Source organism: Pseudomonas sp. JV241A, from assembly GCF_900275665.1.
In the GTDB taxonomy this organism is placed as follows: Bacteria; Pseudomonadota; Gammaproteobacteria; order Pseudomonadales; family Pseudomonadaceae; genus Aquipseudomonas; species Aquipseudomonas wadenswilerensis.
Genome location: NZ_OPYO01000002.1, coordinates 1 through 114,967, shown reverse-complemented (window position 1 = coordinate 114,967; position 114,967 = coordinate 1). Strand labels below are relative to the sequence as shown.

Here is a 114,967-nt window from a genome sequence, read left to right as displayed (position 1 = left end):
CGTAACATCGCCAACTTCAAGGCGTTCGAGAACGCCATGATGCTGGACATCGCCATGGGTGGTTCGACCAACACCATCCTGCACCTGCTGGCCGCCGCCCAGGAAGCCGAGATCGCTTTCGATCTGCGTGACATCGATCGCCTGTCGCGCAAAGTGCCGCAACTGTGCAAGGTGGCGCCGAACATCCAGAAGTACCACATGGAAGACGTCCACCGCGCCGGTGGCATCTTCAGCATCCTTGGGTCGCTGGCCCGTGGCGGTCTGCTGCACACCGACCTGCCGACCGTGCACAGCCCGAGCATGGAAGAAGCCATCGCCAAGTGGGACATCACCCAGACCAGCGACGAAGCGGTTCACCATTTCTTCAAGGCGGGCCCGGCCGGTATCCCGACCCAGACCGCGTTCAGCCAGTCGACCCGTTGGCCGAGCCTGGATGACGACCGCGAAAACGGCTGCATCCGCAGCGTCGAGCACGCCTATTCGCAAGAAGGCGGCCTGGCCGTGCTGTACGGCAACATCGCCCTGGACGGCTGCGTGGTGAAAACCGCCGGCGTCGACGAGTCGATCCACGTCTTCGAAGGCAACGCGAAGATCTTCGAAAGCCAGGACAGCGCCGTACGCGGCATCCTTGCTGACGAAGTGAAGGCAGGCGACATCGTCATCATCCGCTACGAAGGCCCGAAGGGCGGCCCGGGCATGCAAGAGATGCTCTACCCGACTTCGTACCTCAAGTCCAAAGGCCTGGGCAAAGCCTGTGCACTGCTCACCGACGGCCGTTTCTCTGGCGGTACCTCGGGCCTGTCGATTGGCCACGCTTCGCCAGAAGCCGCAGCCGGCGGCGCGATTGGCCTGGTGCAGGACGGCGACAAGGTGTTGATCGACATCCCCAACCGCTCGATCAACCTGCTGGTCAGCGATGAAGAGCTGGCCGCGCGCCGAGTGGAACAGGACAAGAAAGGCTGGAAACCGGTCGAAGCGCGGCCACGCAAAGTGACCACTGCGCTGAAGGCTTATGCCCTGCTGGCGACCAGCGCCGACAAGGGCGCGGTCCGCAACAAGGCGCTGCTCGACGGGCTGTAAGCAGAAAAGCATCGCGGGGCAAGCCCGCTCCTACGGGTGTAGGAGCGGGCTTGCCCCGCGATGGCCTCGACTCAGTACTTGGCCCGCACGCTAAAGGTCAGGTTGCGCGGCTCGCCATAGAAGTTCGACCCCCACGAACTGTCCACCCGCTCATAGTAAGTACGATCAAACAGGTTGTTGGCCGTCAGCGTCGCCGACAGGTTCTGGTTGAACTTGTACCCCACCTGGGCCGTGGCGATGCTGTAGCCGCCCTGGACGAAGTCCACGTCACGTTTGTAGTAGGTGGCACTCACTGCCCGCACCCCGCCACCGACGCTGAAGTCCTTCAGCGGGCCATCGGCAAATTCGTAGCGCGTCCACAGGTTGAAGTTGTGCTTGGGGGTGATGGTGGTGCCCTGGTTGGTGTCTTCGCCACTCAGCGACTTGAGCATGGTGAAGGCGTAGCCGGTGCTGATGCTCCAGTTGTCGGTGAGGTTGCCGCTCAGCTCGGTTTCCCAACCCTGGCTGCGAATCTTGCCTTGCGGCTCGTAGTACTGGTTGTTGGCCACCAGCTCGGCGCGGTTCTCGTCGTAGATGCGAAACAGCGCCACGCTGCCATTCAAACGGCCATCGTAAAACTCACGCTTGAGGCCGATTTCGTACTGTTTGCCTTTGCGTGGGGCGATGGTCTGGCCACCGGCATTCACATCGGTCTGCGGCTTGAACACACTGGTGTAGCTGGCATAGGCCGACAGCTCCGGCGTCAGCTTGGCCACCAGCGCCCCGTAGGGAATGACCTTGCGGTTGATGCTGGTCTCGGTGCTGTTGAAGTTGTTGAAAAAGGCGTTGGCGTTGTGCGCATCGCTTTCGAACCAGGTCACCCGGCTGCCAAGGATCACGTCCAGCCAGTCGGTGGCGCTGATCTTGGTGCGGGCGTAGAGGCCGTACTGGTGCGATTTCGACCAGTTGCCGTTGTCCATTTCGTACTTCTGCTTGGGGATATTGATGCTGCCCGGGTCGAACACGTTGGTGTCGAAGTATTCACCGCCGCCGTAGGTGAAATCCTTGTCCAGGTGCTGGTACTCGGCGCCCACGGTCAGCTCGTGGGTACGGCCGAACGCTTCCACCGGAACGGTCACGAAGCTGTCCAGGCCCAGGGTCTTGATGTGGGTGTAGTAGGAGTAGGCCACGGCCGAGCTGGCGCCGGTGGCCGGGTCTACCGCGCCGTCGCTCCAGGTGAAGTTGCGGGTCGGGGTTTCGGCATCGCGATAGGTCAACGAGGTCTTGAACTGGCCGCCGTTCTCCAGCGCGTGATCGACTTCGAAGAAGCTCTCCCAGACGTGCTCGTCCAGTTCATTCCACTTGGCATCGACGAAGGTCGAGCGCTTGACGTCCAGCAGCTTGCCGTTGGCGTAAGCCGGCAGGCCGAACGCCGGGGTGGAGTGGTTTTTCTGATAGGCGCCGCCCAGGGATAGCGTAGTGTCCGGGGTCACGTCGTATTCCAACCGGCCATAAACCATTGGCCGCTCGTTCTGGGCGTAATCGACGAAGGACTTGTTGTCCTCATAAGCGGTAACGAAGCGCCCGCGCAGGCTGCCGTCGCTGTTGAGCGGGCCGGTGATGTCCACGGTCGAGTGGTAGCGATCATAAGAGCCTGCCGACAGCTCGCCACTCAGGGCGAACTGCCCGAGGGCGCGCTTGCGCACCAGGTTGATGGTACCACCAGGCTCGCCGGCGCCCTGATACAGGCCGGAAGGCCCGCGCAACACTTCGACGCGGTCGAACATCGCCAGGTCGAAGCTGGTCATCAGGTCGCCCTGGCCAGTCATTTGCGAGACGCCATCGACCTGCACCTGATCGACCAGAAAACCGCGCATATACACGTCATTAAGGCTGGAGCCGGAGTTGTAGCTCTTGATCGTCGCCCCGGTGACCTGGCGCATGGCGTCCTGCAGGCTGTTCATGTTCTGGTCGTCCATGCGCTGACGGGTGACGACCGATACCGACTGCGGAATGTCCTTGAGCTTTTGCTCCCCCTTGCCGATGGTCAGCGCACCTGTGGTGTAGGACTGGCTGCCTTCGGTAGTGGCGCCCAGCACCTTGCCGCCGACCATGGTCGCACCCAACTGCAACGCGGCGTCATCGCCCTGGCGTCTTTCCAGGGTTACGCTGTCGCGATCGATGTAGGTTGCGCTCAGGCCAGTGCCGGCCAGCAGCCGGGCCAGTGCCTGGTCCTGTGGATAACTGCCGCTCAAGCCCGGGGAGCGCAGGCCTTGAGTGACCTCGGCGCCGACCAGCACTTGCACCCGGGTTACCGCACTGAAGGCCGCCAGCGCCGCATCCAGCGATTGCGCCGGGATCTCAAAGCGATAGACCTGCGCTTGCGCGGCAGGCGCAGCCAGGGTCGGCAGTGCCAGTGTGCCGCAGCCCAGGGCAATGGCCAGGCTCAGCAGGGTCGGCACGCCGGGCAGGCGCCGGGTGGCGGTGGTGTGTTCCATCAGTGATGCTCCCCAGAATCGTCGAAGTCGTTAAGTGGCGCCGCACTGTCTGAGAGTGCTTATTATTTGCGCCTACGAGATCAAGGACGTCAGCTACTGGGGAAACCCTGAAACTTTCGTAAGAATTTTTTCAGCCCTCACGCAATACGCGCAGGTACGAGGTGTAGTGCTCGGCGCGCAGGCCCAGGGTGTGGGTCAAGGCCTTGAGCACGGCCTCGGGCTTGTCGATCTCGAACACCCCCGAGACCTTGCGCTGGCGCAGGCTCTCGCCCAGCACCAGGGTCTGCCCCGGCCAGTAACGGTTGAGGGCATCGACCACTTCGACCAGCGGCTGCTCGCGGAATACCAGCTGGCGTTGGCGCCAGGCGAACTCGGCGGCCACATCGAAAGCATGCTCGGAGCTCAGTTGAGCGCCGCGATACTCAACTGCGCGACCGGGTTCGAGCAGCACTGTCCGGTGATTGTCGGCGCTGACCTGGACCTTGCCCTGAGCTACCCGCACGCGCGTCTGGTCACCCTGCCGGGCCACGCTGAAGCGCGTGCCTACGACCTTGACCCAGCCATCGCCCGAGCGAATCACGAACGGCCGCGCCGGGTCATGACTGACATCGAACCAGGCCTCGCCACGCAACAGCCGCACCCGCCGCTCGCCATCAGCCAACTCGACCTGCAGCGCCGTGTCAGTGTTGAGCTGAAGTTGCGAACCGTCCGCCAGGGCAATGTTGCGCGACTCTCCGGTGCTGGTGGCAAAGTCGGCGCGCCAGCGGTCCGGCCAGGGGCTGTACGCCAGCAAACCGACCATCAACAACACTGCTGCAGCACTGGCCCAGGCCTGCAACCGCGGCCGGCGCCAGCGCGCACGCTGGGCGTCGCGTATCTGCCGCGCCGGCTCACGTAACGCACCCAGCAGGCCAAGCACTTCGTCCCAGGCCTGGACCTGTGCCGGGCCCCGGGCCAGCCAGGCGGTGAAGGCCTCGCGCTCAGCGAGCGTGACGTCCTCGGCCTGCAGGCGGTAGTACCAGCCACTGGCTTCGGCGAACAGGTCGTCGGCATCCGTGGCGTGTGGGTCGGTCATCGGGGTATCCGTCGCTGCAATTGGCCGGCTCATGGGCACGACCTCGGCGTGCCGCTGAGCAAGCGCGCCTTGATAAAGGCCCGGCAGTCGATCAGCGCACGGCGCAATTGGTATTCGACACTACGCGGGGAAATCTGCAGCCGCTGGCCAATTTCCCGGTAGGAACATTCGTCGACATGATAAAGCAGGAAGATATGCCGGGTCGCCTCGGGCAGGGCCTGGATGGCCTCGTGCATCAGCGCTTGCTCCTGCAGCGCAGACAATTGCTCATCGGCCCCGGGCGTTTCGCAGGCCAGCTCCTCGCTGGGCTCGCCACCGTCCAGGCGCTCGCGGCGAATGGCTTGGCGCTGATGGTCACGTACCAGGTTGCTGGCGATGGTGAAGAGAAAGGCCGGCAGGTTGTCGATCTTCTTGTCGGCAGGCAGCCGCGCCAGGCGCAGGAACGATTCCTGCGTCAGGTCGGCTGCCACCTGCGAATTGCCCGTGCGGCGCGCAACAAAGGCTTCCAGCGCTTTCTTGTGCTCGGCGAACAAGCGGGCAATCTGCGTATTCCACGAAGACACGGTACTTCCTGGCGGTGGACCTCAAGGTGAGCGCACGCTAGCAGAAGATGAGATAAATTCGCAATTGATATCTATTTTGCTTACTGAATCTGCTCCGGCGTAACGATCACCCAGTTCTTATCGGCCGTCACCGGCAACCCCTCTTTGGCCTGCGCCGCTGCATGCTTGGCGATCATGCCGTTGATCTGGTCCATGTACTTGGCCTTGCGATTTATCCACAGGTGGATGCCGCCCTTGGCCACGTCGACGCTATGGAACTGCATGTAGCCATCACTGGTTGGGGTATCGCCACCGACCAGCACAGGCTTTTTCCATTCATCGATATAGGTGAGGATCGCGGCTTGCTTGCCGGCCATCCAGGTCGCCGGGGTCCACAGGTACGGGGTCAGTTCCAGGCCCATGTTGGCTTGCGGGTCGTAGCTGCCGGCACTGATCTGCTTGCGCGCGGTGGTCAGGGCGCCGCTGCTGCGGTCCTTGAGCAGCAGGCTGACGCCGATCACGTTCTGCGGTTTGACGTTGTAGCCGTACTTGGGATCGGTGGCGACCATGCGCACCAGCTCTTCGGAGGCGGCGCTGATCACGTAGACCTCGATGCCGTTCGCCATCAGCTTGTTGAACAGCTCGGCTTGGCCTGCGAACACTTTCGGCGGCTGCACGTCGATGCGCTTGACCTGATCACCCTCGTAGTAAGTGCTCGGCACCGGCTTGCCCGAGGCCATCAGCTCGTCGACATAGCCCTTGAGCTCCTTGAGGGTGAAGCCAGCAAACACCTGGGCGACCCAGGGATAACAGACCATGTCGTCGATTTCGCAGAGCCGGTAGTAGTAACTGAACAGGCTCTCCTTGTGCTCGGCGGTGTCTTTGAAGGGGATGAGCTTGAGCGACGGATCGAGCTTGTCGCGGCTGAGCAGGCCCTTGTTCTCCATGAACGGCAGCAGCGATTCCTCGAGGTCGAAGCGGTAGCTGGTGTTGTCCATGTCGAAAACCGCGTAGTTGCCCTGGTTGGCATTGGCGGCAATCATTGTGTCCAGTTGTTTGGCAGCCTCGGCCGGCCAGTGCTTGAGTTCGGTGGCCCAGCTGTGCCCGGCCAGCAACAGGGCCAGGCCGGCGGCGAGGATTTTCGGAGCAGACGTCATGTGCATTTCTCCAGAAAAGTGGCCCGCCCACGCTAGCAAAGCCTGTAATGCACACCGACCCGACAGCGACACCGGCACGCCCCTGAGCGGCCACAAGCATTCTGTTTGCGACGCGGCGTTATTCCAAAAACGACTATCGAAATTCCATTTCGATATAAATTCGTTCGTTTTCATGCTGTTAGCATTTCTGTTCGCAATCGCACACAGAGGCGATGCCCCGCCTTTTTTCCTGGAGCTTCAATGAATCTGCCGTTGTCTCTCAATCTGCTGGCGTTCCTGGCCTTGCTGCTAGGCCTGGCGCAAACCCGTCATGGCAACTGGAGCCTGGCCAAGAAGGTCCTGGTCGGCCTGGTCCTCGGCGTGTTGTTCGGCGCTGCCCTGCATGCCATTTATGGCGCCGGCAACCCGATCCTCAAGGCCACCATCAGCTGGCTCGACCTGGTCGGCAACGGTTATGTGCAGTTGCTGCAGATGATCGTCATGCCGCTGATCTTCGCCTCGATCCTCAGCGCCGTGGCACGCCTGCACAACGCTTCGTCGCTGGGCAAGATCAGCTTCCTGACCATCGGCACCCTGCTGTTCACCACGGCCATCGCCGCGCTGATCGGCATCGTGCTGACCAACCTGTTCGGCCTGACCGCCGAAGGCCTGGTGGCCGGCACCGCCGAAACCGCACGCATGGCGGCGATCCAGAGCGATTACGTGGGCAAGGTCACCGACCTGAACATCCCGCAGCTGCTGCTGTCGTTCATCCCCAGCAACCCGGTAGGCGACCTGGCCCGGGCCAAGCCGACCTCGATCATCAGCGTGGTGATCTTTGCCGTGTTCCTCGGCATGGCCGCCCTGCAACTGCTCAAGGATGACGCCGAAAAGGGCAACCGCGCCCTGGCCGCCATCGACACCCTGCAAGCCTGGGTGATGCGCCTGGTGCGCCTGGTGATGAAGCTCACCCCGTACGGCGTGCTGGCGTTGATGACCAAGGTGGTGGCCAGCTCGAACCTGGACGACATCCTCAAGCTCGGCAGCTTCGTGGTGGTCTCATACATCGGCCTGGGCCTGATGTTCGTGGTGCACGGCGTGCTGCTGGCACTGAGCGGCGTGAACCCGCTGCGCTTCTTCCGCAAGGTCTGGCCGGTACTGACCTTCGCCTTCACCAGCCGCTCCAGCGCCGCGAGCATCCCGCTGAGCATCGAGGCGCAAACCCTGCGCCTGGGTATTCCGCAGTCGATCGCAAGCTTCGCGGCATCGTTCGGAGCGACCATCGGCCAGAACGGCTGCGCCGGTTTGTACCCGGCGATGTTGGCAGTGATGGTGGCGCCAGCGGTGGGCATCGATCCATTTGACCCGCTGTGGATTGCCACCCTGGTGGCGATCGTCACCTTGAGTTCGGCGGGTGTCGCGGGCGTGGGTGGTGGTGCGACCTTCGCGGCACTGATCGTGTTGCCAGCCATGGGCTTGCCGGTCGAGCTGGTGGCCTTGCTGATCTCGGTCGAGCCATTGATCGACATGGGCCGTACGGCGTTGAACGTGAACGGTTCGATGACTGCCGGGGCGATTACCAGCCAGATGCTCAAGCAGACCGACAAGTCGCTGCTGGATGCGCAGGAGCATGCGCAGCTGACGCACTCCTGAGTCCTGCGTCGCCCTGAAGGGCCTCATCGCCGGCAACGCCGGCTCCCACAGTTAGTGCATATGCCAGACACTGTGGGAGCCGGCGTTGCCGGCGATGCTTTTCAGGCCTTTTCCCAGACCTCGAAGTGATACGCCGGCTTGTCGCCGTCAGCCGCATTCGGCTGGCTCGACGCCAACGTCCACTGCGCCTGATCAAACTGCGGAAACCACGCATCCCCTTCCGGGCTCAGCTCTACCCGCGTCAGGTACAGCCGATCCGCCAGGCCGCGCTCGATTGCCTGGGTGTACAACTGCGCGCCGCCGATCAGCATCAGCTCATCGACGCCCTGCTCCAGCGCCCATTGCTCGGCACGCACCATGGCTTCATCGAGCGAGGCGAACACCTCGGCGCCTTCGAGCTGCAGACCCGACTGGCGGCTGACCACCAGGTTCAAGCGCCCCGGCAGCGGGCGGCCAAGCGAATCCCAGGTCTTGCGGCCCATGATGATCGGCTTGCCCAGGGTGGTGGCCTTGAAATACTTGAAATCCCCCGGCAGGTGCCAGGGCATGCTGTTGTCGATGCCGATCACGCGGTTCTCGGCGAGGGCCGCGATCAGGCTGAGGGGGAGTGATGTTTTCATGCCGGCGAGGATAGCAAAGCCCGATCTTCGATGCCTGGGTTATGCTTTGGGCTGACTTGATCAATGGAAGACCGCGTGACTGCACTGACTGACCTGGACAAACGCTGGCTCACCGAAGCCGTGCGCCTGCGCGAAGAACATGCAGGCCCCTTGGAAGACCAGGAAGCCAACCGCCGCGCCCGCCAATCGGGCGGCGATCTGCCGGCGCGCATCGAAAGCCGCGCCCTGTGGCTGGCCGAACGCGACGGCATGCGCAGCGCCCTGCAGCACTGGAAACAAGGCGCACGCCTGGCACTGGCGGCCCTGGTGGTACTGGCCGTGCTCAGCGGCGCCGGCCTGGCCCTGGCGGCCCTGGGCGACAGCCAGCGCCCGGTAAACGTGTTCTGGGCCCTGGGCAGCCTGCTCGGGCTCAACTTGCTGCTGTTGCTGAGCTGGCTGCTGGGGTTTTTTCTGGCCGGCGAACAGGGTGCCAGCCTTGGCCGTCTGTGGCTGTGGCTCAGCGAGAAATTCGCCCGCGATGCCCAGGCCGCGCACCTGGCTCCCGCTCTGCTGGTGATGCTGCAACGGCAAAAACTCAACCGCTGGCTGCTCGGCCTGCTGGTGCACAGCCTGTGGCTGGTGGCCCTGGGCACGGCGCTGGTGATGCTGTTGGTCCTGCTGGCGACCCGGCGTTATGGCTTTGTCTGGGAAACCACCATTCTTGGCGCCGACACCTTCGTGGCCTTGACCCAGGCCCTGGGTGCCCTGCCGGCGTTGCTCGGCTTCAGTGTGCCGGACGTGGCCATGATCCGCGCCAGCGGCGACACTCAACCGGCACTGGAACTGGCCCGCCAGGCCTGGGCCGGCTGGTTGCTCGGGGTACTGCTGGTGTATGGCATCGTCCCGCGCCTGCTGCTTGCCGCCTTGTGCCTGTGGCGCTGGCGCAGTGGCCGGGCGCGCTTGCAACTGGACCTCAACCTGCCCGGCTACAGTCAATTGCGTGATGCCCTGATGCCCAGCAGCGAACGCCTGGGCGTCAACGATGCCGCGCCTGATGCCCTGCCGCAGATTGTCCGTGGCGTCGGCGAAGAACACAGCAATGGCGCCCTGCTGGTCGGCCTGGAACTGGACGACAAACGCCCATGGCCACCCGCCCTGCCAGCAGCGGTAAGCAACGCCGGCATCCTCGACAGCCGCGAGTCGCGCAACAAGCTGCTCGAACAGCTCAGCCGCTTTCCTCCGGCGCGCCTGGCGATTGCCTGCGACCCGCGCCGCTCGCCCGACCGCGGCAGCCTGGCGCTGCTCGCCGAGCTGGCGCGTAATGCCGGGGCCACGCGCATCTGGCTGCTGCAGGCGATGCCCGGCCAGGCGCTGGACGCTGACCGCCTGGGCGACTGGCACCAGGCCCTGGAGCAACTCGGCTTGAACTATGCCGACACCGCCCCGCTGAACTGGCTGGAGCATGGCCATGACTAAGCCGCTGAAACTGGCCGTGGTCGGCCACACCAACGTCGGCAAGACCTCGCTGTTGCGTACGCTGACCCGCGATGTCGGCTTCGGCGAAGTCTCCCATCGCCCGAGCACCACCCGTCATGTCGAAGGCGCACGCCTGTCGGTAGACGGCGAGCCGCTGCTGGAGCTCTACGATACGCCGGGGCTGGAAGATGCCATCGCCCTGCTCGATTACCTTGAACGCCTGGAGCGTCCGGGCGAGCGCCTCGACGGCCCGGCGCGGCTGGAGCGCTTTCTGCAGGGCAGCGAAGCACGCCAGCGTTTTGAACAAGAGGCCAAGGTGCTGCGCCAGTTGCTGGCCAGCGATGCCGGTCTGTATGTGATTGATGCCCGCGAGCCGGTGCTGGCCAAATACCGCGACGAGCTGGAAGTGCTGGCCGGGTGCGGCAAGCCGCTGTTGCCGGTGCTCAATTTCGTCGCCAGCAGCGACCATCGTGAAGCTGATTGGCGCGAAGCCCTGGCGCGTCTGGGTCTGCATGCGCTGGTGCGCTTCGACAGCGTCGCCCCGCCGGAAGACGGCGAGCGCCGCCTATACGAAAGCCTGGCCTTGATGCTGGAGCACTCCCGCAGCGCACTGCAACGCCTGATCGACGATCAGCAGGCCCAGCGCCAGGCCCGACGTGAAAGCGCCAAGCGCCTGGTCGCCGATCTGCTGCTCGACTGCGCCGCCTGCCGGCGCAGCGTGGTCGCCGAACCTGGCGCCGAAGCCGTGGCCATCGAAACCCTGCGCCGCGATGTGCGCCAGCGCGAGCAACGCTGCGTCGAAGCACTGCTCAAGCTCTATGCCTTTCGCAAGGAAGACGCTGCCAGCAGCGACCTGCCCTTGCTCGACGGGCGCTGGGGCGATGACCTGTTCAACCCGGAAACCCTCAAGCTGCTCGGTGTGCGCCTTGGCAGCGGCGTGGCGGCCGGTGCGGCGGCCGGGGCCGGGGTCGATTTGCTGGTCGGCGGCCTGACCCTCGGTGCTGCGGCGCTGGCCGGGGCGATTGCCGGTGGCGCCCTGCAGACTGCCCGCAGCTATGGCTCGCGCCTGCTCGGCAAGCTCAAGGGCCAGCGTGAACTGACGGTGGATGACAGCGTGTTGCGCTTGTTGGCGCTGCGTCAGCACCAGTTGATTCATGCCCTGGACGCCCGTGGCCATGCGGCGATGGAGCGGATCAAGCTGGCAACACCACAGGAGCAGACCTGGCGCGAAGGCAAATTGCCGGAAGCGCTGAGCAAGGCGCGGGCGCATCCGCAGTGGTCGTCGCTCAATCCGGGGGCGAGGGTCAATCAGGCGGAGCGTCAGGAGCAGATCGATGCTCTGCTGCTAGAGCTTTAGGGCGCTATCGCGGGGCAAGGCGGGAGCGGGCTTGCCCCGCGATCAGTAGCTCCAACGCCTTGCCCTTGAGCAGCTGCAGATCAATCACCGGCACATCCATCTCCTTGGCCAGTTCGTCCCACTGACGCATGCGCAAGCTCACCGCACACAGTGGATCCTGCTCGAAAGCATCGGCCTCGGCCTCGATCATCACTCCACCCTGATACTCCAGGGTGCGCCGGCTGGCCTCACTCAAGCGCTGGTAATAGCCCGGCTGGCGCAAGGTCAGGTAGCGCTTGGCCTCGACGTGGTACTCCACCAGCCTGGCCAAACGCTCGCTGAAGCCGCAGCGGCGCAGGTAGTTGGCGCCTACCCGCTCGTGGCTGACCGCGCCGTAACCGCCCATGTCGCCTTCGGCGCCGCCACAGATATGGCCGATGTCATGGAAGAACGCCGCCAGCACCACTTCATCGTCATAGCCCTCGGCCAATGCCAGTTGCGCCGCCTGGGACATGTGCTCCAGTTGCGAAACCGGCTCGCCGATATAGTCCTCATGGCCATGCTGCTGATACAAGGCGAAGACTTCGCTGACTATCTGTTCGGCGCTAGGCATGGTCAGTCGCTCTCCTCCAGCAAGCGGGCGATATGTTGCTCGGCCAGGGCCGGGCCGACGCTCATGCCGACGCCGCTGTGCATCAGCGCGGCGCTGACACCCGGCACGACCTGCAGCAAGGAAAACGGCCCCGGCCCGCCAGAACCATAGACGCCCTGCCAGCGTTCGACCACCTCAATGCGCCCGCCGAGCGTCTGCTCGGCCAGCTCGATCATCCAGTTGTCGACCTGCTCGGCGTTGAACGGTGAAGCATCGCTGCCATAGGCATGGGAGTCGCCAATGATCAGCTCGCCATGGGGCGTCGGGCTGATCAGCAGGTGGATGCCGTGCTCCAGCAGGTGCGGGCTGTTGGCCTGCAGTTGCGCTTTCAGCGCCTGGGCTTGCGGCAGGTCGGCGAAGGCGCCGTAGTGCACGCAGCTCAGGCCGGTCAGCAATGCGTGCTGCAGGTCGAGTTTGAAACGCGGCCGGGTGCGCAGCATCTGCAGGCGACAGACCTGCGGTTGCAGGGCGGCGATGGGTTCGGCGAGCAAGGTCTGGTAGTCGTGGCCGGAGCAGACCACAACCTGTTTGGCGTTGAAATCCCCCGCCGTGGTCGACACCCGCCCCGGTTCGATACCGCGCACCAGGGTAGAGAAATGAAACTGTACATCCAGCTCCTGCTGCAGGAAGCGGATCAGGCTCGGCAAGGCTTCGCGTGAATACAGCTGCTGGTCTTGCAGCCCGCGCAAAGCGGCGCGGTGGTGGCGAAACTGGCCGCCGTACAGGTCGTTCAGGGCGGCGCCGCTGAGCAGTTGCACCTGGTAGTCATGTTGTGGCACACGCTCGGCGCAGAAGGCTTCGAGCAGTTCCAGTTCCAGCGCGGTACGGGCAAACAGCAGCGAGCCATTGGCCTTGAGCTCGAAGCCGGCCTGATGCGCCCAGTGCTTCCAGATGCCGCTGCTGGCCTTGGCCAGCTCGAGCATCTGGCCGGGCGGCTGGCCGGTGACCAGGGCCTGGCCAAAGTTGCGCACCGAGGCGCCCAGGGGCGTGGCGCTGCGCTCGAAGACCCGCACCTTGAGTCCGCGCCGGGCGGCGGCGTAGGCGTGGGACAGGCCGAGGATGCCGGCGCCGACGATGAGTAGATCGGTCATCTGAGGTTCCTTGGAAAATTCAGTGGCCCCATCGCTGGCAAGGCCAGCTCCCACAGAGATATCTGCAGCACAGAGGACCTGTGGGAGCCGGCCTTGCCGGCGATGAAGCCAACCCGGTATTACTGCTGCGCCACCTTCTCCGACTTGCCGTCATAGCGCTTGCGCCACTCGGCGAGGATGCTGTCGCGGTTCTGCGAAGCCCAGGCGAAGTCGTTCTTGATCAGGCGCTGTTCGTAGTCAGCCGGCAGTTCGGTCTGCGGCTTGGCGATGCCCGGCTGGGCCAGCACGGCGAAGTTTTCCTTGTACAGCTCCATGGCCGCCGGGCTTGCCGAAAAGTCGGCCAGGCGCTTGGCCGCGTCTTCATGCTGGCTGCCCTTGATCACTGCGGTGGCTTCGATCTCCCAGCCCAGGCCCTCTTTCGGCAGGACGATGTCCAGCGGCGCACCCTGGCGCTTGAGCTGCACGGCCGGGTATTCGAAGGAGATACCGATCGGGAACTCACCCGCCGCCGCCAGCTTGCAGGGCTTGGAGCCGGAGTGAACGTACTGGCCGATGTTCTGGTGCAGGCCGTCCATGTACGCCCAGCCCTGCTTCTCGCCAAAAGTCTGCAGCCAGGCGCTGACATCGAGGAAGCCGGTGCCGGAGGACGCCGGGTTGGGCATGACGATCTTGCCCTTGTACTCGGGCTTGGTCAGGTCCTGCCAGCTCACCGGTTTGCTCAAGCCCTGCTTCTCGGCTTCGATGGTGTTGAAGCAGATAGTCGCGGCCCAGACGTCCATGCCCACCCAGGCTGGCGGGTTGGCGGCATCGCGGTAGTTGGCGCCGATCTTGCCGAGGTCTTTCGGTGCATAGCTTTGCAGCATGCCCTGCTGGTCGAGGATCGCCAGGCTCGACGCGGCCAGGCCCCACACGGCATCGGCTTGCGGGCGGTCTTTTTCGGCCAGCAGCTTGGCGGTGATGATGCCGGTGGAATCCCGCACCCATTTGATTTCGATGTCCGGGTTGGCCTTCTCGAAGGCCTGCTTGTAGCTCTTGAGCTGTTCGGCTTCGAGCGCGGTGTAGACCGTCAGCTGGGTGTCGGCGGCGTAGGCCTGCACGCTGAACGCAGTGAGGACGGCAGCGGCAAGAGCAAGTGGCTTGAACATGATGCGGTTCCTTTGAACGGTACAGGTTGGGAGAGGCAATCAGTGACCCGGCGCGCGCTGGCGCCAGGCTTGGGAGCGTTGCAACAGGCCGCGCGAGGCCCAGGCCAGGAGCAGCGAAACGGTCGCGCTGGTGAGCAGGATCAGGGTCGACATTGCCGCAGCACCGCCGACGTTGCCGGCGTCATCCATGTTCAGTACGGCGACCGCGGCGAGGATGGTGTCGGGGCTGTAGAGGAATATCGCCGCCGACACCGTGGTCATTGCCGAGACGAACAGGTAGCGGATGATGTCGAGCAATGCCGGCAGGCAGATCGGCACGGTGACCCGCAGAAAATGCCGGTACAGCGGCGCCTTGAGCGACAGCGCGGCGGCCTCGAACTCGCCATCGAGCTGGCGCAGGGCGGTGGTCGCGGTCATCTGCGCGGTGGTCAGGTAGTGGGCGATGGTGCACACCACCAGCAGCGCCATGCTGCCGTAGAACACATGCAGGGGGTTGCTGGCGAGGTTGAAGAAGAACACATAGCCCAGGCCCAGCACCAAGCCCGGCACCGCCATCGGCACGAAGCTGAGCAAGCGCAGCAGCAGGTTCAAGCCGCGCTGGCCCTTGGTTTTTTCCATCAGGTAGGCGCCGGTGAAAATCACCGCGCTGCCGATCAGCGCCGTACCCAGGGCCATGGTCAGGCTGTTGCGGTAGGCCAGCCAGCCGCCACCGGCGGTTTCGTCGAACTGGTAGTGCTTGAGCGACAGCGACAGGTTGTAGGGCCAGAACTTGACCAGGGAGGAGTACACCGCCATGCCCACCACCAGCAACAGCACTGCGCAAATCAGTATGACCACGGCCAGAAAGCAGGCATCGCGGCGCCGCGAAGGCTGTGGCTGGAACACCTGGGCACGGCCGCTCATCGAATCGCCCTGGCGCCGGCGCAGCCAGGCATCGACGGCAAAGCTGAGCAGTGCCGGCACCAACAGGACCATGCCGATCAAGGCACCACGGCCGAACTGCTGCTGGCCGACCACCGCCTTGTAGGCTTCCAGCGCCAGCACCTGATAATCGCCACCAACCACCACCGGCACACCGAAGTCGGTGATGGTCAGGGTGAACACCAGGCAGAAGGCGGCGAACACCGCCTGCCGGGTCGCCGGCCAGGTGATGCTGTGAAACGCGCGCCAAGGCCCGGCGCCCATGCTCGAGGCCGCATCGAACAGACGCGCATCGGCCAGCGACAGCGCCGACAGCAGGATCATCAGTGCATGCGGGAAGGTATAGATGGCTTCACCGAGGACAATGCCCCAGAAGCCGTAGATGTTGTCGCTGAGCAGCCCGCGCAGCAGGCCCTGGTTACCGAACAGGTAGACCAGGGCAATGGCCGGCAACATCGACGGCGCCAGCAACGGCAGCAACGAGATGCCGCGCCACAGGCCCTTGGCCGGAATCAAAGTGCGCTGCAGGGCATAGGCGAACAGGTAGGCCAGCGGCACCACGATTGCCGCAACACTGAGCGAGACCTTGAGGCTATTGCCCAGCAGCCAGTGAAAGTTGGCACTGGCAAACAGTTCGCGGGCGGCAACCAGGCCACCGCCCTGGCCGGCATCACTGCTGAAACCGCGCCAGAAGATCGCCAGCAGCGGCATCAATACCGCGACGGTGAGCAGAAGCAGCAGCAACCCTTTGCCGCCGACCACGAACAGTCGATCCCCCAGCGATACACCGGCGCGCTGTGCTGCCTTCGCGTGCGCGATCGGCATGGCGATTGGCGCGGCCATCTCAGGCAAACACCTGCAGACTGCGCGGCGGCAAGGCGACCCAGATATCCTGGGAGCCCAGGCGCGGCATCGACTCGGGGGCGACTTCGGCAAGCAGGGCATGGCCCGGCAGTTCGGTGAGCTCAAAACTCATGCGGCAGCGATTACCGAGGAAGGTGATCTCGCGCACCCGCGCCGGGAACAGGTTTTCTTCATGCACCGGCGGGTTGACGCTGATCGCCTCGGGGCGGCAGAACAGGCGGCCGCTGCTGGCCTGGTTGGCCCCGTCGGCCAGGCGCATGTTCAACGTACCGACCTGGGCATGGCTGTCGCTGTGACGCTGGAACGGCAGCCAGTTGCCCTGGCCAACGAACTCGGCAACGAACGGCGTGGCCGGCTTGTCGTAGATTTCCTGCGGGGTGGCGTACTGCTCGACCTGGCCGTTGTTCATCACCGCAATGCGGTCGGCCATGAGCATGGCCTCGTCCTGGTTGTGGGTGACCATCAGGGTGGTGATGCCAAGCTGGCGTTGCAGCTGGCGCAGTTCGCTGCACAGGTGCTCGCGAACCCGCGCGTCGAGGGCCGACATCGGTTCGTCGAGCAGCAACAACGAAGGTGCCGGGGCCAGGGCGCGGGCCAGGGCCACCCGCTGTTGCTGGCCGCCGGAAAGCTGGCCGGGATACTTCTTCTCGCTGCCGCTCAGGCCCACCAGCTCGAGCATCTGCGCCACCCGCTGGCGCACTTCGTCGCGACCGCTGCCGGCCAGGCCGTAGGCGATGTTGGCTTCGACGGTAAGGTTGGGGAACAGCGCGTAAGACTGGAACAGAATGCCGTAATCGCGGGCTTGAGGTGGCAGCTCGGAGATGTCGCGGTCGCCGATGTACAGGGTGCCGCGGTCCTGGCGCTCGAGGCCGGCGATGCAGCGCAACAGGGTGGTCTTGCCGCAGCCGGAGGGGCCAAGCAGGCACACCAGTTCACCGGCAGCGACGTCGAGGGAAACATCGTGCAGGGCGGTAAAGGCGCCGAAACGCTTGTGGATACCGCGCACCTTCATGTGTGCGCCTGGGGTTGCGACCGCAGTGTTCATGGCAGGACCTCATCGAACGAATGAGGGCCATGCTAGGCGGGCAATGCGAAGGTTCTGTGGCGCAGAGGCAAAAGTTGCCGATAGTGGTATAGGCAGATTTTGGTGTGATCTCGGTTGGCAAGGCTGCGCCTTGCATCGCTGGCAAGCCAGCTCCCACAGGTCCAGTACATGCAGTACCCTGTGGGAGCTGGCTTGCCAGCGATTATCTATATCTCTACCGCCGCCACTTCCTGAGCCAGGCCCAGGAACGCCGCCGGCAACCGCGCCTGGCGCCGCTCCTTCAGGCAATACAGGTATTCATGCATCAGCGGCGCCCCCTCCAGGCTCAGTACCCGCAGCTCGGGGTTATGCGGTACTTCATGGCGGGCAATGATGCTGATGCCGATATTGCGCAGTACCGCTTCGCGAATCGACTCGCGGCTGCCAATCTCCAGCAGCGACCCGACCTTCACCCCCGCCGCTTCCAGCATCTGTTCGGTCAGCTTGCGCGTGGTCGAGCCCTGCTCACGCACCAGCAGGCAGTGCCCGGCCAGCGCCGACAGCGGCAACGATTCACGGCTGGCCAGCACATGGTTGCGATGCACCGCCACCACCAGCGGATCGGTGCCCAGCACCCGCCGCACCAGGCGCGCATCCTCGACCAGTTGCGAAGACGCAGCCAGGTCCACCCGATAGTCTTCGAGCAACTCCAGCACCTGCTGGGAGTTGCCGATCTCCACCGAAACCTCCACCTGCGGCAGGCGCTCGCGGAAGATCTTCACCAGGTCGAGGATGTAATACGGCGCCGTGGCGGCGATGCGCAAACTGCCCTGGCCCTGGCCGCTGTTACGCAGAAAGAACTCGATATCGGCTTCCTGCTGCAGCAGGGCCTTGACCATCGGCAGCAGCCGCGTGCCGTCGTCACTGAGGGTCAGACGGCGACCGCCGCGGTAGAACAGCTCCACCGCGTACTGGCTTTCCAGGTTGCGGATCTGCGTGGTCACCGTCGGTTGGCTGAGCCCGAGTTTCTTCGCCGCCAGGGTAATGCTGCCCAGGCGGGCAACCATGTAGAAGGCCTTCAACTCGGAACTCAACATACATCCTCTATTTACGCAGCAGGCGCAGGCCGTTGAAGACCACCAGCAAACTCACGCCCATGTCGGCGAACACCGCCATCCACATGGTTGCCATGCCGGCGAAGGTGACTGCCAGGAAGATCGCCTTGATCCCCAGGGCCAGGACAATGTTCTGGGTCAGGATCGCCGCACTCTGGCGCGAGAGCCTGACGAAGGCCGGAATTTTGCGCAAGTCATCATCCATCAGCGCCACGTCGGCGGTCTCGATGGCGGTATCGGTACCGGCCGCAGCCATGGCAAAACCGATCTCGGCCCGGGCCAGTGCCGGCGCATCGTTGATGCCGTCGCCGACCATGCCGACCCGATGGCCCTGGGCGTACAGGTCTTCGATGGTCTTGAGCTTGTCGGCCGGCAGCAGGTTGCCGTGGGCCTGGTCGATACCGACCTGGGCGGCAATGGCCTGGGCGGTGTGCGGATTGTCGCCGGTCAGCATGACAGTCTTGATACCCAGCTCATGCAATTCGGCAATCGCCTCGCGGCTGCTCTCCTTGACCGTGTCGGCGACGGCGAACAGCGCCAGCGGGCCGGACTTGTCGAGCAGCAGCACGACGGTCTTGCCCTGACGCTCGAGGGCATCGAGCCGGGCTTCGAGCTGCGGCGAGCACAGGCCCAGTTCTTCGACCAGGCGATGGTTGCCCAGGTGATACAGCTCGCCGTCAATCTCACCGCGTACGCCGCGACCGGCCAGGGCTTCGAAGGCCGTCACTTCACTCAGGGGCAGTTGCTGCTCAGTGGCGAACACGGCAATGGCACGGGAGACCGGGTGGTCGGAGCGGTCGGCGAGGCTGGCGGCCAGCGCCTGGGCACGGCCTTCGAACAACGGCTCAAGCACTTCATGGTCGGTTTGCACCGGCTTGCCATGGGTGATGGTGCCGGTCTTGTCCAGGGCCAGGAAGTCGAGTTTGCGCCCGCCTTCCAGGTACACCCCGCCCTTGACCAGGATGCCTTTGCGCGCCGCCGCGGCCAGGCCGCTGACGATGGTCACCGGGGTGGAAATCACCAGCGCACACGGGCACGCCACCACCAGCAACACCAGGGCCCGGTAGATCCAGTCGAACCAGGCGCCAGCCATGAACAGCGGCGGAATCACCGCTACCGCCAGGGCGAAGGCGAACACGGCCGGGGTGTAGATGCGCGAGAACTGGTCGACGAAACGCTGGGTCGGTGCCCGCGCGCCCTGGGCCTCTTCCACCGCCTTGATGATCCGCGCCAGGGTCGATTGCCCGGCTGCCGCCGTCACCCGGTACTCCAGCGCACCGGCCTGGTTGATGGTCCCGGCGAATACCTTGTCGCCCGGGCCCTTCTCTACCGGCAGGCTCTCGCCGGTGATCGGCGCCTGGTCGATACTTGACTGGCCGCTGACCACCTCGCCGTCCAGGCCGATGCGCTCGCCGGGACGCACGCGCACCAAGGCGCCCAGGGCGACCTGCTTGACGTCCAGCTCCCGCCACTGGCCATCGGCGTCCTGTACGGTGGCGAGGTCCGGGCTCAACTGCATCAGGCCGCCAATAGCGTTGCGCGCGCGGTCCAGCGAGCGCGCTTCGATCAGCTCGGCGACGGTGAACAGGAACATGACCATGGCCGCTTCCGGCCACTGGCCAATCAGCACCGCGCCGGTCACAGCGATGCTCATCAGCGCGTTGATATTGAGGTTGCCGTTCTTCAGGGCAATCCAGCCCTTCTTGTAGGTACTCAGGCCACAACTGAGGATCGACACCAGGGCAACCAGGGCAACCACCCAGGAAGGCGCCAGTTCGGCGAAATGAATCGCCTCGGCACCCAGCGCTGCCACACCTGCCAATGCCAGCGGCCACCAATGCTTTTTCACCGGTGCAGGCGCAGCGGCAGTTTCCTCGGTGGAATCGCTCAGCGGTTCAGCCTGCATGCCCAACGAGGCAACCGCCTGCTCAATGGCGACGGTGTCGGCATGGGTATGGCGCACGCCGAGGACGCGATTGATCAGGTTGAACTCCAGCTGCTCGACCCCCGCCAGCTTGCCCAGCTTGTTCTGGATCAGCGTCTGCTCCGTCGGGCAATCCATGGCCTCGATGCGAAAACGGCTCAACCGTGCACCGGCACTGCTCGCCTCGCTCAGTTGCACCAGCGCCGGTGCGGCGTCGTGGGAACAGCAGCTGTGGGCGTGTTCGGCATGTTCATGCTTGGCGTGATCATGGCTGTGCTCATGATCGTGGGAGTCTTTACCGGGGGTGTGGCTGACAGGCTGGTTCATGGGTTCATCCTTAAATGTCCTGTTGCCAAGTGAACACCCTGTAGCCACTATAGGGTCAAGCCACTTGTCGAGGTATTTGCAGATGAAGATCGGAGAACTGGCCAAGGCCACCGATTGCGCGGTGGAAACCATCCGTTACTACGAGCGGGAAAACCTGCTGCCGGAGCCGGCGCGCAGCGAGGGCAACTACCGGATGTACACCCAGGCCCACGTCGAGCGCCTGACCTTCATCCGCAACTGCCGCACCCTCGACATGACCCTGGAAGAAATCCGCAGCCTGCTGCACCTGCGCGACAGCCCGGAAGACCAGTGCGAAAGCGTCAATGCGTTGATCGACGAGCATATCCAGCACGTCAAGGCGCGCATCGACGGGCTGCAGGCACTGCAGGCACAACTGCTGGAACTGCGACAGCACTGCCATCCCAAGGAGGTGCAGTGCTCGATCCTGCAGCATCTTGAGGTCAATGGTGCGGTGACGGCGCCAGAGGCGGAGCATTCACATGTGGGCAGAAGCCACGGGCACTGATTGAGGTACCTGTAGGAGCGGGCTTGCCCCGCGAGGCGATGTGAAAGACAGATCGCTATCGCGGGGCAAGCCCGCTCCCACAGACAGCCCAGCCAGTTCAGTGGCAGAACTCAGACCGCCATCGGCGCCGTCATCGGCGCGTGGTGCTCGTAGCCTTCGAGGCTGAAGTCGCTCGGTTCGATCTTCTCCAGCCACTCCGGCTCGTACACGCCGGTCTTGGCGAACTCCGGCACGCGATCATTGATCACCAGCTTCGGCGCTGCCAGCGGCTCGCGCTTGAGCTGTTCGTTGAGCATGTCCAGGTGATTCTCGTAGACGTGCGCATCACCGATGAAGTAGGTGAACCAGCGCGGCGTGTAGCCGGTCAGGCGGCCCATCAGCGACAGCAAGGCGGCGCCTTCGGTGAGGTTGAACGGCGTGCCCAGGCCCAGGTCGTTAGAGCGGATGTAGAGGGTCAGGGAAATTTCCCTGGTCTCGACATTCGGGTGGAACTGGTACAGCAGGTGGCACGGCGGCAGGGCCATCTCGTCGAGCTGGGCGCAGTTCCAGCCGTGAAACAGGATGCGCCGGCTGCCCGGATCGTTGTGGATGGTGTCGATGCACTGGCGGATCTGGTCGATGGCCTTGTACAGCACGACAAAGGCTTCGCCGTCTTCTTCGGCCTGGGCGATCTGCTGGAAGCCCTGGCTCTTGGCCAGTTCGATGGCCGCCGGATTGCTCAGCGGGATGCGCTTGTAGGCCGGCCACTGGCGCCATTGCACGCCGTAGATCTCGCCGAGGTCGTCATGGCCCTGGCGGAACGGGTTGGCCAGCCACTGGGCATTCTCGTTGGCGTTCTGGTCCCAGACCTTGCAGCCCAGATCGCGGAACTCGCCAGCGTTCTTCACGCCGCGCAGGAAGCCGACCATCTCGCCAATCGCCGACTTGAACGCCAGCTTGCGGGTGGTGATGGCCGGGAAGCCCTTCTGCAGGTCGAAGCGCAGCATGGCGCCCGGCAGGCTGATGGTGCGGATGCCGGTACGGTTACCCTGCAGGGTGCCGTTTTCGATCACGTCACGGACCAGATCTAGATACTGTTTCATGGCTTACCTGTAGCTAGGACGGCAGGGGATCGCCCTGCCGTGGAAATTCAAACGGCGGCCTTGGCCGTGGGTTTGCGGTTGTAGGCCCACCAGATCAGGCCGATGCCGCCGAGGATCATCGGCACGCAAAGCAACTGGCCCATGGTCAACCAGCCAAAGGCAAGGTAGCCAAGCTGGGCGTCGGGTACCCGCACGAATTCGACGATGAAGCGGAAAATTCCGTAGAACAGCGCGAACATGCCGGAAACCGCCATGGTCGGGCGCGGTTTGCGCGAGTACAGCCAGAGAATCAGGAATAATGCCACACCTTCCAGGGCGAACTGGTACAGCTGCGACGGGTGACGCGGTAGCTGCGCCGGATCGCTGAACGGCGGGAAGACCATGGCCCACGGCACGTCGGTGGCCTTGCCCCACAGCTCGGCGTTGATGAAGTTGCCGATGCGCCCGGCGCCCAGGCCGATCGGCACCAGTGGCGCGACGAAGTCCATCAGCTCGAAGAACGACTTGTTGTTGCGCTTGCCGAACCACAAGGCCGCCAGCATCACGCCGATGAAGCCACCGTGGAACGACATGCCGCCCTTCCATACCTCGAAGATCAAGGTCGGGTTGGCCAGATAGGCGTGCAGGTCATAGAACAGCACGTAGCCCAGGCGACCACCGACAATCACCCCCATCGACAGCCAGAACACCAGGTCGGAGAGCTTTTCGCGGCTCCAGGTCGGGTCAAAGCGGTTCAGGCGACGCGAGGCCAGCAGCCAGGCGCCGCCGATGCCGATCAGGTACATCAGGCCGTACCAATGGATTTTCAGCGGACCCAGGGCCACTGCCACTGGATCGATCTGCGGGTAAGGCAGCATGGTGACTCCTCTCGTTAAAGCAAAAAGCTCAGGCCGACGCAGAACAGCAGTGCGGCGAATAGCCGTTTGAGCAAGCGTGGCGACAGTTTATGCGCCAGGCGCGCGCCGAAGCGGGCGAAAAACATACTGGTCAGGGCAATCCCGAGCAGCGCCGGCAGGTACACGAAGCCCAGGCTGTGCGCCGGCAGGTGCGGGTCGTGCCAGCCCAGCCAGATGAAACTCAGGGCGCTGGCCACGGCAATCGGGAAACCACAGGCCGAGGACGTCGCCACCGCCTGCTGCATGGGCAGACTGCGCCAGGTCAAGAACGGCACGGTCAACGAACCGCCGCCAATGCCAAAGATCGCCGAGGCCCAGCCGATGACGCTGCCCGCGACAGTCAGCCCGGGCTTGCCGGGAATGCCGCGGCTGGCCTTGGGCTTGAGGTCCAGGGCCATCTGCGCGGCGATCACCAGGGCGAACACACCGATGATCTTTTGCAGCATCGGGCCCTGGATCGCCGAAGCGGTCTTGGCGCCGATACCGGCGCCGATCAGTATGCCCAAGGTCATCCAGACGAAAATCGGCCACTGCACCGCGCCCTTGCGATGGTGTTCGCGGATGGCATTGACCGAGGTGAAGACAATGGTCGCCAGCGAAGTACCCACCGCCAGGTGGGTCAGCACCGAAGCGTCGAAGCCTTGCACGGTGAAACTCAATACCAGCACCGGCACGATGATGATGCCGCCACCAACGCCGAACAGCCCGGCCAGCACGCCTGCGCAGGCGCCCAGCGCCAGATAGAGCACGAATTCCATTGTCGCCCCCGTAAATTCAGTCCGGCATGGTAACGGAAGGTAGGCCTGCGGCTCTAGTGAAGACACATTAAGTCGATGGATCGCGTCAGGCGCTATGGGTAGAGTGGGCAAAAACACAGAGGTCCACCTATGTGTCTGATCGTTTTCGCCTGGCGGCCGGGCCATGCCCAGCCGCTGATCGTCGCGGCCAACCGTGATGAGTTCTACGCCCGCCCCAGCCGTGTACTGGGGGCCTGGGAGGATGCGCCCGGGGTTTATGCCGGGCGTGACCTTGAAGCCGGCGGCACCTGGCTGGGTGTCGGGCCCAACGGCCGTTTTGCCGCGCTGACCAATATCCGCGACCCACAGCAGCCCCAGGGCACCCGTTCACGGGGCGAGCTGGTGGCGGCGTTTCTGCGCGGTGAGTTGGGGGTTGAGGCTTATCTGGACCAGGTCGCCAGCCGTAGCCAGCAGTATTCGGGGTTCAACCTGCTGGTCGCCGATAGCGTGCATCTGGGTTACCTGAATGCCCGGCAAGCCACGCCGCTGCTGCTGGGCGAAGGGGTTTACGGCGTGTCCAATGCCGGGCTGGATACACCCTGGCCGAAGCTGCTCAAGGCACGGGCGGGGTTGCAACAGCACCTGGCCGATCCGCAGCCGGAGCGTTTGCTGGAATTGCTTGGGGATAACCTGCCGGCGGCGGACAGCGAGCTGCCGGAGACCGGCGTGGGGTTGGGTACCGAGCGCTTGTTGTCGAGCGTGTTTATTGCCAGCCAGAACTACGGGACGCGGGCCAGTACGGTGCTGATTGTCGAGGCGGATGGTCGGCGACGGTTGCTGGAACGCAGTTTTGGGCCGCTTGGCGGGCATCTGGGGGAGGTGTGCTTGCAGGTCTGACGCTATCGCTGGCAAGCCAGCTCCCACAGGGTCGGTGAATGCAGGTCCATTGCGGGAGCTGGCTTGCCAGCGATGGGCTGCAAAGCAGCCCTAAAATCACAAGGCCTTGCCCACCCCGGGGCCGATCATCCGCGCCAGGCCCAGGTTCTTCAGGGCCAACTGCAGCGAGCTGTGGATAACTTGCGGGTTGTCGATGCCCATGGCCTGGGCCAGCAGCTCCTTGGATTTGCTCAGGCTGACCTGACGCAACATCCACTTCACCTTGGGCAGGTTGGTGGCGTTCATCGACAGGCTGTCGAAACCCATGGCCATCAGCAGCACCGCCGCCGCCGGATCACCGGCCATCTCGCCACAGATGCTCACCGGCTTGCCTTCGGCGTGGGCATCGCGCACCACGTTCTGCAGGGCCTGGAGCACCGCCGGGTGCAGGTAGTCATAGAGGTCGGCGACGCGCGGGTTGTTGCGGTCAACCGCCAGCAAGTACTGGGTCAGGTCGTTGGAGCCGACCGAGAGGAAGTCCACCTGGCGCGCCAGCTCGCGGGTCTGGTACACCGCTGCGGGGATTTCGATCATCACCCCCACCGGCGGCATCGGCACGTCGGTGCCTTCGTCGCGCACTTCGCCCCAGGCCCGGTGGATCAGGTGCAGGGCCTCTTCGAGTTCGTGGATACCGGAAATCATCGGCAGCAGGATGCGCAGGTTGTTCAGGCCTTCACTGGCCTTGAGCATGGCGCGGGTCTGCACCAGGAAGATTTCCGGGTGATCGAGGGTGACGCGAATACCGCGCCAGCCGAGGAACGGGTTGTCTTCCTTGATCGGGAAGTACGACAGCGCCTTGTCGCCGCCGATATCCAGGCTGCGCATGGTCACCGGCAGCGGGTGGAAGGCCGCCAGTTGCTCGCGATAGATCGCCAGCTGCTCCTTTTCACTGGGGAAGCGCTGGTTGATCATGAACGGCACTTCAGTGCGGTACAGGCCGACGCCTTCGGCGCCACGTTGCTGGGCGCGGGCGACATCGGCGAGCAGGCCGGTGTTGACCCACAACGGCATGCGGTGACCATCGAGGGTTACGCAAGGCAGTTCGCGCAGGGCGTCGAGGCCCTGGGCCAGCTGGCGCTCCTCTTCGACCACTTCGGCGTACTGCTTGCGCAGCACTTCGCTGGGGTTGGTGTAGACCTCGCCCTTGTAGCCATCGACGATCATGTCGATGCCGTCGACCTTGGAATACGGCAGGTCGACCAGGCCCATGACGGTCGGGATGCCCATGGCCCGGGCCAGGATGGCGACGTGGGAGTTGCCCGATCCCAGTACCGAGACCAGGCCGACCAGCTTGCCTTCCGGCACTTCGCCGAGCATCGCCGGGGTCAGTTCTTCACTGATGAGAATACTGTTGTCGGGATAGACCAGCGACAACTGACGGGCCTCCTGCAGGTAGGCCAGCAGTCGCCGGCCCAGATCCTTCACATCGGAAGCCCTCTCGCGCAGGTAGGCATCGTCCATCAGCTCGAAGCGATTGACGTGCTCACCGACCACCTGGCGCAGCGCGCCCTGGGCCCACTGGCCGGTCTTGATCACCTGCACCACTTCACCGCCCAGGGCCGCGTCTTCGAGCATCATCAGGTAGACGTCGAACAGCGCGCGCTCTTCCGGGCGCAACTGGGTGGCGAGCTTGGCGGAGAGGTTGCGCATGTCTTCGCGCACCCCTTCCAGGGCGTTGTTGAACAGTTTCAGTTCGGCGTCGATGTCATCGACGCTCTTGTCCGGTACCACGTCGAGATCGGCCGGTGGCAGCATGACCACCGCCTTGCCCACCGCAGCGCCGGGTGAACCAGGGACACCGACGAACTTGGCCTCCTGGATACCCTTGCCCTGACGGCCCAGGCCGCGGATCGAACCGGTGGCCTCGGCATGGGCGATAACTCCGGCGAGCTGCGCGCTCATGGTGACCAGGAAGGCTTCTTCGCCTTCGTCGAACTGGCGCCGCTCCTTTTGCTGGATGACCAGCACCCCGACCACGCGGCGGTGGTGGATGATCGGCGCACCGAGGAAGGAAGCAAAACGCTCCTCGCCGGTTTCAGCGAAGTAGCGATAACGCGGGTGGTCGGCGGCGTTTTCCAGGTTCAGCGGCTCTTCCCGGGTACCGACCAGGCCGACCAGACCCTCGTTGGGCGCCATGCTGACCTTGCCGATCGAGCGTTTGTTCAAGCCCTCGGTGGCCATCAGCACGAAGCGGTTGGTCTCGGGGTCGAGCAGATAGACGGAGCAGACCTGACTGCCCATGGCCTCTTTTACGCGCAACACAATGATCCCCAACGCCGTCTTGAGATCCTTGGCGGAGTTAACTTCCTGGACGATCTTGCGCAGCGTATTGAGCATGGCTCGGGGTCGAACTCCGTCGTCAGTCGCGCGCCAGCAGGCGCGGGGCAAGCTCTTTGAGAGCGCGGCGGTAAACCTCGCGCTTGAATGTCACCACCTGGCCCAGCGGATACCAATAGCTGACCCAGCGCCAGCCGTCGAACTCCGGTTTACCGGTCAAGTCCATTCGCACCCGCTGCTCGTTGGAAACCAGGCGCAGCAGGAACCATTTCTGTTTCTGGCCGATGCACAGCGGTTGGCTGTGGGTACGGACCAGGCGTTGGGGTAAACGATAACGCAACCAGCCGCGGGTGCAGGCAAGAATTTCAACATCATCTCGCTCCAGCCCCACTTCTTCGTTCAGCTCGCGGTACAGGGCATCTTCCGGCGTTTCCTCGGGGTTGATACCTCCCTGGGGAAACTGCCAGGCATCCTGGTTGATCCGTCGAGCCCATAGCACCTGCCCAAGATCATTCGTCAGAATGATCCCGACATTGGGGCGAAAACCATCGGGGTCGATCACGGCAGCAACCTCGCAAACGCATGTCACGGCATTGTTCCACAAAGGTCACAAGGCCAGCAACGCGCCTGTTTACCTTATGTGCACCGATGTGAAAAGTCCGTATTCTGTGGGACTTTTCAGATGTTATGCGAGTGACTTAAATGCGCCTGGCTTTATTCGATCTGGACAATACGCTCCTCGGTGGCGACAGCGACCACGCCTGGGGGGACTACCTGTGCGAACGGGGCATTCTCGACCCGATCGCCTACAAGAACCGCAACGACGAGTTCTATCAGGACTACCTGGCTGGCAAGCTGGACCTGAACGCTTACCTGGAATTCACCCTGGAAATCCTGGCGACCACGGAAATGGCCCAACTCGACGAATGGCATCGCGACTTCATGCGCGATTGCGTCGAGCCGATCATTTTGCCCAAGGCCCTGGCCCTGCTGGAAAAGCACCGCGCCGCGGGCGACAAGCTGGTGATCATCACCGCCACCAACCGTTTCATCACCGGCCCGATCGCCAAACGCCTGGGCGTTCAGACCCTGCTGGCTACCGAATGCGAAATGCTCGACGGTCGTTTCAGCGGGCGCAGTACCGATATACCGTGCTTCCGTGAAGGCAAGGTTACGCGTCTGAACCGCTGGTTGCTGGAAAACGGCTACAGCCTGGAAGACAGCTACTTCTACAGCGACTCGATGAACGACTTGCCGCTGCTGGAGAAGGTCACCCACCCGGTGGCGGTCGACCCCGACCCGAACCTGCGCGCCGAAGCCGAGAAACGCGGCTGGCAGGTGATCAGCCTGCGGGATTGATCGCCGCTATGGGAGCGACTGCTCGGTGGGAGCGGGCTTGCCCCGCGATGCGATGTGGCTGAACAACCGCAATCGCGGGGCAAGCCCGCTCCCACCGAAGCCCGCATGATCAGACCGGTTTGGCGCCCATTAAGCCGGCGATGGCAATGAAGCAGACGCCGCTGAACACCGCCAGCGCCAGGGTGAACTTCGGGTTGCCCACGGTCGGTGCCGTACGCAGGCGATTGACCCGCGCCAGCAGCCAGAACCAGCTAAACGCACCGAAGGTGTAGATCACGCTGGAACCCAGCACCCAGGTCTGGCCCAACGGCCAGCCGATCAGGTGCACCAGCCACCAGCCAGTGAACGGCATGCTCACCAGGCAGATGCCCATCAACAGCCAGACAAACACCAGCGGCCGGGCCATCAACCGGGTGTGGGCACTGGCGTCACCTTTGCGGCGCGCCAGAAAGGTCCAGATCGCCAGCCCCAGCGCGCTGCCCAGCAGCAACACGGTGGCCAGGATATGGGCGGTTTTCAGGGTAGTCAGCAGTTCCATTTCTTCTATCTTCCTCAGGCGTTGCCCAAAAGCGTAGACGCTCAGCCCAGGAACAGCCGGTACGCCGGGTTATCGGTTTCGTCCCAGTACGGGTAGCCAATCTTGGCCAGGGCTGCCGGGACCAGGTGGCGCTCATCATCCGGAACTTGCAGGCCGGCGACCACGCGACCATCGGCCGCGCCATGGTTGCGGTAATGGAACATCGAGATGTTCCAGCGCCCGCCAAGCTTGTTGAGGAAGTTGAACAGCGCGCCCGGACGCTCGGGGAACTCGAAGCGCAGCACCAACTCGTCGCTGACCCGCGCAGCATGGCCACCGACCATATGGCGGATGTGCAGCTTGGCCAATTCGTTATCGGTCAGGTCGAGTACCGGGAAACCTTGCTCGGTCAGGCTCTGGATCAGCGCACTGCGCGGGTCGGTGTCCGGGTGGGTCTGCACGCCGACGAAGATGTGCGCTTCGCCATCAGCGTGGTAGCGGTAGTTGAATTCGGTGATCTGACGCTTGCCGATCGCCTCGCAGAAGGCCTTGAAACTGCCTGGCTGCTCGGGAATGGTCACGGCGATGATGGCTTCGCGGCCCTCGCCCAGTTCGGCCCGCTCGGCAACATGGCGCAGGCGGTCGAAGTTGACGTTGGCGCCGGAATCGATGGCGACCAGGGTCTGCCCGGTCACGCCATTGAGTTCGACGTACTTCTTGATCCCGGCAACACCCAGGGCCCCGGCAGGTTCGGTGATCGAGCGGGTATCGTCGTAGATATCCTTGATTGCCGCACAGATCTCGTCGGTACTGACGGTGATCACCTCGTCGACGTAGTCCTTGCAGATGTCGAAGGTGTGCTGGCCGATCTGCGCCACTGCCACGCCATCGGCAAACAGCCCGACCTGCGCCAGCACCACACGCTCACCCGCGGCCATGGCGGCCTGCAGGCAGTTGGAGTCGTCCGGCTCGACGCCGATCACCTTGATCTCCGGGCGCAGGTACTTCACGTAGGCGGCGATGCCGGCGATCAGGCCGCCGCCACCGACCGGGACGAAGATCGCGTCCAGCTGGCCAGGGTGCTGACGCAGAATCTCCATGGCCACGGTGCCCTGACCGGCGATGGTGTGCGGATCGTCATAGGGGTGGATGTAGACAAAGCCCTTTTCGTCCACCAGCTTCAGCGAATAGGCCAGCGCTTCCGGGAACGAGTCACCGTGCAGCACCACCTTGCCACCGCGCGAACGCACGCCTTCGATCTTGATCTCGGGGGTGGTCTTGGGCATCACGATGGTGGCCTTGATCCCCAGCTCACGGGCCGCCAGGGCCACGCCCTGGGCATGGTTGCCGGCCGATGCGGTGACTACGCCACGGGCCAGTTCCTCAGCACTGAGCTGGGCCAGCTTGTTATAGGCACCGCGAATCTTGAAGGAGAACACCGGCTGCAAGTCTTCACGCTTGAGCAGGATGTTGTTGCCCAGACGCTTGCTCAGCTGGCCGGCGGTCTGCAACGGAGTTTCGACGGCAACGTCGTAAACGCGCGAGGTGAGGATCTTCTTGACGTACTGTTCGAGCATCGGAAACCATCACTGAGCGGTTGGGCGGGGTTTGCGAGTCTACCCCAGCGCCCTGTCGGGCGACCACAGCAAGGCAGGGGTTTTAGCCGCTATACTACGCGCCTTCACGATACTCCTCCCCGCTTCGGAGCCCGCATGACCCAGGACCAACTCAAACAGGCTGTCGCCCAGGCCGCTGTCGATTTCATTCTGCCCAAGCTCGACGACAAGAGCATCGTCGGCGTCGGCACCGGTTCGACCGCCAACTGCTTCATCGACGCCCTGGCCAAGCACAAGACCGCCTTCGACGGCGCCGTGGCCAGTTCCGAAGCGACCGCTGCACGCCTGAAGGGTCATGGTATTCCGGTGTATGAGCTGAACACCGTCAGCGACCTGGAGTTCTACGTCGACGGCGCCGACGAAAGCGACGAGCACCTGAACCTGATCAAGGGCGGTGGCGCGGCCCTGACCCGCGAGAAGATCGTTGCCGCCGTGGCCAAGACCTTCATCTGCATCGCCGACGCCAGCAAGCTGGTGCCGGTACTGGGCGCCTTCCCGCTGCCGGTCGAAGTGATCCCCATGGCCCGCAGCCACGTGGCGCGCCAGCTGGTCAAGCTCGGCGGCGACCCGGTGTACCGCGAGGGCGTGCTGACCGATAACGGCAACATCATTCTCGATGTGCACAACCTGCAGATCACCAACCCGGTCGAGCTGGAAAGCCAGATCAATGCGATTGTCGGCGTGGTCACCAACGGCCTGTTCGCGGCGCGGCCGGCGGATTTGCTGTTGCTGGGCACTTCGGAAGGGGTCAAGAGCCTCAAGGCCTGAGGTGTCTGATTCGGGGCTGCCTTGCAGCCCATCGCTGGCAAGCCAGCTCCCACAGGTTCTGCTTGTGGGAGCTGGCTTGCCCCGCGATGAAACCTACTCGGTCGGCTTCTTGAACACGTAAAACAGGTTCGGCTCGCTGACCAGGTAAATGGTCCCGGCATCGTCCATGGCGATGCCTTCGGCCTGCGGCACGCTCTTCTTCAAGCCCTGAAAGCCCTTGCGCAGTGACAAGGTGCTCAGCGGTTTGCCCTGCACGTCCAGCTCCAGCACCAGCTGAGACTCATCCGACAACGCCAGCAAGTGGCCGCTGCGCTCATCGAACTGCAAGCTCGACAGATCACGCACAAACAGCCGCGAATCACGCTTCTGGTCCTGTACCACATGCACCGCATACGGCTGTTCCGGGTTGTCATGGGGGAAACCATGCACCTCGTAGATCAGCATCGGGTCGCGCTCCTTGGCCACGAACAAGCGCTTGCCGGCCGAGTCATAGGCCAGGCCTTCGAAACCCTTGTTGCCGTTCAGGCCAATGCCCAGGGTCAGCTGCTCGGCATCCTTGGCGTCGAGAAACGGCGTGTTGTCGTTCAGGCGCACGCGAATCAGGCGCTGTTCACGCTCGTCGGTGATCACGTAAGTGTTGGCGCCGACGTATTCCACCGCCTCCGGGTCGCCAAACCCGGTCAACGGCACGCGCCGCAGAATGCGCCCGTCCAGCGACAGCTCGATCAGCTCAGGGCGTTTATTGGTAACGGTAAACAGGCTATTGCGATCGGGGTCGAAGGTCAGCGCCGAAATGTCTTCATCCAGGCCTTCGATAGGCTTGGCTTCAAGCACTACCTTGTACTGGTCCAGACCAATGCTTTGCTCGAACGGTTGCCACCAGGTCTTGACGTTGAACCAGCCGCGTTCGAACAGACGGTACTGCTGCCCGGCCACAGCGACCAGGAGCAAGGCGAACAGGCTCAATACCAGGAAAATCAGCGGCAGGCGGATGTAGCGGCGCATTCAGGTGGACTCTTTAGGTGACAGCCTGAATCTTCCCACACTCAACTGAAGCGAAACTTAAAACCTGACGTAGGAAAAATCTGAAATCAGGGCTTTTTGAAACGATAGAACAGATCCGGCTCACTGACGATGTACAGCGTGCCATGCTCGTCCATCGCCACGCCTTCAGCGCGTGGAATGCGCTTCTTCAGGCCGTTGAAGCCGCCCAGCAGGGTCATGAAGCTGACCTGCTCGCCCTTCTCGTCCAGTTCCAGGAGCATGTTGGAGTCGGCGGACAGCACCAGCAGGTGCCCGGTACGCGGATCGACGCCCAGCGCCGAGAGGTTGCGCAGGTCCAGCTCGTCGCTGGGCAGCGGCTTCTTGTCACCGGTCAGCGGGCTGTGGCCGTCGCTGTTCCAGGTGAACAGTGCCGGCGGCCGCTCTTCACCGAGGATGATGCGCTGCTGCAAAGGGTCCCAGGCCACGGCTTCGAAGGCCTTGTTCTGGTTTTCCGATGGGCCGAGGTCAAACTGCGGGAAGTCGGCGATATTCAGCGAACGGGTATCGGCATTGAGGGTGACGATGGTCAACTTGTGATCGCGCTCATCGACAATCGCCAGGCGCCCGCCTTCGAGCACGGCCACCCCTTCAGGATTGCTCCAGCCCACCAGCGGCATCTTGCGCAGCACGTCGCCTTCAAGGGTCAGCTCGACCAGAAAGGGATTCTTGCCCATGACCGCGAACAGGGTTTTGCTCACCGGGTTGTAGGACAGGTCGGAAGCTTCATCATCCTCCATGCCTGGCAGCACTTTGGCGTCGATATCGACCTGGTAGTCCGGCAGCCAGATGCTGGCCTGTTGCTCAATCTTGCTTTCGAAACGCTCCTGCAACCAGAGCAGGCCACGGTCATCCCAATGCATGGCAATCGCCACGCCGTAACCGATGATCGCTGCGGCAACCAGCCAGGTGGACCAGCGCAAGGCCAGGCCACGCTTGCGCGCAGGCGGCAGGGAATTACTCGAAGGAAGAGGAGTGGCCATGGGGTTGTGCTCTTTTTGCCAGTTGATAACACATTACCGGCACGTTCGCTGAGCCAGGTCCGCAAGCATTATCCGCATCGATTGTGAAAAAAATGGCAAAAGCCGACGGGCAGCATGGCAGCCGGTGATTCTGGCTGCCATGCCAACAGGTTAAAGCACCTGGCTTTCGAAACGGCTGACGCCTGGTAGCTCGACCACCAGCTTGTCGCCAGGATTGAGCGGGCCGACGCCAACCGGGGTACCGGTGAGGATCACGTCGCCGGCCAGCAGCGAGAATTGCGTGGCCATGTGCTGGATCATCGGCACGATCGGGTTGAGCATCAGCGCGCTGTTGCCGTCCTGGCGCACTTCACCGTTGAGGGTCAGGCGGATGCCGATGTCGGTCAGGTCTTCAAAGGCACTGACCGGCACGAACGGCGGCAGTACGCAGGCGCCATCGAAGCACTTGGAGCGTTCCCACGGCAGGCCTTTTTCCTTCAGCTGCGCCTGCAGGTCGCGCAGGGTCAGGTCCAGGGCCGGGGCGAAGCCGGAGATGGCGTCGAGCACTTCTTCTTCGGTCGGGTTGGTAGACAGCGACTTGCCGAGCAACACGGCAATTTCCGTCTCGTAGTGCACCGAACCGCGTTCAGTCGGGATCTTGAAGCCGCTGTCGAGCGGCACCACACAACTGCCCGGCTTGATGAACAGCAGCGGCTCGCTAGGGATAGGGTTATCCAGCTCTTTGGCGTGCTCTGCATAGTTGCGCCCGATGCACACCACCTTGCCCAGCGGATAGTGAATACGCGTGCCGTCTACATACTGGTGCTGATAGCTCATTACCGACTCCTGGCGCTATTGGATGCTCTTGTGCCTGTGGCTTACTCGACAGCGAAGATCTTGCCCGGGTTCATGATCCCGTTGGGATCGAACGCTGCCTTCACTGCTTTCATGTACTCGATTTCGACCGGCGAGCGGCTGTAGGTCAGATAGTCACGCTTGGTCATGCCGACGCCGTGCTCGGCAGAGATCGAGCCGTTGTACTTCTCGACGGTCTCGAACACCCACTTGTTCACCGTCGCGCACTTGGCAAAGAACTCGTCCTTGCTCAGGTTCTCCGGCTTGAGGATGTTCAGGTGCAGGTTGCCGTCGCCAATGTGGCCGTACCAAACCACTTCGAAGTCCGGATAGCTTTCTGCGACGATCGCGTCAATATCCTTGAGGAACGCCGGCACTTTCGACACGGTGACCGAAATATCGTTCTTGTATGGGGTCCAGTGCGAGATGGTTTCAGAGATGTACTCGCGTAGCTTCCAGAGGTTTTGCAGTTGCTGTTCGCTCTGGCTCATGACGCCGTCCAGCACCCAGCCCTGCTCCACGCAGTGCTCAAAAGTGGCCAGGGCGTCATTGGCCACATCCTCGTTGCTGGCTTCGAACTCCAGCAATACATAGAACGGGCAGTCGGTCTCGAACGGTGCCGGCACATCGCCGCGCCCCATGATCTTGGCCAGGGCCTTGTCAGAGAAGAACTCGAATGCCGTCAGGTCGAGCTTGCCACGAAATGCGTGCAACACCGGCATGATCGAATCGAAGTCCGGGGTACCGAGCACCATGGCCGTGAGGTTGTTCGGCGCGCGGTCCAGGCGCATGGTCGCCTCGACCACGAAGCCCAGGGTGCCTTCGGCGCCAATGAACAGCTGACGCAGGTCGTAGCCGGTGGCGTTCTTGATCAGGTCCTTGTTCAGCTCGAGCAGGTCACCCTTGCCGGTGACGACCTTGAGGCCAGCCACCCAGTTACGGGTCATACCGTAGCGAATCACCTTGATCCCGCCGGCATTGGTGCCGATGTTGCCGCCAATCTGGCTGGAGCCTGCCGACGCGAAGTCGACCGGGTAATACAGGCCCTTGTCCTCGGCAAAATCCTGCAGCTGCTGGGTAACCACCCCCGGCTGACAGACCACCGAGCGGTCGAATTCGTTGAAGTCGAGAATCTGGTTCATGTAGTCGAAGGCCACGACCACCTCCCCATTGGCCGCTACCGCTGCAGCCGACAGCCCGGTGCGGCCGCCCGACGGCACCAGGGCGACCTTGTGCTGGTTGGCCCAGCGCACGATGGCCTGAACCTGCTCGATGCTCTTGGGGAAGACGATGGCCGAGGGCGCCGGAGCGAAGTGCTTGGTCCAATCCTTGCCGTAGGCCTCAAGGGAGGCCGCGTCGGTCAGCACCTTGCCGGGCTCTACCAGGGTCATCAGCTCATCAATCAGCGCAAGATCGGTCATCGATAGAACTCTCGAACTATTCATAGTCACCCTGAGCACTCTTCACGTCCCAGGGATGGGCGTATCGGGGGGTACTCATGCTAGCATACGCCCCCCGCTGATCGTGCTTCAGGCCGATGCTGCGAGAGCTTCACTTCCCTGCCATTTTTCTCCGGGACACAGGTTTACGCAGATGAGCAAGACTTCTCTCGATAAGAGCAAGATCAAGTTCCTTCTTCTCGAAGGCGTCCACCAATCCGCCGTGGACGTCCTCAAGGCCGCCGGGTATACCAGCATCGAGTACCTCACCGGTTCTCTGCCCGACGCTGAGTTGAAAGAAAAGATCGCCGATGCCCACTTCATCGGCATCCGCTCGCGCACTCAACTGACCGAAGAGGTTTTCGACTGCGCCAAGAAACTGGTCGCTGTCGGCTGTTTCTGCATCGGTACCAACCAGGTTGACCTGAACGCCGCTCGCGAACGCGGTATCGCCGTGTTCAACGCACCGTACTCCAACACCCGTTCGGTGGCCGAGCTGGTGCTGGCAGAAGCGATCCTGCTGCTGCGCGGCATCCCCGAGAAAAACGCTTCCTGCCACCGTGGTGGCTGGATCAAGAGCGCGGCCAACTCCTTCGAGATCCGCGGCAAGAAGCTGGGCATCGTCGGCTACGGCTCGATCGGTACCCAACTGTCAGTCCTGGCCGAAAGCCTTGGCATGCAGGTGTTCTTCTTCGACCCGCTGACCAAGCTGCCATTGGGCAATGCTACCCAGGTCACCAGCCTGAACGAGCTGTTGGGCCTGGCCGACATCGTCTCGCTGCACGTGCCTGAGCTGCCATCCACCCAATGGATGATCGGCGAGAAAGAAATCCGCGCGATGAAGAAAGGCTCGATCCTGATCAACGCCGCCCGCGGTACCGTGGTCGAGCTGGATCACCTGGCTGCTGCAATCAAGGACAAGCACCTGATCGGCGCCGCCATCGACGTGTTCCCGGTCGAGCCGCGCTCCAACGACGAAGAGTTCGAAAGCCCGCTGCGTGGCCTGGACAACGTGATCCTGACCCCGCACATCGGCGGCTCCACCGCTGAAGCCCAGGCCAACATCGGTCTGGAAGTGGCAGAGAAGCTGGTCAAGTACAGCGACAACGGTACTTCCGTGTCGTCGGTCAACTTCCCTGAAGTGGCCCTGCCGGCGCACCCGGGCAAGCACCGTCTGCTGCACATCCACGAAAACATTCCGGGTGTACTCAGCGAAATCAACAAAGTGTTCGCCGAAAACGCGATCAACATCTCCGGTCAGTTCCTGCAGACCAACGAGAAAGTCGGTTACGTGGTGATCGACGTTGATGCCGAGTACTCGGACCTGGCGCAAGAAAAACTGCAACAGATCAAGGGCACCATCCGCTCCCGCGTTCTGTTCTAAGTTTTCCGTGCGACAAAAAAAGGGAGGCCGTGATGGCCTCCCTTTTTTATGCCCGCCTTACTTGACGGTAACGGTGATCTTCTTCGACTCGACGCTCGGCTTGAACGGCACGTGGAACTTGTCGCCCAGCACCAGTTGCAGGGTGTGCTTGCCCGGGGTCAGGGTCAGTTTTACTTCAGTCTGTGCCTTGCCGAAGTGCAGCACTTGCGGGCCAGCCGGCAGCGGTGCGTTGTTTTCCGGCAGCAGGCTGGTTGGCAGCACCTGATCGGCCGCAGGCTGTTGGTCGACATCCACCAGCAAGTGGTGGTGACCGCTGTGTGGGGTCTGATCACCCGCTGGCTTGAGCTCCATGCCCTCGATGCCGAACTTGACGGTAAAGGTCTTGTCGACCGTGGCGCCATCGGCCGGGGAAACAATGAAGACCTTGGCGTCTTTTGGCGGCTCCTGGCTTTTCAGGCCATCGGCGGCAGCGGCAAAGGCCGAGACACCCATCAGCAATCCGGCGACGGCTGCACGCGAAAATAGGCTTTTCATTCACTTCTCCTGTGTTTTACTTCAATAACCCTTGCCACTGAACGAACGGCAATGGTGGATTACCATAGTCCAAATGCGTCAAAACATGTTTAACAACGCTGACAGAAAAAATTTCGCCGCCAGTTAAACATCCTGCACCTGACGTGGTCCTAAGTTGCGTTCGACCGTGACAATTACAGAAAGTCGCGGCGACTCGATTTCACTGCCAAGCATTCAAGGGGCTTAAATGCGTTTTGCCATTGGGGTACTACTTGCCACGCTGCTCAGCCCATGGGCACAGGCCGAGCTGATCGACGACATCAACGACCGTGGTGAACTGCGCATTGCCGTAGAAGCCAACATGGCGCCGTTCAACTTCAAGGACGAAAACAAAAAGCTGAGCGGTTTTGAAGTCGAGCTGGGGGAGTTGCTGGCCAAAGAACTCGATCTGCGCGCCGACTTTGTCGTGGTTGAATCCAACGACTTGCTGCAAGGTGTTGAAAGCGGCAAATACGACATCGCCCTCAACCACGTCGCCGCGACCCCGGAGCTCAAGGAACGCCTGGACTTCAGCGAGCCCTACGCCTATTCCAGCGCCCAGTTGATCGTACGCAAAGAAGAAAAGCGCCCACTGAGCACCCTTGAGGCACTCAAGGGCCATAGCCTGGGCGTCGTCCAGGGCAGCCAGTTCGCCGAACAGGCCCGGGGGGTAGAAGGTGTGGACTTGCGCAGTTACCCGGATGCCACCCAGCCGATCAAGGACGTGGCCAACGACCAGATCGATGCGGCCATCAGCGACCGCCTGCTGGTGCCCTATGCCATACGCGACAGCCAGCAGCCGGTAAGCAAAGGCGCAACGGTGGGACCGATCCTGAGCCTGGCGATTCCGTTCCAGAAGGGTAACCCGGCGTTCCAGAGCGCTGTGGACAACGCCCTGCAGCGAATCAAGGCTGACGGCCGGCTGAGCGAGTTGTCGCAGAAGTGGTTTGGCATGGATGCGAGCAAGCCGCCGAAGCAGTAAGTGAGTGGGGCTTTTTTGCAGCCCATCGCTGACCCTTGTGGGAGCTGGCTTGCCAGCGATGAGGCCTTCGAATCAAAGCTGTTTCAGGGCCAGCTCCGCCGCCTCAAGCTCCAGCTCACTGAACACCTGCACCCCTTCGCGGCGCAGCAGCGCCGTGGTTACGCCCTCGCCCGCCACTTTGGTGCCGCTGAACGTCCCGTCATAAGTCAGCACATTGCCGCACGACGGGCTGCCGGACTTGAGCACCGCAATCCGGATGCCATGACGGCGCACCAGCGCCAGCGCCAGTTGCGCCCCGGCCAGAAACTGCGCACTGACATCCTCACCCGTGATGGTCAGCACCTGGGCATTCCCCTCAAGCACCGCAGCGCCCTGGCCACCGGGGATCTCCGCCGGTGGCCGTGGCGTTGGCAACCCGCCAGCCACTTCAGGGCACAAAGGCACGATCCGTCCCTCGGCCTGCCACTGCTGGAGCAGATCCGGATGGCCACTGGCGCGCCCGTCATAACGCACCGGCTGACCGAGCAGGCAGGCACTGACCAGAACCTTGTGCATCTCAGAACGGCTCGTTGCCACGGCGGCGGAACCAGCCGGTAAGTGACAGGCGATCGCGCTGGGCCGGCAACACCTCATGGGGCACTTCGCCGGAGAGGAACACTACCAGGCAACCGCCGATCGGCTGCACGTCGTGCTCGACGTCGCCCTTGAGGGTCATGCGCAACTGGCCGCCGTGTTCGGGCTGCCAATCCTGGTTGAGGTAGATCACCGCAGAGACCATGCGCCGGTCGTCATCGCGAAAGCGGTCGACGTGCTTGCGGTAGAAGGCCCCCGGTGGATACAGGGCGAAGTGACACTCGAAGTCCTCAAGGCCCAAAAACAGACCGCGATTAAGAGCCAGGCGCAGGCTGTCCATCAGCTCGAGGTAGTGGTCGCAAGGCGCGGCCAGGCCGGGCTCCAGCCACTGGATACGATCACCGCGGATGCCCTCGCGGACCTCCTGGGCAACGCCCCGACCCACGGCTGCTGGTGCAAGCTCGCCCTCGGCGGCGCGTTTGCGGCACTCGGCCGCCAGCGCCAGGGTCAGAGACTCTGGAAGAAAGGTATCTTGCTGCGACCAGCCACGGGTGGCCAGGTCGTCGACGATGCGCAACAGCAGGGGGTCATCAGGGGATATGTGCATGTCGCGCATAGTATCGATCTGCCGCGAAATCCGACAGCGCCACTTGGCCGAGAGAGTGCAATGGCTTCTCGACAAAGCCCCGCCATGGCAAGGACAATAGCGCCCTGCCGACAGGAGCCCTGAATGCACCGTTTGTTTTTACTGCTGATGATGATCTGCACCACGCCTGTCTGGGCAGACAGCCTCGACCAACTCTACAAGGTCGCCGGCTGGCCCGAGCAGCGCGCCCACTTTACCGATGCCCTCGATGCCGCCCAGCAGCGCTATCGCAATAGCCTGCCGCCTGCGGTGTACCAGGCGCTGGTCAATAACAGCAACCAGCGCTTCCAGGCCCAGGCCGTGGATAAACGCGCCGAGGCCCAGTTGCGCGCCAATCTCAGCGATCCGGCCCCGGCCCTGGCCTTCTTCCAGTCGCCGCTGGGGCGCAAGATCGTCGCCGCCGAACTGCTCGCCACCCGCCGTGACCAGTTGGCCAAGAATGCCAAGGGCCTGCCCAAGGTCCAGGCCAGCGACAACCGCCAGCTGGTCATCGGCCACCTGGCCCAGGCCCTGCCCGCCCGTGAAGCCGGTGCCGAGGTCAGCCTGGCGATCGCCGGGGTTGCCGCCGACAGCCTCAGCCAGATGATCCCCGGCCTGCTCGGTGGCGGCCAGGCCCAAAGCCTGCTCGACGGCCAGCGCCAGCGTTTGATGGAGCAGATCGGCAGCGAGCTGAACAACACCTTGTTGTACGTCTATCGCGACCTGTCCGATGCCGAGCTGGAAGAGTTCGCCACCTTTGCCGAGTCCGCCGAAGGCAAGGCCTACTACAAGGCAGCCCTGGCGGCGATTCGCGCCGGCCTTGCGGTTGGCCAGGACACCTCGCAGCTGAAGTGATCAGCCCAGGCGCTGATCGATGAAGTCGAAGTAGCGCGCGCGGATCGCCGGCAGCTCGTTGGCCAGGTGATGCCGCGCCTCGGGGATCAGCAGGATCTGCGGCGCGGCGAACTTCTCCCCCAGCACCTTGAGGTTGTGCGGCCAGTCGACGGTCATGTCGCATTCGCCCTGGATGATCAGCGGCTGGCGCGGGCTGACCGGCGCCGCTTCAATGCGTTTGACCCAATCGAGCAATGCCCCCACCCAGGCCGTCGGCAGGCGCCTTGGCTGCAACGGGTCGGCCAGCAGGAACGGCAGGAAGGTCGGGTCGTTGCTGTTCTCGCTGAAGCGCCGCTCGATACCGTTGACGAAGGGCTTGAGCACCCGGTAACTGAATTTCGACCAACGCCACGCGCGTGGCCGCACCAGCGGCGCGAGCAGGATCACCTCACCCTGGGCCGGACTCTCGGCGCCGCGATGCAGCAGGTGGTCGACGACGATTGCACCACCGGTACTCTGCCCGAACAGATGCCAGGGCTGCGGCAGCTCCAGGCTACGCGCCTGCTCGAACAGCGCTTGCAGTACCTGCTGATAGGCACTGAAATCATCGATGCTGGCCCGCTCGCCACTGGACAGTCCGTGCCCGGGCAGGTCGCACGAGATCACCGCATACTGCTGATCCAGCGCCCAATCGATGACATGCCGGTACAGGCCCATGTGGTCATAAAAGCCGTGCAGCAGAATCAGCGTCGCCACCGGCGCAGCCGGCAGCCACACCTGGCCGACCACCTCGAAACCGGCGACGTCGAAGCGTCCCAGCCAGCTCTGCGGTGCTGCGTCACGGGCTGGCAGGTCCAAGCCGTAAAAACGCTGATAGGCCTGGGCCTGCGTCGACAACGGCTGCCGCGCCGCCAGGGAGGACAGGCTGGCACGTAGGGAGTCGGACTGAAATGACGCGGGCATAGAAGATTTCCAGACGCAAAAGCGGGTTATTGACCTGTGATATTCATCTGTCGTCGCCAGCATGGCAAGCTAGGCAACTTTTTTCGGACATTGCCCACATGCCCCGCTCGACCCTGCGCACCCTGCTTGGCCTGTTGCTCGCCGCTCTCTGCGGCGCCGGCCTGTGGTGGGCCTACGACAGCTTCCAGAGCCGTTACCTGCGCACCTTCGACAACCAGACCGCGCTGTTTTCCGGCGACCGCCTGCAACTGCCGGCGAACATTGCCGGCCCCGGCCCGATCCGCCTGGTGCACTTCTGGGACCCGGCCTGCCCGTGCAACGTCGGCAACCAGCAGCATCTGGGCGAACTGATCGAGCACTTCGGTCCCCAGGGCGTGGAGTTCTATGTGGTACAAAAACCCGGCACACGCGGCCAACTGCCCGCCACCCTGAGCGCGCTCAAGCCCCTGGCCGGGTTGCCCGGCGCCGAACACCTGCCAGCCACCCCCGGCGTGGCGATCTGGGACCGCAACGGGCAACTGGCCTACTTCGGCCCCTACAGCGAAGGCGCGACCTGCAACTCGAGCAACAGCTTCATCGAGCCGATCCTTTTGGCCTTGAGCCAGGGCCGGGCAGTCAGCGCCACCCACACCATGGCGGTGGGCTGCTACTGCCCCTGGCAGCCCTAGCGCGCCCGCGCAGGATTGCCAACCACGGTCGCACCAGCCGGTACATCGCGAGTGACCACGCTACCGGCACCGATCACTGCGTTATCGCCCACCGTCACCCCCGGCAGAATGATCGCGCCACCGCCGATCCAGACGTTGTTGCCAATCTTCACCGGCCGCCCGCTTTCCAGGCCGCTGCGGCGCAGTTCCGGGTCCAGCGGGTGGTCGGCGGTATAAGTCTGCACCGCCGGGCCGATCTGGCAGTCATCGCCGATGCTTACCGGGGTAACGTCGAGGATCACGCAGTTGAAGTTCATGAACACGTTGGCGCCCACACTGATGTTGTAGCCGTAGTCGCAGTAGAACGGCGGGCGAATCACCGCACCGTCACCGACCTCGCCGAAATGCTCGACCAGCAAACCGTGACGCTGCTCGTTGAGCAGTTCCGCGCTGTTGTTGTAGCGCTGCATCCAGTGCTTGTTGGCGATCTGTTCGGCCTGCAGCTCCGGGCAGCCGGCGTGATAGAGCTGGCCGCTGAGCATCTTCTGCTTTTCGCTGAGATTCATCTTCCCTCCTTTGGGGCTATCCTCTGTCCGGCTTTACCTCGATGATCGGACCACAAGATCCGCTAAAAAGCACAAGGAGTCACGATGAAGCGCAGCCTGACCTTCCTCGCCGTGGTCATTGCCGCGGCCGCCGGCGGCGGTTACTGGTACGTGCACGACAAGCTGCCGCAACGCGAAGGCGAGGTCACCCTGAGCAGCCTGCAAGCGCCGGTCAGCGTGCGCTATGACACCCGTGGCGTGCCGCATATCCAGGCGCAGAACGAGGCTGATCTGTATCGCGCCCTGGGCTATGTGCATGCCCAGGACCGCCTGTTCCAGATGGAGATCATCCGCCGCCTGGCCCGTGGCGAGCTGGCCGAGATCTTCGGCAGCAAGCTGCTGGGTACCGACACCCTGTTCCGCAGCCTGCGCATTCGCGAGCAGGCCGAGCTGTATGTCGAGCGCCAGGACAAGAGCTCGCCGGCCTGGCTTGCCCTGCAGGCCTACCTGGAGGGCGTCAACGCCTGGCAGGACAACCATCCCAAGCCGATGGAGTTCGACGTGCTGGGGATCAAGCCCCGCCCCTTCACCGCCCAGGACACCATCAGCATTGCCGGCTACATGGCCTATAGCTTTGCCGCGGCATTTCGCACGGAACCGGCGCTGACTTACATCCGCGACCAACTGGGTGCCGACTACCTGAAGATCTTCGACCTGGACTGGAACCCGCAAGGTGCGCTGGCCAGCAAGCCGCCGCTGGCTGCCAGCGACTGGAAGAGCCTGCAGCAGCTGGCGCAACTCAGCCAGCAAGCCCTGAGTGACGCCGGCATTCCCCAGTACGAAGGCAGCAATGCCTGGGCGATTTCCGGTAGCCGCACCCGTAGCGGCAAACCGCTGCTGGCCGGCGATCCGCACATCAGCTTTGCCGTGCCGTCGGTGTGGTACGAGGCGGAACTGACCGCACCCGGCTTCAACCTCTATGGCTATCACCAGGCGCTGAACCCCTTCGCGTCGCTTGGGCACAACCGCGACTTCGGCTGGAGCCTGACCATGTTCCAGAACGACGACGTCGACCTGATCGCCGAACAGGTCAACCCCGACAACCCCGAGCAGGTCAAGGTCAACGGCCAGTGGCAGACCCTGAGCCAGACCCAGGAGCAGATCGCGGTGAAGAACGAGGCGCCGGTGAACATCACCCTGCGCCGCTCGCCCCACGGCCCGATCGTCAACACGGTGCTGGGCGACACGGCGGGGCCGACGCCGATTGCCGTGTGGTGGGCGTTCCTGGAAACCGAGAACCCGATCCTCGAGGGTTTCTACCAGGTCAACCGCGCCGATACCCTGGACAAGATGCGCGCCGCAGCGGCGAAGATTCAGGCGCCGGGGCTGAACCTGGTGTGGGCCAATGCCCGTGGCGATATCGGCTGGTGGGCGGCAGCGCAGTTGCCGATTCGCCCCGAAGGCGTCAACCCGGGCTTTATCCTCGACGGCAGTACGGCGCAGGCCGACAAGCTCGGCTTCTATCCTTTCAGCGCCAACCCCCAGGCGGAGAACCCGGCCAGCGGCTACATCGTCTCGGCCAACTTCCAGCCGCCGGCGAGCATGCCGATCCCGGGCTATTACAACCTGGCCGACCGTGGCCAACGCCTGAACCAGCACCTGGCCGACCCTCAGACCAAATGGGACCAGCAGAACAGCCAGGCCCTGCAACTGGACACCATCACCGACTACGGCCCGCGCACCTTGGCACCGTTGCTTTCGGTGCTGCGTGAAGTGGCCGAGGGTGATCAGGAGAAAGAGCTGGTCGAGCAACTGGCGGCGTGGAACGGCGACTATCCGGTGGACTCGGTCAGTGCCACGCTGTTCAACCAGTTCCTCTACGACCTGGCCTACACCGCGTTGCACGACGAACTGGGCGATACCTGGTTCCAGACCCTGATCAGCACCCGCGCCATCGATGCCGCGTTGCCACGCCTGGCAGCCGACGCCAAGTCACCCTGGTGGGACAAACACGGCAGCAGTGAACAAAGTGATCGCAATACGGCGGTGAAGCAGGCCTGGCGCAAAACCCTGGCGCACCTGCGCGATACCTTCGGCAACGACCCGGCCGGCTGGCAATGGGGCAAGGCTCATACCCTGACTCACAACCACCCGCTGGGGCTGCAGAAGCCGCTGAACCTGTTGTTCAACGTCGGACCGTTCGCCGCGCCGGGTACCCATGAAGTGCCGAACAACTTGTCGGCGAAGATCGGCCCGGCACCGTGGCCGGTGACCTATGGGCCTTCGACACGGCGGCTGATCGACTTTGCCGATGCCGGCCAGGCGCTGACCATCAACCCGGTCGGACAAAGCGGAGTATTGTTTGACCCGCACTATGGCGACCAGGCCAAGGACTATATCGAGGGCCGGTACCACAAGGCGCAGATGGGGGTGATTCCGGCGCAGAGCACCTTGAAGCTGGTGCCCCGGAATTAGCAAGGCTGCGCCTTGCATCGCTGGCAACGCCAGCTCCCACAGGTCCGGTGGACACAAGTTCATTGTGGGAGCAACTGTCTTGATCAGGCTGTTTGCTCTCGCCAAGGGGTATTGTCCCGCAGCATTGCATTCAGCCTGACAATCAGCACCCGCATGCAAGCTACGAGTGCCACCTTGGCGCACTTGCCACGTGCCCGAAGTGCTTCGTAGCGTGCTTTAAATTCTGTGTTGTGACGGATGATGATCCAGCTCGACATGTACAGCACTCGCCTTACATGGGCCCGACCACCCCATATCTGGCGGTGCCCTCGATGGCTACCACTATCGTTGTTGTAAGGCGCTACGCCCACCAGAGCGGCGATCTGACGGCGGTCCAACTGCCCCAGTTCAGGCAGTGAGGCGAGCAGATTTGCGGCGGTTACTCGACCGATTCCGGTCACTGCCAATAACTGACACGCCCTGGTATCGTCCAGTTGCACCATCGCCTGATCAATTTCTTCGTCGAGGCGTTTGATCAGCACTTTCAGCTGCTCTATATGCTCATCGAAGTGGGCCATCACTGTTGCCGAGCGACATTGCTGGCGACGCCGCTTGTCGTCATCACGGCTCTGCACAAATTGGGCGCGCTGCTTCACCAGCTCTCGCAGCTCTTCGCGTTCAGGGCTGACCGGTTGGCCTTGAGGGGCGCTGAGGTGTGCAGCGAAGTCCGCAAGGACTTCGGCGTCGATCTTGTCGGTTTTGGCTTTTTTACCCATGGCATCGGCGAATTTTCGGGCACGGGCTGGGTTGATGCAGATGGTTTCCAGTCCTGCTGAGGCCAGGGCGATCAACACATCTTTCTCGTAGCCGCCTGTCGCTTCGATCAGCACTCGACTGATATTGAAGTCCTTCAGACGCTCAAGCAACACCTCGAAGCCTGCGGAGTTGTTGGCCACTTCGAAGCGGATTTTCTGAGGCTTGATGCAGATTTCCAAAGTGGCTTTGGCAGTGTCGATTCCAACAGAAGACAACATGGCTGAACCCTCTTACACTCAGTTGTGAGAGCGCTCTGGCTTGGCCCACGCTTGTGATTCGAGAGGCGCTCAATCAACTGTTCGGGCTCGGGCCAGAGTGGAGAGGTGAATGGCAGCTTTGCTCCCACACGTGCTTTAAGCACTACCGGCGTACAGCTTGCCATTCACCGCTCTCACTTCTGATTCTATTCCTACCTCAAGACACAAGCCGGCCTTGCCGGCGATGGGCTGCGCCAGCAGCCCCAAAGGGTCAGCCCTGCCAGTTGCCGCCTTCGACAATCACGCTCTCAGGCGGGGTGTCATCGCTCAGTTCCTTGCGCACATACTGGTCATACAGCTTGAGCAGGTACTTTTGCTCACCCAGGCGCGCCAGCTCGGCGTTGACCCAATCACGCAACTCGATGTTGCCCTTCTTCACTGCCGGCGCAATCGGCGCTTCCTCGCCGAGTTTTTCTTCCAGCACGCGGTAGCCCGGGTTCTGCTTCGACCAACTGAACAGGATCAAGTTGTCCTGGGCATAAGCATCACCACGACCGCTGGCGAGGGCCTGCAGCGACTCGGTGTTCTTCTCGAACTTGAGCAGTTTCCAGTCCGGATGGTTCTTGGTCAGCCAGATATCGGCAGTGGTGCCGGTGGTGACGATGATGGTCTTGTCGGCCAGGTCGTCGAGCTTCTTCACGCTGCTGCCTTCCGGCACCAGGGCCTGCACGGCAACGCGCAGGTTGGGGTTGGTGAATTCCACCGCTTCCTTGCGCTCCGGCGTTACGGTCATGTTGGCCAGGATCAGGTCGACCTTGTCGCTCTGCAAGAACGGAATACGGCTGGCCGGCTCAACGGCAACGAACTCGACCTTGTTCTCGTCACCGAGCAGGTCCTTGGCAAACTGACGGCCGATGTCGGTATCAAAACCGACATAGCGCCCGGCCTCATCGACAAAGCCGAACGGTGGCTTGTCGGTGAATACGCCGACGATCAGCTTGTCGCGGGCCTTGATGGTTTCCAGGTAGCTGGTGGCCGGGGCAGCGCCACCGGCGGCCGGTTTGCCCGGTTCTTCAGCCTTGTTGCAACCGGCCAGCAAGGCCAGGCCGAGTAACGACAACAGCAGTTTCGAAGTCTTGGCAGTTTTCATGACAGTTCCTTTGCGGGAGTTTTGGGCAGGCTTTCAACAAAGGAGAATTTCTCCAGAAACTGCTGCGCGCGTGCGGTCTGCGGGTTCGTAAAGAAGCTCTCGGGGTCGCGTTGTTCAAGGATCCTGCCGGCCTCCATGAACACGATGCGGTCGGCCACCGCGCGGGCGAAGGCCATTTCATGGGTGACGATGAGCAGGGTCATGCCGTCGCGGGCCAGGCCCTGGATCACCTGCAGCACTTCCTTGACCATTTCCGGGTCTAGCGCGGCAGTGACTTCGTCGAACAGCATCACTTGCGGGTTCATGCACAGCGAGCGGACGATGGCGATGCGTTGCTGCTGGCCACCGGAAAGCTGACGTGGGAAGGCGTCGCGCTTGTCCAGCAGGCCAACCCTGGCCAGCAAGGCTTCAGCTTGGGCCTGGGCCTCGCGGCGCTCGCGCTTTTGCACCTTGAGCGGGCCAAGCAGCAGGTTGTCGATCACGCTCATATGGCCGAACAGGTGATAACTCTGGAACACCATGCCGACCTGCTGGCGCACCTGGCGCCAGTCAGTGCCAGGCGCCAGCAGCTCTTCACCGGCCAGGCGCAGGCTGCCGCTGTGGGCGGTTTCCAGGCCGTTGAGGCAACGCAGCAAGGTGCTCTTGCCGCAGCCGCTGGGGCCGAGAATCACCACCACTTCACCGCTGCGTACCTGCAGGTCGACGTGGTCGAGCACCTGCTGCTCGCCGAAGAATTTGTTGAAGCCCTTGAACTCGATCAGTGCGCTCATGCGTGCGTCCAGCGGCGCTCCAGCGCGCGCGAGGCGGCTGACAGCGGGTAGCAGATAAAGAAGAAAAACAGGAACAGCGCGCCGTAGATCAGCACCGACTCGTAGGTGCGCTCGATGATCTGCTGGCCGACCTTGATCACATCGACCACGCCGATCAGCACCGCCAGCGAGCTGGTCTTGATGATTCGCGTATAGATGTTGATGGTCGGCGGGGTCAGCCGCTTGAGCGCCTGGGGCAGCAGGACGTAGCCGTACAACTGCCCACCTGACAGGCCGATCGACAGCCCGGCTTCGCGCTGCCCGCGTGGCAACGACTGCAGCGCGCCACGCACCACCTCGCCCACTTCGCTGGCGCCCCACAACGACAGCACCAGCACCGCACACCAGAAGCTCGGGATGCTCACGGCAAAGAAAATTGGCAGGCCGAAGAACAGCAGGTACAGCCAGACCAGCACCGGGATCGCCCGGAACAGCTCCAGGTAAATGCGCAGCAGCACGTTCACACTGCGCTTGCCCAAGGTCGCCAACACGCCGTAGAACACGCCGCCGAGGGTGGCGAAGAGGATGCTCAGCGCCGAGATCGCCAGGGTTTGCGCTGCGCCCTTGCCCAGTTGCGGCAAGGACACCAGCAACAACTCAAGACCCGAACTGGCCATGTTGCAGCCTCCGTTCCAGGCGGCTGAGCAGCAGCGACAGTGGCAGAAACAGCAGCACGCAAATCAGCGTCAACACCGCGAGCATCTCGTAGGTCTTGTAATACAGGGCGATGTAGCTCTTGGTGGTATAGAGAATCTCTGGCACCGCCACCGCCGACACCACGGTGGTTTCCTTGAGCAAAAAGATGAAATTGGCGAACAGCGCCGGCAGGCTGAGGATCCCCGCCTGAGGCAGGATCACATGGCGCAGCAACTGGCCTTCCGACAGGCCGATCGAGCGCCCCGACTCCAGTTGCGCCACAGGCACCGCCTCGACGCCGGCGCGCAGCACCTCGGTCAGGTAGGCGCCGCCGAGGAAGGTCATGGTGATGATCGCCGCAGCAAAACCGGAAATCTTCAGGCCCAGTTCCGGCAAGGCGAAGTAGACGAAGAACAGCTGGATCAGCAGTGGCGTGTTACGCGCCAGCTCCACGTAGAGCTTTACCAGGCGCTGCAGGTACGGCGTGCGGTAAACCAGGATCGCGGCGTTGACCAGCGCCACCAGCAGCGAAGTACCGATGGCGATCAGGCCGACTTGCAGTGTGACGCCCACCGCCTTGAGAAAGGCTGGCAATGTGCTAAGGATAAAGGCGAAGTCGAAGCTCATGGAGTGAGCCTCGGCAGACGATGACGATGCGACATGGACAGGATCTCGGACCGGCCCGAGGGTAACGGGCGGCTCTACACAGGGGTTGTCAGTGCGGGTGAGCACAATAGGTAGACTCTAAAGGTATAAAAATATTTATTTAAATACCTTTATTGCATATTGATATCACTCAAACAGCTAACCTGCGAAATCCTTGGCGGTGGCGGGATCTTTCTGCTGCAAATGCTATCCAAGCGCTGTCGACCCATCACACCAACAAGGAAGACAAAGGATGAATAGCGCCCCCACTCTCGATGCAAAAGAACTGATCAAGTGGCTGACGGCATTGCGCCGGGCGGTCAATGCGGGGAATTGAATGCACTGTGGGAGCAAGGTTGACCCGCGATGCGATTTGACTGGTAGATCGCATCGCGGGGCAAGCCCGCTCCCACAGGATGTGTGTGTAGCCTCTTAGAACGCCGGCAGTACCGCGCCGCTGTACTTCTTCTCGATGAAGGTTTTCACTTCTGGGCTGGTCAGTGCCTTGGCCAGCTTCTGGATGGCGTCGCTGTCCTTGTTGTCCGGACGGGCCACCAGGAAGTTCACGTACGGCGAATCAGCGCCTTCGATCACCAGGGCATCCTTGGCCGGGTTCAGGCCGGCTTCCAGGGCGTAGTTGGTGTTGATCATGTCCAGGTCGACCTGATCCAGCACACGCGGCAGCATGGCCGATTCAAGCTCGCGGAACTTCAGCTTCTTCGGGTTCTCGGCGATGTCTTTCGGCGTCGCCAGGGCGTTCTTCGGATCCTTCAGGGTGATCAGGCCAGCCTTCTGCAACAGCAGCAGGGCACGACCGCTGTTGCTGCCTTCGTTAGGGATGGCAACGGTAGCGCCGTCCTTCAGTTCGCTCAGCTTGGTGACCTTCTTCGAGTAGCCGCCGAACGGTTCGACGTGTACGCCAATCACGGTTTCCAGGTGGGTGCCTTTGCCTTCGTTGAAGTTCTTCAGGTACGGCAGGGTCTGGAAGTAGTTGGCGTCCAGGCGCTTCTGGTCGACCTGCACGTTAGGCTGCACGTAGTCGGTGAATACCTTGATCTCCAGGTCCACACCTTCCTTGGCCAGGGTTGGCTTGATCAGCTCGAGGATTTCCGCGTGCGGAACCGGGGTAGCGGCAACTACCAGCTTCTCACCCGCCTGGGCAAAACCTGCAACCGACAGAGCGGCCGCCAGAGCAGTCAACAACAGAGCCTTTTTCATGCGCAGTCCTTATTCGAATACACGGCCATCGGGCGACGGCGAAGGTGAGGGTTGCCAGCACTTTGCTAGCTGGCTTGAAGCGGACAATACCGAGATTTTTTATGCCGGAACAATATCTTTTATTTAGCTACTTATTCCATTTTTAACGGACGCTTCCATGCACCCCATGCATGGGGTCAGGCGACTGGTTGCGCCAGGCGCAACAGCGTCTTCTCCAGCAGTTGTTGCAGCGCACTGCGCTCACCCGGCTCGCCAAGGCTGAGCAACTGCTCCAACTGGCTGGTCAGAGCGCTCAACGGTGTCGGCAGGTTCAGATGCTGCGGGAGGATTTCTTCACCGCTGCTGACCAGCAGCGCGAAGTGAATGACGTTCTCAAGCTCCCGGGTATTGCCCGGCCAGCTGTGCAGTTCCAACAACCGCTGCGCCGCTTCGCTGATCAAGGGCACCGCCAGGTTCAGCCGCGGGCTGTAGATACCGACAAAATACTCGGCCAGCGGCAGGATATCGCCGACCCGCTCGCGCAAGGCCGGCAGCTCCAACCGGCCTTCGCGCAGGTAGTGGTAAAGGCGGTCGTGGAACTTGCCAGCGCGCACCGCCTCAGCCAAGTCAATGCTCGACGCGGCGACCAGGCGCACATCCACCGGGTTCGGTTGCTGGGCACCGACGCGGGTGACTTCGCGGTTCTCCAGTGCCGACAGCAGCTTGATCTGGATCGGCAGCGGCAAGTCGGCGATTTCGTCCAGGTACAGGGTGCCGCCATTGGCCGAGCCAAACCAGCCTGCCCGGCTGCTGGCCGCGCCGCTGTGGGCACCGGCGCTGTAACCGAACAGTTCGGCGTCGGCATAGGTCGGGCTGATCGCTGCGCAATTGACCGAAACAAATAGCCCGCCGCGATCGCTGGCGCGGTGAATCTGCCTGGCCAGCAGCTCCTTGCCGGTCCCGGTCTCGCCGCGGATCAGCACCGGCAGGGCCAGGGGCGCGAGCAGCTCGAGCTCCTCGCGCAGTTGCCGCGAACGCGGGTCGACGAACACCAGCGCTTTGGCGCGGATGCTCAACGGGCTCTTGTCCAGTTCAGGAAACGTCAGCAAAGGCTGGCCGAAGGTGTCGTGATTACTCATGGCAAACTCCCGCCCTTGGCGCTATCCGGCCGGGCGTTCGAATCAAGGCAAATGGTCAGCGCCTGAAGGTCAGGCGCGGCGTAGGGCGTGCTGTTCCAGACGGTTCTGCAGGCGGTACAGGTAGGCGAAACCCTGCTCCCAGCGGCGGTGCCCGGACTTGACGTTGATATGCCCGGCACCGGCGAGAAAGCCCGTCTCGGCGCCCCAGGCACGGGCCAGCTGCATGGCCCGCGGGGCGCTCACGGCCGGATCGTTGTCAGAGCTGACCACCTGGCTGGGGAACGGCAGCAGCAGTTGGGGAATTGGTGCGAAGTTACGCAGCGCCGGTGCGCAGGTCGGGCGTTCGACGTCCGCCGGGGCCACCAGCAAGGCACCCCGTACGCGGCGCAACAGGGTCGCGCTGGCTTGTGCCGCCCAATGGGCAACGGTGATGCAACCCAGGCTGTGAGCGATAAGGATCACCGGCGATTCCTCGGCAGCCACGGCTTGCTCGAGTACGGCCACCCAGTCCTGGCGTTGCGGGGTCAACCAGTCGGCTTGTTCGACCCGGGCGCTGTTGGGCAGCACCTGCTGCCAGTGAGTTTGCCAATGATCGTCTGGCGAACCTTGCCAGCCCGGCACAATCAGGTAACGGATCGACTCGTTGCGCATGGGGACGCCTCCTGCTGCGTTTGCGTGCATGAGGCCAAGTATAGGGGGGTGGTTATATTCGTAAAGGAATAAGAAGCTATTTATTAATAACCAAACTACAAAAAGGACTGGGCTAATCGCGGGGCAAGCCCGCTCCTACAGGGGCCATAAAAAAAGGGACCACCCCCTGCCGAAGGACCGGTCCCTGAAGCATTGCCTGAGAGATGTTGCTCAGCGGGCGGTGATCACCGACAGCTTGGTGATACCCGCACGTTCGATCGAGGCCATGGCCCGTGCCACTTCCCCATAATTCACGCCATCGTCGGCCTGCAGCTGCACGCGCAGCTCCGGGTCCTTGGCCTTGGCCGCCTGCAGGCTGGTTTCCAGCAGATCGGGCTGGATCTCGTCCTTGTTGATGAACAGCTTGCCGCCACCGTCGATACTGACCACCAGCGGGTTCTTCTGCTCCACCGGGGCCACGGCCTCGGTCTTGGGCAGGTTGATCGGAATGGCGTTGGTCAGCAGTGGCGCGGTGACGATGAACACCACCAGCAGCACCAGCATCACGTCCACCAGCGGCGTTACGTTGATCTCGCTGAGTACTTCGTCACTGTCCTGGGTCGAGAAGGCCATATCAGGATGCCTCCTTCACTTTCTGGGTGTTCTGGCCAGCGACGGCCTTGTAGGCAGCAGGGTGCACCAGCACCCGGAACGCGCTCTTCTGCGCCAGGCTGTAGAAGTCGTGGGCAAAGTCATCAAGGTCGGCGGCGGTCAGCTTCAGGCGGCGCAGGAAGTAGTTGTAGACCAGTACCGCCGGCACCGCGACGGCGATACCCACACCGGTGGCGACCAGCGCCGCACCGATCGGCCCGGCCACGGTTTCCAGGCTCGCCGAGCCTGCGGCGCTGATGCCCTTGAGTGCTTCCATGATCCCCCACACAGTGCCGAACAGGCCGATGAAGGGCGAGGTGCTGCCGATACTGGCGACTACCGCCAGACCGGTTTCCAGCGAACGGCGCTCACGGACGATCTGCTGGCGCAGGGCGCGTTCTAGGCGGTCCTGATGGTTGATCGCCTGGCTCAGGTCACTGGCCTGCTGTCCGGGTTCGCCGACAGCAATGGCGGCATAACCGGCCTGGGCGACACGGGCTGCGGCACCGGGTTGTGCATGGCTGAGTTCGGCAGCTGAATCCAGGCTTGAAGCCGCCCAGAACTGTTTGTGGAAGCGTTTGTCCTGGTTCTTCAGGCGCACGAACTGCACGCCCTTGACCAGGGCCAGGCCCCAGGTGACGACAGAGAAGCCCACCAGCAGCCAGATCACCGCGCTTTCGATGGATTCGAGGGGGGATGCCAATACAGTCATGATCAATACTCTCTTCTGTTAGCGCGAATTAGCGGATCTTGAAGTCGATGGGTACGCTGACCCAGCCGTCCTGGGCTACGTCGCCCTGCTTGGCCGGGACGAAGCTCCAGCGCTTGACCGCCGCCAGGGCGGCGGCGTCGAGTTGCTGGCGGCCACTGCTTTTCTGAATCTGGATGTCTCCCGGCTTGCCGCTGGCCAGCACCTGTACCCGCAACAACACCGTGCCTTCCCAACCGCGACGCTGGGCCAGCGACGGGTACTCCGGCGCCGGGTTCTTCAGGTACCCGGCGTTGGCCGAAGCCGGCGTCACCGGGGCTGGCGCCGCGGGTGCGGGAGGCGTTGGCGGTGCTGCCGGTTGTGGCGGTGCAGGCGGTTGCTCGACAGCCTTGGGCGCAGGTTTGGGTACCGGTTTGGGCACAGGTTTAGGCTTGGGCTTGGGTACCGGTTTCGGTGCAGGCTTGGCGGCCAGTTCATCGACGACCGGTGGCGGCGGCTCGACCACTGCCGGCGGTGGCGGCGGTGGCGGCTCGACAGCCGGGGGCGCCGGTTGCGAAAACTCGATGGTCATCGGCGGAATTTCCGGCGGTACCACCGGCAACACCGGGGTTGGCGCCTGGCTGACCCAGTACGCCACCGCTCCGTGCAAGGCCAGGGCAAACACCCCGAGCAGAATTTTCTCCCGACGGCTCAGCGCGCTTTTCGGTGTGCTTTGCAGGCGCAACTGCGCCAGCGGCAACCGCAGCGGGCGACCGAGGTCGACCAGCTCGCCGCTCGGCGTCTGGCGCCAAAGCACATCGTGAGCACTGGCGGCGGTCTGGACATTACCCATTGATCAACTCCTGGGACGTGAGTGCGTTTCGTCGAAGGCAGGTCAGTTGCCTTCGCTGGGGTGGATCATCAACTTCTGTTACTTATGTCTTAAAGTAATTTTTAAAGTTATAGATAGAACAAAAACACATATACAAATCAACCGAACCGCTCTAAGCCGCGCCATTCAAGGGCTGGCGCTAATCACCTGAAACTCCATGCCTCTACGGCATGAAAAATATTCGGCAAAGGCATGGCAAAACGCCGTTTCAGAAGTCGTAGCGGCCAGTTACACCCAAGGTTCGCGGGGTGCCCAGCAGGCCTTCATAGCCGCCGTTGGCCGCGCTCCAGAGGGTGGTGTAGTAAGTCTTGTCGAAGGCGTTCTTCAGCCACAGCGAGACGTCCCACTGGCCCTGGCCTAGGTCGCCACGCAGGCCGGTGGACAGGTTGACCACGGCATAGCTGGGGATCTGCGCGAAGTCCGAATCCTCGACCGTACCCACCGCCTTGGAACGGAACGCGTAGCTGGCGGTGACGTAAGGCTGCAGGCCGTTGTCCAGGTCCCACTGGTATTGGCCATTGGCGTTGGCGATCCATTTCGACGCGCCGACCACTTGATGGCCGCTCAAGTCGCAGGCCGCGGGTGCACCCGGTTGCAAGGCGACTTCCGGCGCGCACGGGGCGTCTTTGTAGGACAGGTACCGAACGTCGTTGTAGGAGCCATTGAGGTTCAGGGTCAGACCGCGCACCGGGATCAGGGTGCTTTCCAGCTCCACCCCGCGTGAGCGCACGGAGCCGGCGTTGGTCAGGTATTGCACGCGGTTGGCGTCGTCGTAGGCGTTGGTCTGGTAGCCGTGCACCTCAGTCCAGAACAGGTTGGCGTTGAGCTGCAGACGGCGGTCCCAAAGGGTGCTCTTCAAGCCCAGCTCGGCGTTATTGGCGCGCTCGGTGCCGATCAGCAGCGAGTCGGCACCCGCCACCGGCGCCGTGCCCACCGCCAGGTTGACGCCACCGGACTTCTCGCCGTGGGACAAAGTGGCATAGCCGAGCAGGTCATCGGTGAAGCGATAACTCAGGTTGAGCAAGCCCGAAGGGCTGGTGCTGTACTGGTTGAGGTCGCCGGAATCATAGGCGCCAACCCGGCCCTGGCGCGCGGTTGCCGCAGCGCCTGCAACCGCTGCACCACCCACCGGCGCGGCGCGATCGACCCAGGCGCTTTTCTCTTCATAGGTGCCGCGCACCCCGGCGGTGAAGTCCAGACGCTCGGTGAGGTGCCAGGTGCCCTGGGCGAACAGGGCGAAGCTGTCGGTCTCGATATGCCCCTTGCCGACACTGCTGACGTTGGCCAATGCGCCGGCCGGCGTGCCGTTCCAGATATCGGCCTGCGGACCGTAATGAACGAAGGATTTGTTATCCAGATCCGAGCCGAAGTAGTAGGCACCGATTACATAGTCAAAGAAGCCGCCAGTGGGCGAGGCCAGGCGAAATTCCTGCGAGTACTGTTTATCGCGCACCGAGACCCCGGCGTTGTAGGCCGCCGGTACGTTAAGGCCATCGTCGTTGCGCGGGGTGAAGTCCCACCAGCGGTAGGAGCTCACCGAGGTCAGGGTGAAGTCGTTGGCCAGGGTCCAGTTGGCTTCCAGCGAAGTACCGCCCTGGAACACCGTGACCTGCTGATCGTCATCGAGATTGACCTTGCGCTTGCTGCCATCGACCAGCGTCGCCCCGGCCGCCTGGGCCCGCGCTTCATAGCGGTTGACGCCATTGATGGTCGGCCCGGTGCTGTACAGCAGGCGGGTGCCGGCGCTGGAATCCTCTTCGTTGTAGTCGCCGATCCAGCGCAGGTTGAACTGCTCGTTGGGCTTGTACAAAAGTTGGCCGCGAAAGCCCTGGCGCGAACCGCCGTTGAGGGTGTGGCCGTCGAACTCGTTCTTGATGTCGCCGTCGTTGCGCGTGCGGTAGGCCGAAATGCGCCCGGCCAGGGTCTCGCTCAAGGGCCCGGACAAGGTGCCCTTGGTCTGGAAGTAGCCATCCTCGCCCACCGAGGTTTCGATGCTGCGCTCGGGGGTGAAGCTTGGCGCGCGAGTGCTGATGTTGATCACCCCGGCGGTGGTGTTCTTGCCGAACAGCGTGCCTTGCGGGCCACGCAGCACTTCCAGTTGCTCGATGTCCATGAGGTCGAACACCGCCATGCCCGGGCGGCCGAGGTAGACGTTGTCCAGGTACAGGCCAACGCTGCCTTCCAGGCCATCACTGGCCGGGTTGTTGCCAAGACCGCGAATCGACACGCTGGACTGGCGCGCATGCATGTAAGCGACGTTGACGCTGGGCACCAGTTGCTGCAGGTCCTGGATGCGATAGACCCGCTGGCTTTCCAGGGCCTGGCCGTCGAGCACGCTGATCGGCGTCGGCACGCTCTGCGCGCTCTCTTCGCGGCGCCGGGCGGTGACAGTGACGGTCTTGAGCTGACTGTCGCTGGCCTTGACCTCAGGCTTTACCGATTCTGCGGCCTGGGCCGGCAACCAGTGGGCGCTACCAGCCAGCAGCAAGGCCAGGGGCAGGCGCTGGAGCCGCCGTGAAGACAAGGGTGCAGCGCGAAGGGTCGGGCTCATGGGCGGCTCCTGGCAAAGGAATTTATATTCCTTTCAGTTATTTATTTATGATTGGACATACATTTACTGCATAAGAGATTGCCTTTATAAGGAGTGCACCAGAGGCAGAGCAAATGCATTTGCCCGATACTTTTTATGTGAAAAATGCATATAGACCTGCGCCAACTCCGCCACCTGATCGCCCTCGCCGAGCACCGCAGCTTCGTCGCCGCGGCGACCGCGGTGAACCTCTCGCAATCGGCCTTCAGCCGTAGCATCCAGGCCCTGGAGCACAGTGCCGGCTGCCAGTTGGTGGACCGCTCGCACAAGGAATTGCCGCCGACCAAGCAAGGCCTGGTGGTGCTCGAACACGCGCGGCGGCTGATCAGCGGCGCGCGCCAGCTGAGCAACGAGATCAGCCAGTTCAATGGTCTGGAGGCAGGCGAGCTGCGTTTCGGCTGCGGTCCCGCGCCCGCAGCGGGCTTGGTACCACGGGCGATTGGCGGGTTCATCGGCCGCTACCCCAAGGCACGAGTGCAGTTTCAGGTCGATGACTGGCAAAGCCTGAACAAGCGCCTGCTGGCCGAGGAGTTCGAGTTCTTCGTCGCCGACACCCGTAACTTCGAAGCCGATCCGCAGTACCAGACCCTGCGCCTGCGCCCACGGCGCTGGCACTTCTGCTGCCGTGCCGGGCATCCGCTGGCGGCGCTGCCCAGCGTCAGCGCCGAGCAGCTGTTGCAGTACCCCTTGGCCGTCACCTTGCGCCCGCCAAACCTGCGCAAGGTGATCGCCGACCTGAGCGGCCGCCCGGATTTCGTCGCCAATGTCGAATGCGAAAACAGCTACAGCCTGCTCGGTGTAGTGCTCAACTCCGATGCCATCGGCATCTGCGGCTCGTACAGCGATGCCCTGCACAATGCCGCCGGCAAGCTGCTGCGGCTGAGCATCGACGGGCTGGCTGACGACTGCGAAGAGCTCTACACCCGCTATGGCATCGTCAGCCAGGCGCGCCTGCGCCTGTCGCCGCTGGCCGAGGCGATGATCGAGCAGATCATCCTCACCGACCAGGCCGACCGTGCCCTGGATGCCTGCAACCTGGAGCAGCTGGCGATCTGAGCCATTGCGCGGCATGCATCGCCAGCATTCGCCAAATGCGCTTGTGATGCGCGCCCCGGGCGGCGAAAACAGTCACCTGAAATTCGCTCAGGTGACTGCCATGCCCCACCCCACTGCCGTGCGCAACGTGCTGTACATCATGTGCGACCAACTGCGTCGCGATTACCTCTCGTGCTACGGCCACCGCCACCTGCACACACCGAACATCGACCGCCTGGCCGCCGCCGGGGTGCGCTTCAGCCGCGCCTATACCCAAGGCACCATCTGCGGCCCGTCGAGGATGTCGGCCTACACCGGACGTTACGTCAGCAGCCATCAGGTGGCCTGGAACGGCGTGCCGCTGCCGCTGGATGAACTGACCCTCGGTGACTACCTGCGGCCCGCCGGAGTTCGCACCGCGCTGGTGGGCAAGACCCACGCCACGCCGAACCAGGAAGCCTTGCAACAACTGGCCATCGACCCGCTCGGGAGCATGGCCGAACAACTCAACGAGGTGGGTTTCGAGCCCGTTGCCCGTCACGACGGGATCTTCCCCGACGATCCGCTGTTCGCCGACAAACGCGAAAGCGCGCCCTACACCCGCTACCTGCGCGACCACGGCTTTGCCGGCGACAACCCCTGGCACAGCTGGGCCAATGCCGCCGAAGGCGACGACGGTGAAGTCCTCAGCGGCTGGCACATGCGCAACGCCGACCTGCCCACGCGCCTGCCCGAGCAGCATTCGGAGACGGTCTACACCACCGACCGCGCCATCGACTTCATCCAGGCCCAGGGCGAGCAGCCCTGGTGCCTGCACCTGTCGTACATCAAGCCGCACTGGCCCTACATCGCCCCCGCGCCGTACCACGCGTTGTACCGCGCCAGCCAGGTGCAGGCAGCCATACCCGTTCGGCAAGACAACAATCACCCGGTGTATGCCGCGTTCCGCCAGCACCAGGAAAGCCTCAACTTCTCTCGCGAAGAAGTACGCCTGAAAGTGATCCCCACCTACATGGGCCTGATCAAACAGATCGACGACCAGCTCGGGCGCCTGCTCGATGTGTTGCAAAGCAATGGGCGCTGGGATGACACGCTGATCGTGTTCACCAGCGATCACGGCGATTTCCTCGGCGACCACGGCCTGGGCGAAAAGGAGTTTCTCCTCGAGCCGGCGGTGGGTGTGCCACTGATCGTGCGTGATCCGCGCGCGGCGGCCGATGTCAGCCGGGGCACGGTGGATGAGCGCTTGGTGGAAACCATCGATGCGCTGCCGACCTTTCTCGACGCGCTGGGGCTGCCGAGTGCCGAGCATCGGCTGGAGGGGCGCTCGTTGATCCCTTTGTTGCATGGCACGGCCAGCGACTGGCGTCACTACGCCATCGCCGAGTACGACTATGCCTTCCAGGCCCCGGCCCGTGAGCGCCTGGGCCAGCCAATCGACCGTTGCCGGATGACCATGGTGCGCAGCGAGCGCTGGAAGTACCTGGCCTATGACGGCTTTCGCGCGCAACTGTTCGACCTGCTCAATGACCCGCAGGAGTTGCACGACCTAGGCGCGGATCCGGCCTATGCGGATGTGCGCGAGACGCACCAGGGCTACTTGTTCGAATGGCTGAGGGGCTTGAAGCGGCGGACCACCATCAGCCATGCCGAAATCGAGCGGCGTGGGCAGTGGTTTCGTTATGGCGAGCCGCGGGAGGATAGCGTGGTGAAGATTGGGGTGTGGTGAAGCCATCGCGGGGCAAGCCCGCTCCCACAGGAGATCAAATTGTGGGAGCGGGCTTGCCCCGCGATGAGGCCTTCAGATGTTGGCCACTTTCTGCCAGACCTTGGGCTTGAAGAACAAGGTCTCGCCCCGTGCCAGCCCGCTCAGGCTGTCATGGTCCTTGACCACCTCGGCCTCGATCAGCTCGCTCTGCCCTTCGACCTTCAAGGTCACCCGGGTAGTTGCCCCCAGCGGGCGGATATCACGCACTTCGGCCGGGTGGTGGCCCTCGATCTCGTGACGCGACAGCGACACTTCATGAGGGCGGAACAGCACATGGTGGCCTTCACTCAGGTGCAGGCGGTTGGAGTCGCCGAGGAAGTGATAAACAAAATCACTGGCCGGGTTCTCATAGACCTCGCCCGGCGAGCCGATCTGCTCGATCACGCCCTTGTTCATCACCACGATACGGTCGGCGACTTCCATGGCTTCTTCCTGGTCATGGGTGACGAACACCGAGGTCAGGTTGATGTCCTCGTGCAGGCGTGCCAGCCAGCGGCGCAGCTCTTTGCGCACCTTGGCGTCCAGCGCCCCGAACGGCTCGTCGAGCAGCAGCACCTTGGGCTCCACCGCCAGGGCGCGGGCCAGGGCAATACGCTGGCGCTGGCCGCCCGACAACTGTTCCGGGTAACGGTCGCTGAGCCAGTCGAGCTGGACCATATTCAGCAGCTCGTGGACCTTTTCGGCAATCTTGCTCTCGCTCGGGCGCTCGCCCTTGGGCTTCATGCGCAAGCCGAAGGCGACGTTGTCGAACACGCTCATGTGGCGGAACAGCGCATAGTGCTGGAACACGAAACCGACGTTGCGATCACGCACGTCGTGGCCGGAGACGTCTTCGCCGTGAAAGACGATGCTGCCCTGGTCAGGGGTTTCCAGCCCCGCGATGATCCGCAGCAGGGTGGTCTTGCCGCAGCCGGACGGGCCGAGCAAGGCCACCAGCTCGCCGCTGTGGATATCCAGGTTGATGCTGTCCAGAGCCTGGAAAGCGTTGAAGCGCTTGCTGACGTTACGAACTTCGATCGACATGAATTATTCCTCCGCCGCGTTATGGCGCAGACGGTTAATACGGGACTCGCTCCACTGCTTGAGCAGCAGGATGAAGAGCGCCAGGATCAGCAACAGGCTGGCGACGCTGAAGGCCGCAACGTGGTTGTATTCGTTGTAGAGGATCTCGACGTGCAGCGGCAAGGTGTTGGTCACCCCGCGAATATGCCCGGACACCACCGACACCGCACCGAACTCACCCATCGCCCGCGCGGTACACAGCACCACGCCGTAGATCAGACCCCATTTGATGTTGGGCAGGGTCACGTGCCAGAACATCTGCCAACCGTTGGCACCGAGCAGGCGCGCAGCCTCCTCTTCCTGGGTGCCCTGCTCCTGCATCAGCGGGATCAGTTCACGGGCCACGAACGGCACGGTGACGAAGATGGTCGCCAGGACGATGCCCGGCAAGGCGAAGACAATCTGGATGTCGTGATCCTGCAGCCACGGCCCGAACAGGCCCTGGGCGCCGAACATCAGCACGTAGACCAGACCTGCGATCACCGGCGACACCGAGAACGGCAGGTCGATGAGCGTGACCAGGATGCTCTTGCCACGGAAGTTGTACTTGCTCACGCACCAGGCGGCGCTGACGCCGAACACCAGGTTCAGCGGCACCGAGATGGCCACGGCGATCAGGGTCAGCTTCAGCGCCGACAAGGCGTCGGGCTCGAAGATCGCCTCGAAGAACGTCCCCAGGCCCATTTTCAGGCCCTGGGACACCACGATCACCAGCGGCAGCAGCAGGAACAGGGCGAAAATCAACCAGCCAAGGCTGATCAGGATACGCCGTGAAGTGGCGCTGCCACGGCGGGCGGCATTGGCCGAAGCGGCCGCGCCAATAGAATTCGCAGACATGGACGTAGCCTCCTTCAAGGGGTTTCGATGCGCCGCTGCAGCAAGTTGATCAGCAGCAACAGGATGAAGGAAACCACCAGCATCAACACGCCGATAGCGGTGGCGCCGGTGTAGTCGTACTGGTCGAGCTTGACCATGATCAGCAGCGGCAGGATCTCGGTCTTCATCGGCATGTTGCCGGCGATGAAGATCACCGAGCCGTACTCGCCAACGCCACGGGCAAAGGCCAGGGCAAAACCCGTCAGCCAGGCCGGCAACAGCGCTGGCGCCAGTACGTAGCGAAACACCTGCAGCGGCTTGGCGCCCAGGCAGGCGGCAGCTTCTTCGACTTCACGGGGAATGTCGGCCAGCACCGGCTGCACCGTACGCACCACGAACGGCAAGGTCACGAAGGTCAGCGCCAGGGTGATACCCAGCGGGGTGTAGGCGATCTTGAAGCCCAGGTCGGTGGCAAACTGGCCGACCAGGCCGGCCGGTGCGTACAGCGCGGTCAGCGCGATACCGGCAACGGCCGTGGGCAGGGCGAACGGCAGGTCGATCATCGCATCGATGATCTTGCGTCCGGGGAAGGTATAGCGCACCAGCACCCAGGCCAGCAGGGTGCCGATGATGCCGTTGATGATGGCCGCGTAGAGGGCAGTGCCGAAGCTCAGCTTGAGCGCCGCGAGCACCCGCGGTGCACTGACGATGGCCCAGAACTGCTCCCAGGTGAGCTGGGCGGCATGTATGAACATGGCGGCCAGCGGTATCAGCACAATCAGGCTGAGGTACACCAAGGTGTAGCCCAGCGTCAGCCCGAAGCCGGGTATGACGGGGGAAATACGACGTGACATAAAGGTCCCTGGTTGAACGCACGAAGCCCGGGACGAATCCCGGGCCCATGCTGGCTACTGAACGGCGATTATCCTGACGGGCATTGCATCACTGCGCCGTGTAGATCTGGTCGAACACGCCACCATCGTTGAAGAACTTGGGTTGGGCAGTCTTCCAGCCACCGAAGTCTTTGTCGATAGTCACCAGGTCCAGTTTCGGGAACTGCTTGGCGTATTCGGCAGCGACTTTCGGATCACGCGGGCGGTAGAAGTTCTCGGCGGCAATTTTCTGCCCGGCCGGGCTGTACAGGTGCTTGAGGTATTCCTCGGCGATCTGTTCGTTGCCCTTCTTCTGCGCATTCTTGTCGACCACCGCCACGGGCGGCTCGGCGAGGATCGACAGCGACGGCACGACGATGTCGAACTTGTCGGCGCCACCGTCTTCCTTGAGGGCCAGGAAGGCTTCGTTTTCCCAGGCCAGCAACACGTCACCCTGACCGTTGTTGACGAAGGTGATGGTCGAGCCACGGGCGCCGGTGTCCAGTACCGGTACGTGCTTGAACAGCTCCTTGACGTATTCCTGGGCCTTGGCCTCGCTGCCGCCGGCTTTCAGGCCGTAGGCCCAGGCGGCGAGGAAGTTCCAGCGGGCGCCGCCGGAGGTTTTCGGGTTCGGGGTGATGACCGAGACGTCTTTCTTGATCAGGTCGCCCCAGTCCTTGATACCTTTCGGGTTGCCCTTGCGCACCAGGAACACGATGGTCGAGGTGTAGGGGGTGCTGGCGTCCGGCAGGCGGGTCTGCCAGTTGTCCGGCAGGGTCTTGCCGAGCTTGGCCACTTCGTCGATGTCGCCCGCCAGGGCCAGGGTCACCACGTCGGCGCGCAGGCCGTCGATCACCGCGCGGGCCTGCTTGCCCGAACCACCGTGGGACTGCTGGATCTTCACCTTGTCGTCCGGGTGAGCCTGCTGCCAGTGCTTGACGAACTCGGCGTTGTACTGCTGATACAACTCGCGGGTCGGATCATAGGACACGTTCAGCAGTTCGTAGTCCTTGGCGATTGCGGAACCGGCAAAAACGGCGCTGGCGAGGGCGGCCAGGGCATAACGGCGGATGGACATGGTGAAGCTCCCGATTGGCGTATTTTTCTAATTAGGTGGCGCGATAATCAGCTGGGCTTGTTGCCGGGGTTCTGCAGGCGGAACTTTTCCTTGCGTTCGATCTGCACGACCTGGGCGTTGTGCACGGTGATTTCCACCGCGCCAAACCGCAGGTCGCGCAGGGCGCTCTGGATTTCGCGCAGAATGGTGGCTTCGTCCTGACCGTCAACGCTACGCAGAGATGCGCTCATGCTCGTGCTCCTGTGATATGGGTGCCGTGCAGTGCGTGAAGGGGAGCGACTGCGCCTGGCTTGAGGGCAATCTTAGGGGGGCGCGAATATTCTTAAAAATACTATTTAAGAATTTTTATATAACTGAAATAGAGTTTCGCGGGGCAAGTCGGATCGCCGCCCCGCGATAGGGCCCTCAGGCCCAGCGCAATTGCTGCGCCGGCACCGGCCGCCCGAACCAGTAGCCCTGGCCCAGCTGACACTGTTGCTCCAGCAGAAAGCGCGCCTGCTCGGCTTGCTCGATGCCCTCGGCATGCACCAGCATGCCCATGCTCCGGGCCAGGGCGATGATCACCCGCACGATCGCCACATCGTCTTCATCACAGGGCAAGCCGGCGACAAAACCCTGGTCGATCTTGAGCTTTTGCACCGGCAGGCGCTTGAGCCGCAGCAACGACGAATAGCCGGTGCCAAAGTCATCGATGGCCAGTCGCAAGCCCAGCTCACGCAGGCGATGCAGTTGTTCAAGGGCCACCTCAGGGTCTTCCATCACCGCGCTTTCGGTAACTTCCAGCTCCAGTACGGCCGGGTCCAGCGCCGTGTCGTGGAGCACCTGGGCGACCTGCTGGTAAAGGTCACGATGGCCAAACAGCCGGCTGGAAATGTTCACCGCAACAAACTCCAGCGCCCGCCCCTCGGCCTGCCATTGCACCATCTGCAGGCAGGCCTGACGCAGCACCCAGGTGTCGATATCGGCGATCAGCCCGGTGCGCTCGGCAATCGGGATGAACTCCCCGGGCGGCACCAGCCCGCGCTGCGGATGCTGCCAGCGCACCAGCGCCTCGACGCCGATCATCTTGCCGCTGAACAGGTCATGCACGGGCTGGTAATACACCCTGAGTTCTTCCTGCTCCAATGCCCGACGCAGCTCGCCGGCGGTCTCGACCCGCTGCTGGGCATGGGCGGTCAGCTCTTCGGTGTACAGCGCATAGCCCGCGCGGCCGTTGCTCTTGGCCTTGAACAGCGCAGAATCGGCATTGCGCAACAATTGCTCGGCGCTCAGGGCGTCGCTGGGGAACAGGCTGATGCCGATGCTGACGCTGATGAACAGGCGCTGGCCATCGACCTCGAACGGCGCTTTCATGCCGTCGATGATGCTCTGCGCCAAAGCGGCGGCCTGGCCCACCTGCGGGCAGTTCTCGGCCAGTACGGCAAATTCGTCACCACCCAGGCGGGCCAGGGTCACGCCGTTGCCCAGCAGCGCCTTCAAGCGCTCACCGACAGCCTTGAGCAACTGGTCGCCGATGTTGTGGCCGAGGCTGTCGTTAATGCTCTGGAAGTGGTCCAGGTCGAGCAACAGCAAGGCGCAGCCGCGCTTGTTGGCCTGGGCCGCCGCCAGTGCCTGCTCGGTGCGGTCGTTGAACAGCAGGCGGTTGGGCAGGTCGGTGAGCGGGTCGTGATGAGCGAGATACGCCAGCTCACGCTCAGAATGCTTGATCGCGCTGATGTCGCTGAACACCGCGACGTAATGACTCAACTCGCCGCTGTCATCGCGGATGGCGCAAATCGTCTGCCACTGCGGATACACCTCGCCGCTTTTGCGCCGGTTCCAGATCTCGCCGCTCCACTCGCCCTTCTCCGCCAGGGTGGCGTAAATCTGCTGGTAGAACGGCGCACCGTGACGGCCGGATTTGAACTTGCTCGGGCGCTGGCCGAGCACTTCGTCCTTGTCGTAGCCGGTGATCTGCATGAACGCCCGGTTCACGTGCACGATCAGGCCATCGCGGTCGGTCACCAATACCCCTTCCAGGGTGCTGTCGAACACCGCGGCAGCCATGCGCAGGCGCTCGCGGTCCTCGCGGCGCAAGCGCACACCGACGCCGATGAAATTGAGCAGGCGGGCGCGCGAGACAAAAATCAGCAAGGCGCTACACAACACCCAGAAATGCGCGCTGATCAGCTGCCAGCGGGCGATATGCTCCGGCGCATCGAAAAGACTGTTCAATAACTGATCAGACAGCGCCAGCCACAGTACCGATAGCACGAGGTAGAGCGCCGCCATGCGCATGGCGTCTCGAATGGAAGCAGACATAAGGTCCCGGGCAAACCCACAAATATTTGTGGGGATTATAGGGTAGAAACATCCGGTGACCTCCTATCTAAAAGGCCGACTGGTTTTATTTGCTGGCGCAGGGATAATGTTTCCCGCTGTTCCCTATGTTTTTGAGGGCCATTTCGCCTATGTGGTACGAAGGTTTGCTCAACTTGTCAGTGTGGCAATTGCTGGCAGTTACCCTGGTAATGACGCATGTGACCATCGTCAGTGTCACCGTTTACCTGCACCGTTATTCCGCCCACCGCTCGCTGGAACTCAACGCCGGGCTCAAGCACTTTTTCCGTTTCTGGCTGTGGCTGACCACGGCGCAGAACACCCGCGAGTGGACCGCTATCCACCGCAAGCACCACGCCAAATGCGAAACCGTCGACGACCCGCACAGCCCGGTGATCAAGGGCCTGTCCACAGTACTGCGCAAGGGCGCCGAGCTGTACCGCGAAGAGGCACAGAACCCGGAAACCCTGCGTATCTACGGCAAGAACTGCCCGGAAGACTGGATCGAACGCAACCTCTACAGCCGCTACAAGCTCGGCGGCATCGCCCTGATGGCGGTGATCGACCTGCTGCTGTTCGGCACCGCGGGCATCACCATCTGGGCGGTGCAGATGATGTGGATTCCGTTCTGGGCTGCCGGCGTGGTCAATGGCCTGGGCCACGCAGTCGGCTATCGCAACTTCGAATGCCGCGACGCCGCCACCAATCTGGTGCCCTGGGGCATCATCATTGGCGGTGAAGAGCTGCACAACAACCACCACACCTACCCCAATTCGGCCAAGCTCTCGGTCAAGCGCTGGGAGTTCGACATGGGCTGGGCCTGGATCAAGCTGTTCTGCTGGCTGCGCCTGGCCAAGGTGCAGCGCGTCGCGCCTATCGCCCACCGGGTCGAAGGCAAGGGCCAGCTGGACATGGACACCGCCATGGCGATCCTCAACAACCGCTTCCAGATCATGGCCCAGTACCGCAAGCTGGTGATCGCGCCGCTGGTCAAGCAGGAACTGGCGCGGGTCGACGATTCGGTGCGCCACCAGTTCCGCCGTGCCAAGCGCTTGCTGTCGCGGGAAACCAGCCTGCTGGAAGACCGTCACCACCTGCGCATCCAGACCATGCTCGAGCACAGCCAGGCACTCAAGACCATCTACGAGAAACGCCTGGCCCTGCAACAGATCTGGGCACGCACCAGCGCCAACGGCCACGACATGCTCGCCGCCATGAAGGACTGGGTCCACGAAGCCGAGGCCAGCGGCATCCAGTCACTGCGCGACTTTGCCGCCCAGCTCAAGACCTACTCGCTGCGCCCTGCCCTGGCCTGATGCCGTTGATCGGCGCGCCCGCTTAGCGGCGCGCCGACCGGAACTTACCCGCCTAATCTCACTCTGACAGGCATATCGCCCGCGTGGCGGGCCGGGTCGTGGCCGCACGCCCCAGTCGTGAGAATTTCCGCGCAAATGGTCAAGAACAAACCAACTACCCTGGCCTGCAACCCGCCACCTGAAGCCGCCCAAACCCTTCTGGCGCTGATGCATGCCCAAGGCGAAGTCGCACGCCTGAGCGAGCGCGAGCAGTTGTTCAGTTCATTGCTCGACAGCGTCAACGCGGTGCTTTGGGCATTCGACTGGGAAAGCCGCCAGGTGCTCTACGTCAGCCCCGCCTACGAACGCATTTTTGGCCGCCCCGCCGGGCTGCTGTTGGCCGACTTCAATGAGTGGCGCGACAGCATTTACCCCGACGACCTCGACTACGCCGAACGCAGCCTGGCTGAAGTGCTGGTCAAAGGCGCGGTGGAAGACCGCGAGTACCGCATCATCGCCGCCGACGGCCAGGTGCGCTGGATCAGCGACAAGTGCTTCATCAACCAGCAGTCCGATCCGGACCAGCGGGTAATCATTGTCGGCATGGCCGAGGACATCACCGAAAAGAAGCAGCTCGAAGGCGAACTGCAGCGCTTGGCCACCACCGACGTGCTGACCCAGAGCAGCAACCGTCGGCACTTTTTCGAGTGTGCCCAGCACGCCTTCGAAACCGCGCGGCTGCAGCAGACGCCATTAGCGTTCCTGCTGCTCGACATCGATGACTTCAAGCAGATCAACGACACCTACGGGCATCAGGAAGGTGACTATGTGCTGCAGCGCATTGCTGATACCGGCAAGGCGGTTTTGCGCCGCGGTGATCAGTTCGGGCGTATTGGTGGTGAAGAGTTTGCGGCAGTGTTCCCGGGTTGCACGCCGGAGATTGCCCAGCAGATTGCCGAACGCCTGCAACGCGAGATTCAGCGCTTGAGCTTCAGCCATGAAGACAAGGTCTTCGGGGTGACGGTGAGTCAGGGGCTGACCGGGATCACCGAGGACGATGAATCGCTGGACAGCCTGTTTGCCCGGGCGGATGCGGCGATGTACCAGGCCAAGCGCCAGGGCAAGAATCAGATTGTAAGAGGCTGAAAAGCATCGCTGGCAAGCCAGCTCCCACAAGGGCCGAGGCATGCAAACCCTGTGGGAGCTGCCTTGCCAGCGATTGGGCCGCACAGCGGCCCCAAAATCTCAAATCTTGCGCAACCTGCCCAGCTCCGCCAGCCCCACCTTGAGCAACCGCGCGGTCTTGCTCTCGGCCAAGCCTTCCAGCCCCTGATCTGCCGGCAAGCGTGCCAGCTGCCCGGCCAGGTTCATCACCAGCGCATCGCGCGAATACACGCCACCGCCCAACTGGTAGATCGCCGCAATCAGCTCACGCAGCTCCAGCGGCAAACGCCAGCGGGTACGCAAGGCTGAACCAAACGCCGCAGCAAACTCGTTGAGCGACAGCTCCACCGAATCCTCATCCAGCTCACCCCCGGCCTGCTGCCATTCCTGCAAGCAACGCACCAGCGCCAGATCGCCCAGGCAATGCAGCAAGCCGGCGCAATAGCAGCGTTCCTGGTCGAGCTCGAGCATGCGCGCCAGGGTGCGCGCGTATTCGGCGGTGTGCAGCGACAAGTTCCAGAAATGCTCGGCATGGCGCGACAGGATTGGATCGCTGAGCTTGGCGCTACGCTTGAGCGCGAGCCCGAGGATCAGGTTCATGCTCTGGGTTGTACCCAGCTTGTTCAGCGCCTGCATCAGACTCTGCACCGCGCCATCACGATGCAGTGCAGCGCTGTTGGCAGCGGCGATGAGCACGGCTGTGACCTGTGGATCGTTGCGGATCTCGGCTTCCAGCACCTTGAGGTCCAGCCCCTGGGGTTGCAGGCTGCGCTTGATCGCCAGCTTCACGTCGGCAAACAGCGGGCCGCCATCGGAGGTGGCGCGGCGCCCCTCGAGGAAGCGCGGCAAGGTTGAGCCTGGCTGCAACGGCGGCACCGGGCAAGCCACCTCCTCCCCGGCGCTGAGCAACAGGTCTTCCAGGCGCTGACGCAGGGAGTCCATGTTCAACGGCTTGCTCAGGTAGGCGGTCGGCGCGAACGGCAGCGCCTCGCGCACACTGGCGGCGTCACTGCGGTTGCTCATGAGAATGAACGGCAGCGCCGGCTGACGGCCCTTGGCCCGCACGTTGCGCAGCAAGTCGAGGCCATCGCCGCCGGGCAGCTCACGCGCGGCGATGATCAGATCGGGCTTGCTGGCCAGCGCCGCCAGGGCTTGCGAGCCGTCGGCACACACCTGCAAACGCGCATCGCAGCGCACGCTGAGGAGCATCTGGCTCAGCATGTCCCGTACCCAGGGGTCGCCTTCGGCAATCAGCACGCACGGTGCCTGGGCGGGCTCTACAACGCTCATACACAACTCTCCCGATATTCCGCTACACGCAATCCAGTGCACCTTCCTGGGTGTCTACTTACAGGCAACCTTAGCCCCCTGGCCTTCCTTTGGGCGAAAAAAAACCCGCCGAAGCGGGTTTTCTTCTAATGCGTCACAGTTTACGCGAGTTCTGCGAAGCACTCTTCGATGATTGCCAGACCTTGGTCCAGTTGCTCATCAGGCGAGGTCAGCGGAACCAGGATACGCAGGACGTTGCCGTAAGTGCCGCACGACAGCAGGATCAGGCCCTTGTCACGCGCCTTGGCCACAACCGAGGCTACAGCGGCAGCGTTCGGGGTGTGGGAACCGGCTTTGTCGAACACTTCGATAGCGATCATCGAACCCAGGGCACGCACGTCACCGATGATCGGGTGCTTGTCCTGGATCTTGCGCAGGCCGGCGACCAGACGCTCGCCAACGGCCTTGCTGCGGTCCAGCAGTTTTTCTTCTTCGAACACTTCCATCACGGCCAGGGCCGCGGCGCAAGCGATCGGGCTACCGGCGTAGGTGCCGCCCAGGCCGCCTGGCGCGATGGCGTCCATGTACTCGGCCTTGCCGCAGACACCGGCCAGCGGGAAGCCGCCAGCGATGGATTTGGCGAAGGTGGTCAGGTCTGGAGCAACGCCCATCTGCTCCATCGCAAAGAAGGTACCGGTACGGCCAGCGCCGGTCTGTACTTCGTCAGCGATCAGCAGAATGCCGTGCTGGTCGCACAGGGCACGCAGGCGCTTCATGAACTCTTTCGGCGCGACGTAGAAACCACCTTCACCCTGAACTGGCTCGAGGATGATGGCAGCGATGTCACGGGCTTCGGCGTCGTTCTTGAAGATGCGTTCGATGGAAGCGATCGAGTCGTCGATGCTCACACCGTGCAGCTCGTTCGGGTAGATGGCGCGGAAGATGCCGCCTGGCATCAGGCCCATGCCGGCCGAGTAAGGCACGACTTTACCGGTCAGGCCCAGGGTCATCATGGTACGGCCGTGGTAAGCGCCGGTGAAAGCGATCACGCCGGCACGGCCGGTGGCGGCACGGGCGATCTTGATGGCGTTTTCAACCGCTTCGGAACCGGTGGTGACCAGCAGGGTTTTCTTGGCGAAGTCGCCTGGCACCTTGGCGTTGATCTTTTCGCACAGCTCGACGTAAGGCTCGTAAGCCAGCACCTGGAAGCAGGTGTGGGTCAGTTTGTGCAGCTGGGCTTCAACGGCAGCGATGATCTTCGGGTGCACGTGACCGGTGTTCAGTACCGCGATACCGCCGGCGAAGTCGATGAACTCGCGGCCTTCGACGTCAGTGACGGTGGCGTTTTTTGCCGACTCGGCGAAGATCGGGTGGATCTGGCCAACACCGCGTGGAACAGCGGCGACACGACGTTGCATCAAAGATTCGTTGGTCTTGCTCATAATGTCCTCAATTCGCCACACACAAGGTGGCGCGATTCAAGTCGGAGTGGCCGGTATTCAACTGCAGGCAGCATGCGTTGATCGACTGCTGCAGGGGCCCAGGCCACTGGGTGTACGGTGTAAAAAGGCCAGCGAGACGTCGCTCTCGCGCCCCGCTGGCAGAGGTAAAGCCTTACGCTGCGATCAGACGCTGATGCACAGGTATTTGATTTCCAGGTAGTCCTCGATGCCGTACTTGGAGCCTTCGCGGCCCAGGCCCGAGGCCTTGATACCGCCGAACGGCGAGACTTCGTTGGAGATCAGACCGGTGTTGATACCGACCATGCCGTACTCCAGGGCTTCGGCGACACGGAACACACGGCTCATGTCACGGGCATAGAAGTACGAGGCCAGGCCGAACTCGGTGTCGTTGGACATGGCGATGACTTCGGCCTCGTCCTTGAAACGGAACAGTGGCGCCAGCGGGCCGAAGGTTTCTTCCTTGGCCACGGCAGCGTTCTTCGGCACGTCGACCAGAATGGTCGGCTCGAAGAAGTTGCCTTCGATCAGCTTGCCGCCGCTGAGCACTTTGGCGCCCTTGCCGACGGCGTCGTCGATGTGTTCCTGGACCTTGGCCACGGCCTTGCTGTCGATCAGCGGGCCAGTGGTGGTGCCGTCTTCCAGGCCATTGCCGATTTTCAGCTTGGCCACAGCGGCCTTGAGCTTCTCGGCGAAGGCATCGTAGACGCCGTCCTGAACGTAGATACGGTTGGCGCAAACGCAGGTCTGGCCGTTGTTGCGGTACTTGGAGATGATCGCGCCTTCGACGGCCTTATCCAGGTCTGCGTCGTCGAACACGATGAACGGCGCGTTGCCGCCCAGCTCCAGGGAAACTTTCTTGATGTCCTTGGCGCATTCGGCCATCAGCTGGCGACCGATTTCGGTGGAGCCGGTGAACGACAGCTTGCGCACGATCGGGTTGCCGGTCAGCTCGCTGCCGATGTCGCCGGCGCTGCCGGTCACCACGCTGAGCACGCCAGCCGGGATACCGGCACGGGTGGCCAGCTCAACCAGGGCCAGGGCCGAGTACGGGGTTTGCGAAGCAGGCTTGAGCACCATGGTGCAGCCAGCGGCCAGGGCCGGGCCGGCTTTACGGGTGATCATCGCCGCCGGGAAGTTCCACGGGGTAATGGCCGCGGTCACGCCGATCGGCTGCTTGATCACGATCAGGCGCTTGTCTGGCTGGTGACCCGGGATGGTGTCGCCGTAGACGCGCTTGGCTTCTTCAGCGAACCACTCGATAAAGGAAGCGGCGTAGACGATCTCGCCCTTGGCTTCGGCCAGTGGCTTGCCCTGCTCGGTGGTCATCAGGCGGGCCAGGTCGTCCTGGTGCTCGATCATCAGCTCGAACCAGCGACGCAGCTTGCCAGCACGTTCTTTGGCGGTCAGCGCGCGCCAGGCCGGCAGCGCCTTGTCGGCGGCCTCGATGGCACGGCGGGTTTCAGCGGCGCCCATCTTCGGCACAGTGCCGATGATCTCGCCCGTTGCCGGGTTGTTGACCTTGATCGTCTGGCCGTTGTCCGCGTCCAGCCACTCTCCATTGATGAAGGCTTGCTGGCGGAACAACTGGGCGTCTTTAAGCTGCATGTCGGGCTTCCTTAACTGCACCGTGCAGGCACGGCGCGAATTATTGATTGTAGAAAAAGGAGAGCGTTTGAAATCTCAAACGAATCCTAGGATCAACGAGGAGAAAGGACAATAGGGTGTTCGAAAAAAAGAACAAAAAGCGCTGTGCGGCTGATTTTTTCGGATCAACGTCACTTATAGCCCCTTGAATGTGCGAAATCGACCACAGTCATTCTGACGATGGACGCCGCCAGCCTAGATGGGTATCATGGCGCCCGCGTTGCACTCGTAGCTCAGCTGGATAGAGTACTGCCCTCCGAAGGCAGGGGTCGTGGGTTCGAATCCCGCCGAGTGCGCCATATCGATGAAGGCTCAGGTGAATACCTGGGCCTTTTTTGTTTTCCGGGCCGGCTGCCCCCCTCCTGTGGGAGCGGGCTTACCCCGCGACGCAATGGGCCAGCCCGGCTGGGACACATCTCTTATCTTATTCGGACATCAATACAGCACTGAAGCGTTCTTGAATGCGCTGACTGTAGGCATTGATCATCTTGCTTTGAATGGGCATAAGTTCATGAGCAAGCAATGGTGTTTTCCTCACCATGTCCTGCATGACCTCTGTCGAATAAAATTTGTTGAGTGCTTGAATTTGCCCAACAGTGAAGTGACGTTGATAGACAGGTAACACTTCCTGAAATACATCTTCGAACTTCAAACCCTCCTGCGCGACCAGGTCAAAATAAGCATTAATGCTCTTGGCCTCTTCCGGATGCGCAAGCAACAGCTCGAGCCTGGCACGCTTGGCAAGCTCCCGCTGCGTTGACTCGACGAGCTTGCGAAAGCCCACGACCTCGATGTAGTAGCGCAGCTCCGTTTCAAAATCGCCAGTCGGTCGATAGCCGGAGTAAGCTGCCTTGACCACACCTTCGGTGGCAAAAATCTTATCCCAGTTGGACAATAGCGCGGTTGCCATCCCCCCCAGCAAGCCGATAACAGCGATGGTAATCTTAGGATTCTTGGCACTGATTTTTTTAACGCGCGACACGCTCATGGATTACGTTTCATCATCAACAGGGAAAGTGCTGCAATTTTGCTTTTCCACTTCAGTAGAAATCAAACTTGATTGAACGTGCGTTAACCACCTCGATGATCGACAGCATTGTGAAAGTCAGCACCGCTCATCCATTACCCTCAAGGGGTGGACATTTCTGCCGAAAACCTCTCCAGATACCTGATAATCAGGCCAGCATCGGACCGTTGCACCATGAAATTATCGATCATGCAGCCCTACTTCCTGCCCTATGTCGGCTATTTCCAGCTGATTGCGGCAACGGATGTGTTCGTGGTCTACGACAACATCAAGTACACCAAGAAGGGCTGGATCAATCGTAACCGTTTGCTGCAGAACGGCAGCGACGCGACGTTTTCGTTGGCGCTGAAAAAAGACTCCGATGCCCTCGACGTGGTCCAGCGTGAACTCAGCGCCGAGTTTGACCGCAGCAAGCTGCTCAACCAGTTCAAGGGCGCCTACAGTCGGGCGCCGTATTTCACACAGGTCTGGCCATTGCTGCAGCGCATCGTCAGTTGCGAAGAACAGAACCTGTTCCGCTACATTTATAACGCCATCGTCGAAATATGCGCGTATCTGGAGCTGGGCACGCAGATCCGGGTGTCATCGCAGATCGACATCAATCACCAATTGAAAGGCCAGGACAAAGTCCTGGCCTTGTGCGAGGCGCTGGGCGCAGAGACTTACATCAATGCCATCGGCGGCACCGAGCTGTACGATCGCCAGGCGTTTCGCGCTCAAGGCACCGAGCTGCGCTTCATCCGCTCACATCCCCTGGAATACCCGCAGTTCGGCGCGCCCTTCGTGCCCTGGCTTTCCATGGTGGATGTGATGATGTTCAATGCGCCAGAGCAGGTCCGCACCATCGTCAATGCTCGCTATGAACTGCTTTGAGGGGACAAGATGAGCAATACGCTGGATAAACACGTGGCCGCCTACCAGGGTGACAATCTGTACGATTTCGATAACGAAATTCTCCTGACCTGGTATCCGCAGCGCGTCCTACACCACGCTGGTGCTGCCCGCTCATTACTTGAGCTGGGTCTGGGCCACGGCTATACCACGGATATCTTCTCGCGCCGTTTCGAGCACCACGTGGTGCTGGAAGGTTCGCCCGCAGTCATCGACAACTTTCGCGACAAACACCCGGACTGCCGGGCTCAAATCGTCGAGACCTGGTTCGAGAAGTTCAGCACCGACGAGCGCTTTGACGTAATCGTGATGGGCTTCATCCTTGAGCACGTGGACGATCCACTGGTGATTCTGCGACGCTTCCGAGAGTTTCTCGCGCCTGGCGGGCGGATGTTCATCGCCGTACCCAACGCTGAAGTGCTCAACCGCAGACTGGGCCAATTGGCTGGGCTGCTTGACGACGTGACTACCTTGTCCGAAAACGATCACTTGCTAGGACATCAGCGCTTTTACACCGTTGCAACACTCAAGGACGACGTCGCCCAGGCCGGTTGCACCGTTGATCGCCTGGAAGGGATCTACCTTAAGCCGTTCACCACCCGGCAGATCCTTTCCCTGCAATTGGATCGCCAGGTGATCGAAGGCCTGTGTACCGTCGGCATCGACTACCCGGAACTGAGCTGCGGCCTGTTCGCCGAGATTACCGCCCGATGAAGATTCTGCTCGCGGGCGGACAATCATCCCTCGCACAGGCACTGCAGCCCGTGCTGGCTAACGTTGCCGAAGTGCTCACGGCAGGTCGCAATGGCTGCGAGGTAGAACTTGATCTGAGCTGGCCGGCTGAACAATTCTGTCTGCCACCTGGAATTGATGTTGTCATCAACACAGCCGCAAGTTTTGTCGATGGCAGTATCAATGCCCTGCTCGAGGCCGAACAGATAAACGCCTTGGGTACGCTGAAGCTATGCGACGCGGCTCAACGCGGGGGCGTGCAACATTTTGTACAGATTTCCAGTATCAACGCCGAGCTGAACAACCAAAGCGACTATTACGGTATCTATGGCCTCTCCAAACGCCATGCCGATGAGCTCGTGCAGATGTACTGCGCCCGGGCAAAGCTGGCATGCACACTGTTGAGGCCGTCCCAGTTGTACGGTGAGCCTGATAGTTTCAGGCGCCATCAGGCGTTCATCTATGGCACGCTGGATAAAGCCCTGAAAAATGAAGACATAGTTATCTACGGTAGCCACGATGCCCGCAGGAATTACCTGCATGTCGAAGACTTCTGCAAGATTGTCAGCGCAGTTGTTGCAGATCGGGTTGAAGGCTTGTACACCTGCACCCATCCCCAGGATGCCAGTCTCCTTAGCGTGGCCAATTCCCTGGTCCTCGCGGCCAACTCGAACAGCAGGGTAAGCTTCGACGCTAGCAAGAAAGCTATCAGCGATAACGTCTTTCCCTACGACGACACCCTGTACCGCACCATCGGAATATACCCGTCCATCGGCTTGGAAGAAGGTCTTGGGCGACTGGTCGCCAGCAGGATGGGAGAACGATGAAAAGAATTCTGGTTTCCGGCGCCAGCGGTATCGTTGGTTACGGCATTTTGCGCGCACTGCGCCAGGCCAGACAGGACTGTTTTCTGGTCGGCTCGACCATCTACGACGACTCGGTCGCACCCGCATTTTGCGATGTTTTCGAACAGGCCCCGCCGACTTCGGCACCTGAGTACCTGGACTGGTTGCTGGACACCTTGCGCCGTCACCGCATCGACATGCTGATCCCTGGCATCGAGATCGATATGTATCACTGGGTCGACCACGTGCAGCAAATCCGCGGCACCGCTGCCCTGCCGTTGCTCAACGAACCGGCCTTGATCGCTCTGTGCAAGGACAAGTGGGGTTTCTACCAACAGTTGCTGGCGGCTGGCGTGGCCTGCGCCATCGACAGTTCGCTTGAGCAGGACTACGCCACCCTGGTCGCACGCTTCGGTCTGCCATTCCTGCTCAAGCCGCGCCGCGGCTTCGGCTCCAAGGGCATTGTGCGAGTCAGCAGTGAAGCGCAGTTTCTTCAGCATCGTGCCGAAATCGGCCCGATACTGATGGCCCAGCCAATTGTCGGTAACGACGACGAAGAGTTCACTACCTCGGCGTTCTGTGATGGTCGCGGCGGTTACTTCGCCAGCATGACCCTGCGCCGCAAACTGTCGCGCGATGGTTTCACTGACAAGGCCGAAGTGGCCGAGTCGGCCGAGTTCGCTCCGGCCATCGCCGAGCTGTGCCGCCTGTTCCGCCCGCTGGGGCCGACCAACTTCCAGTTCCGCCGCTGCGCCCAAGGGCCAAAGCTTCTGGAGATCAATCCGCGGATTTCTTCGTCCACGTCCATCCGCAGCGCGTTTGGCTACAACGAAAGCGCCATGGCCCTGGACTATTTTCTGGATCAACGCGATCCGGTGCAGCCGGCCATTCGCCGTGGCCGTGCCGTACGCTACACCGACGAGCAGATTTTCTATGAAGACGGCGTTTATCTCTGATATCCACGGCAACTATGAGGCGCTCAAAGCAGTGCTGGCCGAGATCGACCGTCTGGGCGTCACCAGCATTTACTGCGCTGGTGACGTAGTGGGCTATTACGCCCAGATCAACGAATGCTGCCAGGAGCTGCGCGACCGCGAAATTCCCTGCGTGATGGGCAATCACGACTGGTACATGGCCGGCGGAGGCTTCTGTCCGCGCTCGCGCAGTGTCAACGATTGCCTGGCTTACCTGCGCACAGTGATCAAGGCCGAACACCTGGACTGGCTGCGAACTTTCCCGGTGCAGCGCCAGATCGGCGAGGTACGCATGGTCCATGGCGGTTGGGGGGATCCGATCGATGAGTACCTCAAACCCACTGCCGAGTACTTCGAGCAGGTGCAAGGGCGAGTGTTCGTCTCCGGCCACACCCATCACCAGACCGTGAAACACTTCGGCGAGAAGATCTACTGCAACCCGGGCTCGGTGGGCCAGCCACGCGACGGCGACCCGCGTGCGGCCTTTGCTGTTTATGAGGATGGTGACTTCACCCTGCACCGCGTCGAGTACGACATGCAGACAGTGTTCGACCTGATGGAAGCCGCAGGCTTCAACGATTACTACTATGGCGGTCTGAAGACCGGCGCTGCGCGCTTGCGCCGCCTGGCAGACTGAAGCGGGATTGCACATGTTCAAATGGAAAAAACTCGGCAAGGTATTTGATCCCAAGGATTTGACCGAGCCAACCTGGATGCACGAGTTCGCCCAATCGCCGTCTGTGTTGCTGGCTGATACTTACGTGCGGGTGTATTTCTGCTCACGTCCTGCACCTGGTGCGGACGGCCAGTATCTGAGCTACATCTCCTACATTGACCTGGATCGCAGCGACCTGCGCAAGGTCCTGCGAGTGTGTCCGCAGCCAGTGCTGGAACTAGGCAAGTTCGGCAGCTTCGACGAATTCGGCACCTACCCGGTGTCGGTGATTCGCGACGGTGACGAGATTCGCGCTTACTACGCCGGCTGGACACGCTGCGAGTCCGTGCCCTTCAACGCTGCGATCGGCCTTGCCATCAGCCGCGACCATGGTGAAACCTTCCAACGTCCGGGCGACGGTCCGGTTCTGCCCTACACCGCAGAAGAACCATTCCTCCTTGGTAGTCCGCGCATCCGCAGATTCGAGGGCAGCTGGCAGCTTTGGTACGTGGCGGGCAAGGAATGGCGGATGACCGACGGCAAGCCGGAGCCACTGTACAAGATACGCATGGCTACCTCGGAAAACGGCATTGACTGGATCAAGGTCGGCAAGGATCTGATCGCCGACAAACTTGGCGAACACGAGTGCCAGGCTTGCCCGGATGTCATCTACCGCAACGGTCGCTACCACATGTTTTTTTCCTATCGCGACATCCGCAACTACAAAGGACGCGAGGGCGGCTATCGAATCGGTTATGCCAGCTCTGGCGACATGCTCGACTGGCAGCGCAACGACGCGCTGGTGGACATCGCCCTGGGCGAGTCTGGCTGGGATTCGGAGATGGTCAACTACCCACACGTGTTCACGCTCGATGATGCCACCTACATGCTCTACCAAGGCAATGGCATGGGCCGTGAAGGTTTCGGTCTGGCAGTTCTGGAAGATGAAAGCGCGTGGGGGCAGGTATGAAGTGGAAAAAATTAGGCAAAGTGTTCAACCCGACCGAACACAGCCTGGCCAACCATTGCGTGGAGTTCGCTCAGTCACCACAAACCCTGGTGCTTGAAGACCGGGTGCGGGTGTATTTCTCCACCCGCGAGCGCGACAGCCTGGGTAAATTCCTCAGTCATGTTGCGTACGCTGACTATGCACTGGACATGAGCCGCCTGCTCGATGTATCGCAGCACACCGTGCTACCACTCGGCGGACTGGGCTGCTTCGACGAACACGGCATCTTCCCTATCAACGTGCTCAGGGACGGTGACCGGGTGCTGGCCTACACCACCGGCTGGAACCGCAAGGTATCGGTCTCAGCCGATGCCGCCATCGGCCTGGCGATCAGTCATGACAACGGCCAGACCTTCCAGCGCCACGGTACCGGGCCAGTCATGGCCGCCTCGCTGCATGAGCCCTTCCTGGTAGCGGATGCCTTCGTCCAGCGTCACGGTGACCGCTTGCACATGTGGTACATCTACGGCACCCAATGGAAGAAGTTCAACAACAGCGAAGCACCAGACCGGGTTTACAAGATTGCGCATGCCACTTCGTCCGACGGTATCGACTGGCAACGGGACGGACGGCAGATCATCAGCGACCGCCTGGATGCCGACGAGTGCCAGGCGCTACCCACGGTGATCCGGCTCAATGGCGTTTATCACATGTACTTCTGCTATCGCCAAGCCTACGGCTTTCGCCAGGACCCAGGCCGTGGCTATCGCCTGGGCTACGCCCGCTCGCACGACCTGGTGAACTGGGAGCGCGATGACAGCCTTGCTGGAATCGACATTTCGAGTGACGGCTGGGATTCGCAGATGCAGTGTTATCCGCACCTGTTCGAGAGCGAAGGCAAGGTTTACCTGCTGTACAACGGCAATGAATTCGGGCGCCACGGTTTCGGCCTGGCAGTGCTGGAAAGCGATTAGATTCCAATGGGGACCACTGTGGAAAAGCAAAGAGACCATAACCTGGAATTTACCGATTCCGACACCAAGGACAGCGGACGCAAGTACGCATACTCGTTCGACTACGATGTGATGCACCCTTACATGATCCGCTCGTTCCAACCCTTCTTCCGCCCGGGCAATCTGCTCGAACTGGGCAGCTTCAAAGGCGAGTTCACCCGCCGTTTTCTCGATCATTTCGACGACATCACGTGTGTTGAAGCCTCCGACGAGGCCCTCGGCGAAGCCCGTACGAAATTCGGCGACCGGGTAAACTACATCAACTCGATGTTCGAGACCGTAACGCTGCCGCACCGTTACGACAACATCATCCTCACGCATGTGCTCGAACACCTGGATGACCCGGTTGCGATACTGCGCCGGATCAACGACGAGTGGCTAGCCGAGGGCGGACGCTTCTTTCTCGCTTGCCCTAACGCCAATGCGCCTTCGCGCCAGATTGCGGTAAAGATGGGCTTGATCAGCCACAACGCAGCAGTTACTCCTGCGGAACTGGAGCACGGCCATCGATGCACCTATTCACTGGACACTCTTGAGCGCGACGCTGTTGCGGCCGGCCTGAAGGTTGTGCATCGCTCGGGGATATTCTTCAAGGCACTGGCCAACTTCCAGTGGGACCGGCTTCTGCAAACCGACATCATCTCCAACGAGTACCTGGAAGGCTGCTACCAGCTTGGCCAGCAGTATCCAGACCTGTGTTCGAGCATCTTCCTGCTGTGCGAAAAGGGACCTTCCCGTGACTAAACCCGTGCTGATTTTTCCGGCGGGCATGCCCCGATCGCTGGCCTACCTTGAACGAGCCTTGAACGAAGGGCAACGCGTGATCGGCTCTTCTTCCCTGGGCCATGACCCCTCACGCGAAAGCTACCCGGACTGGGTGCACCTGCCATACGTCACGGCCGTCGACTTCGACGACAAACTGCGCCAGGCCATTGCCGAATTCGGTATCGGTGGGATCTTCACCCCCAACCCGGTGGTTTGGGACTACCTCAGCCGCTGCATTGACGAGTCTTTTCCCGGCGTGACACTGGTCAATGCATCGCCGGTCGCCAGCGAAGTCGCGCCGTATAACAAGGCCTTGCAGTTTGGCGCCGCGCTGCTTGCCGAACCGCTACCATTGGCCGGGACTGCCGAACCGAAGCCCGCGCTGAGCGTTCTGGAGCTTGCCGCTCTGTTCCGCCACGCCGAGTCGATTCCCGGCATGTGCGATCACGAAAAAACACGTGCATTGTGCGAACTGTTCCGCCATGCACCGCAAGGCGATGTAGTCGAAATTGGCAGCTGGTGGGGCAAGTCGGCGTTCGTCCTGACCCGCCTGGCCAGTTGCTTCAACGTCGGCAAACTGTTGTGCGTCGATCCCTGGTCCAACGAACACCTGATCCAGAACGACGAGAAAGGCCTGGTCGACCGCGTGCCGGTCAATGCCGACGAAGCCTTGACCGTGTTCCAGCTTAATCTGCTGCCTTACGCCAATGGTGCGGTGAACTATCTGCGCCTGCCGTCGGTGGAGGCCGCTGTGGAATACCGTCGCAGCCGTCAAGTCAGCACTGAGGCATTCGGTGACACTACTTACAGCGGGCGAATTGCCGTGCTGCATGTGGACGGCAACCATAGCTACGAAAGCGCCAACGCCGATGTCCAGGCCTGGGCCGACCTGGTGGTGCCCGGCGGCTGGATCATCATCGATGATTATATCTGGCCTTATGGCGACGGGCCACAGCGGGTGGCCGACGCCTTCATCGAGCTGCACCTGGACGGTATCGACTGCGCCTTTGTCATGGGCAGCGCAATGTTCATCAAGCTGTCCTGACAGGCCCCTCAGAAACTCAGGCGCGCCCCGGCATACAGGGTGCGCCCCGGGCCCGGCTCGTAGTAACGCCCGGCGCCGTCATTGATACGCAAATTGTCGTAGTAATGACGGTCACTGAGGTTATCCACCCCCAGATACGGTTCCAACGTCTGGCCGCCCAGGTCGAACTGCTTGCCCACCCGCAGGTTGAGCAACGCCACCCCGGCAACCCGCGCGCTGTTGGCGTTGTCGGCGTACTGCGGGCCGTAGGCGTTCATGTTCAAGCGCGCATAGAAACCATCACGCTCGTAGGCCACTTCGCTGAACAAAGTCTGACGAGGAATGCCCGGCAGGCGATTGTCGTCAAAGCCGTTGAAGTCGGTGTAGCGGTAGTTGTTGAAGCTGTAGGCCATGGACAACCGCCAGTGTTCCAGCACCTGGTAGTCGGCGCTCAACTCGACACCGTCGCGGCGCGACTTGCCAGCGTTACGGTAGAAGGTCTGGCCGCCGTCGACATAGGGCACCAGCTCATCTTCAAGCGCGATGCTGTAAAGCACCGCCTCGGCGCGCAAGTCGCTCCATTCGCCTTTGATCCCCAGCTCACGATTGAGCGCCTTCGCCGGTTGCAGGCCCGGGTTGAATCCGCCGCCCGCCGGGTTGGCCAGTTCATTGACCGTTGGCGTTTCGAATGAGGTAGCGACACGGGCATAGACCAGGTAATGCTCGCTCAGGCGATAGCTCAAGCCAGCGCTGTAGTTCCAGTCGTCGAGGGTGCGCGAGCCGGAGTCGTCGCCGTCGCGCTCGAAGCGATCGTCCACCGCCAGGCGCATGCTGTCGTAACGCCCGCCCAGGGTCAGCTGCCAACGCTCGCTCAGTTCGATGCTGTCTTGCAGGTACAGGCCAACGCTGCCGGCCTTCTCCTGCTGGCGCAGGGTCAGCGCACCGGTACCGCCACCGATCTGGTTGTTGTGGCGTTCACGGTCATCGCGTTGCTGTTCAAGATCGACACCGGCGGTGACTTGTTGATCCAGGCCAAACCAGTTGGCCTTGTGCGTGTACTGCCCGCCTACTCCGGCGAACAGCCGGGTGTAAGAGGTTTGCCCGCCGTTGGCGTAAGGCAGGCGGTTGCCAAACTCGCGGCGCCCCAGCCAGCTGCGCAATTGATAGCTGTCGTCTTCGCTCAGGTCAGCGGTCCAGTTCAGCGCCAGGCGCTGCTGGGTGATGTCTTCGTCGGCGTTGTACAGCAGGCTCTGGGCGCGGGCCTGGTCACGCTTGGCGTGTACTTCGGCGAGGGTCAGGGCGCCGGGGTCTTCGGAGCGGTTGTCCAGCGCCTGGAAGGTGACCCCCAGTTGCCCGGCATCGCCCTGCCAGCGCAGCTTGCCGGTGAGGTTGCGCGCCTCGGAGGTGGAGTGCTGGCGATAGCCGTCGAGGTTGGTGACATTGAGCGCCAGCAGGCCGCCAAGGTTGCCGGTAGTCCCGCTGGTTTCGGCGCGCAGGCGCTGGTAACCGTACTCACCGCCGCTGACATCGATGGACGACTGCGGTGTCAGCGACGGCTCGCGGGTCTGGATCGCCAGCACGCCGCCAGCACCGTTGCCGTAAAGCGTCGAGGCCGAGCCGCGGATCACTTCGACGCGCTCCACCAGGCCCAGATCAACACCGTCCATTTCGGTCTGGCCATCGGGCATGGTCAGCGGCACGCCATCGACCAGCACGCGAATGCCGCGCATGCCGAAACTCGAACGCGCGCCAAAGCCACGAATCGACAGGCGCATGCCCTGGGCCATGTTGTAGCGGCTTTGCGACACAGTGCCGGGCACTGCAGAAAGCAGGGCATCAAGGGTCAGCAGTTGCTCGCCGGGCTTTTCGGCGATGTCCACGGCGCTAACGGATGCCGGGGTTTGCAGCCAGGCGGAATTGACCCGCGTCGAAGTCACTTCCAGCGGCGCCAGTTCGACGCTGTCGGCACAGGCGCTACCGGCGCCAAGCAACAGGAGGGTCATGACGGAGTGCCGCCTGGTAAACATGCTGAGTCCTTGAATCGATAGAGACATAAAACGCAGGAAAAACCTGTGGTGAGAAAATTGTCGCAGCAGCAAGGGCTACTTATAAGGCAAAATGCCATTAACTGATTCGCATTTATCGAATCAGGCCCCTGGAATACACCAGCAAGAAGGATCTTTATGAAGCGGTTCGCTTTGACCCCGGCCCGGTTGGTCGGGATGCTGTGCTGTCTGTTCGCCTTGAACATGGCACAGGCCAAGGACGACGGTACCGACCCCTCCGTCACCATCGAAAAGGACATTCTACGCACCGTGGTCGCCGAAGACGGCAGCTACGCCTCCACCCAGGACCTGGTCCTGCTGATCAACGAAGAACGCGCGATCCAGGCCAAGGCTCAGCAGTCGCTGTATTACAACCGCACCCTGGAAAGCCTTGAAGTTACCCAGGCCTACACCCAGAAGCCGGATGGCCGCAAAGTGCTGGTCAGCCCCGAGCAGATCAAGGAGCAGCAGGAGCCGCAGTCGGCCCAGGCGCCGATGTTCCACGACAGCCTGGTCAAGGTGGTGATCTTCCCGGAAGTGGCCGTGGGCGATCGCCTGGTGCTGAGCTTCAAGAAACAGCGCAAGACCCCGCTGTTCCCTGGCCAGTTCGAAGACCTGGCGATGCCACAATTCCACCCGACCCAGCAGTTCACCCTGATCTACGACCTGCCGAAGAGCCTCAAGCTCAACGCCGAGGCCAAGGGTTTCAAGGCTTCCAGCCCCAAGGCCGAGCCTGGTCGCAAGGTCTACCAGTGGGATTACGTGCAGGGTGACAACGCCCGTACAGAACTGGGCGCAGTAGCCTACTCGGACTACGGCAAGTACCTGGCCGTGTCCACCTTCGCCGACTACAGCGAGTTCGCCAAAGCCTACGCGGCGCGGGCCAACAGCGAGGTAACGCCAGCCATCCGTGAACTGGCCGAAAAGCTCACGGCCAAGATCGACGACCCGCGCGACAAGGCCCTGGCCCTGGGGGACTGGGTACGCCGCAACATCCGCTACGTGGCGGTGTACATCGGTGCCGGCGGCGTGGTGCCGCATGCTGCCGATACCGTGCTGAGCAATCGCTACGGCGACTGCAAGGACCACGTTGCCCTGCTCGAAGCGCTGCTGGCCGCGGTCAACATTGAAAGCACCCCGGCGCTGATCAACCTCGGCAACGCCTACGCCCTGCCCAAGGTGCCGACGCTGGGGGTGATCAACCACGTGGTCACCTATATTCCGAGCCTGGACTTGTACCTGGACTCCACCGCCGAAGCCATCGCCAGCGGCTACCTGCCAGCCCCGGTGCTGGACAAGCCAACCGTGCTGACCCGCTCCGGCAAGCTCGGCCGCACGCCGGCCACCCAGCCCGGCCTGGTGCACAACAGCACCACCTACACCGTGGCCAGCAGCGGCGCCGCCGACTTCATTCATGCCTCGAAGATCGACGGCTGGGCCGCCGAGATGAACCGCTGGATGATGCGCAACATGCAACCGGCCGAGCGCGACCTGCTGACCCAGCGCATCCTCGCCGCCTACGGCCAGCGTGGTAGCGGCAAGATCAGCAGCGACGACCTGGAAACCAGCGGCGCCTTCGAGATGCACATCAACGGTCGCAGCGAAAACCTGGTCAACCTGCCTGGCCCGATCGGCGTGCCGACCCTGACCAGCCTGGCTGGCGGCATCGCCCAGAACGTCTTCGGCTTTATCGCTGAAAAGCAGCGCACCCAGGACTTCACCTGCATCTCCGGGATCACTGAAGAGCAGGCGCGCTTCGAGTTCCCGGCCGACGTCAAGATCATCGCCGCGCCAAAGCCTGTGACCCTCAAGGACAAGCACTTCGACTACAGTGCCGAGTATGCCCAGCAAGGCAACAGCCTGGTGATCAAGCGCCGCCTGGACTTCCACAATCCAAAAGCGGTGTGCAGCGTCAAGGACTTCGAGAAGATGAAGCCAACCCTGGACGCCATGCTCAATGACCTGAACAGCCAGGTGATCGTGCAGAAGAGCTGACGTATTGCGCCCTGTTAAATCCTTTGGGGTTCAGCAGGGCGCTGCCACTGTTACGCCATCCATGAAATATTTGGTAAACTCCCCGCCGACTTCTGCTGCACACACGTAAGCAGAAACGATCAAAAGGAATTGTCATGGCAATGGTTTTTTGCCGCGGTTGTGCCAAGGAAATCCATGAAACGGCACCCAGCTGCCCACAGTGCGGCGCCCCTCAGTATCTCCCCGCCACCTCGCAACCTGCCAGCCAGCCCTCGCCCTGGATGGGCATCACCTCGCTGATCCTCGGCATCCTCTGCGGGCTTTCGCTGTTCGACGACTCCGATTGGGACCGTGACACCCTGCTGGGATTAGGCCTGTTTGCGCTGACCGGGCTGGTCCTGGGTACGCTCAGCATCGTCAACAAAAAACCGGGAAGCAACATGGCAATTGCCGGCGCGGCTTTGTCGGGCATTTCACTGTTTGTGTATATCGGACTATCAGTTAATTAATGTAAGGGACAACAAATGAGTATGGTTTTTTGCCGTGGCTGCGCCAAGGAAATCCACAACAGCGCCGTGACTTGCCCGGCCTGTGGTGCACCGCAAGCCGCTGCAGCCACTGCAGCACCTGTGGCCGCCGCACCTGCGCCGACTGGCATCTGGTACTTTGAAGTATTGAAGAAATACGCCGTGTTCTCCGGCCGTGCGCGCCGCAAGGAATACTGGATGTTCTTCCTGGTCAACATCCTGGTAGCCATGGTGCTGGGCTTTATCGAAGGCGTGGCCGGTACCGGTGCGATCCTCTCCAACCTGTACAGCCTGGCGCTGCTGATCCCGGGTATCGCCGTCGGCGTTCGACGCATGCACGACACCGACCGTAGCGGCTGGTGGCTGCTGCTCCCGATCGTCAACCTGATCTTCCTGTGCCAGGACAGCCAGCCAGGCCCGAACCGTTTCGGCCCGAACCCGAAAGGTATCGCTTGATCACGGATTGATCGAGTCTCCAAGCAAAGCGGCCATCATTGGCCGCTTTTGCGTTTTTGCGCCCATGACGTTTTTCAATCACATCGATGCCGCTTTCTCCCTTGCCCTGCGGCCATCTGTACACGATTCTGTAGCTATCTGCCGTCACCCACTCCCAGCATCGCAGAGGCCTCTATGAAAACCGTGGCACAGCTTCTAAAGACAAAAGCCCAGCAACACCACTCGGTTCACACCATCGGCCCCGACCATATGGTGCTCGATGCACTGAAATTGATGGCCGAGAAGAACGTCGGTGCCCTGCCAGTGGTGCAGGACGGGCGCGTGGTGGGAATCGTCAGTGAGCGCGACTATGCGCGCAAGATGGTGCTCAAGGGGCGCAGTTCAGTGGGCACACCGGTGAGCGCGATCATGAGTGCGCCGGTGATCACCGTCGACCCGCACCAGAACGTCGAGTACTGCATGAACATGATGACCAACAGTCACCTGCGCCACCTGCCGGTGGTCGAGAACGGCGAGCTACTCGGCCTGCTGTCGATCGGCGACCTGGTCAAGGAGGCCATCGCCGAGCAGGCCAACATGATCCTGCAGCTGGAACAGTACATTCGCGGCGACTGAGTCGACGCCAGGTCAGCGGTATTCGCCCTCCAGCTCGTCGAGCTGGTGGTCGAAGCTGCGCAGGCGCGCCGACCAGGTGTACACCAGCACTTCCAGGTCACGATTGAGTACGGCGGCGCCGCGACCGCTGCTTTGCTGCGAGTCGCACAAATCCAGTTGATAACGCTCGCGGGCCATGGCGGTGGCCACGGTGGACAGCTCACGGGCGTTGTCCAGCCAGTGGCGGCGGTGGTCGTGGGTTTCGCGGTCCAGCTCGCGGCATTGGCGCTTGAGGGCTTCCAGGCTCTGCTCCAGGGGCGTGCCTTCAAGTTCGCCCATCACCTCCTGAAAAGTGCGCCCGGGTTGCCAATAGCTGCCCCAGAAGTAGCGGTCAAAGACCGTCTCGACCCGGCGCAAGGCAACCTTGGTGTTCCAGATGGCCACCAGTGTTCGGCCCTGAGCCAGCTGCCGTTTACTCACCCGCAATTGCTGCCAGGCAATCCAGGCCAGCGCGGTCAGGGCCAGCGCCCCGATCACGCCTCCGGCGGCGTAGAGAAACACCAGGGCCTGACCCAGGTGGTGGGTCTGTTTGATTCCATAGAAATAACCGACGGTCAGCAGGCCCAGGGCGGTCACGGCACACCAGAAACCGGCGGCATAGGGATCTTTCATTAGCGCTATCCCCTTGTTGTTTTTTCCTGAGCATAGCAACGCCGTTCGCCGGTAGATGTGCCGCTCAGCGTTTATTTTCTCGGACGCCGCAGCGCCTCGTTGAGCTGGTCGAACATCACCGCCCAGTCGGCATCTTCGTCGATACTGTCTTTCAGAAACGCTCGCTGGCTTGAGGTCCAGAACGGCGCATCGACCAGCTTGATATCGCTTTTTAGCGGCGAATGGCTGGTTATGAATTGATCAATCCCCTTCGGATCGTCAGGTAATCCCAGTTGCTTGAACAATTCGGAAAACTTGTGGTTTGGTGCTTCCATGGGGCACTCCTTAGAGCCAGGCCGGGCATCCACGACGCCAGCCTGGCAGTGGGTTGATCATCAGCAAACCTCGCGCACTTCGGCGTTTGGCACCAGTTTCAGGTACTGCGTCATGTTCATGTGGATCAGGTGATCGTGATCACCAGCCTCGACATAGATATCGCCCTGACGGGTCAGGGTCGGATCGAGCACCATCTTGATCGAGTACGCGTCACCCAGCGCCGGAATGGCGCCGCGTTCGCAGTCGCCGAACAGGTGTGGCAGGCCGCTTTCATGGGTCATTTGCCATGCGCCGGTAGCGCGCACCTTGCTCATGTCCAGGTGACGGTTGGCCGGTAGCACGGCCATCAGGTAGTTGCCGTGGCGGTCGTCGAGCATGACCGACTTGGCCACCCGCTCGGCCGGTACACCCGCGGTACGCGCCGACTCAAGGCTGGTGGATGAGTGTGGGTGAGGAACAATGTCGTAATCGCAGCCGGCCTTGTCCAGGCATTGCTGCAGGGTTTTTGCCATTCGCATGATGCACCTCCGGATATAGCCCCCCCACTTCTGAAGTTTAGGCCGTGCTGCCTCAAGCAGCCGACTAAACTTATTGGACACGCACAGCCCGGGTGAATTCAGGTGATCGCTCGCTGGTGTCGGCACCTGCTGCTTTTATTGATACTCGGCGCGCTGACGAGCGGCGTGGCAGCGCCCGGTAATCCGGTGCTGGTTTTGAGTATCGATAACGCTATCGGCCCAGCCAGTGCCGACTATCTGGTGCGCGGCCTGGAGCAGGCCAAGGCGCAGCAGGCGCAATTGGTGGTGATCCGCCTCGATACCCCCGGCGGGCTCGACAGCTCGATGCGCGCAATCATCAAGGCGATTCTCGCCAGCCCCTTGCCGGTAGCCACTTTCGTCGCCCCCGGTGGCGCCCGGGCGGCCAGCGCCGGTACCTATATCCTCTACGCCAGCCATATCGCCGTGATGGCCCCGGGCACCAACCTCGGCGCGGCCACGCCGGTGCAGATCGGCGGCCTGCCGGGCACGCCCAAGGACCCGGCCGCTCCGCCCGCTGCGCCCACCGGCGATAAACAGGCACCGAACAGTGAACAGGACACCCTGACCCGCAAGCAGATCAACGACGCCGCTGCCTACATTCGCGGCCTGGCGCAACTGCGTGGACGCAACGCCGATTGGGCGGAACAGGCGGTACGCGAATCGGTCAGCCTGCCGGCCAATGACGCCTTGCGCCTGAAGGTCATCGATCGCATCGCCAACGACCTGCCCGATCTGCTCCGCCAGCTCGACGGCACCAGCCTCGAAGCCGCCGGCCAGCCGGTACAGTTGCACACCGCCAACGCGGCCATCATCGAACGCGAGCCGGACTGGCGCACGCGCCTGCTGGCGGTGATCACCAACCCCAGCGTGGCGCTGATCCTGATCATGATCGGCATCTACGGGCTGATGTTCGAGTTCATGAGCCCAGGCTCCGGGGTTGGCGGGGTGATCGGCGGCATCTGCCTGCTGGTCGCCCTGTATGCCCTGCAGCTGCTGCCGGTGAGCTACGCCGGGGCGGCGCTGATCATGCTCGGCATCGCCTTCATGATTGCCGAGGCGTTCTTGCCCAGTTTCGGTGTGGTCGGCTTTGGCGGCATCGTCGCCTTCGTGGTCGGCGCGGTGATCCTGATGGACACCGACGTGCCCGGCTTCGGCATCCCCCTGGCGTTGATCCTGACCCTCGCCCTGCTCTCGGCGCTGCTGCTCGGCGGCGTGCTGGGCATGGCCATGAAGGCGCGCAAGCGCGCGCTGGTCAGCGGTGATGCCGGGCTGGTGGGCAGCCTGGCAACGGTGATGGCGGTCAATGACAGTGATCCGTTCATCGGTTCGGTGCAGGTGCAGGGCGAACAGTGGCAAGCCCAGTGCCAGACGCCATTGCAGGTGGGGCAACGCGTCCGGGTGATTACACGCAAGGGCGTACTACTGGACGTCAGCGCCGAGGCACAAGCGCCGGAGCAAGGAGACTGAAATGTTTTTCGAACTGGGTTTTGGCGCCTTGCTGGCGCTGCTGGCAGTGCTGTTGCTGTCGGCGTTTCGCATCCTGCGTGAGTACGAGCGCGGCGTGGTGTTCCAGCTCGGGCGCTTCTGGCGGGTCAAGGGGCCGGGGCTGGTATTGCTGATTCCGGGGATTCAGCAGATGGTCCGGGTCGACCTGCGCACCGTGGTGCTGGATGTGCCGCCACAGGATGTGATCACCCGCGACAACGTCTCGGTCAAGGTCAATGCGGTGCTGTACTTTCGCGTGCTCGACCCGCAGAAGGCGATCATCCAGGTCGAGGACTTTCTCATGGCCACCAGCCAACTGGCGCAGACCACTTTACGTGCGGTGCTGGGCAAGCATGAACTGGATGAACTGCTGGCCGAGCGTGAGCGGCTGAACCTGGATATTCGCCAGGTGCTGGACGCGCAAACCGATGCCTGGGGCATCAAGGTGGCCAACGTCGAGATCAAGCATGTCGACCTCAATGAGTCGATGATCCGCGCCATTGCCCGTCAGGCCGAGGCTGAACGGGAGCGGCGGGCCAAGGTAATCCATGCCGAAGGTGAGCTGCAGGCGTCGGAGAAACTGATGCAGGCAGCGGAAATGCTCGGCCGCCAATCGGGGGCGATGCAACTGCGGTACATGCAGACCTTGGGCAGCATTGCCGGCGACAAGTCGTCGACCATCGTGTTTCCGTTGCCGATCGAGATGCTCAAGGGGCTTGTGGATAAGTAAGGCTGGCTCCCACAAGGGCTCTGTTTACACAGCACCTGTGGGAGCTGGCCTTGCCAGCGATGCAAGGCGCAGCCTTGCCGCTCTCACCAACCGCCACCCAACGCCAGGAACAAGCCAATCTGCCCCATCGCCACCTGGGTATTGGCCGCCGCCAGTTGCGCACGCATGTCGGTATAGGTACGGGTCGCCTGCAGGTCAGCGAGGAACGACTCGCGCCCGGCCTGGTAAAAGCGATGGGTCTGATCCGCCGCCAATTGCGCAGAGCGCTCGGCATCAGCCAAGGCATCACGCCGCTCCAGCAATGCGCTGTACTGCGCAAGGCTGGTCTGGGTTTCACGAATGGCGTTGAGCACCACGCCGTCAAAATGCGCCAACGCTGCCTGGGTCGAAGCCTCTGCTTCACGAATACGCGCCCGCGAGCCATTGGTCGGTACATTCCAGGTCAGCAGTGGGCCGAAGCCCCAGCGATTGGTCGCAGGTTTGCCCAGGTTCTCGAGGATACCGATGGTGCCCACCTGAGCACCGATGCTGATGTCCGGATACAACTGCCCGGTGGCCACGCCAATGGTCGCCGTGGCCGCCGCCAGGCTGCGTTCGGCCTGGCGGATATCCGGGCGGCGCTTGAGCAGCGCCGCGCCATCACCCACCGGCAGTACCTGGGCGATATGCGGCAGCTCGGCGCAATCGCCAGTGCCCGCCGGCAATTGATTGACCGGCTTGGCCAGCAGCATCGACAAGGTATACAGGCCCGCTTCACGTGCAGCTTGATAACGCGGCAGTTCGGCGCGCAACGATTTGAACTGGGTCTGCGAACGGGTCACCTGGGTTTCGTCACCTCGGCCAGCGTCACGCAGGCGCTGGGTCAGGGTCACGCTTTGTTCCTGCAGGTCCAGGGACTCATGGGCGATGTGGTATTCCTCGTTGGCCGCGCACACCTGGGTATAGGCGCGCACCACGTCCGCCACCAGGGTAATGCGTGCCGTATCGGCGGCGGCCTGGGTCGCGTCGGCATTGGCCTGGGCGGCCTCGACGCCACGCTTGAGGGTGCCCCACAGGTCAAACTGGTAGGACGCGCTGATAATCGCCTCGCCAATATTGGCTACCGGCACTTTCTCCGGCTGCAGGAAGGCTTCGCCGGACTCCTGCAAACGCTGGGCGCCCAGCTTGACGCCGCCATTGAAGCCACCCTGGGCTTCGGCTTCTTCGACCTGGGCTCGGGCCTTGGCGATGTTCGCCGCCGCCACGCGCAATTCGCTGTTGGCCGCCAGGGCCTGGCGCACCAGTTGATTGAGACGTTCGTCCTGATACAGGTGCCACCAGTCTTTGGGCACCGGTGCCGAGACCACGCTGTCGGCGTCCTGGCGCAGCTCGCCCTGCAGGTCGGCGCGCTGGATAGCGGCGTCCTTGGGCACTTGGTAATCCGGCCCAACCATCTGGCAGGCCGACAGCAGCAGGCTCAGGCCGAGCAGCGACAGCCGTTTCATTGCCCGTTGCCCTCAACGATCGACACCGTCGCGGTACGCCCGGCGATCATGCGAAAGTCCGCGGGTACTTCATCGAAGGCGATGCGCACCGGAATTCGCTGGGCCAGCCGCACCCAGCTGAACGCCGGGTTGACGTTGGGCAGCAAGTTGGCGCCGCTGCTGCGGTCGCGGTCCTCGATACCGGCGGCGATGCTCTGCACTCGCCCACTCAGGCGTGTGTTGTCGCCGAGCACACGGATATCCACAGCCTGGCCGATGTGAATGCCGGCCAGCTTGGTTTCTTCGAAGTAGCCATCGACATGGTAGGAGTCGCTGTCGACCACCGACAGCACTGGCCGCCCGGCGCTGACGAACTCATGGGCACGCGGCGCGCGGTCGTTGAGGTAGCCATCGACCGGGCTGCGCACCACCGAGCGGTCGAGGTTCAGTTGCGCGGCATCCACCGCCACCTGGGCTTCGGCCAGCGCCGACTCGGCACGGGCCTGGCGCGACTGGCTCTCTTCCAGTTGCTCCTGCGCCACCAGGTTGCCCAGGCCACGGTTACGCCGGGCTTCACGCTGGGCCTGGGCCAGGGTTTCCTTGCGCTCGGCCAGGGTCGCCTGGGCCTGGCGCAGGGCCAGGTGGAAGCGGTCCTGGTCGATGGTGAACAGCACGTCGCCGCGTTTGACCACCTGGTTGTCACGCACTTCGACCTGCTGAATCAAGCCGGAGACATCCGGGGCAATCTGGATCACATCGGCGCGAATGTGCCCGTCCCGGGTCCAGGGCGCGAACATGTAGTACATGACCATCTGCCAGACCAGTACGGTCGCCAGCGTCACTACCAGCAGGGTCAGGACCACGCGGCCCAGGGTCAACAAGGGTTTTTTCATGGCAGCATCAGGTTTCGGCAAAAGTGATCGACCGTGCCGAGCAGCACGGCGTAAAGCGCAACGTTGAACAGCGCCCGGTGCCAGACCAGGCGGTAGAAGTGCACGCGGTTGAGCAGCGCGTGCACACCGAGAAACAGCAAATAGGTGAGGACCATCATCACCAGCAGCGTGGGCAGGAACACCCCGCTGATATCCAGATCTCCGATCACAGCGGCGCTCCATCGATGCCGTAGGGCAGTTGTGACTGATCGCCGGACGGCTCCAGCACCACCTCGACCCCCGGCAACAGTGCCAGGCGCAGGCCGCTCAGGGCGTGCAGCAGGTGCACGCGGGCTTCGGCGCAATCGGCCAGGTCGTTGAGGTTCAGGGCACGGCGGGCGCGCTCCATGCTCTGCAACAGCACCTCGGGGGCATGCAGGCGACGGCGGGCATCCAGGCAGGCCTGGAAGTGTTCACCCACCTCTTCCACCACCCGCTCCAGCAACTGGCGCGGATGCGCGCCGACCCGGGGCATGTAGGCCAGCAGGTCGAGCAGGTTCAGGCCCACGCGCAGGTCACGCAGGGCAGTGCCGGTGTCCTGGCCGGTCTGGGTCAGGCGCGGCAGTTGCTGCATCAGCCGGTCGAGCATCTGCACACCCAGGTGGCGGTGCTCGGCCAGCGTGGCCGGCTGGGTCATGCCGACGATGTCGTGCCAGCTGAAGCGGGTCAGGCGCTTGGCCGCCAGCTCGACGCCGAACGGGCGCACCACCAGGGTCCAGACGAAGGCGAACAGCAAGCCCACCGGCCCGGCCAGGTTGGCGTTGATAAAGGTCAGGAAGTTGGCGTCGTAGGCGCCCTGGATGCTGATGAAGGAGGCGGTGTTGACGATGGTCAGCAAGGTGCCCAGGTAGAAGCGCGGCTGCACGGTCAGGGTGCCGACGCAGATGCACGGCACGGCGAAGGCCAGCACCAGCATCGGGAAGTCGTGCAGGTTGGGCAGCACCAGGAACAGGTAAAGGCTGGCGAACAGCACCGACAGCGAAGTCCAGAAGAAAAACCGGTAGATCTGCGGCGCCGGGTCGTCCATGGCGGCAAAGAAGCTGCAGGCCACGGCAGCGAGAATCACCGCGCTGCCACCGTCGCCCCAGCCAAGCAAGATCCACAGCGTGGTGGCGACGATGATTGCGCTGACGGTGGAGAACACCGAGTACAGCATCAGCCCACGATCAAAAAACGGCGTCAGCCGGCCCAGGCGCCAGTGCCGATAGACCGCGCGCCAGGGCGACAGGTCTTCGTTGCGGATGGCGTGCTGCAGGCTGCAGCAGTCCTGCCACAGGTCGACCCACTCGGCCAGGCGATAGAGTGCGTTGGACAGCAGCAGAGAGGCGCGTTCATCAAGGGCCGCAGCACTCGGTTGCAGGTGTTCGATTTGTGCACGCAACGCTGACCAGCGCGCCGCCGAGGGGGCCTGCGCGGTGCCTTGCAGCCAGGCACGGGCCGCAGTCAGCAACGGCTGCAATTGTTCGGTCTGGGCCGGGGCGCGGCCTTCAAGGGCGAGCAAGGCGTCGTCGAGGGCATCGATCACCGGCAGCAGGTGGATCATCCGCCCGCGCAGCTCGCGGGCGTTCTTCACCGTTTGCGGGCGGGCGCCTTCATGGGACAGCTGGCCAATCATCAGCTCCAGCGAGTTGAAGGTGGTGACCATCGAGGCGCGCAAGCCGCCGACCTTATCGGCGCTGGCTTCGCGGGCCAGAAAGGTATCGCTGTAACGGATCGCCTCGTTGAACCAGTTGCCGGTGGCGCCAACCAGCACCGGGGTCAGGCGCCGCGGCCAGAAGATCGCCCCGACCACCGCCGCACAGACAATGCCCAGGCAGATTTCCTGGGCCCGCGAAGAGGCGATATCGAACACCGCCAGCGGGTCGTCGACCACCGGCAGGGCAATCATCGGCAAGGTGTAGCCAGCAAGCATCAACGCATAGCTGTTGGCGGTGCGCAGGTGCAGCGAGAGGAACAGCAAGGTGCCGGTCCACAAGGCCACGGCGACCGTCAGCAGCACCGGCGCCTGCACCAGCAGCGGCACCAAAAACACCGCCCCGGCAGCGCCGAGCAAGGTGCCCATGGCGCGATACAGAGCCTTGGAACTGGTCGGCCCGACGAACGGGCTGGAGACGATATACACCGTGGCCATGGCCCAGTAAGGCCGTGGCAGCTGCATGAGCAGGGCAATGTACAGGGCAATCATCGATGCGGCGAAGGTGCGCACACCGTAGAACCAGTCGCGCGCGGGCGGCATTGAGCTGAAAAATCCGCTCACGCCGGCACGCCCGGGGTGCGCTGGGCGGCCTCTTCGAAGGCGTGCAGTACGCGCAGGGTGGCCAGCAAGTCAGCTTCGTCGATGCCCTGCAGCACTTCGCGGCGCAGGCGCACCAGTTCGCCTTCGATGGCTTCAGCCAGCACCCGGCCGCTGGCGGTCAGGCTCAGGGCCTTGGCTCGACGGTCGACCGGATCTTCAGTGCGGCAGACGAAGCCGGCATTGCACAGCTGGTCGAGCAGGCGCACCAGTGACGGGCTTTCGAGCCCTGCCGCTTGCGCTACGGCGACCTGATGCACGCCACCGCCCAGCCGCACGATCATCAGCAGTGGCACCGCGCAGGCTTCGGAAATGCCGTAGCCGGCCAGGGTCGCCTGGCAGATGCGCCGCCAGTGCCGGCCGGCCACCACCATACCGCTGCTGATGTTGAGTTGCAGTGCGTCGAGGGTCATGAGGGGAGGTTCGTGGCTATATTCATAGTTTGCTAACTATCAATATTCTTCGATCACCGCCCCTGCCGTCAATAGTGGCTGACAGACGTCGTGTTCACGGTTGCAACTGATCGTCCAGCTTCATGTTCAGCGCCAGCTTGCTGCCCAGGCTGATCGCCTGCTCGCGCCAGAACAGGTAGCGCAGGGCGTTGTTGGTCTCGCTAAAGTGCAGTGCCAGCTCTTCGGCGGCCTGCATCACCCCGGCCACGGCGGCCAGCTCCAGCCAGTACACAGCAGCTTTGATATCGACGTTGACCGACAGCCCATGCAGCAGCCGGTAGCCGACCTCGAAGCGGCAGCGCGCTTCACCGCGCTGGGCGCCGCGCAGGAACCAGTGATAGGCCTGCTGCAGGTCGACCTGCCATTCCTGGGTATCGCTGTCGCAGATTTCTTCCTCGTAGAGATCGCCCAGCGCTGCGGCGGCGTGTTCCAGGCCACGCTCGAAAGCTTGCTGGTAATACTCCGCCGCGCTGGCATAGGCCACCTCGACGCCTTTGCCGAAGTAATGCTGCTGGCCAAGGTTGAACCAGGCCGCGGCACTGCCCTGCAGGGCCGCCATGCGCAGCAGGTGCCCGGCCAGGGTCGGGTCGGCGCGCCAGTACTTGCCATTGAGCCAGATCCAGCCCAGATCGTTGAGCGCACCCACGTTGCCTTCCAGGGCCTGGGCGCGCAGGTCTTCGTACTCCGCCTGCAGGTCGCTGGCCTCATCCAGGCGGCTGATCAGACTGAAACTTTCGCCCAGCGCTGCCCGCTGGCTGGGCATGCCGACCCCGGCGTACAACCGCTGCAGGCGGCCGGGCCGGCCGGGCGCAGGGATGATCCGCTCGGGCAACAGGCGCTCAAGCAGTGGGTAAATGTTGCTGGCAGCTGACATGTTCGTCCTCATTGAACTACCCACAGATCCAACAGCGGGAGTGATGAGGCGTGATTCTGCGCACGGTCACGACAAAACCTGTCGCGAACGATTCAGTTAGGGCACTCAACTGCTTCATCCTTGATCTGGATACATAAATGGCTAATTGCCATATCACTGCGCTGGCGCCATGCTACAACCGCAAGCCTAGACAAGGACGCCACCTTTTGCCCTCTGCCACGACACGTGCCACCCTCAGCCGCCAATGGGAGTTGCTGCGCCAGTTGCCCAGCCGCTCACCGGGGATTACCAGTGCCGAGTTGGTCGGTCGCCTGCAGGACGCAGGTTTTTCCATCAGCAAGCGCAGCATCGAGCGCGACCTCAACGAGCTGTCGCTGATCTTCCCGCTGGAGCGTAACGACAAGAGCATCCCGTACGGCTGGCACTGGGCGGCCAACGCCTGCATCGAATTGCGCGGTATCAGTGTCAGCGAGGCCCTGAGCCTGGCGCTGGTGGAAGAAGCGGTACGCCCGCTGTTGCCGGGGAGCATGCTCAAGGTGCTGGACCCGCGCTTCAGCCATGCCCGGCAGAAGCTCGAACACCTGTCGGGGGCGAACAAGGTGGCGCGCTGGCTGGACAAGGTCGCCAGCGTGCGCCCGGACATGAACATGCAGGCCCCGGAAGTGCCCGACAGCATCCTCGAGACCGTGCAACACGCGCTGCTCGAGGAATACCAGCTGCACTGCCAGTACTACTCGGCACATAACGACAAGCTCAGCGAGCTGACCCTCAACCCGCTGGCGTTGATCCAGCGCGGCCAGGTCAGTTACCTGATTGCCACTGCCGTGCCCTATACCGACATTCGCCAGTTCGCCGTGCATCGCTTTCGCAAGCTGCGCATCCTCGACAGCCCCACCGAGGGCCTGCGCGCCTTCGATCTGCAGGCGTACCTGCGCAGCGATGCCCTGCAGTTCGGCGATACCGACAAGATCGAACTGCAGGCCTGGATCAGCGACAACCTGGCCCGTCTGGTGCGCGAGACGCCACTGTCGGCCGACATGCACCTGACTCCGCTGGAAGCTGGCCACCGCCTGCAGGCCACCGTCAGCAACAGCTGGCAGCTGCGCTGGTGGCTACTGAGCCAGGGTGACGGGCTGATCGTCGAACAGCCCCTGAGCCTGCGCCGACAGATTGCCGAAACCCTCAACAATGCCGCGGCGCAATATCAATCGGCCTGAGCCTTTCAGCGCTGCATGCCCCAGCGGCGCACGGTGACACGCTCCAGGGTGTTGAACACCAGGCTTTCGACCAGCAGGCCGATCAGGATCACGACCGCAAGCCCAGCGAAAACCTTGTCGGTGTACAGCTCGTTGCGGTTCTGGAAGATGTACCAGCCCAGCCCGCCCTTGCCGCTGGTGGCGCCGAACACCAGCTCGGCGGCGATCAGTGTGCGCCAGGCAAAGGCCCAGCCAATCTTCAGGCCCGAGAGGACCGACGGCAGCGCCGCCGGAATCAGGATATGCACCACCAGGCGCAAGCCGCGCAGGCCATAGTTGCGCCCGGCCATGCGCAGGGTCTCGGAGACCCCGAGAAAACCCGCGTAGGTATTCAGCGCCAGGGCCCAGAGCACCGAATGCACCAGCACGAAGATCAGGCTGTTGTCGCCCAGGCCGAACCAGAGCAGCGCCAGCGGTAGCAAAGCGATCGCCGGTAGCGGGTTGAACATCGAGGTCAGGGTGCTGAGCAGGTCGCGGCCGAACTGGGTCGACACCGCCAGGCTGGTCAGGCCGAAGGCCAGGACGATCCCCAGCAGATAACCCTTGAGCAGTACCACCAGCGACACGCCGACCTTGGCCGGCAACTCGCCGCTGAGCAGGCCGTCATACAGGGCTGCTGCGGTTTGCACGAAGCTGGGCAGCAGCAGGTCATTGTCCTGGTAGCGGGCGATGGCTTCCCAGGCCACGGCCAGGAGGATCAGGATCAGGCCCTTGCGCAGCCAGCCCTGTTGCCAGAGGCGCTGGCCCAGCGGCAGTTCGCGTTCAACGGGGATACTGAGCAGCGGCTCGAGGACAATTTCGTATTCCTGACGCGGTGTAACAGTTGTGGTCATGGCAAAACTCCCGGTCAGTAGGCAATGCGAATGTCGGCGAAACCCAATGCCGGGTCGTGCTCGGCCTGGGCATCGTCGTCGAACAGCAAACGGTGGATGCGCCGCGCCGACGCCTGGAAGTCGCTGGCGCCAAGGCTCTGCAGGTCGTACTGGTGGCTGTGGATTTCGGCGCGCACCCGGCCCGGATGGGGCGACAGCAAGAGGATGCGGTTGCCCACCACCAGCGCTTCTTCGATCGAATGGGTGACGAACAACAGAGTGAAACGCACCTCTTCCCAGAGCAGCAGCAACTCTTCCTGCATCTTGCGCCGGGTCAGGGCGTCGAGGGCGGCGAAGGGTTCGTCCATCAGCAGGATCTTCGGCTGCATGGCCAGCGCCCGGGCAATCGCCACGCGGGCTTTCATGCCGCCCGACAGGGTATGCGGATAGGCATCGGCAAAGCCGGCCAGGCCGACTTTTTCCAGGTAGTGCAAGGCGCGTTCTTCAGCCTCCCTGCGCTTGAGCGTGCCCGAGGCCAGCAGCGGGAACATCACGTTGTGCTTGACGGTTTTCCATGGCGGCAGCTGGTCGAACTCCTGGAACACCACGATGCGGTCCGGGCCCGGGCCATGCACGGCCTGGCCCTGCAGGCGGATCTGCCCTTCCCTGGGCTCGATGAAACCGGCCACCGCCTTGAGCAGGGTCGACTTGCCGCAGCCCGAGGGCCCGAGCAGGACAAAGCGGTCGGCCTTGTCCACTTCGAAACTGACCTGGTGGGTGGCCCGCACCACGCGCTGCGCAGTGCGGTACTCCAGGCTTACGTTATCCACCTGCAGCAGCGGCGGCGTGGCGACGCTGCTCAATTTGCTGACCGTGTGGCCTTGCAATGGGGTGTTCATCCGGCTCAGCTCCCTTGCAACGGTTTCTCGTCCTGGAAGAAATAGTCTTTCCAGGATTCGGGTTTGTGCTTGATCGCGCCCACGCGGTAGAGGAACTCGGCCAGCGGATAGGTGTTCTTCGGCGTCACGCTGAATTCGTACTGCGGGTTGTCGATGATCTTCAGCAACGCCTCGCGATCGATCTTGGCCCTGGTCACGCGGATGTAGGTGTCGGCTGCGGCGGCCTTGTCGTTCTGGGCAAACTCGGCGGCTTCGGCCAGGGCATCGACGAAGGCCTTATAGGTCTTGGGGTTGTCGTTGCGGAATTTTTCGGTGGCGAACAGCACGGTCGGCGAGTTCGGCCCGAGCAGGTCGTAGGTGTTGAGCACCACGTGCACGTCCTTGTTGGCCAGCACCTGGTCCTGGAACGGCGGGTTGGAGAAGTGCGCGTTCAGCTCGGTGCCGCCAGCCAGCAGGGCCGCCGTGGCATCGGGATGGGGGACGGCCAGGGTGTATTTGTCGAGGCGGTTGTACTCCTTGTCGCCCCATTGCTTGGCGGCGGCGTACTGCAGGAAGCGCGACTGCACCGAGACGCCCACCGCCGGCAGGGCAATGCGGTCTTTCTCGCTGAAGTCGGCGATGGTCTTCACCTTGGGGTTGCTGCTGACCAGGTAGTAGGGGAAGTTGCCCAGCGAGGCCACGGCCTTGACGTTCTGCCGGCCCTGGGTGCGGTCCCAGATGGTCAGCAGCGGGCCGACTCCGGCACCGGCGATGTCCACCGAGCCAGAGAGCAAGGCGTCGTTGATCGCGGCGCCGCCAGACAGCTGCGTCCAGTCGACCTTGATGTCGATGCCCTGCGCCTTGCCGTGCTTCTCGATCAGGTTCTGGTCGCGCACCACGTTGAGCAGCAGGTAAACAATGCCGAACTGTTCGGCAATGCGGATTTCCCCTTCGGCCTGGGCCGTGGCCGGCGCCACCAGGCTGCCGGCGAGCAGGCTGGCACCCAGGCCGATACTGGCCGCCAGGCGGCTGATTGATTTGCGCATGCTGTACTCCTCGAATGATCAGAACGGGGCATCGCCCTGGATGGTGGTGCGGTACAGCTTGCGGCGCAGGTGCGCGGGGCAGCCGCTGGCCAGGTGGATCAACGAGCGGTTGTCCCAGAACACCAGGTCATGGGGCTGCCATTGGTGGCGGTAGATGTTCTGCTCAAGCACGCTGTGGGCGTAGAGCTCGGCGAGGAGCTGCCGGCTTTCGTCTTCAGGCAGGCCGACGATGCGGGTGGTGAAGCCTTCGCTGACGAACAGCGCCTTGCGGCCGTTTTCCGGGTGGGTGCGTACCACCGGATGGATCACTTCCTGGACCTGGGCCAACTGCTCGGCGGTCAGGGCCGGGCGCCAGTTGCCTTCGAATTTGGTTTCGCTGTAGCGGGCAGTGTAGGAATGCGCGGCGCTGCGGCCTTCGACGGCTTTGCGCAGGGCCTCGGGCAGGCCGTCCCAGGCCTTGTGCATGTCGGCGAACAAGGTGTCGCCGCCTTCGCTGGGCAGCTCCTGGGCGTGCAACATCGAACCCAGGCTTGGCAGTTCCTTGTACGACAGGTCCGAGTGCCAGAACTTGCCGGCATCGCCCAGGCCGATGTTCTGCCCGTTTTCGACGATGTTGGAGACGATCAGGATTTCCGGGTGGCCGCTGAGCAAGAACTGCTTGAGCACGTGGATCTGCAGCACGCCGAAGCGGCGGCTGAAGGCGATTTGTTGTTCGGGGGTAATGCGCTGGTCGCGAAACACCAGCACGTGGTGATCGAGATGGGCCCGGTGGATCCGGGTGAAGTCTTCGCTGCTGACCGGTCGGGTCAGGTCCAGGCCGATGATCTCGGCGCCGACGGCACCACTGAACGGCAGGATTTCGAAGGCTTGCTGCTGTGCGCTGTCGATGGACGACAAGGCGTTAGAGGCCGCTGACATGATTCACTCCCACGCAGAGCGCGCCCAAAGGTGCGCGCATCGATCAGAAACTCACGGTGTTCCGTGTTGGTTCGGTCGTGCGGCGCGCCGATTGGTCGGCAGGTACGCAGGGGAGTGACTATAAAGTCATAAGAGAAAGAATTTAAATATCTTTAGAGCATAAGCATATGGTGAGCTTCAGGGCCTCATCGCTGGCAAGCCAGCTCCCACAAAGTCCAACTGTGGGAGCTGGCTTGCCAGCGATGCTTTTAGCGCTCGCGCAGCGCTTCGGCCCGGGCGCGGATGATCGGCTTGAGCAGGTAGCTCAGCACGCTTTTCTTGCCGGTGATGATGTCCACCGAAGCGACCATCCCCGGGATGATCAGCAGCGGCTTGTCGTCGGTGCCCAGGTGGCTGCGCTCGGTGCGCAGCTTGATCACGTAGAAGGTGTTCTTGTCTTCGTCGGTGATGGTGTCGGCGCCGATCTGTTCGAGCTTGGCCTTGAGGCCGCCGTAGATGGTGTAGTCATAGGCGGTGAACTTGACCATCGCCTCTTGCCCCGGGTGCAGGAAGGCAATGTCTTGCGGACGGATGCGCGCTTCGACCAAAAGGGTGTCATCGAGCGGCACGATCTCGACCAGGTCGCTGCCCGGCTGGATCACCCCGCCAACGGTGTTGACCAGCAGCTGCTTGACGATACCGCGCACCGGCGAGGTGACCAGGGTACGGTTGACCCGATCGTCCAGGGCCTTGCCGGTGGCCTGGGCCTTGCTCAGGTCGGTGCGCGCCTCATTGAGTTGGGTCAGAGCTTCGCTGCGGAACTTGCCGCGGGTCTCGTCGATCTTGCGCTCGACTTCCTTGATCGCCGACTCGGCACGCGGAATCGCCAGCGAGGTGGCATCCAGCTGGCCGCGGTTCTCGACCTCGGCACGCTTGAGGCGCAGCACTTCAACCTGGGAGATCGCGCCCTGAGCCACCAGCGGCTCGGACATGCTGATCTCCTGGCGCAGCAGCTGCAGGCTGTTGCGGTACTGGCCCTGCTTGGAGCTGAACTCGCGCAACTCCTGCTGGCGCTGCACCAGTTGCTCCTGCAGGCCGCCGATTTCGTCCTGCAACTGCTGGCGGCGGCTCTGGTACAGGGACTCTTCGTTGGCGGCCTGGCTCGGCGCGGCCTTGCGGATTTCTTCGTCGATCTTCAGCGGCCGGTCTTCGACCTCGGCGCTCAGGCGCTCGACACGCAGGGCCATGGCCAGGCGATCAGCCTCGGTCTCACCGACGTTGGAAACGAACCGGGTATCGTCCAGGCGCAGCAACGGGTCGCCCACTTCGACGATCTCGCCCTCTTTGGCGTAGATCTGCGCAACGATGCCGCCTTCCAGGTTCTGGATCTTCTGCAGCTTCGACGACGGGATCGCCTTGCCTTCGCCACGGGTGACTTCGTCGATAATGGCGAAATTGGCCCAGAGGCCAAGGAACAGGAAGAAGCCGATCACCCCCCAGATGGTCAGGCGCACGATGCGCGGCGCATCTTCGATCAGCGCCTTGTTGACCTCGGGCAGCGGCTGGCCGCTAAGCGATTCGGAACCCTTGAAATACCTGCGCAGGCTGTCCTTGATCTGGCCCATATCCATCTTAAGCAACACTGATCTGCCCCTTCTTCAGCGCATCCATGACGGCGGCTTTCGGGCCATCCGCGACTATCTGCCCGCGATCGACAACGATCAGGCGGTCGACCAGTGACAACAGCGAAGCCCGGTGAGTCACCAGGACCACGGTCTTGTTCTCGATGACCACTTGCAGGCGTTGCTTGAGGCGTTCTTCACCGGTGTTGTCCATGGCGCTGGTCGGCTCGTCGAGCAGCAGGATCTGCGGGTTGAGCAACAGGGCACGGCCGAGGGCGACGTTCTGCCGCTGACCTCCGGACAGGTTCTGGCCCCGCTCGCCAACCTGCAGCTCGTAGCCTTGCGGGTGCAGGCGGGCAAATTCGTGAACCCCGGACAGTTCGGCGGCCTGCAGGACCAATTCGTCCTCCACGTAACGGGCACCACTGACCAGGTTGTCGCGCAGGGTACCGGCCAGCAGCTGGATGTCCTGGGGCACATAGCCGATGTTGTGGCGCAGCTCGCTGACGTCGATCTGGCGGATGTCCACGCCATCGACCAGCAACGAGCCGGCATCGGCTTCGTAGAGACCGACGATCAGTTTGGCCAGCGAGCTCTTGCCCGAGCCGCTGCGACCGATGATGCCGATCTTCTCGCCGGGGCGGATCGATACATTGACGCCCTTGAGCGCCAGGTTCTGCTGGTTGGGGTAGGTGAAATCGACACCGCGAAACTCGATGGCGCCCTGCAGTACCTGACGGCTCAGCGGGCGTTCTTCGAAGTTGCGCTCTTGCGGCAGTTCCATCATCTGGTCGGTGGAGACCATGGTCACCTTGGCTTGCTGATAACGGGTCAGCAGGCCGGAGAGCTGGCCCAGCGGGCCGAGGGCGCGGCCACTGAGCATGTAGCAGGCAATCAGGCCGCCCATGCTGAGGTTGCCAGCCATGATCTGGTAGACACCGGCGCAGATCAGCGCCACGCCCGCCAGTTGCTGGATCAGCAGGGTGATGTTCATCGCCAGGCCCGAGAGCACCTTGACCCGCAGCTCGAGGCGGCTGAGGGTGCCGATGGTCTGCTCCCACATGTACTGACGTTCGCTTTCGGCGTTGTTGACCTTGACCGCATCGAGCCCGGCGAGGGTCTCGATCAGGCTCGACTGGCGCTCGGAGGCCAGTGCCATGGTTCGCTCAAGGGTCGCCACCAGCGGCTTCTGCAGGGCATAACCGATGCCCAGGGCCAGCGGGAAGGCGATGATTGGAATCCACACCAGGTGCCCGCCGATGATGGCGATCACCAGCAGGATCAGCAGGGTGAACGGCAGGTCGATCAGGCTGGTCAGGGTCAGCGAGGCGAGGAAGTCGCGCAGGCCCTGGAATTCATGGATGTTCTGGGCAAAGCTGCCGACCCTTGCCGGCCGGTATTTCATGGCCATGCCGACGATGCGTTCGAACAGCGTGGCGGAGATGATCAGGTCGGTCTTCTTCCCGGCCAGGTCCAGGCACAAGCTGCGCAGGCCCTTGAGGATCAGGTCGAAGATGTAGGCGCCGGAGATACCCAGGGCCAGGACCCAGAGGGTCGAGGTGGCCTGGTTGGGCACCACGCGGTCATAGACGTTCATCACGAACAGCGGTGCGGCCAGGGCAATCAGGTTGATCACCAGGCTTGCGGCGATGGCGTCGATGTACAGCCAGCGGCTGCGCTTGAGGGTGTCACGGAACCAGGAGCGCGCCCGCGGGATCAGGTTGCCATGGTTGACGTCGAACTTGTGCTGCGGCTGGGCGAAGAACACCCGGCCACTGTAGTCGCTTTGCAAGGCCTCGCGGCTGACATGCACTTCGCCGCCGTCGCTTTCGCTGAGCAACAGGCGCGCGGTGTCGTCGTTCTCCCAACCCAGCAAGACCGTGCTGCGACCGTCCTTGAGCAGGAGCATGGCCGGCATGGCGATGCTCGGGATCTGCTCCAGCTTGCGTTGCAGCAAGCGGCCCTGCAGGCCGGCACGGGCTGCCGCGCGTGGCAGCAGCTCCGGGCTCAGGCGTTGGGCCGGCAACGGCAGGCCGGTGGTCAGCATGGCCCGGCTGGCGGGCTTCTGGTGCAGCACGCAAAGAGACAGCAGGCTGTCCAGCAACGGATCGTCGTGCTGACTGCGTGGATCATGGCTGAGTTGGACTCGACTGACTTCTGATTCCACGCGGGCTCTCTTAACGGTTGCGGTTGGCTATAACAGTGAACCTCAGTTCATGCCTGGCAGGTTCACTTTCGGTTTAAGGTCGTTCTGCACCACAGAGGCCATCGGTGCGACAACACCCTGGCTCTTGAGCAGCTGACCAATGGTCGCTTTGATTCGATACTGAGTAAACAGCTGGCTGTTCTTCACTTCGGTGAGACGGCGTTGGGCAGTGAAGAGTTCGTTCTCGCTGTCGAGCAAGTCTAGCAAGGTACGTTCGCCCAGGCTGAACTGCTTCTGGTAGGCGGTGCGCACACTGTTGCTGTGATCGACGTATTGTTGGGCGATCGGCAACTGCGCATTGGCGTTGTCCATAGCATTCCATGCCAGGCCTAGCTCCTCATTGAGCTGGCGCAAGGCATTGTTGCGAATGTCCAGCGCCTGGTTGGTCAGGTACGACTTGGATTCCAGGTCGGCCTTGTTGCTGCCGCCGGCATACAAGTTGAAGCTCATACGCAGCATAGCCTGCCATTCATTGTTGTGGCCGTTCATGCCATCCAGATCGTTATCGGCCGTCCGTCCGAGTTCTGCATCAAAACGCGGATAGAAAGTAGACTTTGCCGCTGCGTATTGCTTCTCCGCCGCTGCGATATCGGACTCTGCCGAGCGCAGGATCGGGCTGCTCTCGACCATCTGCTGGCGGGCTTCGTCGAGGTTGGCCGGCAACAGGTCGACAAACGGCGTAGGGCTGCTTAACTCGTCCGGCAGCTGACCGACCACGCTCAGGTAGTTGGTCTTGGCATCGGCGAGGTTGGTCTGCTCGGTGATCAGGTTGTTGCGGGCCTGGGCCAGGCGCGCTTCGGCCTGATCAAGGTCAGCCAGGCGGCCAACACCACGGGCGGTGCGCAGCTTGATCTGGTCGTAGATGCGCTCGTGGCTGCGCAGGTTGTCTTCTGCCAGGCGGACCATCTCGCGACGGCTCAGGACATCCAGATAGACCTGGGCAACGGTCAGCGCGGTGCGCTCGGATGCACCCAACAGCGAGTAGGCGCGGGAGTTGACGGTGGCTTGCTGGCGGCCGACTTCGCTCGAGGTGGCAAAACCGTCGAAGACCATCTGCCGCAGGCGCACGCTCGACTCACCGCGGTTAAGCGTTTCCCAGCGGTTGCCGGTGCTCGGGCTGTCGGTGCCTTCACGGCCGTAGCCGGCCAGCACGTCGACGCGTGGCAGGTAACCGCCTTTGGCGGCGCGCAGTTGGTAATCGGCAGCGATTCGGCTGTTAACCCCGGCCTGGATTTCCGGGTGTACCTCGAGGGCTTTCTGCATGACCTCTGGCAGGCTCTGTGCTTGAACGAAACTGGTGGCGAGGACGAAAGGAAGAGCAGTGAACAGTGACGCGCGCATTTAACTTTTTTCCCAGGGACGTCTTGTCCCAAATCACAGCAGAAATCGTTGCTGCATTAGAAAATGGCAACCGGAATGACCTTATGTCGGAAACTTCCGAAGGGGTACTTGGATCGTACGGAGGAAGAGTGGCAGCCGCTCAAATATCAATGTGACATTACGGTGCTGATTGTTTAGGATGGCAGCAGGAAGGTCAATACTTTGGCATAAACTTAATAGCCAACAGTTATCGACAATATATTGACGTCAAAAGCGCCAAACTTACTATTGAAACATTCCATCAGAAAGCGGCAATTCAGCGCCGGCTGGCATGGAAGCCAAATTGAACGGGTAGTCCGGAGAGTCCAATGAGCAGTGTTGTTGCCATCGTCAAAAGCATTGTTGGCCAAGTAATCGCCGTATCCCCAGAAGGGATTCAACGTGTACTCATCGAAGGTGACCGCCTGTTCGCTGGCGAGCAGGTGCTGACCGGCCTGGCCGGCGCTGTCACCCTGGAGCTGGCCGACGGCCGCACCCTGGACCTGGGGCGCGACACCCAGTGGAGCGCCGAGACCCCGGACAGCAGCACTGACCTGGCGGCAGCCACCGCCCAGGCTGCGCCTTCGGTGGAAGAGCTGCAGCAGGCCATCGCCGCCGGTGCTGACCCGACCACCGAGCTCGAAGCCACCGCAGCAGGCCCGTCGGCCGCAGGTAGCGGCGGCGCGGCCGGTGGTGGCCACAGCTTCGTGATGCTCGACGCCACCGCAGGCTCGGTCGACCCGACCATTGGCTTCCCGACCGGCCCGATCGGCTTTGCCACCGGCGCCGCCACCCAGGAACTGGGCGGCCTGGACGATGCCAACAACCCGGCAACCACCACGCCTACGCGCGAATCCGGCCTGACCCTGAGCGCCACGCCGTCGATCACCGAAGCGGGTGGCGTGATCACCTACACCGCCACCCTGGGCCAGCCACCGCTGACCAACCTGACCGTGACCCTGTCCAATGGCCAGGTCATCGTCATCAGCGCCGGGCAGACCACCGGCAGCGTCAGCGTGACCATCCCGCCGAACGATACTGTGTACCTGGACGGCAGCGAGATTTCCGCGACCATCACCGGCACTACCGGCGGCGCGGGCCTGATCGTCACCCCGGACACCACCCCGGCAGTGACCCAGATCACCGACACCATCGACACCACCACGGTCAGCCTGAGCGCCAACCCGAGTGTCACCGAAGGCGGTGTGATCACCTACACCGCCACCCTGACCAACCCGGCGCAGACGCCGGTCACCGTGACCCTGTCCAACGGCAGCACCATCACCATCGGCGCCGGCCAGACCACCGGCACCGTCGACGTGCAAACCCCGCCGAACGACGTCTACAACAACGGCAGCAGCGTCAGCACCACCATCACGGGCGCTACCGGTGGCAACTTCGAGAACCTGGTTCCGAACCCGAACCCGGCGGTCACCACCATCAACGACTCGATCGATGACACCGGCCTGAGCCTGAACGCCACCGGCACCGTGGCCGAAGGCGGTTCGATCATCTACACCGCGACCCTGACCAACCCGGCCGGCACCCCGGTGACCGTGACCCTGAGCAACGGCGCGGTGATCACCATCGCGGCGGGCCAGACTGAAGGCAGCGTCACCGTGCCTGCACCAAGCGATGATGTGTATGTCGATGCCGGCAACGTCAGCGTGAGCATCGACAATGTCGATGGCGGCAACTTCGAGAACCTGGTGGTCAGCAATCAGCCGGCGGTTACCGAAGTTACTGACACCATCGATACTTCGACTGTCACTTTGACAGCGAACAGCAGTGTGGCTGAAGGTGGTGTGGTTACCTACACCGCTTCGGTCACTGCGCCGGTTACTGGCTCTGCACTGGTTATTACCCTGGCCAATGGTCAGCAGATCACTATTCCTGTCGGTCAGAGCACTGGCTCGGTTGAGTTTGTTGCGCCGAATAACGTGCACACTACCAATTCGGACCTGACCAACAGCATTACCGGTACTACCGGTGGTAATTACGAGAAGCTGGATACCGCAGGTAATCCGGTGACTACCGTTACTGACGGTCCAGGTACTGATGACACTACCGGCCTTAAGCTGACGGCTACCGGTTCGGTCGCTGAAGGCGGCTCGATTGTTTATACCGCCACGCTGACCAATCCGGCCGGCACCGAAATGAAGGTAACCCTGAGCAATGGTGAGGTGATCACTATTGCTGCAGGTCAGACTGAAGGCAGCATTACTGTTCCGGCACCGGAAGACGACGTGTACGTCGATGCCGGTGAAGTTAGCGTGACTGTCACTGGCACTACCGGCGGCGACTTCGAGAAAGTTGCTGTAGATGGCACCCCGGCTGTTACGCAAGTTACTGACACCATTGATACTTCGACTGTCACTTTGACAGCGAACAGCAGTGTGGCTGAAGGTGGCGTGGTCACTTACACCGCTTCGGTGACTGCACCAGTGACTGGCTCTGCGCTGGTTATTACTTTGGCCAATGGTCAGCAGATCACTATTCCTGTCGGTCAGAGCACCGGTTCGGTTGAGTTTGTTGCGCCGAACAACGTGCACACTACCAACCCGGACCTGACCAACAGCATCACCGGTACTACCGGTGGTAATTACGAGAAGCTGGATACTGCTGGTAATCCGGTGACTACCGTTACTGATGGTCCAGGTACTGACGACACTACCGGTCTCAAACTGACCGCTACCGGCTCCGTGGCCGAAGGCGGCGAGATCGTCTACACCGCCACCCTGACCAACCCAGCTGGCACCGAGATGAAGGTGACCCTGAGCAATGGTGAAGTGATCACCATTGCCAAGGGCCAGACCGAGGGCAGCATTACCCTGCCAGCGCCGTCGGACGACGTGTACATCGATGCCGGTGAAGTCAGCGTGACCATCGCCGGCACTACTGGTGGCGATTTCGAGAAAGTCGAAGTCGACCCGGCGGCTGCCGTGACTGAAGTCACCGACACCATCGATACCAGCACCGTTACGTTGACCGCCACTCCAAGCGTGACCGAAGGCGGCGTCGTCACCTACACCGCTTCGGTTACGGCACCAGTGACTGGTTCCGCGTTGGTGATCAACCTGGCTAATGGTCAGCAGATCACCATCCCGGTCGGTTCGAGCTCCGGCACCGTGGACTTCGTTGCACCGAACAACGTGCACACCACTAACCCGGACCTGACCAACAGCATCACCGGCACCACCGGTGGTAATTACGAGAAGCTGGACACTGCGGGCAACCCAGTGACCACCGTTACTGACGGTCCGGGCACCGATGACACCACTGGTTTGAAGCTGACCGCCACTGGCTCGGTCGCTGAAGGCGGCGAAATCGTCTACACCGCTACCCTGACCAACCCAGCCGGCACCGAAATGAAGGTGACCCTGAGCAACGGTGAAGTCATCACCATCGCCAAGGGCCAGACCGAAGGCAGCATCACTGTTCCGGCTCCGGAAGACGACGTGTACGTCGACGCAGGGGAAGTCAGCGTGACCATCGCCGGCACCACCGGTGGCGACTTCGAAAAAGTCGAAGTCGACCCGGCGGCTGCCGTGACTGAAGTCACCGACACCATCGATACCAGCACCGTTACGCTGACCGCTACTCCAAGCGTGACCGAAGGCGGCGTCGTCACCTACACCGCTTCGGTTACGGCGCCAGTGACTGGTTCCGCGTTGGTGATCAACCTGGCTAATGGTCAGCAGATCACCATCCCGGTCGGCGCAAGCTCGGGCACCGTGGACTTCGTTGCACCGAACAACGTGCACACCACTAACCCAGATCTGACCAACAGCATTACCGGCACCACCGGTGGTAATTACGAGAAGCTGGACACTGCGGGCAACCCGGTGACCACCGTTACTGACGGCCCGGGCACCGATGACGCCACCGGTCTGAAGCTCACCGCTACCGGCTCCGTGGCTGAAGGCGGCGAGATCGTCTACACCGCCACCCTGACCAACCCGGCCGGCACCGAAATGAAGGTGACCCTGAGCAACGGTGAAGTCATCACCATCGCCAAGGGCCAGACCGAAGGTAGCATTACCCTGCCGGCGCCATCCGATGACGTGTACATCGATGCCGGTGAAGTCAGCGTGACTGTCGCGGGCACCACCGGCGGCGACTTCGAGAAGCTGGATGTGGATAACACTCCAGCCGTCACCGAAGTCACCGACACCATCGACACTTCGACCGTCACCCTGACTGCTACGCCAAGCGTGACTGAAGGCGGCGTCGTTACTTACACCGCTTCGGTTACTGCTCCGGTTACCGGTTCGAACCTGGTCATCACCCTGGCCAACGGCCAACAGATCACCATCCCTGTCGGCGCAAGCTCGGGCACCGTGGACTTCGTTGCACCGAACAACGTGCACACCACTAACCCGGACCTGACCAACAGCATCACCGGCACTTCGGGCGGTAACTACGAGAAGCTGGATACCGCGGGTAATCCGGTGACCACCGTTACTGACGGTCCGGGCACCGATGACACCACCGGCCTGAAGCTGACCGCCACTGGTTCGGTCGCCGAAGGCGGCGAGATCGTCTACACCGCGACGCTGACCAATCCGGCTGGCACCGAAATGAAGGTCACCCTGAGCAATGGTGAAGTCATCACCATCGCCAAGGGCCAAACCGAAGGCAGCATCACCCTGCCAGCGCCATCGGACGACGTGTACATCGATGCGGGCGAAGTCAGCGTAACCATCGCTGGCACCACCGGCGGTGACTTCGAGAAAGTCGAAGTCGACCCGGCGGCCGCTGTGACTGAAGTCACCGACACCATCGACACCAGCACCGTTACGTTGACCGCCACTCCAAGCGTCACTGAAGGCGGGGTCGTTACCTACACCGCTTCCGTCACTGCTCCAGTTACCGGTTCTGCGTTGGTAGTTACTCTGGCCAACGGCCAACAAATCACCATCCCAGTCGGTTCGAGCTCCGGCACCGTGGACTTCGTTGCACCGAACAACGTGCACACCACTAACCCGGACCTGACCAACAGCATCACCGGCACCACCGGTGGTAACTACGAGAAGCTGGATACCGCGGGCAACCCGGTGACCACCGTCACCGACGGTCCAGGTACTGACGACACCACCGGTCTGAAGCTCACTGCTACCGGCTCGGTCGCGGAAGGCGGCGAAATCGTCTACACCGCCACCCTGACCAACCCAGCCGGCTCCGAAATGAAGGTCACCCTGAGCAACGGTGAAGTCATCACCATCGCCAAGGGCCAAACCGAAGGCAGCATCACTGTTCCGGCTCCGGAAGACGACGTGTACGTCGATGCAGGGGAAGTCAGCGTAACTGTCGCTGGTACCACCGGCGGCGACTTCGAGAAGCTGGATGTGGATAACACTCCAGCCGTCACCGAAGTGACCGACACCATCGACACTTCGACCGTCACCCTGACCGCCACGTCGAGCGTGACTGAAGGTGGCGTTGTCACTTACACCGCTTCGGTTACTGCTCCGGTAACCGGTTCGAACCTGGTGATCACCCTGGCCAATGGTCAGCAGATCACTATTCCGGTCGGCGCAAGCTCGGGTACCGTGGACTTCGTTGCACCAAACAACGTGCACACCACTAACCCGGACCTGACCAACAGCATTACCGGCACTTCGGGCGGTAACTACGAGAAGCTGGATACCGCGGGCAACCCGGTGACCACCGTTACTGACGGTCCAGGTACCGACGACACCACCGGTCTGAAGCTGACCGCCACTGGCTCGGTCGCGGAAGGCGGCGAGATCGTCTACACCGCGACGCTGACCAACCCAGCTGGCACCGAAATGAAGGTCACCCTGAGCAACGGTGAAGTCATCACCATCGCCAAGGGCCAGACCGAAGGCAGCATCACTGTTCCGGCTCCGGAAGACGACGTGTACGTCGATGCAGGGGAAGTCAGCGTGACCATCGCCGGCACCACCGGTGGCGACTTCGAAAAAGTCGAAGTCGACCCGGCTGCCGCTGTGACCGAAGTGACCGACACCATCGACACTTCGACCGTCACCCTGACCGCCACGCCAAGCGTGACTGAAGGTGGCGTTGTCACTTACACCGCTTCGGTTACTGCCCCAGTGACCGGCTCGAACTTGGTCATTACTCTGGCCAATGGTCAGCAGATCACCATCCCTGTCGGCGCAAGCTCGGGCACCGTGGACTTTGTCGCACCGAACAACGTGCACACCACCAACTCGGACCTGACCAACAGCATCACCGGCACCACCGGTGGCAACTACGAGAAGCTGGATACCGCGGGCAACCCGGTGACCACCGTTACTGACGGTCCAGGTACTGACGACACTACCGGCCTGAAGCTGACCGCCACTGGCTCGGTCGCGGAAGGCGGCGAGATCGTCTACACCGCCACCCTGACCAATCCGGCCGGCACCGAGATGAAGGTGACCCTGAGCAATGGTGAAGTCATCACCATCGCCAAGGGCCAAACCGAAGGCAGCATCACTGTTCCGGCTCCGGAAGACGACGTGTACGTCGATGCAGGGGAAGTCAGCGTGACTGTCGCTGGTACCACCGGTGGCGATTTCGAGAAAGTCGAAGTCGACCCGGCGGCTGCCGTGACTGAAGTGACTGACACCATCGACACTTCGACCGTCACCCTGACTGCGACGCCAAGCGTCACCGAAGGCGGCGTGGTGACTTACACCGCTTCCGTCACCGCTCCGGTAACCGGTTCGAACCTGGTGATCAACCTGGCTAATGGTCAGCAGATCACCATCCCGGTCGGTTCGAGCTCCGGCACCGTGGACTTCGTTGCACCGAACAACGTGCACACCACCAATCCGGACCTGACCAACAGCATCACCGGCACCACCGGCGGCAACTACGAGAAGCTGGACACTGCGGGCAACCCGGTGACCACCGTTACTGACGGTCCAGGTACTGACGACACCACCGGCCTCAAGCTGACCGCGACGCCAACAGTCAACGAAGGCGGCTCGATCACCTACACCGCGACGCTGACCAACCCGGCCGGCACCGAAATGAAGGTCACCCTGAGCAACGGTGAAGTCATCACCATCGCCAAGGGCCAGACCGAAGGCAGCATCACTGTTCCGGCTCCGGAAGACGACGTGTACGTCGATGCAGGGGAAGTCAGCGTAACTGTCGCTGGTACCACCGGCGGCGACTTCGAGAAGCTGGATGTGGATAACACTCCAGCCGTCACCGAAGTGACCGACACCATCGACACTTCGACCGTCACCCTGACCGCCACGCCGAGCGTGACTGAAGGTGGCGTTGTCACTTACACCGCTTCGGTTACTGCTCCGGTAACCGGTTCGAACCTGGTGATCAACCTGGCCAATGGTCAGCAGATCACCATCCCTGTCGGTTCCAGCTCGGGCACCGTGGACTTCGTTGCACCGAACAACGTGCACACCACCAACCCGGACCTGACCAACAGCATCACCGGCACCACCGGTGGTAACTACGAGAAGCTGGATACCGCGGGCAACCCGGTGACCACCGTCACCGACGGTCCAGGTACTGACGACACCACCGGTCTGAAGCTCACTGCTACCGGCTCGGTCGCGGAAGGCGGCGAAATCGTCTACACCGCCACCCTGACCAACCCAGCCGGCTCCGAAATGAAGGTCACCCTGAGCAACGGTGAAGTCATCACCATCGCCAAGTGCCAAACCGAAGGCAGCATCACTGTTCCGGCTCCGGAAGACGACGTGTACGTCGATGCAGGGGAAGTCAGCGTAACTGTCGCTGGTACCACCGGCGGCGACTTCGAGAAGCTGGATGTGGATAACACTCCAGCCGTCACCGAAGTGACCGACACCATCGACACTTCGACCGTCACCC

Annotated in this window: 101 protein-coding genes and 1 tRNA gene (1 of these 102 cut by a window edge); 35 read left to right on the top strand and 67 right to left on the bottom strand. The window is 62.5% G+C overall.

Going from position 1 to position 114,967, the window contains the following annotated elements; translation table 11 throughout:
• Positions 1-1,080: the 3' portion of a dihydroxy-acid dehydratase gene (gene ilvD, locus JV241A_RS00595; RefSeq protein ID WP_093377274.1), read on the top strand. The gene continues 762 nt to the left of window position 1, outside the view; the window shows 1,080 of its 1,842 coding nt (coding positions 763-1,842); the start codon falls outside the window, past its left edge; its stop codon occupies positions 1,078-1,080.
• A gap of 71 nt (positions 1,081-1,151) precedes the next feature.
• On the opposite strand, the gene JV241A_RS00590 is transcribed toward ilvD, so the two are convergent.
• From JV241A_RS00590 to JV241A_RS00575, 4 genes are all read right to left on the bottom strand, one after another.
• Positions 1,152-3,557 carry a TonB-dependent receptor gene (locus tag JV241A_RS00590; protein ID WP_115089425.1) on the bottom strand — a complete coding sequence of 802 codons (2,406 nt, stop codon included), beginning with the start codon at positions 3,555-3,557 and terminating at the stop codon, positions 1,152-1,154.
• 130 nt (positions 3,558-3,687) lie between these two features.
• Positions 3,688-4,632 carry a FecR family protein gene (locus JV241A_RS00585; RefSeq protein WP_134061191.1) on the bottom strand — a complete coding sequence of 315 codons (945 nt, stop codon included), beginning with the start codon at positions 4,630-4,632 and terminating at the stop codon, positions 3,688-3,690.
• A 29-nt stretch (positions 4,633-4,661) separates the two neighbouring features.
• Positions 4,662-5,195: a sigma-70 family RNA polymerase sigma factor gene (locus JV241A_RS00580; RefSeq protein ID WP_115089427.1), complete on the bottom strand. Its 534-nt coding sequence runs from the start codon at positions 5,193-5,195 to the stop codon at positions 4,662-4,664.
• Positions 5,196-5,275: 80 nt separating this feature from the next.
• Entirely contained in the window at positions 5,276-6,331 is a 1,056-nt protein-coding gene (locus JV241A_RS00575) for a haloacid dehalogenase-like hydrolase (RefSeq protein ID WP_134061190.1), read from the bottom strand.
• Between the two features lie 240 nt (positions 6,332-6,571).
• On the opposite strand from JV241A_RS00575, the gene JV241A_RS00570 reads away from it, so the two are divergent.
• Positions 6,572-7,963: an L-cystine transporter gene (locus JV241A_RS00570; RefSeq protein ID WP_115089429.1), complete on the top strand. Its 1,392-nt coding sequence runs from the start codon at positions 6,572-6,574 to the stop codon at positions 7,961-7,963.
• Between the two features lie 101 nt (positions 7,964-8,064).
• Here the strand turns inward: JV241A_RS00570 and JV241A_RS00565 are convergent, their stop codons facing one another.
• Positions 8,065-8,583: a dihydrofolate reductase gene (locus JV241A_RS00565; RefSeq protein WP_115089430.1), complete on the bottom strand. Its 519-nt coding sequence runs from the start codon at positions 8,581-8,583 to the stop codon at positions 8,065-8,067.
• A 63-nt stretch (positions 8,584-8,646) separates the two neighbouring features.
• Here JV241A_RS00565 and JV241A_RS00560 point away from each other — a divergent pair, with 63 nt between their 5' ends.
• Positions 8,647-10,038: a DUF2868 domain-containing protein gene (locus tag JV241A_RS00560; protein WP_115089431.1), complete on the top strand. Its 1,392-nt coding sequence runs from the start codon at positions 8,647-8,649 to the stop codon at positions 10,036-10,038.
• Complete coding sequence (locus tag JV241A_RS00555) at positions 10,031-11,395, top strand: GTPase/DUF3482 domain-containing protein (RefSeq protein WP_115089432.1); 1,365 nt, start codon at positions 10,031-10,033, stop codon at positions 11,393-11,395. The genes JV241A_RS00560 and JV241A_RS00555 overlap by 8 nt, the downstream gene beginning before the upstream one ends.
• Before the next feature lie 4 nt (positions 11,396-11,399).
• Here the strand turns inward: JV241A_RS00555 and JV241A_RS00550 are convergent, their stop codons facing one another.
• The 7 genes from JV241A_RS00550 to JV241A_RS00520 form a co-directional block, all read right to left on the bottom strand.
• Positions 11,400-11,987: a phosphonate degradation HD-domain oxygenase gene (locus tag JV241A_RS00550; RefSeq protein ID WP_134061189.1), complete on the bottom strand. Its 588-nt coding sequence runs from the start codon at positions 11,985-11,987 to the stop codon at positions 11,400-11,402.
• Positions 11,988-11,989: 2 nt separating this feature from the next.
• On the bottom strand, positions 11,990-13,117 hold the full coding sequence (locus tag JV241A_RS00545; protein ID WP_134061188.1) for a TIGR03364 family FAD-dependent oxidoreductase: 1,128 nt from the start codon (positions 13,115-13,117) through the stop codon (positions 11,990-11,992).
• A 119-nt stretch (positions 13,118-13,236) separates the two neighbouring features.
• Entirely contained in the window at positions 13,237-14,262 is a 1,026-nt protein-coding gene (locus tag JV241A_RS00540) for a putative 2-aminoethylphosphonate ABC transporter substrate-binding protein (protein WP_115089435.1), read from the bottom strand.
• 39 nt (positions 14,263-14,301) lie between these two features.
• Complete coding sequence (locus tag JV241A_RS00535) at positions 14,302-16,026, bottom strand: putative 2-aminoethylphosphonate ABC transporter permease subunit (RefSeq protein ID WP_134061187.1); 1,725 nt, start codon at positions 16,024-16,026, stop codon at positions 14,302-14,304.
• Position 16,027: 1 nt separating this feature from the next.
• The gene (locus tag JV241A_RS00530) at positions 16,028-17,092 is read right to left on the bottom strand and encodes a putative 2-aminoethylphosphonate ABC transporter ATP-binding protein (protein WP_134061186.1); all 1,065 of its coding nucleotides are present in this window, start codon (positions 17,090-17,092) and stop codon (positions 16,028-16,030) included.
• A 206-nt stretch (positions 17,093-17,298) separates the two neighbouring features.
• On the bottom strand, positions 17,299-18,168 hold the full coding sequence (locus tag JV241A_RS00525) for a LysR family transcriptional regulator (protein WP_045201837.1): 870 nt from the start codon (positions 18,166-18,168) through the stop codon (positions 17,299-17,301).
• Positions 18,169-18,175: 7 nt separating this feature from the next.
• The gene (locus JV241A_RS00520) at positions 18,176-20,437 is read right to left on the bottom strand and encodes a heavy metal translocating P-type ATPase (RefSeq protein WP_134061185.1); all 2,262 of its coding nucleotides are present in this window, start codon (positions 20,435-20,437) and stop codon (positions 18,176-18,178) included.
• 82 nt (positions 20,438-20,519) lie between these two features.
• Here JV241A_RS00520 and cadR point away from each other — a divergent pair, with 82 nt between their 5' ends.
• Positions 20,520-20,963 carry a Cd(II)/Pb(II)-responsive transcriptional regulator gene (cadR, locus tag JV241A_RS00515; protein WP_010222147.1) on the top strand — a complete coding sequence of 148 codons (444 nt, stop codon included), beginning with the start codon at positions 20,520-20,522 and terminating at the stop codon, positions 20,961-20,963.
• 110 nt (positions 20,964-21,073) lie between these two features.
• On the opposite strand, the gene JV241A_RS00510 is transcribed toward cadR, so the two are convergent.
• Genes JV241A_RS00510 through JV241A_RS00500 form a run of 3 tightly spaced genes read right to left on the bottom strand, consistent with a single transcriptional unit; the run spans position 21,074 to position 23,699 of the window.
• Positions 21,074-22,045, bottom strand: a complete 972-nt coding sequence (locus tag JV241A_RS00510) for a thymidylate synthase (RefSeq protein ID WP_115089439.1) — start codon at positions 22,043-22,045, stop codon at positions 21,074-21,076.
• A 47-nt stretch (positions 22,046-22,092) separates the two neighbouring features.
• Positions 22,093-22,902 carry a prolipoprotein diacylglyceryl transferase gene (gene lgt, locus JV241A_RS00505; RefSeq protein WP_115089440.1) on the bottom strand — a complete coding sequence of 270 codons (810 nt, stop codon included), beginning with the start codon at positions 22,900-22,902 and terminating at the stop codon, positions 22,093-22,095.
• A gap of 14 nt (positions 22,903-22,916) precedes the next feature.
• Entirely contained in the window at positions 22,917-23,699 is a 783-nt protein-coding gene (locus JV241A_RS00500; RefSeq protein ID WP_115089441.1) for a sulfite exporter TauE/SafE family protein, read from the bottom strand.
• Between the two features lie 129 nt (positions 23,700-23,828).
• Here JV241A_RS00500 and JV241A_RS00495 point away from each other — a divergent pair, with 129 nt between their 5' ends.
• On the top strand, positions 23,829-24,575 hold the full coding sequence (locus tag JV241A_RS00495; protein WP_115089442.1) for an NRDE family protein: 747 nt from the start codon (positions 23,829-23,831) through the stop codon (positions 24,573-24,575).
• A 96-nt stretch (positions 24,576-24,671) separates the two neighbouring features.
• Here the strand turns inward: JV241A_RS00495 and ptsP are convergent, their stop codons facing one another.
• Positions 24,672-26,951, bottom strand: a complete 2,280-nt coding sequence (ptsP, locus tag JV241A_RS00490) for a phosphoenolpyruvate--protein phosphotransferase (protein WP_115089443.1) — start codon at positions 26,949-26,951, stop codon at positions 24,672-24,674.
• Between the two features lie 22 nt (positions 26,952-26,973).
• The gene (locus JV241A_RS00485) at positions 26,974-27,453 is read right to left on the bottom strand and encodes an RNA pyrophosphohydrolase (RefSeq protein ID WP_010222140.1); all 480 of its coding nucleotides are present in this window, start codon (positions 27,451-27,453) and stop codon (positions 26,974-26,976) included.
• Positions 27,454-27,593: 140 nt separating this feature from the next.
• Between JV241A_RS00485 and JV241A_RS00480 the strand changes: the two genes are divergently transcribed.
• Entirely contained in the window at positions 27,594-28,250 is a 657-nt protein-coding gene (locus tag JV241A_RS00480; protein WP_115089444.1) for an HAD family hydrolase, read from the top strand.
• Between the two features lie 109 nt (positions 28,251-28,359).
• Here the strand turns inward: JV241A_RS00480 and JV241A_RS00475 are convergent, their stop codons facing one another.
• Complete coding sequence (locus tag JV241A_RS00475) at positions 28,360-28,788, bottom strand: DUF2269 family protein (RefSeq protein WP_115089445.1); 429 nt, start codon at positions 28,786-28,788, stop codon at positions 28,360-28,362.
• A gap of 41 nt (positions 28,789-28,829) precedes the next feature.
• Positions 28,830-30,344, bottom strand: coding sequence for a threonine ammonia-lyase, biosynthetic (gene ilvA, locus JV241A_RS00470; protein ID WP_115089446.1), 1,515 nt, complete (start codon positions 30,342-30,344; stop codon positions 28,830-28,832).
• Positions 30,345-30,479: 135 nt separating this feature from the next.
• Between ilvA and rpiA the strand changes: the two genes are divergently transcribed.
• Positions 30,480-31,151, top strand: a complete 672-nt coding sequence (gene rpiA / locus JV241A_RS00465) for a ribose-5-phosphate isomerase RpiA (RefSeq protein WP_010222132.1) — start codon at positions 30,480-30,482, stop codon at positions 31,149-31,151.
• Between the two features lie 93 nt (positions 31,152-31,244).
• Here the strand turns inward: rpiA and JV241A_RS00460 are convergent, their stop codons facing one another.
• From JV241A_RS00460 to JV241A_RS00445, 4 genes are all read right to left on the bottom strand, one after another.
• The gene (locus JV241A_RS00460) at positions 31,245-32,156 is read right to left on the bottom strand and encodes an SdiA-regulated domain-containing protein (protein ID WP_134061184.1); all 912 of its coding nucleotides are present in this window, start codon (positions 32,154-32,156) and stop codon (positions 31,245-31,247) included.
• Positions 32,157-32,242: 86 nt separating this feature from the next.
• On the bottom strand, positions 32,243-33,175 hold the full coding sequence (locus JV241A_RS00455; protein WP_115089448.1) for an SdiA-regulated domain-containing protein: 933 nt from the start codon (positions 33,173-33,175) through the stop codon (positions 32,243-32,245).
• A gap of 150 nt (positions 33,176-33,325) precedes the next feature.
• A complete protein-coding gene (locus JV241A_RS00450) occupies positions 33,326-33,991 on the bottom strand; it encodes a fumarylacetoacetate hydrolase family protein (RefSeq protein WP_115089449.1) in 666 nt (221 codons plus the stop codon).
• A gap of 41 nt (positions 33,992-34,032) precedes the next feature.
• Positions 34,033-35,430 (bottom strand): FAD-binding oxidoreductase, encoded by a 1,398-nt coding sequence (locus JV241A_RS00445; protein WP_134061183.1) that lies wholly within the window; start codon positions 35,428-35,430, stop codon positions 34,033-34,035.
• Between the two features lie 172 nt (positions 35,431-35,602).
• Between JV241A_RS00445 and serA the strand changes: the two genes are divergently transcribed.
• Positions 35,603-36,832, top strand: coding sequence for a phosphoglycerate dehydrogenase (gene serA / locus JV241A_RS00440; protein ID WP_115089451.1), 1,230 nt, complete (start codon positions 35,603-35,605; stop codon positions 36,830-36,832).
• A 57-nt stretch (positions 36,833-36,889) separates the two neighbouring features.
• Here serA and JV241A_RS00435 read toward each other — a convergent pair whose 3' ends face one another.
• Entirely contained in the window at positions 36,890-37,366 is a 477-nt protein-coding gene (locus tag JV241A_RS00435) for a DUF4399 domain-containing protein (protein WP_115089452.1), read from the bottom strand.
• Between the two features lie 226 nt (positions 37,367-37,592).
• Between JV241A_RS00435 and JV241A_RS00430 the strand changes: the two genes are divergently transcribed.
• Entirely contained in the window at positions 37,593-38,366 is a 774-nt protein-coding gene (locus JV241A_RS00430; protein ID WP_134061182.1) for a transporter substrate-binding domain-containing protein, read from the top strand.
• 72 nt (positions 38,367-38,438) lie between these two features.
• Here the strand turns inward: JV241A_RS00430 and JV241A_RS00425 are convergent, their stop codons facing one another.
• Together JV241A_RS00425 and JV241A_RS00420 are read right to left on the bottom strand one after the other, a co-directional pair.
• The gene (locus JV241A_RS00425) at positions 38,439-38,921 is read right to left on the bottom strand and encodes a DUF523 domain-containing protein (protein WP_115089454.1); all 483 of its coding nucleotides are present in this window, start codon (positions 38,919-38,921) and stop codon (positions 38,439-38,441) included.
• A 1-nt stretch (position 38,922) separates the two neighbouring features.
• Entirely contained in the window at positions 38,923-39,555 is a 633-nt protein-coding gene (locus tag JV241A_RS00420; protein WP_115089455.1) for a 2OG-Fe(II) oxygenase, read from the bottom strand.
• Positions 39,556-39,669: 114 nt separating this feature from the next.
• On the opposite strand from JV241A_RS00420, the gene JV241A_RS00415 reads away from it, so the two are divergent.
• On the top strand, positions 39,670-40,419 hold the full coding sequence (locus JV241A_RS00415) for a DUF2059 domain-containing protein (RefSeq protein WP_134061181.1): 750 nt from the start codon (positions 39,670-39,672) through the stop codon (positions 40,417-40,419).
• Here JV241A_RS00415 and JV241A_RS00410 read toward each other — a convergent pair whose 3' ends face one another.
• A complete protein-coding gene (locus JV241A_RS00410; RefSeq protein WP_134061180.1) occupies positions 40,420-41,361 on the bottom strand; it encodes an alpha/beta hydrolase in 942 nt (313 codons plus the stop codon). It abuts the gene before it with no gap.
• 98 nt (positions 41,362-41,459) lie between these two features.
• Between JV241A_RS00410 and JV241A_RS00405 the strand changes: the two genes are divergently transcribed.
• The gene (locus JV241A_RS00405) at positions 41,460-42,029 is read left to right on the top strand and encodes a DUF6436 domain-containing protein (protein ID WP_115089458.1); all 570 of its coding nucleotides are present in this window, start codon (positions 41,460-41,462) and stop codon (positions 42,027-42,029) included.
• Here the strand turns inward: JV241A_RS00405 and JV241A_RS00400 are convergent.
• Positions 42,026-42,574, bottom strand: a complete 549-nt coding sequence (locus JV241A_RS00400; protein WP_134061179.1) for a sugar O-acetyltransferase — start codon at positions 42,572-42,574, stop codon at positions 42,026-42,028. The two genes, JV241A_RS00405 and JV241A_RS00400, sit on opposite strands and share 4 nt — an antisense overlap.
• Positions 42,575-42,658: 84 nt before the next feature.
• On the opposite strand from JV241A_RS00400, the gene JV241A_RS00395 reads away from it, so the two are divergent.
• A complete protein-coding gene (locus tag JV241A_RS00395; RefSeq protein WP_134061178.1) occupies positions 42,659-45,028 on the top strand; it encodes a penicillin acylase family protein in 2,370 nt (789 codons plus the stop codon).
• A gap of 83 nt (positions 45,029-45,111) precedes the next feature.
• On the opposite strand, the gene JV241A_RS00390 is transcribed toward JV241A_RS00395, so the two are convergent.
• The 12 genes from JV241A_RS00390 to JV241A_RS00335 form a co-directional block, all read right to left on the bottom strand.
• A complete protein-coding gene (locus tag JV241A_RS00390) occupies positions 45,112-46,041 on the bottom strand; it encodes an IS110 family transposase (RefSeq protein WP_134061177.1) in 930 nt (309 codons plus the stop codon).
• Between the two features lie 250 nt (positions 46,042-46,291).
• Positions 46,292-47,170: a transporter substrate-binding domain-containing protein gene (locus JV241A_RS00385; protein ID WP_115089461.1), complete on the bottom strand. Its 879-nt coding sequence runs from the start codon at positions 47,168-47,170 to the stop codon at positions 46,292-46,294.
• Positions 47,167-47,940, bottom strand: coding sequence for an amino acid ABC transporter ATP-binding protein (locus JV241A_RS00380; RefSeq protein ID WP_115089462.1), 774 nt, complete (start codon positions 47,938-47,940; stop codon positions 47,167-47,169). Before JV241A_RS00380 ends, JV241A_RS00385 begins: the two co-directional genes overlap by 4 nt.
• A complete protein-coding gene (locus JV241A_RS00375; RefSeq protein ID WP_115089463.1) occupies positions 47,937-48,596 on the bottom strand; it encodes an amino acid ABC transporter permease in 660 nt (219 codons plus the stop codon). Before JV241A_RS00375 ends, JV241A_RS00380 begins: the two co-directional genes overlap by 4 nt.
• A complete protein-coding gene (locus JV241A_RS00370) occupies positions 48,577-49,242 on the bottom strand; it encodes an amino acid ABC transporter permease (protein ID WP_038997719.1) in 666 nt (221 codons plus the stop codon). Before JV241A_RS00370 ends, JV241A_RS00375 begins: the two co-directional genes overlap by 20 nt.
• A gap of 450 nt (positions 49,243-49,692) precedes the next feature.
• A complete protein-coding gene (locus JV241A_RS00365; RefSeq protein WP_115089464.1) occupies positions 49,693-50,478 on the bottom strand; it encodes a MetQ/NlpA family ABC transporter substrate-binding protein in 786 nt (261 codons plus the stop codon).
• 176 nt (positions 50,479-50,654) lie between these two features.
• Positions 50,655-51,596 carry a sigma 54-interacting transcriptional regulator gene (locus JV241A_RS00360; RefSeq protein WP_134061176.1) on the bottom strand — a complete coding sequence of 314 codons (942 nt, stop codon included), beginning with the start codon at positions 51,594-51,596 and terminating at the stop codon, positions 50,655-50,657.
• Between the two features lie 69 nt (positions 51,597-51,665).
• Positions 51,666-52,247 carry an alpha/beta hydrolase gene (locus JV241A_RS00355; RefSeq protein ID WP_115089466.1) on the bottom strand — a complete coding sequence of 194 codons (582 nt, stop codon included), beginning with the start codon at positions 52,245-52,247 and terminating at the stop codon, positions 51,666-51,668.
• A 210-nt stretch (positions 52,248-52,457) separates the two neighbouring features.
• Entirely contained in the window at positions 52,458-52,859 is a 402-nt protein-coding gene (locus JV241A_RS00350; RefSeq protein WP_134061175.1) for a biopolymer transporter ExbD, read from the bottom strand.
• 1 nt (position 52,860) lies between these two features.
• Positions 52,861-53,589: a MotA/TolQ/ExbB proton channel family protein gene (locus JV241A_RS00345; protein ID WP_115089467.1), complete on the bottom strand. Its 729-nt coding sequence runs from the start codon at positions 53,587-53,589 to the stop codon at positions 52,861-52,863.
• A 28-nt stretch (positions 53,590-53,617) separates the two neighbouring features.
• Positions 53,618-54,418 carry an energy transducer TonB gene (locus tag JV241A_RS00340; protein ID WP_134061174.1) on the bottom strand — a complete coding sequence of 267 codons (801 nt, stop codon included), beginning with the start codon at positions 54,416-54,418 and terminating at the stop codon, positions 53,618-53,620.
• 247 nt (positions 54,419-54,665) lie between these two features.
• Entirely contained in the window at positions 54,666-57,008 is a 2,343-nt protein-coding gene (locus JV241A_RS00335; protein ID WP_115089469.1) for a TonB-dependent receptor, read from the bottom strand.
• A 144-nt stretch (positions 57,009-57,152) separates the two neighbouring features.
• Here JV241A_RS00335 and JV241A_RS00330 point away from each other — a divergent pair, with 144 nt between their 5' ends.
• Together JV241A_RS00330 and JV241A_RS00325 are read left to right on the top strand one after the other, a co-directional pair.
• A complete protein-coding gene (locus JV241A_RS00330; protein WP_115089470.1) occupies positions 57,153-58,103 on the top strand; it encodes a LysR family transcriptional regulator in 951 nt (316 codons plus the stop codon).
• 100 nt (positions 58,104-58,203) lie between these two features.
• Positions 58,204-59,811: an alkaline phosphatase family protein gene (locus JV241A_RS00325; RefSeq protein ID WP_134061173.1), complete on the top strand. Its 1,608-nt coding sequence runs from the start codon at positions 58,204-58,206 to the stop codon at positions 59,809-59,811.
• Positions 59,812-59,883: 72 nt separating this feature from the next.
• Here the strand turns inward: JV241A_RS00325 and JV241A_RS00320 are convergent, their stop codons facing one another.
• The 6 genes from JV241A_RS00320 to dibA all read right to left on the bottom strand — a co-directional run bounded on the left by JV241A_RS00320 (position 59,884) and on the right by dibA (position 65,979).
• Positions 59,884-60,873 carry a sulfate ABC transporter ATP-binding protein gene (locus JV241A_RS00320; protein WP_010222100.1) on the bottom strand — a complete coding sequence of 330 codons (990 nt, stop codon included), beginning with the start codon at positions 60,871-60,873 and terminating at the stop codon, positions 59,884-59,886.
• 3 nt (positions 60,874-60,876) lie between these two features.
• Positions 60,877-61,749, bottom strand: a complete 873-nt coding sequence (gene cysW, locus JV241A_RS00315) for a sulfate ABC transporter permease subunit CysW (protein WP_038997732.1) — start codon at positions 61,747-61,749, stop codon at positions 60,877-60,879.
• Between the two features lie 14 nt (positions 61,750-61,763).
• A complete protein-coding gene (gene cysT, locus JV241A_RS00310; protein ID WP_010222098.1) occupies positions 61,764-62,582 on the bottom strand; it encodes a sulfate ABC transporter permease subunit CysT in 819 nt (272 codons plus the stop codon).
• Positions 62,583-62,670: 88 nt separating this feature from the next.
• The gene (locus JV241A_RS00305) at positions 62,671-63,678 is read right to left on the bottom strand and encodes a sulfate ABC transporter substrate-binding protein (RefSeq protein ID WP_115089471.1); all 1,008 of its coding nucleotides are present in this window, start codon (positions 63,676-63,678) and stop codon (positions 62,671-62,673) included.
• Between the two features lie 47 nt (positions 63,679-63,725).
• A complete protein-coding gene (oscA, locus tag JV241A_RS00300) occupies positions 63,726-63,908 on the bottom strand; it encodes a sulfur starvation response protein OscA (RefSeq protein ID WP_007941032.1) in 183 nt (60 codons plus the stop codon).
• Positions 63,909-64,083: 175 nt separating this feature from the next.
• Positions 64,084-65,979, bottom strand: a complete 1,896-nt coding sequence (dibA, locus tag JV241A_RS00295) for a phosphodiesterase DibA (protein ID WP_134061172.1) — start codon at positions 65,977-65,979, stop codon at positions 64,084-64,086.
• A 149-nt stretch (positions 65,980-66,128) separates the two neighbouring features.
• On the opposite strand from dibA, the gene desA reads away from it, so the two are divergent.
• Both desA and JV241A_RS00285 read left to right on the top strand, forming a co-directional pair.
• Complete coding sequence (gene desA / locus JV241A_RS00290) at positions 66,129-67,313, top strand: delta-9 fatty acid desaturase DesA (RefSeq protein WP_115089473.1); 1,185 nt, start codon at positions 66,129-66,131, stop codon at positions 67,311-67,313.
• A gap of 135 nt (positions 67,314-67,448) precedes the next feature.
• Entirely contained in the window at positions 67,449-68,438 is a 990-nt protein-coding gene (locus JV241A_RS00285; protein ID WP_115089474.1) for a sensor domain-containing diguanylate cyclase, read from the top strand.
• A gap of 99 nt (positions 68,439-68,537) precedes the next feature.
• Here the strand turns inward: JV241A_RS00285 and JV241A_RS00280 are convergent, their stop codons facing one another.
• From JV241A_RS00280 to gabD, 3 genes are all read right to left on the bottom strand, one after another.
• Positions 68,538-69,746: a response regulator gene (locus JV241A_RS00280; RefSeq protein ID WP_134061171.1), complete on the bottom strand. Its 1,209-nt coding sequence runs from the start codon at positions 69,744-69,746 to the stop codon at positions 68,538-68,540.
• A gap of 140 nt (positions 69,747-69,886) precedes the next feature.
• Positions 69,887-71,167 (bottom strand): 4-aminobutyrate--2-oxoglutarate transaminase, encoded by a 1,281-nt coding sequence (gene gabT / locus JV241A_RS00275; protein WP_038997739.1) that lies wholly within the window; start codon positions 71,165-71,167, stop codon positions 69,887-69,889.
• Between the two features lie 183 nt (positions 71,168-71,350).
• On the bottom strand, positions 71,351-72,793 hold the full coding sequence (gene gabD / locus JV241A_RS00270; RefSeq protein WP_115089476.1) for an NADP-dependent succinate-semialdehyde dehydrogenase: 1,443 nt from the start codon (positions 72,791-72,793) through the stop codon (positions 71,351-71,353).
• Positions 72,794-73,054: 261 nt separating this feature from the next.
• On the opposite strand from gabD, the gene JV241A_RS00265 reads away from it, so the two are divergent.
• Positions 73,055-73,131, top strand: a tRNA-Arg gene (locus JV241A_RS00265).
• A gap of 125 nt (positions 73,132-73,256) precedes the next feature.
• On the opposite strand, the gene JV241A_RS00260 is transcribed toward JV241A_RS00265, so the two are convergent.
• Complete coding sequence (locus tag JV241A_RS00260; RefSeq protein WP_134061170.1) at positions 73,257-73,820, bottom strand: DUF2059 domain-containing protein; 564 nt, start codon at positions 73,818-73,820, stop codon at positions 73,257-73,259.
• Positions 73,821-74,033: 213 nt separating this feature from the next.
• On the opposite strand from JV241A_RS00260, the gene JV241A_RS00255 reads away from it, so the two are divergent.
• From JV241A_RS00255 to JV241A_RS00215, 9 genes are read left to right on the top strand one after another with little or no spacing between them, the layout of a single operon-like run.
• Positions 74,034-74,732, top strand: coding sequence for a WbqC family protein (locus JV241A_RS00255; protein WP_134061169.1), 699 nt, complete (start codon positions 74,034-74,036; stop codon positions 74,730-74,732).
• 9 nt (positions 74,733-74,741) lie between these two features.
• Entirely contained in the window at positions 74,742-75,464 is a 723-nt protein-coding gene (locus tag JV241A_RS00250; RefSeq protein WP_134061168.1) for a class I SAM-dependent methyltransferase, read from the top strand.
• Positions 75,461-76,309, top strand: coding sequence for an NAD(P)-dependent oxidoreductase (locus JV241A_RS00245; protein WP_134061167.1), 849 nt, complete (start codon positions 75,461-75,463; stop codon positions 76,307-76,309). Before JV241A_RS00250 ends, JV241A_RS00245 begins: the two co-directional genes overlap by 4 nt.
• Positions 76,306-77,283, top strand: a complete 978-nt coding sequence (locus JV241A_RS00240; RefSeq protein WP_134061166.1) for an ATP-grasp domain-containing protein — start codon at positions 76,306-76,308, stop codon at positions 77,281-77,283. The genes JV241A_RS00245 and JV241A_RS00240 overlap by 4 nt, the downstream gene beginning before the upstream one ends.
• Positions 77,261-77,938 (top strand): metallophosphoesterase family protein, encoded by a 678-nt coding sequence (locus tag JV241A_RS00235; RefSeq protein ID WP_134061165.1) that lies wholly within the window; start codon positions 77,261-77,263, stop codon positions 77,936-77,938. Before JV241A_RS00240 ends, JV241A_RS00235 begins: the two co-directional genes overlap by 23 nt.
• A 13-nt stretch (positions 77,939-77,951) precedes the next feature.
• Complete coding sequence (locus JV241A_RS00230; RefSeq protein ID WP_134061164.1) at positions 77,952-78,926, top strand: glycosylase; 975 nt, start codon at positions 77,952-77,954, stop codon at positions 78,924-78,926.
• Entirely contained in the window at positions 78,923-79,879 is a 957-nt protein-coding gene (locus tag JV241A_RS00225) for a hypothetical protein (protein WP_134061163.1), read from the top strand. The genes JV241A_RS00230 and JV241A_RS00225 overlap by 4 nt, the downstream gene beginning before the upstream one ends.
• An 18-nt stretch (positions 79,880-79,897) precedes the next feature.
• Positions 79,898-80,662 (top strand): class I SAM-dependent methyltransferase, encoded by a 765-nt coding sequence (locus JV241A_RS00220; protein WP_233674167.1) that lies wholly within the window; start codon positions 79,898-79,900, stop codon positions 80,660-80,662.
• Complete coding sequence (locus JV241A_RS00215; RefSeq protein WP_134061161.1) at positions 80,655-81,728, top strand: class I SAM-dependent methyltransferase; 1,074 nt, start codon at positions 80,655-80,657, stop codon at positions 81,726-81,728. The genes JV241A_RS00220 and JV241A_RS00215 overlap by 8 nt, the downstream gene beginning before the upstream one ends.
• Before the next feature lie 8 nt (positions 81,729-81,736).
• Here JV241A_RS00215 and JV241A_RS00210 read toward each other — a convergent pair whose 3' ends face one another.
• Positions 81,737-83,710 (bottom strand): TonB-dependent receptor, encoded by a 1,974-nt coding sequence (locus JV241A_RS00210; protein ID WP_240047819.1) that lies wholly within the window; start codon positions 83,708-83,710, stop codon positions 81,737-81,739.
• A 180-nt stretch (positions 83,711-83,890) separates the two neighbouring features.
• Between JV241A_RS00210 and JV241A_RS00205 the strand changes: the two genes are divergently transcribed.
• From JV241A_RS00205 to JV241A_RS00190, 4 genes are all read left to right on the top strand, one after another.
• Positions 83,891-85,747, top strand: coding sequence for a DUF3857 and transglutaminase domain-containing protein (locus JV241A_RS00205; RefSeq protein WP_115089479.1), 1,857 nt, complete (start codon positions 83,891-83,893; stop codon positions 85,745-85,747).
• Between the two features lie 134 nt (positions 85,748-85,881).
• Complete coding sequence (locus JV241A_RS00200; RefSeq protein ID WP_115089480.1) at positions 85,882-86,235, top strand: zinc ribbon domain-containing protein; 354 nt, start codon at positions 85,882-85,884, stop codon at positions 86,233-86,235.
• A gap of 21 nt (positions 86,236-86,256) precedes the next feature.
• A complete protein-coding gene (locus JV241A_RS00195) occupies positions 86,257-86,709 on the top strand; it encodes a DUF805 domain-containing protein (protein WP_177414809.1) in 453 nt (150 codons plus the stop codon).
• 174 nt (positions 86,710-86,883) lie between these two features.
• Positions 86,884-87,324 (top strand): CBS domain-containing protein, encoded by a 441-nt coding sequence (locus tag JV241A_RS00190; RefSeq protein WP_115089481.1) that lies wholly within the window; start codon positions 86,884-86,886, stop codon positions 87,322-87,324.
• Positions 87,325-87,336: 12 nt separating this feature from the next.
• On the opposite strand, the gene JV241A_RS00185 is transcribed toward JV241A_RS00190, so the two are convergent.
• The 3 genes from JV241A_RS00185 to JV241A_RS00175 all read right to left on the bottom strand — a co-directional run bounded on the left by JV241A_RS00185 (position 87,337) and on the right by JV241A_RS00175 (position 88,808).
• Positions 87,337-87,975: a hypothetical protein gene (locus JV241A_RS00185; RefSeq protein WP_038997745.1), complete on the bottom strand. Its 639-nt coding sequence runs from the start codon at positions 87,973-87,975 to the stop codon at positions 87,337-87,339.
• Between the two features lie 71 nt (positions 87,976-88,046).
• Positions 88,047-88,289, bottom strand: a complete 243-nt coding sequence (locus JV241A_RS00180; protein ID WP_010222083.1) for a DUF2789 domain-containing protein — start codon at positions 88,287-88,289, stop codon at positions 88,047-88,049.
• A 60-nt stretch (positions 88,290-88,349) separates the two neighbouring features.
• Positions 88,350-88,808 (bottom strand): YbaK/EbsC family protein, encoded by a 459-nt coding sequence (locus JV241A_RS00175; RefSeq protein ID WP_115089482.1) that lies wholly within the window; start codon positions 88,806-88,808, stop codon positions 88,350-88,352.
• A 102-nt stretch (positions 88,809-88,910) separates the two neighbouring features.
• Here JV241A_RS00175 and JV241A_RS00170 point away from each other — a divergent pair, with 102 nt between their 5' ends.
• Positions 88,911-90,296, top strand: a complete 1,386-nt coding sequence (locus JV241A_RS00170) for a nodulation protein NfeD (RefSeq protein WP_134061159.1) — start codon at positions 88,911-88,913, stop codon at positions 90,294-90,296.
• A gap of 1 nt (position 90,297) precedes the next feature.
• Positions 90,298-91,044: a slipin family protein gene (locus tag JV241A_RS00165; RefSeq protein WP_038997749.1), complete on the top strand. Its 747-nt coding sequence runs from the start codon at positions 90,298-90,300 to the stop codon at positions 91,042-91,044.
• A gap of 83 nt (positions 91,045-91,127) precedes the next feature.
• Here the strand turns inward: JV241A_RS00165 and JV241A_RS00160 are convergent, their stop codons facing one another.
• The 6 genes from JV241A_RS00160 to JV241A_RS00135 form a co-directional block, all read right to left on the bottom strand.
• Positions 91,128-92,528, bottom strand: coding sequence for an efflux transporter outer membrane subunit (locus JV241A_RS00160; RefSeq protein WP_134061158.1), 1,401 nt, complete (start codon positions 92,526-92,528; stop codon positions 91,128-91,130).
• Entirely contained in the window at positions 92,525-93,400 is an 876-nt protein-coding gene (locus JV241A_RS00155) for an HlyD family secretion protein (RefSeq protein WP_115089485.1), read from the bottom strand. Before JV241A_RS00155 ends, JV241A_RS00160 begins: the two co-directional genes overlap by 4 nt.
• A complete protein-coding gene (locus JV241A_RS00150) occupies positions 93,397-93,609 on the bottom strand; it encodes a DUF1656 domain-containing protein (RefSeq protein ID WP_038997753.1) in 213 nt (70 codons plus the stop codon). The genes JV241A_RS00155 and JV241A_RS00150 overlap by 4 nt, the downstream gene beginning before the upstream one ends.
• Positions 93,606-95,696: an FUSC family protein gene (locus JV241A_RS00145; protein WP_134061157.1), complete on the bottom strand. Its 2,091-nt coding sequence runs from the start codon at positions 95,694-95,696 to the stop codon at positions 93,606-93,608. The genes JV241A_RS00150 and JV241A_RS00145 overlap by 4 nt, the downstream gene beginning before the upstream one ends.
• Entirely contained in the window at positions 95,693-96,145 is a 453-nt protein-coding gene (locus JV241A_RS00140; protein WP_134061156.1) for a MarR family transcriptional regulator, read from the bottom strand. Before JV241A_RS00140 ends, JV241A_RS00145 begins: the two co-directional genes overlap by 4 nt.
• A 94-nt stretch (positions 96,146-96,239) precedes the next feature.
• A complete protein-coding gene (locus JV241A_RS00135; RefSeq protein WP_134061155.1) occupies positions 96,240-97,058 on the bottom strand; it encodes a tetratricopeptide repeat protein in 819 nt (272 codons plus the stop codon).
• Between the two features lie 206 nt (positions 97,059-97,264).
• Between JV241A_RS00135 and JV241A_RS00130 the strand changes: the two genes are divergently transcribed.
• Complete coding sequence (locus tag JV241A_RS00130; RefSeq protein ID WP_115089489.1) at positions 97,265-98,275, top strand: WYL domain-containing protein; 1,011 nt, start codon at positions 97,265-97,267, stop codon at positions 98,273-98,275.
• Between the two features lie 5 nt (positions 98,276-98,280).
• Here JV241A_RS00130 and JV241A_RS00125 read toward each other — a convergent pair whose 3' ends face one another.
• The 7 genes from JV241A_RS00125 to JV241A_RS00095 form a co-directional block, all read right to left on the bottom strand.
• Positions 98,281-99,147 carry an ABC transporter permease gene (locus tag JV241A_RS00125; RefSeq protein ID WP_134061154.1) on the bottom strand — a complete coding sequence of 289 codons (867 nt, stop codon included), beginning with the start codon at positions 99,145-99,147 and terminating at the stop codon, positions 98,281-98,283.
• A gap of 14 nt (positions 99,148-99,161) precedes the next feature.
• Complete coding sequence (locus JV241A_RS00120; protein ID WP_115089491.1) at positions 99,162-100,025, bottom strand: ABC transporter ATP-binding protein; 864 nt, start codon at positions 100,023-100,025, stop codon at positions 99,162-99,164.
• 5 nt (positions 100,026-100,030) lie between these two features.
• Entirely contained in the window at positions 100,031-101,050 is a 1,020-nt protein-coding gene (locus JV241A_RS00115; protein WP_134061153.1) for an ABC transporter substrate-binding protein, read from the bottom strand.
• An 18-nt stretch (positions 101,051-101,068) separates the two neighbouring features.
• A complete protein-coding gene (locus JV241A_RS00110) occupies positions 101,069-101,968 on the bottom strand; it encodes a TauD/TfdA family dioxygenase (RefSeq protein WP_115089492.1) in 900 nt (299 codons plus the stop codon).
• Between the two features lie 248 nt (positions 101,969-102,216).
• On the bottom strand, positions 102,217-103,578 hold the full coding sequence (locus JV241A_RS00105; protein WP_166675625.1) for an HlyD family type I secretion periplasmic adaptor subunit: 1,362 nt from the start codon (positions 103,576-103,578) through the stop codon (positions 102,217-102,219).
• Between the two features lies 1 nt (position 103,579).
• A complete protein-coding gene (locus tag JV241A_RS00100; protein WP_115089494.1) occupies positions 103,580-105,736 on the bottom strand; it encodes a type I secretion system permease/ATPase in 2,157 nt (718 codons plus the stop codon).
• Between the two features lie 42 nt (positions 105,737-105,778).
• Positions 105,779-107,116: a TolC family outer membrane protein gene (locus tag JV241A_RS00095; protein ID WP_134061152.1), complete on the bottom strand. Its 1,338-nt coding sequence runs from the start codon at positions 107,114-107,116 to the stop codon at positions 105,779-105,781.
• Positions 107,117-107,463: 347 nt separating this feature from the next.
• On the opposite strand from JV241A_RS00095, the gene JV241A_RS00090 reads away from it, so the two are divergent.
• The coding region (locus tag JV241A_RS00090) for a retention module-containing protein (protein WP_134061151.1) at positions 107,464-114,967 on the top strand (7,504 nt) is incomplete at its 3' end.

Bases quoted from the DNA above. Each gene is read 5' to 3' on its own strand.
- JV241A_RS00205 (WP_115089479.1), top strand. From the start codon at position 83,891: ATGAAGCGGTTCGCTTTGACCCCGGCCCGGTTGGTCGGGATGCTGTGC.
- JV241A_RS00385 (WP_115089461.1), bottom strand. From the start codon at position 47,170: ATGAAAACTGCCAAGACTTCGAAACTGCTGTTGTCGTTACTCGGCCTG.
- JV241A_RS00420 (WP_115089455.1), bottom strand. From the start codon at position 39,555: ATGCGCGACATGCACATATCCCCTGATGACCCCCTGCTGTTGCGCATC.
- JV241A_RS00190 (WP_115089481.1), top strand. From the start codon at position 86,884: ATGAAAACCGTGGCACAGCTTCTAAAGACAAAAGCCCAGCAACACCAC.
- JV241A_RS00225 (WP_134061163.1), top strand. From the start codon at position 78,923: ATGAAGTGGAAAAAATTAGGCAAAGTGTTCAACCCGACCGAACACAGC.
- JV241A_RS00560 (WP_115089431.1), top strand. From the start codon at position 8,647: ATGGAAGACCGCGTGACTGCACTGACTGACCTGGACAAACGCTGGCTC.
- JV241A_RS00375 (WP_115089463.1), bottom strand. From the start codon at position 48,596: ATGGCCAGTTCGGGTCTTGAGTTGTTGCTGGTGTCCTTGCCGCAACTG.
- JV241A_RS00195 (WP_177414809.1), top strand. From the start codon at position 86,257: ATGGTTTTTTGCCGTGGCTGCGCCAAGGAAATCCACAACAGCGCCGTG.
- JV241A_RS00305 (WP_115089471.1), bottom strand. From the start codon at position 63,678: ATGTCCATCCGCCGTTATGCCCTGGCCGCCCTCGCCAGCGCCGTTTTT.
- JV241A_RS00525 (WP_045201837.1), bottom strand. From the start codon at position 18,168: ATGTTGAGTTCCGAGTTGAAGGCCTTCTACATGGTTGCCCGCCTGGGC.
- cadR (WP_010222147.1), top strand. From the start codon at position 20,520: ATGAAGATCGGAGAACTGGCCAAGGCCACCGATTGCGCGGTGGAAACC.
- JV241A_RS00260 (WP_134061170.1), bottom strand. From the start codon at position 73,820: ATGAGCGTGTCGCGCGTTAAAAAAATCAGTGCCAAGAATCCTAAGATT.
- JV241A_RS00405 (WP_115089458.1), top strand. From the start codon at position 41,460: ATGCCCCGCTCGACCCTGCGCACCCTGCTTGGCCTGTTGCTCGCCGCT.
- JV241A_RS00120 (WP_115089491.1), bottom strand. From the start codon at position 100,025: ATGAACACCCCATTGCAAGGCCACACGGTCAGCAAATTGAGCAGCGTC.
- lgt (WP_115089440.1), bottom strand. From the start codon at position 22,902: ATGCTGCCTTACCCGCAGATCGATCCAGTGGCAGTGGCCCTGGGTCCG.
- JV241A_RS00395 (WP_134061178.1), top strand. From the start codon at position 42,659: ATGAAGCGCAGCCTGACCTTCCTCGCCGTGGTCATTGCCGCGGCCGCC.
- JV241A_RS00570 (WP_115089429.1), top strand. From the start codon at position 6,572: ATGAATCTGCCGTTGTCTCTCAATCTGCTGGCGTTCCTGGCCTTGCTG.
- JV241A_RS00430 (WP_134061182.1), top strand. From the start codon at position 37,593: ATGCGTTTTGCCATTGGGGTACTACTTGCCACGCTGCTCAGCCCATGG.
- JV241A_RS00455 (WP_115089448.1), bottom strand. From the start codon at position 33,175: ATGGCCACTCCTCTTCCTTCGAGTAATTCCCTGCCGCCTGCGCGCAAG.
- JV241A_RS00425 (WP_115089454.1), bottom strand. From the start codon at position 38,921: ATGCACAAGGTTCTGGTCAGTGCCTGCCTGCTCGGTCAGCCGGTGCGT.
- JV241A_RS00340 (WP_134061174.1), bottom strand. From the start codon at position 54,418: ATGGGTAATGTCCAGACCGCCGCCAGTGCTCACGATGTGCTTTGGCGC.
- rpiA (WP_010222132.1), top strand. From the start codon at position 30,480: ATGACCCAGGACCAACTCAAACAGGCTGTCGCCCAGGCCGCTGTCGAT.
- JV241A_RS00445 (WP_134061183.1), bottom strand. From the start codon at position 35,430: ATGACCGATCTTGCGCTGATTGATGAGCTGATGACCCTGGTAGAGCCC.
- JV241A_RS00355 (WP_115089466.1), bottom strand. From the start codon at position 52,247: ATGCGCAACGAGTCGATCCGTTACCTGATTGTGCCGGGCTGGCAAGGT.
- JV241A_RS00335 (WP_115089469.1), bottom strand. From the start codon at position 57,008: ATGAGCCCGACCCTTCGCGCTGCACCCTTGTCTTCACGGCGGCTCCAG.
- JV241A_RS00240 (WP_134061166.1), top strand. From the start codon at position 76,306: ATGAAAAGAATTCTGGTTTCCGGCGCCAGCGGTATCGTTGGTTACGGC.
- JV241A_RS00550 (WP_134061189.1), bottom strand. From the start codon at position 11,987: ATGCCTAGCGCCGAACAGATAGTCAGCGAAGTCTTCGCCTTGTATCAG.
- desA (WP_115089473.1), top strand. From the start codon at position 66,129: ATGTGGTACGAAGGTTTGCTCAACTTGTCAGTGTGGCAATTGCTGGCA.
- cysW (WP_038997732.1), bottom strand. From the start codon at position 61,749: ATGTCTGCGAATTCTATTGGCGCGGCCGCTTCGGCCAATGCCGCCCGC.
- JV241A_RS00160 (WP_134061158.1), bottom strand. From the start codon at position 92,528: ATGAAACGGCTGTCGCTGCTCGGCCTGAGCCTGCTGCTGTCGGCCTGC.
- JV241A_RS00585 (WP_134061191.1), bottom strand. From the start codon at position 4,632: ATGACCGACCCACACGCCACGGATGCCGACGACCTGTTCGCCGAAGCC.
- ptsP (WP_115089443.1), bottom strand. From the start codon at position 26,951: ATGCTCAATACGCTGCGCAAGATCGTCCAGGAAGTTAACTCCGCCAAG.
- JV241A_RS00175 (WP_115089482.1), bottom strand. From the start codon at position 88,808: ATGCGAATGGCAAAAACCCTGCAGCAATGCCTGGACAAGGCCGGCTGC.
- gabT (WP_038997739.1), bottom strand. From the start codon at position 71,167: ATGAGCAAGACCAACGAATCTTTGATGCAACGTCGTGTCGCCGCTGTT.
- JV241A_RS00210 (WP_240047819.1), bottom strand. From the start codon at position 83,710: ATGACCCTCCTGTTGCTTGGCGCCGGTAGCGCCTGTGCCGACAGCGTC.
- JV241A_RS00590 (WP_115089425.1), bottom strand. From the start codon at position 3,557: ATGGAACACACCACCGCCACCCGGCGCCTGCCCGGCGTGCCGACCCTG.
- JV241A_RS00380 (WP_115089462.1), bottom strand. From the start codon at position 47,940: ATGAGCGCACTGATCGAGTTCAAGGGCTTCAACAAATTCTTCGGCGAG.
- JV241A_RS00565 (WP_115089430.1), bottom strand. From the start codon at position 8,583: ATGAAAACATCACTCCCCCTCAGCCTGATCGCGGCCCTCGCCGAGAAC.
- JV241A_RS00140 (WP_134061156.1), bottom strand. From the start codon at position 96,145: ATGACCCTCGACGCACTGCAACTCAACATCAGCAGCGGTATGGTGGTG.
- JV241A_RS00345 (WP_115089467.1), bottom strand. From the start codon at position 53,589: ATGACTGTATTGGCATCCCCCCTCGAATCCATCGAAAGCGCGGTGATC.
- JV241A_RS00280 (WP_134061171.1), bottom strand. From the start codon at position 69,746: ATGAGCGTTGTAGAGCCCGCCCAGGCACCGTGCGTGCTGATTGCCGAA.
- JV241A_RS00460 (WP_134061184.1), bottom strand. From the start codon at position 32,156: ATGCGCCGCTACATCCGCCTGCCGCTGATTTTCCTGGTATTGAGCCTG.
- JV241A_RS00360 (WP_134061176.1), bottom strand. From the start codon at position 51,596: ATGAGTAATCACGACACCTTCGGCCAGCCTTTGCTGACGTTTCCTGAA.
- JV241A_RS00115 (WP_134061153.1), bottom strand. From the start codon at position 101,050: ATGCGCAAATCAATCAGCCGCCTGGCGGCCAGTATCGGCCTGGGTGCC.
- JV241A_RS00330 (WP_115089470.1), top strand. From the start codon at position 57,153: ATGCATATAGACCTGCGCCAACTCCGCCACCTGATCGCCCTCGCCGAG.
- cysT (WP_010222098.1), bottom strand. From the start codon at position 62,582: ATGTCACGTCGTATTTCCCCCGTCATACCCGGCTTCGGGCTGACGCTG.
- JV241A_RS00325 (WP_134061173.1), top strand. From the start codon at position 58,204: ATGCCCCACCCCACTGCCGTGCGCAACGTGCTGTACATCATGTGCGAC.
- JV241A_RS00180 (WP_010222083.1), bottom strand. From the start codon at position 88,289: ATGGAAGCACCAAACCACAAGTTTTCCGAATTGTTCAAGCAACTGGGA.
- JV241A_RS00350 (WP_134061175.1), bottom strand. From the start codon at position 52,859: ATGGCCTTCTCGACCCAGGACAGTGACGAAGTACTCAGCGAGATCAAC.
- JV241A_RS00110 (WP_115089492.1), bottom strand. From the start codon at position 101,968: ATGTCAGCGGCCTCTAACGCCTTGTCGTCCATCGACAGCGCACAGCAG.
- JV241A_RS00185 (WP_038997745.1), bottom strand. From the start codon at position 87,975: ATGAAAGATCCCTATGCCGCCGGTTTCTGGTGTGCCGTGACCGCCCTG.
- JV241A_RS00555 (WP_115089432.1), top strand. From the start codon at position 10,031: ATGACTAAGCCGCTGAAACTGGCCGTGGTCGGCCACACCAACGTCGGC.
- JV241A_RS00475 (WP_115089445.1), bottom strand. From the start codon at position 28,788: ATGGAACTGCTGACTACCCTGAAAACCGCCCATATCCTGGCCACCGTG.
- serA (WP_115089451.1), top strand. From the start codon at position 35,603: ATGAGCAAGACTTCTCTCGATAAGAGCAAGATCAAGTTCCTTCTTCTC.
- JV241A_RS00535 (WP_134061187.1), bottom strand. From the start codon at position 16,026: ATGGCCGCGCCAATCGCCATGCCGATCGCGCACGCGAAGGCAGCACAG.
- JV241A_RS00105 (WP_166675625.1), bottom strand. From the start codon at position 103,578: ATGGATATGGGCCAGATCAAGGACAGCCTGCGCAGGTATTTCAAGGGT.
- JV241A_RS00520 (WP_134061185.1), bottom strand. From the start codon at position 20,437: ATGAACCAGCCTGTCAGCCACACCCCCGGTAAAGACTCCCACGATCAT.
- JV241A_RS00450 (WP_115089449.1), bottom strand. From the start codon at position 33,991: ATGAGCTATCAGCACCAGTATGTAGACGGCACGCGTATTCACTATCCG.
- JV241A_RS00135 (WP_134061155.1), bottom strand. From the start codon at position 97,058: ATGTCAGCTGCCAGCAACATTTACCCACTGCTTGAGCGCCTGTTGCCC.
- JV241A_RS00165 (WP_038997749.1), top strand. From the start codon at position 90,298: ATGTTTTTCGAACTGGGTTTTGGCGCCTTGCTGGCGCTGCTGGCAGTG.
- JV241A_RS00410 (WP_134061180.1), bottom strand. From the start codon at position 41,361: ATGCCCGCGTCATTTCAGTCCGACTCCCTACGTGCCAGCCTGTCCTCC.
- JV241A_RS00250 (WP_134061168.1), top strand. From the start codon at position 74,742: ATGAGCAATACGCTGGATAAACACGTGGCCGCCTACCAGGGTGACAAT.
- JV241A_RS00540 (WP_115089435.1), bottom strand. From the start codon at position 14,262: ATGTTCAAGCCACTTGCTCTTGCCGCTGCCGTCCTCACTGCGTTCAGC.
- JV241A_RS00435 (WP_115089452.1), bottom strand. From the start codon at position 37,366: ATGAAAAGCCTATTTTCGCGTGCAGCCGTCGCCGGATTGCTGATGGGT.
- JV241A_RS00370 (WP_038997719.1), bottom strand. From the start codon at position 49,242: ATGAGCTTCGACTTCGCCTTTATCCTTAGCACATTGCCAGCCTTTCTC.
- JV241A_RS00255 (WP_134061169.1), top strand. From the start codon at position 74,034: ATGAAATTATCGATCATGCAGCCCTACTTCCTGCCCTATGTCGGCTAT.
- JV241A_RS00095 (WP_134061152.1), bottom strand. From the start codon at position 107,116: ATGCGCGCGTCACTGTTCACTGCTCTTCCTTTCGTCCTCGCCACCAGT.
- JV241A_RS00400 (WP_134061179.1), bottom strand. From the start codon at position 42,574: ATGAATCTCAGCGAAAAGCAGAAGATGCTCAGCGGCCAGCTCTATCAC.
- JV241A_RS00200 (WP_115089480.1), top strand. From the start codon at position 85,882: ATGGCAATGGTTTTTTGCCGCGGTTGTGCCAAGGAAATCCATGAAACG.
- JV241A_RS00320 (WP_010222100.1), bottom strand. From the start codon at position 60,873: ATGTCGATCGAAGTTCGTAACGTCAGCAAGCGCTTCAACGCTTTCCAG.
- JV241A_RS00245 (WP_134061167.1), top strand. From the start codon at position 75,461: ATGAAGATTCTGCTCGCGGGCGGACAATCATCCCTCGCACAGGCACTG.
- JV241A_RS00495 (WP_115089442.1), top strand. From the start codon at position 23,829: ATGTGTCTGATCGTTTTCGCCTGGCGGCCGGGCCATGCCCAGCCGCTG.
- JV241A_RS00510 (WP_115089439.1), bottom strand. From the start codon at position 22,045: ATGAAACAGTATCTAGATCTGGTCCGTGACGTGATCGAAAACGGCACC.
- gabD (WP_115089476.1), bottom strand. From the start codon at position 72,793: ATGCAGCTTAAAGACGCCCAGTTGTTCCGCCAGCAAGCCTTCATCAAT.
- JV241A_RS00285 (WP_115089474.1), top strand. From the start codon at position 67,449: ATGGTCAAGAACAAACCAACTACCCTGGCCTGCAACCCGCCACCTGAA.
- JV241A_RS00530 (WP_134061186.1), bottom strand. From the start codon at position 17,092: ATGAACACTGCGGTCGCAACCCCAGGCGCACACATGAAGGTGCGCGGT.
- JV241A_RS00390 (WP_134061177.1), bottom strand. From the start codon at position 46,041: ATGTTGTCTTCTGTTGGAATCGACACTGCCAAAGCCACTTTGGAAATC.
- JV241A_RS00575 (WP_134061190.1), bottom strand. From the start codon at position 6,331: ATGACGTCTGCTCCGAAAATCCTCGCCGCCGGCCTGGCCCTGTTGCTG.
- ilvA (WP_115089446.1), bottom strand. From the start codon at position 30,344: ATGCTCGAACAGTACGTCAAGAAGATCCTCACCTCGCGCGTTTACGAC.
- JV241A_RS00155 (WP_115089485.1), bottom strand. From the start codon at position 93,400: ATGAAAAAACCCTTGTTGACCCTGGGCCGCGTGGTCCTGACCCTGCTG.
- JV241A_RS00415 (WP_134061181.1), top strand. From the start codon at position 39,670: ATGCACCGTTTGTTTTTACTGCTGATGATGATCTGCACCACGCCTGTC.
- dibA (WP_134061172.1), bottom strand. From the start codon at position 65,979: ATGTCTGCTTCCATTCGAGACGCCATGCGCATGGCGGCGCTCTACCTC.
- JV241A_RS00235 (WP_134061165.1), top strand. From the start codon at position 77,261: ATGAAGACGGCGTTTATCTCTGATATCCACGGCAACTATGAGGCGCTC.
- JV241A_RS00480 (WP_115089444.1), top strand. From the start codon at position 27,594: ATGCGCCTGGCTTTATTCGATCTGGACAATACGCTCCTCGGTGGCGAC.
- JV241A_RS00545 (WP_134061188.1), bottom strand. From the start codon at position 13,117: ATGACCGATCTACTCATCGTCGGCGCCGGCATCCTCGGCCTGTCCCAC.
- JV241A_RS00230 (WP_134061164.1), top strand. From the start codon at position 77,952: ATGTTCAAATGGAAAAAACTCGGCAAGGTATTTGATCCCAAGGATTTG.
- oscA (WP_007941032.1), bottom strand. From the start codon at position 63,908: ATGAGCGCATCTCTGCGTAGCGTTGACGGTCAGGACGAAGCCACCATT.
- JV241A_RS00365 (WP_115089464.1), bottom strand. From the start codon at position 50,478: ATGAAAAAGGCTCTGTTGTTGACTGCTCTGGCGGCCGCTCTGTCGGTT.
- JV241A_RS00500 (WP_115089441.1), bottom strand. From the start codon at position 23,699: ATGGAATTCGTGCTCTATCTGGCGCTGGGCGCCTGCGCAGGCGTGCTG.
- JV241A_RS00125 (WP_134061154.1), bottom strand. From the start codon at position 99,147: ATGACCACAACTGTTACACCGCGTCAGGAATACGAAATTGTCCTCGAG.